The sequence below is a fragment of the Streptomyces sp. NPDC051310 genome (assembly GCF_044455245.1).
Lineage (GTDB): Bacteria > Actinomycetota > Actinomycetes > Streptomycetales > Streptomycetaceae > Streptomyces.
Genome location: NZ_JBITEO010000027.1, coordinates 1 through 101768, shown reverse-complemented (window position 1 = coordinate 101768; position 101768 = coordinate 1). Strand labels below are relative to the sequence as shown.

88 protein-coding genes, 2 pseudogenes and 1 riboswitch are annotated in these 101768 nt (G+C 73.9%); of the genes and pseudogenes, 33 read left to right on the top strand and 57 right to left on the bottom strand.

The genetic code is table 11. From position 1 onward, the window contains the following. On the bottom strand, positions 1 to 191 hold a 191-nt coding region (locus ACIA79_RS29715), incomplete at its 3' end, for a methylmalonyl-CoA mutase family protein (RefSeq protein WP_399431469.1). A 185-nt stretch (positions 192 to 376) separates the two neighbouring features. On the opposite strand from ACIA79_RS29715, the gene ACIA79_RS29710 reads away from it, so the two are divergent. Then, positions 377 to 1243 (top strand): L,D-transpeptidase family protein, encoded by an 867-nt coding sequence (locus ACIA79_RS29710; protein ID WP_399431468.1) that lies wholly within the window; start codon positions 377 to 379, stop codon positions 1241 to 1243. 203 nt (positions 1244 to 1446) lie between these two features. On the opposite strand, the gene ACIA79_RS29705 is transcribed toward ACIA79_RS29710, so the two are convergent. The 9 genes from ACIA79_RS29705 to ACIA79_RS29665 form a co-directional block, all read right to left on the bottom strand. Beyond that, positions 1447 to 2658, bottom strand: coding sequence for a hypothetical protein (locus ACIA79_RS29705; protein WP_399431467.1), 1212 nt, complete (start codon positions 2656 to 2658; stop codon positions 1447 to 1449). Next, on the bottom strand, positions 2658 to 3338 hold the full coding sequence (locus ACIA79_RS29700) for an RNA polymerase sigma factor (protein WP_399431476.1): 681 nt from the start codon (positions 3336 to 3338) through the stop codon (positions 2658 to 2660). Before ACIA79_RS29700 ends, ACIA79_RS29705 begins: the two co-directional genes overlap by 1 nt. 308 nt (positions 3339 to 3646) lie before the next feature. Then, positions 3647 to 4363, bottom strand: coding sequence for a hypothetical protein (locus ACIA79_RS29695; protein WP_399431466.1), 717 nt, complete (start codon positions 4361 to 4363; stop codon positions 3647 to 3649). After that, positions 4360 to 4920 carry an RNA polymerase sigma factor gene (locus ACIA79_RS29690; RefSeq protein ID WP_399431465.1) on the bottom strand — a complete coding sequence of 187 codons (561 nt, stop codon included), beginning with the start codon at positions 4918 to 4920 and terminating at the stop codon, positions 4360 to 4362. Before ACIA79_RS29690 ends, ACIA79_RS29695 begins: the two co-directional genes overlap by 4 nt. Positions 4921 to 4953: 33 nt before the next feature. Further along, positions 4954 to 5418: a hypothetical protein gene (locus ACIA79_RS29685; protein WP_399431464.1), complete on the bottom strand. Its 465-nt coding sequence runs from the start codon at positions 5416 to 5418 to the stop codon at positions 4954 to 4956. 195 nt (positions 5419 to 5613) lie between these two features. Beyond that, positions 5614 to 5937 (bottom strand): hypothetical protein, encoded by a 324-nt coding sequence (locus ACIA79_RS29680; protein WP_399431463.1) that lies wholly within the window; start codon positions 5935 to 5937, stop codon positions 5614 to 5616. Positions 5938 to 6008: 71 nt separating this feature from the next. Then, entirely contained in the window at positions 6009 to 6563 is a 555-nt protein-coding gene (locus ACIA79_RS29675; protein ID WP_399431462.1) for a hypothetical protein, read from the bottom strand. Positions 6564 to 6730: 167 nt separating this feature from the next. Beyond that, positions 6731 to 7426: a DUF4328 domain-containing protein gene (locus ACIA79_RS29670; RefSeq protein ID WP_399431461.1), complete on the bottom strand. Its 696-nt coding sequence runs from the start codon at positions 7424 to 7426 to the stop codon at positions 6731 to 6733. A 102-nt stretch (positions 7427 to 7528) separates the two neighbouring features. Further along, the gene (locus ACIA79_RS29665; RefSeq protein WP_399431475.1) at positions 7529 to 9148 is read right to left on the bottom strand and encodes a glycoside hydrolase family 20 protein; all 1620 of its coding nucleotides are present in this window, start codon (positions 9146 to 9148) and stop codon (positions 7529 to 7531) included. 184 nt (positions 9149 to 9332) lie between these two features. Between ACIA79_RS29665 and ACIA79_RS29660 the strand changes: the two genes are divergently transcribed. The 11 genes from ACIA79_RS29660 (at position 9333) to ACIA79_RS29610 (ending at position 17534) form a co-directional block, all read left to right on the top strand. Continuing rightward, complete coding sequence (locus tag ACIA79_RS29660) at positions 9333 to 9989, top strand: 2-oxo-4-hydroxy-4-carboxy-5-ureidoimidazoline decarboxylase (protein ID WP_399431460.1); 657 nt, start codon at positions 9333 to 9335, stop codon at positions 9987 to 9989. A gap of 146 nt (positions 9990 to 10135) precedes the next feature. Further along, positions 10136 to 10516: a succinate dehydrogenase, cytochrome b556 subunit gene (sdhC, locus tag ACIA79_RS29655; protein WP_031068093.1), complete on the top strand. Its 381-nt coding sequence runs from the start codon at positions 10136 to 10138 to the stop codon at positions 10514 to 10516. Positions 10517 to 10524: 8 nt separating this feature from the next. Beyond that, positions 10525 to 11001: a succinate dehydrogenase hydrophobic membrane anchor subunit gene (locus ACIA79_RS29650; protein WP_399431459.1), complete on the top strand. Its 477-nt coding sequence runs from the start codon at positions 10525 to 10527 to the stop codon at positions 10999 to 11001. Positions 11002 to 11023: 22 nt separating this feature from the next. Next, complete coding sequence (gene sdhA, locus ACIA79_RS29645; protein WP_399431458.1) at positions 11024 to 12778, top strand: succinate dehydrogenase flavoprotein subunit; 1755 nt, start codon at positions 11024 to 11026, stop codon at positions 12776 to 12778. Beyond that, positions 12778 to 13539, top strand: a complete 762-nt coding sequence (locus ACIA79_RS29640; protein ID WP_031068099.1) for a succinate dehydrogenase iron-sulfur subunit — start codon at positions 12778 to 12780, stop codon at positions 13537 to 13539. Before sdhA ends, ACIA79_RS29640 begins: the two co-directional genes overlap by 1 nt. 98 nt (positions 13540 to 13637) lie before the next feature. Next, positions 13638 to 14144, top strand: a complete 507-nt coding sequence (locus tag ACIA79_RS29635) for a hypothetical protein (protein ID WP_399431457.1) — start codon at positions 13638 to 13640, stop codon at positions 14142 to 14144. Positions 14145 to 14261: 117 nt separating this feature from the next. Then, on the top strand, positions 14262 to 15452 hold the full coding sequence (locus tag ACIA79_RS29630; RefSeq protein ID WP_399431456.1) for a cytochrome P450: 1191 nt from the start codon (positions 14262 to 14264) through the stop codon (positions 15450 to 15452). A 13-nt stretch (positions 15453 to 15465) separates the two neighbouring features. Beyond that, positions 15466 to 15657 carry a ferredoxin gene (locus ACIA79_RS29625; protein ID WP_399431474.1) on the top strand — a complete coding sequence of 64 codons (192 nt, stop codon included), beginning with the start codon at positions 15466 to 15468 and terminating at the stop codon, positions 15655 to 15657. Positions 15658 to 15809: 152 nt separating this feature from the next. Further along, positions 15810 to 16244 carry a hypothetical protein gene (locus ACIA79_RS29620; protein ID WP_399431454.1) on the top strand — a complete coding sequence of 145 codons (435 nt, stop codon included), beginning with the start codon at positions 15810 to 15812 and terminating at the stop codon, positions 16242 to 16244. A 34-nt stretch (positions 16245 to 16278) separates the two neighbouring features. Then, positions 16279 to 16695 (top strand): thiol-disulfide oxidoreductase DCC family protein, encoded by a 417-nt coding sequence (locus ACIA79_RS29615; protein WP_399431453.1) that lies wholly within the window; start codon positions 16279 to 16281, stop codon positions 16693 to 16695. Positions 16696 to 16820: 125 nt separating this feature from the next. Then, complete coding sequence (locus ACIA79_RS29610) at positions 16821 to 17534, top strand: TetR/AcrR family transcriptional regulator (RefSeq protein WP_399431473.1); 714 nt, start codon at positions 16821 to 16823, stop codon at positions 17532 to 17534. A gap of 43 nt (positions 17535 to 17577) precedes the next feature. Here ACIA79_RS29610 and ACIA79_RS29605 read toward each other — a convergent pair. Together ACIA79_RS29605 and ACIA79_RS29600 are read right to left on the bottom strand one after the other, a co-directional pair. Further along, positions 17578 to 19048 (bottom strand): annotated as a pseudogene (locus ACIA79_RS29605) (metallophosphoesterase). 19 nt (positions 19049 to 19067) lie between these two features. Beyond that, positions 19068 to 19319 carry an SCO4848 family membrane protein gene (locus ACIA79_RS29600; protein ID WP_399431452.1) on the bottom strand — a complete coding sequence of 84 codons (252 nt, stop codon included), beginning with the start codon at positions 19317 to 19319 and terminating at the stop codon, positions 19068 to 19070. 94 nt (positions 19320 to 19413) lie between these two features. Here ACIA79_RS29600 and ACIA79_RS29595 point away from each other — a divergent pair, with 94 nt between their 5' ends. Continuing rightward, on the top strand, positions 19414 to 20658 hold the full coding sequence (locus tag ACIA79_RS29595) for a D-alanyl-D-alanine carboxypeptidase family protein (RefSeq protein WP_399431451.1): 1245 nt from the start codon (positions 19414 to 19416) through the stop codon (positions 20656 to 20658). On the opposite strand, the gene ACIA79_RS29590 is transcribed toward ACIA79_RS29595, so the two are convergent. The 4 genes from ACIA79_RS29590 to ACIA79_RS29575 are packed head-to-tail and all read right to left on the bottom strand — an operon-like array spanning position 20594 to position 23358. Continuing rightward, positions 20594 to 21502, bottom strand: coding sequence for a YihY/virulence factor BrkB family protein (locus tag ACIA79_RS29590; RefSeq protein WP_399431450.1), 909 nt, complete (start codon positions 21500 to 21502; stop codon positions 20594 to 20596). The two genes, ACIA79_RS29595 and ACIA79_RS29590, sit on opposite strands and share 65 nt — an antisense overlap. Then, the gene (locus tag ACIA79_RS29585) at positions 21490 to 21900 is read right to left on the bottom strand and encodes a GtrA family protein (RefSeq protein WP_399431449.1); all 411 of its coding nucleotides are present in this window, start codon (positions 21898 to 21900) and stop codon (positions 21490 to 21492) included. Before ACIA79_RS29585 ends, ACIA79_RS29590 begins: the two co-directional genes overlap by 13 nt. Beyond that, positions 21897 to 22751, bottom strand: a complete 855-nt coding sequence (locus tag ACIA79_RS29580; protein ID WP_399431472.1) for a decaprenyl-phosphate phosphoribosyltransferase — start codon at positions 22749 to 22751, stop codon at positions 21897 to 21899. Before ACIA79_RS29580 ends, ACIA79_RS29585 begins: the two co-directional genes overlap by 4 nt. 49 nt (positions 22752 to 22800) lie before the next feature. After that, a complete protein-coding gene (locus tag ACIA79_RS29575; protein ID WP_399431448.1) occupies positions 22801 to 23358 on the bottom strand; it encodes a phosphatase PAP2 family protein in 558 nt (185 codons plus the stop codon). A gap of 171 nt (positions 23359 to 23529) precedes the next feature. On the opposite strand from ACIA79_RS29575, the gene ACIA79_RS29570 reads away from it, so the two are divergent. Both ACIA79_RS29570 and ACIA79_RS29565 read left to right on the top strand, forming a co-directional pair. Beyond that, positions 23530 to 24876 (top strand): FAD-binding protein, encoded by a 1347-nt coding sequence (locus ACIA79_RS29570; protein ID WP_399431447.1) that lies wholly within the window; start codon positions 23530 to 23532, stop codon positions 24874 to 24876. A gap of 12 nt (positions 24877 to 24888) precedes the next feature. Next, positions 24889 to 25644, top strand: coding sequence for a decaprenylphospho-beta-D-erythro-pentofuranosid-2-ulose 2-reductase (locus ACIA79_RS29565; RefSeq protein WP_399431446.1), 756 nt, complete (start codon positions 24889 to 24891; stop codon positions 25642 to 25644). A 49-nt stretch (positions 25645 to 25693) separates the two neighbouring features. Here ACIA79_RS29565 and ACIA79_RS29560 read toward each other — a convergent pair whose 3' ends face one another. The 3 genes from ACIA79_RS29560 to glyA form a co-directional block, all read right to left on the bottom strand. Continuing rightward, on the bottom strand, positions 25694 to 26284 hold the full coding sequence (locus ACIA79_RS29560) for a 2'-5' RNA ligase family protein (protein ID WP_399431445.1): 591 nt from the start codon (positions 26282 to 26284) through the stop codon (positions 25694 to 25696). 114 nt (positions 26285 to 26398) lie between these two features. Beyond that, entirely contained in the window at positions 26399 to 27412 is a 1014-nt protein-coding gene (gene trpS / locus ACIA79_RS29555) for a tryptophan--tRNA ligase (RefSeq protein ID WP_399431444.1), read from the bottom strand. Between the two features lie 315 nt (positions 27413 to 27727). Then, complete coding sequence (glyA, locus tag ACIA79_RS29550; RefSeq protein WP_399431443.1) at positions 27728 to 29005, bottom strand: serine hydroxymethyltransferase; 1278 nt, start codon at positions 29003 to 29005, stop codon at positions 27728 to 27730. Between the two features lie 232 nt (positions 29006 to 29237). Between glyA and rocD the strand changes: the two genes are divergently transcribed. Continuing rightward, on the top strand, positions 29238 to 30455 hold the full coding sequence (rocD, locus tag ACIA79_RS29545; protein ID WP_399431442.1) for an ornithine--oxo-acid transaminase: 1218 nt from the start codon (positions 29238 to 29240) through the stop codon (positions 30453 to 30455). Here the strand turns inward: rocD and ACIA79_RS29540 are convergent. The 3 genes from ACIA79_RS29540 to ACIA79_RS29530 form a co-directional block, all read right to left on the bottom strand. Then, entirely contained in the window at positions 30445 to 31632 is a 1188-nt protein-coding gene (locus ACIA79_RS29540; protein ID WP_399431441.1) for a glutathionylspermidine synthase family protein, read from the bottom strand. The two genes, rocD and ACIA79_RS29540, sit on opposite strands and share 11 nt — an antisense overlap. Positions 31633 to 31651: 19 nt before the next feature. Then, complete coding sequence (locus tag ACIA79_RS29535) at positions 31652 to 31930, bottom strand: hypothetical protein (RefSeq protein WP_399431440.1); 279 nt, start codon at positions 31928 to 31930, stop codon at positions 31652 to 31654. Between the two features lie 134 nt (positions 31931 to 32064). Next, positions 32065 to 33528 carry a PLP-dependent aminotransferase family protein gene (locus ACIA79_RS29530; protein ID WP_399431439.1) on the bottom strand — a complete coding sequence of 488 codons (1464 nt, stop codon included), beginning with the start codon at positions 33526 to 33528 and terminating at the stop codon, positions 32065 to 32067. 47 nt (positions 33529 to 33575) lie between these two features. On the opposite strand from ACIA79_RS29530, the gene ACIA79_RS29525 reads away from it, so the two are divergent. The 5 genes from ACIA79_RS29525 to ACIA79_RS29505 all read left to right on the top strand — a co-directional run bounded on the left by ACIA79_RS29525 (position 33576) and on the right by ACIA79_RS29505 (position 40958). Then, entirely contained in the window at positions 33576 to 34109 is a 534-nt protein-coding gene (locus ACIA79_RS29525; protein WP_399431438.1) for a carboxymuconolactone decarboxylase family protein, read from the top strand. Positions 34110 to 34241: 132 nt separating this feature from the next. After that, positions 34242 to 34751: a DinB family protein gene (locus ACIA79_RS29520; RefSeq protein WP_399431436.1), complete on the top strand. Its 510-nt coding sequence runs from the start codon at positions 34242 to 34244 to the stop codon at positions 34749 to 34751. 77 nt (positions 34752 to 34828) lie between these two features. Next, complete coding sequence (locus tag ACIA79_RS29515) at positions 34829 to 38056, top strand: SpoIIE family protein phosphatase (RefSeq protein WP_399431435.1); 3228 nt, start codon at positions 34829 to 34831, stop codon at positions 38054 to 38056. Positions 38057 to 38287: 231 nt separating this feature from the next. Further along, positions 38288 to 40360 (top strand): SpoIIE family protein phosphatase, encoded by a 2073-nt coding sequence (locus ACIA79_RS29510; protein ID WP_399431471.1) that lies wholly within the window; start codon positions 38288 to 38290, stop codon positions 40358 to 40360. A 67-nt stretch (positions 40361 to 40427) separates the two neighbouring features. After that, positions 40428 to 40958 carry a DUF1203 domain-containing protein gene (locus ACIA79_RS29505; protein WP_399431470.1) on the top strand — a complete coding sequence of 177 codons (531 nt, stop codon included), beginning with the start codon at positions 40428 to 40430 and terminating at the stop codon, positions 40956 to 40958. Positions 40959 to 40964: 6 nt separating this feature from the next. Here the strand turns inward: ACIA79_RS29505 and ACIA79_RS29500 are convergent, their stop codons facing one another. The 7 genes from ACIA79_RS29500 to ACIA79_RS29470 all read right to left on the bottom strand — a co-directional run bounded on the left by ACIA79_RS29500 (position 40965) and on the right by ACIA79_RS29470 (position 48912). Continuing rightward, positions 40965 to 41921 carry an ABC transporter substrate-binding protein gene (locus tag ACIA79_RS29500; RefSeq protein WP_399431434.1) on the bottom strand — a complete coding sequence of 319 codons (957 nt, stop codon included), beginning with the start codon at positions 41919 to 41921 and terminating at the stop codon, positions 40965 to 40967. A 1-nt stretch (position 41922) separates the two neighbouring features. Further along, positions 41923 to 43824 (bottom strand): ABC transporter permease subunit, encoded by a 1902-nt coding sequence (locus ACIA79_RS29495; protein WP_399431433.1) that lies wholly within the window; start codon positions 43822 to 43824, stop codon positions 41923 to 41925. Further along, on the bottom strand, positions 43821 to 44930 hold the full coding sequence (locus tag ACIA79_RS29490; RefSeq protein WP_399431432.1) for a glycine betaine/L-proline ABC transporter ATP-binding protein: 1110 nt from the start codon (positions 44928 to 44930) through the stop codon (positions 43821 to 43823). The genes ACIA79_RS29495 and ACIA79_RS29490 overlap by 4 nt, the downstream gene beginning before the upstream one ends. Next, positions 44927 to 46456, bottom strand: coding sequence for a GMC family oxidoreductase (locus ACIA79_RS29485; protein WP_399431431.1), 1530 nt, complete (start codon positions 46454 to 46456; stop codon positions 44927 to 44929). Before ACIA79_RS29485 ends, ACIA79_RS29490 begins: the two co-directional genes overlap by 4 nt. Positions 46457 to 46478: 22 nt before the next feature. Then, positions 46479 to 47969, bottom strand: coding sequence for an aldehyde dehydrogenase family protein (locus ACIA79_RS29480; RefSeq protein ID WP_399431430.1), 1491 nt, complete (start codon positions 47967 to 47969; stop codon positions 46479 to 46481). A 164-nt stretch (positions 47970 to 48133) separates the two neighbouring features. After that, positions 48134 to 48661: a hypothetical protein gene (locus ACIA79_RS29475; RefSeq protein ID WP_399431429.1), complete on the bottom strand. Its 528-nt coding sequence runs from the start codon at positions 48659 to 48661 to the stop codon at positions 48134 to 48136. Beyond that, positions 48658 to 48912, bottom strand: coding sequence for a helix-turn-helix transcriptional regulator (locus tag ACIA79_RS29470; RefSeq protein ID WP_399431428.1), 255 nt, complete (start codon positions 48910 to 48912; stop codon positions 48658 to 48660). Before ACIA79_RS29470 ends, ACIA79_RS29475 begins: the two co-directional genes overlap by 4 nt. 106 nt (positions 48913 to 49018) lie before the next feature. On the opposite strand from ACIA79_RS29470, the gene ACIA79_RS29465 reads away from it, so the two are divergent. Continuing rightward, positions 49019 to 50188 carry an acyltransferase family protein gene (locus ACIA79_RS29465; RefSeq protein WP_399431427.1) on the top strand — a complete coding sequence of 390 codons (1170 nt, stop codon included), beginning with the start codon at positions 49019 to 49021 and terminating at the stop codon, positions 50186 to 50188. A gap of 18 nt (positions 50189 to 50206) precedes the next feature. On the opposite strand, the gene ACIA79_RS29460 is transcribed toward ACIA79_RS29465, so the two are convergent. The 5 genes from ACIA79_RS29460 to ACIA79_RS29440 all read right to left on the bottom strand — a co-directional run bounded on the left by ACIA79_RS29460 (position 50207) and on the right by ACIA79_RS29440 (position 56086). After that, positions 50207 to 51196 carry a malate dehydrogenase gene (locus tag ACIA79_RS29460; RefSeq protein WP_399431426.1) on the bottom strand — a complete coding sequence of 330 codons (990 nt, stop codon included), beginning with the start codon at positions 51194 to 51196 and terminating at the stop codon, positions 50207 to 50209. Between the two features lie 202 nt (positions 51197 to 51398). Next, entirely contained in the window at positions 51399 to 52460 is a 1062-nt protein-coding gene (locus ACIA79_RS29455; RefSeq protein WP_399431425.1) for an XRE family transcriptional regulator, read from the bottom strand. Between the two features lie 366 nt (positions 52461 to 52826). Continuing rightward, positions 52827 to 54047: an NADP-dependent isocitrate dehydrogenase gene (locus ACIA79_RS29450; protein ID WP_399431424.1), complete on the bottom strand. Its 1221-nt coding sequence runs from the start codon at positions 54045 to 54047 to the stop codon at positions 52827 to 52829. 68 nt (positions 54048 to 54115) lie between these two features. Next, positions 54116 to 54490 (bottom strand): DUF3017 domain-containing protein, encoded by a 375-nt coding sequence (locus tag ACIA79_RS29445; RefSeq protein ID WP_399431423.1) that lies wholly within the window; start codon positions 54488 to 54490, stop codon positions 54116 to 54118. A gap of 723 nt (positions 54491 to 55213) precedes the next feature. Next, the gene (locus ACIA79_RS29440; RefSeq protein WP_399431422.1) at positions 55214 to 56086 is read right to left on the bottom strand and encodes a bifunctional methylenetetrahydrofolate dehydrogenase/methenyltetrahydrofolate cyclohydrolase; all 873 of its coding nucleotides are present in this window, start codon (positions 56084 to 56086) and stop codon (positions 55214 to 55216) included. A gap of 235 nt (positions 56087 to 56321) precedes the next feature. Between ACIA79_RS29440 and ACIA79_RS29435 the strand changes: the two genes are divergently transcribed. Continuing rightward, positions 56322 to 56918 (top strand): hypothetical protein, encoded by a 597-nt coding sequence (locus ACIA79_RS29435; protein WP_399431421.1) that lies wholly within the window; start codon positions 56322 to 56324, stop codon positions 56916 to 56918. Positions 56919 to 57013: 95 nt separating this feature from the next. On the opposite strand, the gene purH is transcribed toward ACIA79_RS29435, so the two are convergent. Then, a complete protein-coding gene (purH, locus tag ACIA79_RS29430) occupies positions 57014 to 58576 on the bottom strand; it encodes a bifunctional phosphoribosylaminoimidazolecarboxamide formyltransferase/IMP cyclohydrolase (RefSeq protein WP_399431420.1) in 1563 nt (520 codons plus the stop codon). Next, positions 58563 to 59189, bottom strand: a complete 627-nt coding sequence (gene purN / locus ACIA79_RS29425) for a phosphoribosylglycinamide formyltransferase (protein ID WP_399431419.1) — start codon at positions 59187 to 59189, stop codon at positions 58563 to 58565. The genes purH and purN overlap by 14 nt, the downstream gene beginning before the upstream one ends. A gap of 273 nt (positions 59190 to 59462) precedes the next feature. Here purN and ACIA79_RS29420 point away from each other — a divergent pair, with 273 nt between their 5' ends. Next, positions 59463 to 60221, top strand: coding sequence for a hypothetical protein (locus tag ACIA79_RS29420; protein ID WP_399431418.1), 759 nt, complete (start codon positions 59463 to 59465; stop codon positions 60219 to 60221). 75 nt (positions 60222 to 60296) lie between these two features. Here the strand turns inward: ACIA79_RS29420 and ACIA79_RS29415 are convergent, their stop codons facing one another. After that, positions 60297 to 62060, bottom strand: coding sequence for a DUF6350 family protein (locus ACIA79_RS29415; protein WP_399431417.1), 1764 nt, complete (start codon positions 62058 to 62060; stop codon positions 60297 to 60299). A gap of 93 nt (positions 62061 to 62153) precedes the next feature. Here ACIA79_RS29415 and ACIA79_RS29410 point away from each other — a divergent pair, with 93 nt between their 5' ends. After that, positions 62154 to 63758 (top strand): helix-turn-helix domain-containing protein, encoded by a 1605-nt coding sequence (locus ACIA79_RS29410; RefSeq protein WP_399431416.1) that lies wholly within the window; start codon positions 62154 to 62156, stop codon positions 63756 to 63758. 145 nt (positions 63759 to 63903) lie between these two features. On the opposite strand, the gene sucD is transcribed toward ACIA79_RS29410, so the two are convergent. The 8 genes from sucD to ACIA79_RS29370 form a co-directional block, all read right to left on the bottom strand. Further along, a complete protein-coding gene (gene sucD / locus ACIA79_RS29405) occupies positions 63904 to 64788 on the bottom strand; it encodes a succinate--CoA ligase subunit alpha (protein WP_391814809.1) in 885 nt (294 codons plus the stop codon). A gap of 23 nt (positions 64789 to 64811) precedes the next feature. Next, on the bottom strand, positions 64812 to 65990 hold the full coding sequence (gene sucC / locus ACIA79_RS29400; protein WP_031068202.1) for an ADP-forming succinate--CoA ligase subunit beta: 1179 nt from the start codon (positions 65988 to 65990) through the stop codon (positions 64812 to 64814). Positions 65991 to 66284: 294 nt separating this feature from the next. After that, positions 66285 to 67217, bottom strand: a complete 933-nt coding sequence (locus ACIA79_RS29395) for a hypothetical protein (RefSeq protein WP_399431415.1) — start codon at positions 67215 to 67217, stop codon at positions 66285 to 66287. A gap of 123 nt (positions 67218 to 67340) precedes the next feature. Then, entirely contained in the window at positions 67341 to 68369 is a 1029-nt protein-coding gene (locus ACIA79_RS29390) for a hypothetical protein (protein ID WP_399431414.1), read from the bottom strand. Positions 68370 to 68566: 197 nt separating this feature from the next. Further along, positions 68567 to 69730: a VWA domain-containing protein gene (locus ACIA79_RS29385; protein WP_399431413.1), complete on the bottom strand. Its 1164-nt coding sequence runs from the start codon at positions 69728 to 69730 to the stop codon at positions 68567 to 68569. After that, positions 69727 to 72246 carry a DUF5682 family protein gene (locus ACIA79_RS29380; protein WP_399431412.1) on the bottom strand — a complete coding sequence of 840 codons (2520 nt, stop codon included), beginning with the start codon at positions 72244 to 72246 and terminating at the stop codon, positions 69727 to 69729. The genes ACIA79_RS29385 and ACIA79_RS29380 overlap by 4 nt, the downstream gene beginning before the upstream one ends. Continuing rightward, positions 72204 to 73394, bottom strand: a complete 1191-nt coding sequence (locus ACIA79_RS29375) for an AAA family ATPase (protein WP_399431411.1) — start codon at positions 73392 to 73394, stop codon at positions 72204 to 72206. The genes ACIA79_RS29380 and ACIA79_RS29375 overlap by 43 nt, the downstream gene beginning before the upstream one ends. Before the next feature lie 111 nt (positions 73395 to 73505). After that, positions 73506 to 73928: an MmpS family transport accessory protein gene (locus ACIA79_RS29370; protein WP_399431410.1), complete on the bottom strand. Its 423-nt coding sequence runs from the start codon at positions 73926 to 73928 to the stop codon at positions 73506 to 73508. Between the two features lie 132 nt (positions 73929 to 74060). Between ACIA79_RS29370 and ACIA79_RS29365 the strand changes: the two genes are divergently transcribed. Both ACIA79_RS29365 and ACIA79_RS29360 read left to right on the top strand, forming a co-directional pair. Continuing rightward, a complete protein-coding gene (locus ACIA79_RS29365; RefSeq protein WP_399431409.1) occupies positions 74061 to 75434 on the top strand; it encodes an SWIM zinc finger family protein in 1374 nt (457 codons plus the stop codon). Positions 75435 to 75449: 15 nt separating this feature from the next. After that, entirely contained in the window at positions 75450 to 77045 is a 1596-nt protein-coding gene (locus tag ACIA79_RS29360) for a DUF5691 domain-containing protein (RefSeq protein ID WP_399431408.1), read from the top strand. A 125-nt stretch (positions 77046 to 77170) separates the two neighbouring features. Here ACIA79_RS29360 and ACIA79_RS29355 read toward each other — a convergent pair whose 3' ends face one another. Further along, positions 77171 to 77584, bottom strand: a complete 414-nt coding sequence (locus ACIA79_RS29355; RefSeq protein ID WP_399431407.1) for a cobalamin B12-binding domain-containing protein — start codon at positions 77582 to 77584, stop codon at positions 77171 to 77173. A gap of 278 nt (positions 77585 to 77862) precedes the next feature. Between ACIA79_RS29355 and ACIA79_RS29350 the strand changes: the two genes are divergently transcribed. Both ACIA79_RS29350 and ACIA79_RS29345 read left to right on the top strand, forming a co-directional pair. Next, a complete protein-coding gene (locus ACIA79_RS29350) occupies positions 77863 to 78624 on the top strand; it encodes a lipase family alpha/beta hydrolase (RefSeq protein WP_399431406.1) in 762 nt (253 codons plus the stop codon). A 226-nt stretch (positions 78625 to 78850) separates the two neighbouring features. After that, the gene (locus ACIA79_RS29345; RefSeq protein WP_399431405.1) at positions 78851 to 80236 is read left to right on the top strand and encodes a peptidoglycan DD-metalloendopeptidase family protein; all 1386 of its coding nucleotides are present in this window, start codon (positions 78851 to 78853) and stop codon (positions 80234 to 80236) included. Positions 80237 to 80390: 154 nt separating this feature from the next. Here the strand turns inward: ACIA79_RS29345 and pcrA are convergent, their stop codons facing one another. Continuing rightward, positions 80391 to 82841 carry a DNA helicase PcrA gene (pcrA, locus tag ACIA79_RS29340; RefSeq protein WP_399431404.1) on the bottom strand — a complete coding sequence of 817 codons (2451 nt, stop codon included), beginning with the start codon at positions 82839 to 82841 and terminating at the stop codon, positions 80391 to 80393. Between the two features lie 207 nt (positions 82842 to 83048). After that, positions 83049 to 83198: riboswitch (cyclic di-AMP (ydaO/yuaA leader) on the top strand. On the opposite strand from pcrA, the gene ACIA79_RS29335 reads away from it, so the two are divergent. Continuing rightward, positions 83197 to 84432, top strand: a complete 1236-nt coding sequence (locus ACIA79_RS29335) for an NlpC/P60 family protein (protein ID WP_399431403.1) — start codon at positions 83197 to 83199, stop codon at positions 84430 to 84432. It overlaps the preceding riboswitch by 2 nt. 100 nt (positions 84433 to 84532) lie before the next feature. Here ACIA79_RS29335 and ACIA79_RS29330 read toward each other — a convergent pair whose 3' ends face one another. Beyond that, entirely contained in the window at positions 84533 to 84886 is a 354-nt protein-coding gene (locus ACIA79_RS29330) for a hypothetical protein (protein ID WP_399431402.1), read from the bottom strand. Positions 84887 to 85172: 286 nt separating this feature from the next. Between ACIA79_RS29330 and ACIA79_RS29325 the strand changes: the two genes are divergently transcribed. Continuing rightward, positions 85173 to 86249: an NlpC/P60 family protein gene (locus ACIA79_RS29325; RefSeq protein WP_399431401.1), complete on the top strand. Its 1077-nt coding sequence runs from the start codon at positions 85173 to 85175 to the stop codon at positions 86247 to 86249. Positions 86250 to 86389: 140 nt separating this feature from the next. Here the strand turns inward: ACIA79_RS29325 and ACIA79_RS29320 are convergent, their stop codons facing one another. From ACIA79_RS29320 to ACIA79_RS29310, 3 genes are all read right to left on the bottom strand, one after another. Beyond that, positions 86390 to 87634, bottom strand: a complete 1245-nt coding sequence (locus ACIA79_RS29320; protein ID WP_399431400.1) for an alpha/beta hydrolase — start codon at positions 87632 to 87634, stop codon at positions 86390 to 86392. A 109-nt stretch (positions 87635 to 87743) separates the two neighbouring features. Continuing rightward, positions 87744 to 88439 carry a LuxR C-terminal-related transcriptional regulator gene (locus ACIA79_RS29315; RefSeq protein WP_399431399.1) on the bottom strand — a complete coding sequence of 232 codons (696 nt, stop codon included), beginning with the start codon at positions 88437 to 88439 and terminating at the stop codon, positions 87744 to 87746. After that, complete coding sequence (locus ACIA79_RS29310) at positions 88436 to 89716, bottom strand: PspC domain-containing protein (protein ID WP_399431398.1); 1281 nt, start codon at positions 89714 to 89716, stop codon at positions 88436 to 88438. The genes ACIA79_RS29315 and ACIA79_RS29310 overlap by 4 nt, the downstream gene beginning before the upstream one ends. A 213-nt stretch (positions 89717 to 89929) precedes the next feature. Between ACIA79_RS29310 and ACIA79_RS29305 the strand changes: the two genes are divergently transcribed. Beyond that, positions 89930 to 91249, top strand: a complete 1320-nt coding sequence (locus ACIA79_RS29305) for a PspC domain-containing protein (protein WP_399431397.1) — start codon at positions 89930 to 89932, stop codon at positions 91247 to 91249. A 156-nt stretch (positions 91250 to 91405) separates the two neighbouring features. Here ACIA79_RS29305 and ACIA79_RS29300 read toward each other — a convergent pair whose 3' ends face one another. The 6 genes and pseudogenes from ACIA79_RS29300 to guaA form a co-directional block, all read right to left on the bottom strand. Then, the gene (locus tag ACIA79_RS29300; RefSeq protein WP_399431396.1) at positions 91406 to 91933 is read right to left on the bottom strand and encodes a DoxX family membrane protein; all 528 of its coding nucleotides are present in this window, start codon (positions 91931 to 91933) and stop codon (positions 91406 to 91408) included. Between the two features lie 233 nt (positions 91934 to 92166). Beyond that, the gene (locus ACIA79_RS29295; protein ID WP_399431395.1) at positions 92167 to 97332 is read right to left on the bottom strand and encodes a caspase family protein; all 5166 of its coding nucleotides are present in this window, start codon (positions 97330 to 97332) and stop codon (positions 92167 to 92169) included. Between the two features lie 7 nt (positions 97333 to 97339). Then, complete coding sequence (locus tag ACIA79_RS29290) at positions 97340 to 97711, bottom strand: hypothetical protein (protein WP_399431393.1); 372 nt, start codon at positions 97709 to 97711, stop codon at positions 97340 to 97342. A gap of 112 nt (positions 97712 to 97823) precedes the next feature. Beyond that, positions 97824 to 98066 (bottom strand): annotated as a pseudogene (locus ACIA79_RS29285) (hypothetical protein); the annotation flags it as partial. Positions 98067 to 98245: 179 nt separating this feature from the next. After that, positions 98246 to 99103, bottom strand: a complete 858-nt coding sequence (locus tag ACIA79_RS29280) for a class II aldolase/adducin family protein (RefSeq protein WP_399431392.1) — start codon at positions 99101 to 99103, stop codon at positions 98246 to 98248. A 120-nt stretch (positions 99104 to 99223) separates the two neighbouring features. Next, the gene (gene guaA / locus ACIA79_RS29275) at positions 99224 to 100807 is read right to left on the bottom strand and encodes a glutamine-hydrolyzing GMP synthase (RefSeq protein ID WP_399431391.1); all 1584 of its coding nucleotides are present in this window, start codon (positions 100805 to 100807) and stop codon (positions 99224 to 99226) included. A 309-nt stretch (positions 100808 to 101116) separates the two neighbouring features. Here guaA and ACIA79_RS29270 point away from each other — a divergent pair, with 309 nt between their 5' ends. Then, entirely contained in the window at positions 101117 to 101404 is a 288-nt protein-coding gene (locus tag ACIA79_RS29270) for a chorismate mutase (protein ID WP_399431390.1), read from the top strand. The last annotated feature ends 364 nt before the right edge of the window (positions 101405 to 101768 follow it).

Genomic DNA, 101768 nt, shown 5'->3' with positions numbered 1-101768 from the left:
TCCGTCGCCGTACCGAAGCCGGCGTACTGCCGCATCGTCCACGGCCGGCCCGTGTACATCGACGGGTACACACCCCGCGTGAAGGGATACGAACCGGGCTCACCGAGTTTCTCGGCGGGGCTCCAGCCCTCGAGCGCATCCGGTCCGTACACCGGCTCGATGGGCAGTCCCGACTCCGACTCGCGCGCCATGTGCTGTGCCTTCCGATAGACCCTACTCGCAGGTACCGACCCTCGCGACGGACTGTAGCGGTGGGCGTGCGGCCGGTGGAGGGGCGCACGCTGGGACCTTCCTCACAGCATCCTCCGCGGTGCGCAACCAAGCACGCCCGTGATGCATCCCCTAGGTACACGAAGTCGATACCGGGGGGCTCTCCATGCACCGTACGTCCGTCATACGCAGAGTGGTGCCGGCCATGGCCGCCGTCGCGCTGGCCGCCACCGGCTGCACGGCCCAGGCCGTGGGCGCCGGCGCGCCGTCCGCACCGCCGGCCACGGCCGGAACGCCGTCGCCCGCGACGGACGGCACGGAGCCCTCCGGGACACCGTCGTCCCAGCCGTCCTCGCAGCCGTCGCCGACCGGGTCCCCGGCCGCCTCCGCCTCCCCGGGGAAGAAGGCGCTGATGGCCGAAGGCACCGAGAACGAGCAGGTCCGTGAGCTCCAGGCGCGTCTGCGCCAGGGCGGGCACTTCCACCGCAGCCCCACCTCCTTCTACGGCTCGATGACCGCGAAGGCCGTCTCGTCCTTCCAGCGCACGCAGAGCCTGCCGGTCACCGGCACGGTCGACGAGGCCACCTGGCGCTCGCTGGTCGGCGCCACGCGCACGCCGACCGCCGACGAACTGCGCCCGCCGACCACCAACGAGCTGGACGCGCCGGACGCGCGCTGCATGACCGGACGGGTGCTCTGCATCAGCAAGGAGAGCCGGACCCTGGCGTGGATGATCGACGGCAAGGTCGTCTCGGCGATGGACGTCCGCTTCGGCTCGGTCAACACCCCGACGCGCGAGGGCATCTTCAAGGTCGACCGCAAGGAGCGGACCTGGAAGTCGACCCTGTACCACTCGGACATGCCGTACTCGATGTTCTTCAGCCGCGGCCAGGCGGTGCACTACTCCTCGGACTTCGCGGCGCGCGGCTACAACGGCGGTTCGCACGGCTGCGTCAACGTCCGGGACAAGGGGAAGCTCGCGGCGCTCTTCGACCAGGTGAAGGTCGGCGACAAGGTCGTCGTCCACTGGTAGGCGCTCGGCGGCGGAGAGAGGGCGCGGGCGGGACCGGGGGAACGTGCCCCGCCCGCGCCATATGCGCTGAGCCGTAGGTACGGGGGGAACCCCGGCTCTTGCAGCGCTGCCGATGACCAGTCGGCTCACTCAGTACTGCGTCACGGGGCCGAAAAACGTCACACCCCGCGGGAAGTTTTTTCTGAGCGCATCAAAAGCGCAGGTCAGACGGCCTGTCGGGGCTGCGGTGAGGCTGTGTCCACCGGGGCTCCCGCGGCGGCCGGGGCGGGAGCGGCGGGCACGACCGGGCTCCCGGGCAGGGGCGCGGCGGCGGGCGCGGCGTGCGTGCGGCCCTTGCCGCCGCCTCCCCCGGCACCGCCCTTGCCGGTGCCCGGGCCGGTGCCCTTGCCGGTTCCGCCGCCGGTGCCGCCCGGCTTGCTTCCGTGGTGGCCTCGGTCGCTGTCGTCACCGGCCCCGCCCGAGGCGTCGCCGTCCTCACCACCGGAGCCACCGGAGTCACCGGAGTCACCCGAGCCGCCGGAGCCGCCCGTTCGGCCCGTGCTGCCGCCCGACAGCGCACCCCCGCTGCGCGTTCCCGCGGTGAGCAGCTTGTCGCAGAAGGCGGTGAGGGAGTCCCCCTTGGCCGACAGCTCCAGATGGCGCCGCCCGTCGGTGCCGAGCCGGCCCTCGCGGTGGTCGCGGCAGGCCTGCGCGGTCCGGGCGTACCAGCTCCCGGCGCCGGTTCCGGCGTCCGCGCCGCCGCTGCCACCGGTGTCGGCGCCGGTCCCGCCGGTCCCGCCGGAAACGTTGTCGTCGCCCTGCCCGGGCCCGTCCGGCGCCGTCGATCCGGGGGCCGGCGGCGTGGGCGACGCCGCTCCGGTGGGTGGCAGGCTCCCCGGACCGGACGGAGCGCCGGGGCCGTCCGGTTCCGTGCCGCCCGTCGGCTCGCCGGAGCGCAGCGGCCCGGGAGCGACCGGGGAGGAGGACGAGGCGGGCAGCGGGCGCTGGTCCCCCAGGACGGGCAGCACGCCGGTGCTGGCGGCGACCGCCACTCCGCCCGCGGCGAGGCCGGCGACCGAGGCGGCAAGGCCCCAGCGGACGGGGCGCGCCCAGCGGCCGCGCACCTGCTTGCGGGGCCGCCCGGACCGGAGCCGTACGGCCCCGAGGTCCGCGCCCGAGGTGCCGGCGGAGGAGGCCCCGGCGGCCCGCGCCCGCGACATCTCCTTGGCCTCACGGGCCTCACGGAATGCGGCGAGCGCCGCTTCCTCGCCGGGCACCGGTGAGGTGGCCGGCATCTCGGCCCGTACCGCTTCCAGCGCTTCGGTCAGTCTGCGGGCCTGTTCGCGCGCGTGATCGTCGACAGGGTCGACCGGTTCGCCACGCAGCAGTCGCTCCGCCGCATCCTGGTCGAGCCACTCGTCCCGCTCGTCGGCCATCACATGTCCTTCTGCGTCCGCGAACGCCAATGCGTCACACCCGTTCGCGCCACGGAACTCCTGCGGGGCCCGGGTTGTGGCGGTACGGCACCCAGGGGTTCACCGGGTCCGCCGGCACCCGCCGGGGGGACTTCCGGACCCAGCAGTTCCGCGAGCCGCTTGAGTCCCCGGTGCGCCGCGGTGCGTACGGCACCGGGCCGTTTGCCGAGCGTCTTCGCGGCGGTCTTGGCGTCCAGGCCGACGACGACGCGCAGGATGACGGCCTCTGCCTGGTCCTGCGGGAGCTGGGAGATCAGGTCCATCGTGCGGCCCGTGGCCAGGGCTTCCATCGCCTCGTCCGCGGTATCGGACTCGGCCGGCTTGTCGGTGAGCTCCGTCTCGTCCCCGCCGACGGCGGGGCGCCTGCCCCGCATGCGGAGGTGGTCGAGCGCGCGGTTGCGCGCGATGCGCGCCGCCCAGCCGCGGAAGCGGTCGGCGTCCCCGCTGAACCGGTCGAGGTCGCGCGCTATCTGCAACCAGGACTCGGACGCCACGTCCTCCGCGTCCGCGTCCCCCACCAGCGTGCGTATGTAGCCGAGCAACCGCGGATGCACGGCGCGGTACACAGTCCGGAAGGCGTCCTCGTCCCCGTCCTGCGCCGCGAGCACCGCGGCGGTCAGCTCCGCGTCGTCCCCCAGCACTCCCACAACCTGTTCGTCATCGCGGCTGGTCACCATCGCCGCTCCGCCCAGCGCGCAGCAGCACGCTACGTGGTCCCGCGGCTTTACGTCCATGTCTTGTACAACTTGCAACATTCCGCTGACGGAGCGGGGTGTGACAGAAAACGCACGCGCGGCGCTGATAGGAGTACGGGGCCGTACCGCGGACCCGTGGACGGCGACCGGGGCCTCTCCTGTGGGGGGTGGCGGCCCCGGTCGTCCTCCTGAGACCACGGTCGCCCCTCCCGGTCGTCCTTCTGAGACCACGGTCGTCCTTCCCGGTCCTGAGATCACGATCGCCCCTCCCGGCCGGCCGGCTGTCCGCCGGTGTCACCGCGGCCGCCGTCGTCGCCCTTCCCGCCTCCGCCGTCCGGTCCGGTGCCTCCGGCGTCCGCTCCGGTCCCCGCGGTGGTACCACCGGTTCCGGTACCGCTGTTCCCCGTGCCGGACTCGCCACCCGCGCCGCCGTTCCCGGCCTTTCTGGCGGGCTTGGGCCGGGCGCCTTCGCCCCCGCCGTCCCCCGCGCCGTCGTTCCCGGACCCGTCCCCGGTCTTCTCCCGGCCGGGTTCGCCGGCCTCCGGCTTCCCCGGCCGGGCGGTGGGCGCCGGCCCGGACGGCCGCCCGCCGTCCGTGAGCGGGGTGCCGGGCGTCGCGGCCGGGGTGGAGGCCGGCGGTGTCCCGGGCACCGCGCCGCCGCCGTCACCGCCGCCGAACGGCGAGCCGATCGCCCCGGTCTGCCCGGCCACCGCGACCCCGCCCAGCAGCACCGTCGCCGCCAGCCCCAGGGCGGTCGCCCGCGCCGACCGGCGGCGCCGCTGCTCGCGGCCCGGCCGCCAGTCGTCGCGCCGCCGGGTCCTGCCTCCCGCGTGGGCGCCCGCGTCGCGCGCCGCGCGGAACGCCGCCAGCGCGCGCTCCTCGCCCCGCGGGTCGACGGCACCGTCGCCCCGCACGGCGGCCGCCAGCAGTGCCGCCGCCGGCCCGCGCGGTTCGTCCGTATCCCGACTCATGGTGTTGCTCCGCCCTGCGCCAGTCGCCCGGCGAGTTTCTTCAGACCTCGGTACGCGGCGGTGCGCACCGCTCCCTGCCGCTTGCCCAGGACCCGCGCGGTCGCGGGTCCGTCCAGCCCCACGACGACCCGCAGCAGCACCGCCTCGGCCTGCTCGCGCGGCAGCCCGCGGATCAGTTCGAGCGCCTGCTCGGTCGACAGGGACTCCAGCGCCGCGGCGGCCGTGTCCTGGCCGCCGGGCACCTCCAGTACGTCCTGCTCGATGAGGGTGGTGCGGGGTGCGCGCCTCTGCTTGCGCAGGTGGTCCAGCGCCCGGTGCCGGGCGATGGTCGCCGTCCAGCCGCGGAAACCGGCCCCGTCGCCCCGGAACCGCCCGAGGTCGCGGGCGATCTCCAGCCAGGCGTCGGCGGCCACGTCCTCGGCGTCGTCACCGACGAGCCCGCGCACGTACCCGAGCAGCCCGGGATGGACCAGCCGGTACGCGCGCGCGAACGCCTGCTCGTCGCCCTGCTGGGCGCACTCCACGGCAGCGCCGAGTTCCGCGTCGTACGCCCCCACACTTCCCTCTTCGTGCCGGCTGCTTCCCCCTTCCTAGCTCTGCGTCCGGGCGCCCCGAAGTGTCACTGCGGCCACCTTGCGCCCCGCCCGGCCGTGCAGCAGCAGGTAGAACCGCTGCACCGACTCCTCCGGTCCGGCCTCGAAGCGGTTCGCCACCTTGCCCAGCGGGTTCCAGGCCCGCCCGTCGGGCATCCGGATGCCCACCGGCTGCCCGGACCAGGCGCGCTGCTCCTCGTCGAAGTCGATCCAGCGCGCCCCCGCGCGCCGCACGATGACCTCCCCGGTGTACGCGCCGAGCCCGCGCAGAATCGTTTCGACCCGGGCTCTGTCCGGCTGCTCGCGGCGCAGCCCGTCGACCACGAGGTCGACCAGCCGCAGGCTGGCCACCGTGTAGTCGAGCGGCAGCCGGTTCCGCTCGGTGAGCGCCGCCACGAACCGGGCCACCCAGGGGCGCAGGTCCCGCGCCCCGGGCAGTGTGCTGAAGTCATCCCCATCCATGTGAAACCAAGCGACGCGCGAGCCGGCAGTGTCACGTGGGACGGGCGTGGCGGTTGTCATAGCGCGACTTCCTCGAACCCGTACAACCCTGCCGGGGTCCGGGTGTCCGGCCCCGCACGGCGGTCGTCCCCGCGCACGGCCCGGGCCCCCCGGGGAGGGTGGGGCCGCACGCCCCGGCGGGCCGGTGCCCGCCGGTCAGCCGCGCCGGTCCGGCCGGTCGTCGTCCCGTACGGGTTCCGCCCACGCGGCGTACCCCAGCACCGGCGCTCCGTCCGCCAGGTCCAGCCGGGCCCTGGGCCCGTAGTGCACGCGGTACGCCAGGCCCTCGACGGTGACGAGCCCGCACTCCGTACCGCCGTCGCGCGGTTCTCGGAAGCCGGTGCTCTCGGTCACCTCCCACCCGGCCGCGCGGGCGAGGTAGAGCCACTCCTGGTACGCCTCTTCGTTCCCGCCCGCGTCCGGTTCGGTATCGCCGACCCTGGCCAGGATCTGCACCGGATCCACACGCCGACCCGTCATCGCCGACCTCCTCGCACGCCGTGACCGACCGGTGGGGAGTCCCCCTACCAGCATGGCGCGGCGCGCCGCCGTCACGCGCTGCGGGCGCGGCGGGAGACGACGGCCCGCAGGACCCGGCGCCCCTCGGCGGTGATGTCCCGGGTCAGCCGCAGGCCGCCCGCGCCGCCGGCCGCCAGCACCTCCAGGACCCGGACCTGGCGGCGCAGCTCGCCGTCGACCAGCGGCCCGGCGCCCTCCGTGCCGCCCGCGCGGTAGCGCTCCGGGGGCCCGGAGGAGCCGGGCTCCAGCCGCTGGTGGAGGGCGAGCGCGGTGAGCGAGCAGGCGTCGGCCCACCGTGCGAGCGGCTCCCGGGCCCAGGCCCGCGGCGCGTCGCGGAGCATCCCGCGGACGAGCGCGCCCTCGTCGTCCGCCGGCTCCCCGTCCCGCGCCACGGTGTCCTGCGCCTCCGCGAGCCGCCCGGTCCAGCCGTCCTCGCCCCGGGCGACCGCCGCCCACAGGGAGCGCAGGACCTCGTCCGCGGGCGCGGGGTCGAGGAGGGGCAGGCAGCGGTCGAGGCAGGCCAGCGCGGAAGCGGCCAGCGCGCGTTCATCGGCGTGCTCGATCAGTTGCAGCAGGCTCTGGCTCATGGGGTCGTCTCCCGTCGCGGACGCGCTCCTTCTCCCTTACTGCGCCGACCGGCGGGATTTCGTCACCCGTGGTGTCCGCGGGATCACCTCGGCGACGCGCACACGCCCGCACCACGGCTCCGTGGCGAAGCGCACCGTGGTGCGGGCGTCCGGGATTGCCGGCCGGCTCACACCCCGGCCGGCGCCACCCGGACCGGACCCCTGAGGGCCTGGGCGTCCTGCATCGCTGTCAGACGGCGCACGAAGAGGGCGGCGAAGAGCGCGGCGACCACGTCGAGGACCGCCGCGACCACCAGCGCGAGGCAGGCCGCCCGCACGGCCGCGGGATCGGCGCCGCCCAGGAACGACCGGGCGGCGACGGCGTCGTCGTACGCGGACCAGGCCAGGTAGTCCACCGCCGAGGCCACGAGCCACAGCAGCCACCACACCTTCACCAGGGTGGGCCGCTCCCCCTTCCCGGGCCGCCGGTACGGGTCGCGCCTGCTCGCGTGCCACGTCTGGTGGGCGATCCGGCACGGGATGACGGCGTTGGCCACCGGGATGAACCACGCGCCGATCGCCCAGCCCGGTCCGCTGCCGAAGTGCTCGGGCGCGAAGACGCCGGCGTTCGCGCGGACCCGGTGGAACCAGATGATGAAGACCACGGCGGTGGCGAGGAAGAGGCACGCCCCGAGGACGGCGACCGCGCTCGTCAGCAGGTCGTCCGCCAGATCGCTCCGGGACGCCGGCCTGCCCTCCCGTGCCCGCTCGCCCATCAGCCGGTACAGCGAGAAGTGGCCGTAGAGCATGGCGCAGTCGACGGCCGACACCGCGCCGAGCAGCACCACCACCGCCTTGCTCAGGCCGACGGGTGAACGCAGCACGGACACGAGGGCCCCCCGGGGTGACGGAACGCGGACGGCCCTCCCCGGGCCGTCATGTACACGGCCAGGCTCGGCCGTACGCGCACCGTACCCCAGGGCCCCTCAGCCCAGCCTGCCCGCGAGCTTGCCGAAGGCATCCCAGGTCAGGGGCGGTCGGTCGGCGTCCCAGAGCTTCTGGGCCGTCGCGCGCAGCGGCATGCGGATGCCGGCCGCCACCTGGTCCTGGGTCTGGGCGTTCGCGCGGTCGCACCAGATCGCGAAGCTGCCGCCGAGGATCTGCGCCGAGTACCGCTGCGGGACCGGCGAGGTGCCGCGGACGACGAGCGGGGTCCACTCCTGGTAGATGCGGCGCCCCGTGGGATACGTGAACCGGTTCGGCTCACCGAGCACGTAATAGAGGTACTCGTCGTTGTAGTTGATCAGCCGGCGGCCCTCCTGGAGGTACTCGACCGGCGGCCGCGCGCCGATCTCCCGGCCCGTCCAGTACGCGACGTCGACGTCCTTGGCGGGGGTGACCACACCGCCGCGGAAGAAGCCGTCGTTCCACGCGCGCATCCGCTTGCCGGTCGGCCGCACCACCGCCGCCCGGCCGTTGAGCCAGCCGGTGGCGAGGTCCTGCACGCGCGCCCGGGGGCCGTACGCGCGGCGCGCCGCCGCCGCCAGGCCCGGGTACGTCGCCTCCGGGTCGCGCGACATCAGCGCCACGTACTCGTCGGCGCCCAGGTGCCAGTAGGCGCCCGGGAACAGCGCCGCGTACTCGCGCAGCAGGTCGTCGACGATCCGGGCGGCGGCCGGGTTCGCGATGTCCACCGCGCCGCGCGGGGCTGAGCCGCCGGCGCTGCGCAGCTGGAGGTCCGGGTGGGCGGCGATCACCGCGCCCAGGTGCCCGGGCGAGTCGATCTCGGGGACGACCTCGATGTGCAGGCTTCGGGCCAGGGCCACGATGCGCCGCACCTCGGCCTTGGTGAGGTGCTCGCGCGCCACCACCTCGGGGTGGGAGGTGGACTCGATGCGGAAGGCCTGGTCGTCGGAGAAGTGCAGCCCCAGCTGGTTCAGCTTGAGGTCGGCCATCTCGCGCAGCCGCGCCTCGATCCACCCGGCGGTGAAGTGCTTGCGGGCGATGTCGACCATGAGGCCGCGCTGCGGCCGGGCCGGCCGGTCGCGGATGACCCCTTCGGGCACGATCCCGCCGGAACGCAGCGCCTGTTTCAGGGTCCGGGTGCCGTAGAAGACCCCCGCCTCGTCGGGCCCGGAGATCCGCACCCGCCCGTCGCGGGCGACCAGGGTGTACGACTCGGCGCCGCCGCTCTGCCCGGTCCGCAGCGCCAGCTCGACGTCGCCGGGGCGGGCGGCGCTCTCCCCGCGGTAGCCGGCCTTCAGCTCGCGGGCCAGGAGACGGGCCTCGTCGGCCAGGACACCGCTGCCCTTGGCGAGGACGACCGCGCTGCCGGTGCCGGGCTTCCAGCCGGGGCCGCGTCCGGGTTCGTGCTCGCGCACGGAGGGGATGGTGCGCGGCTCGGAGGAGAGCGGGTAGCTCCGGGTCGGGGTGGGCGCCGGGGACGGTGTCCGGGGCTGTGCGGGGGCGGTGGTGCCGGGCTGGGCCCGGCTCGCGCCCGCGGTGGCGGTACCGCGCCCGTCACCGTCCGTACACCCCGCGGCGACGAGGGACACCGCCACCGCCGCGACCAGCCCCGCCGTCGAACGCCTTGTATGCCGTATCACGCCGCTCACGCGACCACCTCCGTCGCCATCCGTCCAGCACCCCGTCCATGACCTGTACGGAAACTCTCCCGTCCGGGTGAAGTTCCCGCATCTCACGAACAGCTCACGCTCACCCTGTGTAACCTTGTGTCGCTTCCCTCACAGGTTTCCCACACTTTCCCGCTGTCTGTTCGAGGAGCCCACGATGGCCGGCGAACCCACCGCAGGCACCCCGAAACGACCGCCCGCCATACCCGGCACCCGCCTCCTGGCGCGCGCCCCCGGGGGGCCCGCCGACGTGCGGGGTGTGCGGGACGCCCGCCCCCGCGACCTGCGCCTGCGCGAGGGCCGCGCCCCGGAAGGGCGCGTCCCCGCGGGGCTGGCCCGGTTCAACACCGCCCCGCGCGACGCGGCCGAGACCGCGCTGCTCGCCTGCTGCGGCAGCCGCCGCTGGGGCCGCCGCCTCGCCGCCCACCGCCCCTACCCCACGCTGGACGCCCTGCTCGCGGCCGCCGACGAGGCGGGCTACGACCTCTCCGCCGCCGACCTGGCCGAGGCGCTGGCCGACGAGGCCCCGCCCGTGCTGCCGCCCGGCACCCCCGCCGCCGCGCACACCGCCCTGGACGCCGCCCACACCGCGTACCGGAGCCGTTTCGGACACGCGTTCGTGATCTGCCTCGACGGATACCGGCGCGAGGAGCACGTCGACCAGGTGCTGTCCGGGATCCGCTGCCGTCTGGGCCACGAGCCGGACGAGGAGCGGGCGGTCTCCGCCGACGAACTGAGGCGCCTCGTCCGGGCGAGATTGTCCCGCCTCGTCACGGATTCCGGGCACTCGGATAGCCCATTCGTGCTCGTTTGATTGCCTGTTTGATCACACTGGCGTACCCCGGGCGAGCGAACCGACAAGTCGTCGCTACGATGACCAGGGCCGGTGGACCGTACCCGGCCGGGCCAGACCGACATCGAAGCCGGCCGGCCCCAATCCCGCTCCCGGAGGGTTTTTCCGTGCCGGCTGGAACGCTGTACCGCGGCCGGGAAGGCATGTGGTCGTGGGTGGCTCATCGAGTCACCGGCGTCCTCATCTTCTTCTTCCTGTTCGTACACGTACTGGACACCGCTCTCGTCCGCGTCTCGCCCGAGGCCTACGACGACGTCGTCGCCACGTACAAGACGCCGCTCGTCGCGCTGCTGGAGTACGGCCTCGTCGCGGCCATCCTCTTCCACGCGCTCAATGGTCTCCGTGTGATCGCCGTGGACTTCTGGTCCAAGGGCCCCCGCTACCAGAAGCAGATGCTCTGGACCGTGATGGCCCTCTGGATCGTGCTGATGGCGGGCGCCATCTACCCCGTCCTCGGCCACGCCGCACGTGAACTGTTCGGGAGCTGACGCCAGACATGTCCACTGACACCACTTCCGCGGTCGGTCCCGTCGAGGGCGTGAGCCTCTACGACGTGGACAACCCCGCCCCGCTCATCGAGCCGCCGCGCAAGCGGACCAAGAAGACCCCGAAGTCGGCCCGCGGCAACTTCGAGATGGCCGCGTGGCTCTTCATGCGCCTGTCCGGCGTCGTCCTCGTCGTCCTGGTCATCGGCCACCTGCTGATCCAGCTCGTGCTGGACGGCGGCGTCTCCAAGATCGGCTTCGCCTTCGTGGCCGGCCGCTGGGCGTCCCCGTTCTGGCAGGTCTGGGACCTGCTGATGCTGTGGCTGGCCATGCTGCACGGCGCGAACGGCCTGCGTACCGTCATCAACGACTACGCCGAGCGCCCGAACACGCGCCTGTGGCTCAAGGGCCTGCTGTACACCGCCACGGTGTTCACCATCCTTCTGGGCACGCTGGTGATCTTCACCTTCGACCCGAACATCCGCTAGGCACGGGGCTGAGGAAATCCGCATGAAGATCCACAAGTACGACACCGTCATCGTCGGCGCCGGCGGCGCGGGCATGCGCGCCGCCATCGAGGCGACGAAGCGCAGCCGTACCGCCGTGCTGACGAAGCTCTACCCCACCCGCTCCCACACGGGCGCCGCGCAGGGCGGCATGGCCGCCGCGCTGGCGAACGTGGAGGAGGACAACTGGGAGTGGCACACCTTCGACACGGTCAAGGGCGGTGACTACCTGGTCGACCAGGACGCCGCCGAGATCCTGGCGAAGGAGGCCATCGACGCCGTCCTCGACCTGGAGAAGATGGGCCTGCCGTTCAACCGGACCCCGGACGGCACCATCGACCAGCGCCGCTTCGGCGGCCACTCCCGCAACCACGGCGAGGCCCCGGTCCGCCGGTCCTGCTACGCCGCGGACCGCACCGGTCACATGATCCTCCAGACGCTGTACCAGAACTGCGTCAAGGAGGGCGTGGAGTTCTTCAACGAGTTCTACGTCCTGGACCAGCTGATCACCGAGGTCGACGGCGTCAAGAGGTCCGCCGGTGTGGTCGCCTACGAGCTGGCCACCGGCGAGATCCACGTCTTCCAGGCGAAGGCCGTGATCTACGCGTCCGGCGGCACCGGCAAGTTCTTCAAGGTGACCTCCAACGCGCACACCCTGACCGGTGACGGCCAGGCCGCCTGCTACCGGCGCGGTCTGCCGCTGGAGGACATGGAGTTCTTCCAGTTCCACCCGACGGGCATCTGGCGCATGGGCATCCTGCTGACGGAGGGCGCCCGCGGTGAGGGCGGCATCCTGCGCAACAAGGACGGCGAGCGCTTCATGGAGAAGTACGCGCCCGTCATGAAGGACCTGGCGTCGCGTGACGTCGTCTCGCGCTCCATCTACACGGAGATCCGCGAGGGCCGCGGCTGCGGTCCCGAGGGCGACCACGTCTACCTGGACCTGACCCACCTGCCGCCGGAGCAGCTGGACGCCAAGCTCCCGGACATCACCGAGTTCGCCCGTACGTACCTCGGCATCGAGCCGTACACGGACCCGATCCCGATCCAGCCCACCGCGCACTACGCCATGGGCGGCATCCCGACCAACGTCCAGGGCGAGGTCCTGGCGGACAACACCACGGTCGTGCCGGGCCTGTACGCCGCCGGCGAGGTGGCCTGCGTGTCGGTGCACGGCGCCAACCGCCTGGGCACCAACTCGCTGCTGGACATCAACGTCTTCGGCAAGCGCGCCGGCATCGCCGCCGCCGAGTACTCGGCGAAGGCCGACTACGTCGAGCTGCCCGAGAACCCGGCCTCCTTCGTCCAGGAGCAGGTCGAGCGCCTGCGCAACTCCACCGGCAGCGAGCGGGTCTCGGTGCTGCGCAAGGAGCTGCAGGAGACGATGGACGCCAACGTGATGGTGTTCCGCACCGAGCAGACGATCAAGACGGCGGTCGAGAAGATCGCGGAGCTGCGCGAGCGGTACAAGAACGTCGCCATCCAGGACAAGGGCAAGCGGTTCAACACCGACCTGCTGGAAGCCATCGAGCTGGGCAACCTGCTCGACCTCGCCGAGGTCATGGCCGTCTCCGCCCTGGCGCGCAAGGAGTCCCGCGGCGGTCACTACCGCGAGGACTACCCCAACCGCGACGACGTCAACTTCATGCGCCACACCATGGCGTACCGCGAGGTCGGCGACGACGGCACCGAGACCGTCCGCCTCGACTACAAGCCGGTCGTCCAGACCCGCTACCAGCCGATGGAGCGTAAGTACTGATGGCTACCCCCGTCATGGACAAGGCCGAGGCGGTGGCCAAGGCCGCCTCGCCGTACATCACGGTCACCTTCCGGATCCGCCGTTTCAACCCCGAGGTCTCCGACGAGGCCCAGTGGCAGGACTTCCGGATCGAGATCGACCCGAAGGAGCGCGTGCTCGACGGTCTCCACAAGATCAAGTGGGACCTCGACGGCTCGCTCACCTTCCGGCGCTCCTGCGCGCACGGCATCTGCGGCTCCGACGCGATGCGGATCAACGGCAAGAACAGGCTCGCCTGCAAGACGCTGATCAAGGACATCAACCCGGAGAAGCCCATCACGATCGAGGCCATCAAGGGCCTGACGGTCCTCAAGGACCTGGTCGTGGACATGGAGCCGTTCTTCCAGGCGTACCGCGACGTGATGCCCTTCCTCATCACCAAGGGCAACGAGCCGACGCGTGAGCGGATCCAGTCGGCCGAGGACCGCGAGCGGTTCGACGACACCACCAAGTGCATCCTGTGCGCCGCGTGCACGTCGTCCTGCCCGGTCTTCTGGAACGACGGCCAGTACTTCGGCCCGGCCGCCATCGTCAACGCGCACCGCTTCATCTTCGACTCGCGCGACGAGGCCGGGGAGCAGCGGCTGGAAATCCTCAACGACAAGGACGGCGTGTGGCGCTGCCGCACCACGTTCAACTGCACGGAGGCGTGCCCGCGCGGCATCGAGATCACCAAGGCGATCCAGGAAGTGAAGCGCGCGCTCATCACGCGTCGCTACTGATCGTCCGACACGCTCCCGGGAAGGCCCGTTTCTGTACGCTCAGCCGTACAGGACGGGCCTTCGCCGATTCCGGCGGGCGGCAACCGAGGACGGGTGAGATGAGCGAGCCGAATCCGTACGCGGACGGGGAGTACACATGGGGTCCGCCGCCTCCGGGGGCCGGGTACGGCTTCCCGGGCGCCGGGTACGGGCAGCCGGGCGCGGTGCCGGGCCACGGCCACCCGCAGCAGTTCCCGGTCGTGCCCGCGGGCGGTCCCCCGCGGGTTCCGCTGCTCTCCCTCGGTGACATCACCGTCCTGCCGGACACCATCGTGACGCCGGCCGGTCCCATGCCGCTCAAGGGCGCGGTGTGGAGCGCCACCGACATGTCGCGCACGGAGGAGCGGATCCCGCAGCACGCGATCGTGCTGGCGGTCGTCTTCGCGGTCTTCTGCCTGCTGGGTCTGCTGTTCCTGCTGATGAAGGAGCGCCACACCGTCGGCTGGATCCAGGTGACGGTGACCAGCGGCGGCCGGCACCACTCCACGCTGATCCCGGCCACCGGCCCCGAGTCCTTCCACGTGGTGATGGGGCAGATCAACTACGCGCGGTCGCTCAGTCTGTGACGGCGTCCTTCGTACCGGTGGTTTGGCCGAACACCGCGTAGACCGATTAGGTGCCTCGGGCATGTAGTGGAGATCGGCGATTCCTTCGCAGACCGATCCCCAGCTTGCGAGGCCACCATGACGGAAGCCGTCGCGTTCCCCCAGGACCGCGCCTGCCCCTACCATCCCCCCACCGGCTACGAGCCGCTGCGCGAGCAGCGGCCGCTCTCCCGCGTCACGCTGTACGACGGCCGCTCGGCGTGGGTCGTCACCGGACACGCGGTCGCGCGGCAGCTCCTGACCGACCAGAGGCTGTCCACCGACTTCACCCACGAGGCGTTCCCCTTCCCCTCCCGGCGGTTCGCCACCGTGCGCCAGCGCCGCAAGCCCGCCCTGCTCGGCTACGACGACCCCGAGCACAACGTCCAGCGGCGGATGCTGATCCCGAGCTTCTCCCTCAAGCGCACGGCCGATCTGCGGCCGCGCATCCAGCAGACGGTGGACGAGCTGCTCGACGCCATGGTCGAGCAGGGGCCGCCGGCCGAACTCGTCTCGGCGTTCGCGCTGCCGGTGCCGTCCATAGTGATCTGCGAGCTCCTCGGCGTGCCGTACGCGGACCACGACTTCTTCGAGGCGCAGTCGCGCCGGATCCTGCGGGGCCCGACGGGCGAGGACGCCGATGACGCCCGCCGGCAGTTGGAGGGCTACCTCGGCGATCTGGTCGACCGCAAACGCGGCAAGCCCGGGACGGGCGTGCTCGACGACCTGGTCGCCCAGCAGCTCGCCCGGGGGGAGCTGGACCGGGACGGGCTCGTACAGCTCGCCACCGTCCTGCTCGTCGCCGGCCACGAGACCACGGCGAACATGATCTCGCTGGGCACCTTCACGCTGCTCCGGCACCCGGAGCGGCTGGCCGAACTGCGGGCGGACCCGTCGCTGATGCCGGCCGCCGTGGAGGAGCTGCTGCGGTTCCTGTCGATCGCGGACGGGATGCTGCGCCTGGCGACCGACGACATCGAGATCGCGGGCGTCACCATCCGGGCGAACGAGGGCGTGGTCTTCTCGACCTCCGTCATCAACCGGGACACGGCCGCGTACGCCGAGCCGGACACGCTCGACTGGCACCGCTCGGCCCGGCACCACGTGGCGTTCGGGTTCGGCATCCACCAGTGCCTGGGGCAGAACCTGGCCCGGGCGGAGATGGAGATCGCGCTGCGGACCCTGTTCGCACGTTTGCCGGGGCTGCGGCTGGCGGCTCCGGCCGAGGAGATCCCCTTCAAACCGGGCGACACGATCCAGGGGATGCTGGAACTCCCCGTGACGTGGTGAGTTGATGTCCGGTATGCGAATCTCCCTCGATCATGACGTCTGCATCGGAGCGGGGCAGTGCGCCCTGACCGCGCCGGGCGTCTTCACCCAGGACGACGACGGCTTCGGGATGCTGGTGCCCGGACGCGAGGACGGCGGCGGCGACCCGCTGGTACGGGAGGCCGCGCGCGGCTGCCCGGTGCGGGCGATCGAGGTCGCCGACTGACGGAGCGCCATCGCCGGGGCGGTCCGGGACCCCGGGGTCCCGGGCCGCCCCTTTCGCATGTCCGCCCCGGGCACCCCGGCCTTGAACACGTTCAAACAGAGGTCTAGAGTCATGGCCAACAGCTTTTGAACGCGTTCAAAGGAGCGTGGGGCATGGACCTCACTGTCATCGCGTATGCCGTCTACCTGCTGATCAGCGTGGCGCTCACCGTCTGGGTCGCCCGGACGCTGAGCCGGAACGGACGGATCTTCCTCGCCGACGTGCTGCACGGCAACGAGAAACTCGCCGACGCCGTCAACCACCTGCTGGTGGTCGGCTTCTACCTGGTCAACCTCGGCTTCGTCGCCCTGTACCTGGGCCAGGACGAGGCCGTGCGCGACGCCCGGGAGCTCTTCGAGGCGCTGTCGGTGAAGCTCGGGGTCGTCCTGCTGGTGCTGGGCGTGCTGCACCTGGCCAACGTGTACGTGCTCAACAGGATCCGGCGGCGCGGGGCCATGGAACGCGAGCAGGTGCCGCCGGTGCCGCCGCAGGGGTGGACCGGACAGGGCCACCACGGCCCCTGGGCCGCGCCCGTGACGGGCGCGTGAGCCGGCCGTGCGCTCCCCGGGGCCGCGTACGCCCGTGAAGCGGCTGACCGTGCTGTACGACGCGCGGTGCCCGCTCTGCGTCCACCTGCGGCACTGGCTGATGCGGCAGCCCCGGCTGGTCCCGCTGGACCTCGTGCCCGCGGCCTCGGAGGAGGCCCGGCGCCGGTTCCCCGCGCTGGACCACCGGGCCACGCTGGAGGAGATCACCGTCATCGGCGACGCCGGCCAGGTCTACCGCTCCACCGCGGCCTGGATCGTCTGCCTGTGGGCGCTCGCCGAGCACCGGCCCAAGGCCCACTGGCTCGCCTCCCCGGCCGGTCTGCCCTTCGCCCGGGTCACGGTCCTCGCGGCCGCCAGGTGGCGGGAGGCGACGGGGGCGGGGGCGCCGGACCCGGACTGCCGGGACGGGCGGTGCGAGGTGCCGGCCGGGGCGCCCGGGGCGCCCGGCTAGGCTCGGACACCGTGACGGACGAGAAGGACGAGCAGGACCAGGGGGACGAGGCCGACGTGACGGCAAGGACGCCGAGGAAGGCGAAGGCGGCCGGGACCGCACCGGCCACCGGTGACGCGGCGCCGGTGAAGCCGGCCAAGCCCGCGACGGCCGCCGGGGACGGCAGGGGCTCCAAGGCCCCCCGCAGCGAGCAGACCCGCACCCTCATCCTCGAAACCGCGCTCCGGCTGTTCCAGGAGCGCGGTTTCGACCGGACCACGATGCGCGCCATCGCCCAGGAGGCGGGCGTCTCCGTCGGCAACGCGTACTACTACTTCTCCTCCAAGGAGCACCTCGTCCAGGGTTTCTACGACCGGCTGGCCGCCGAGCACGAGGTGGCCGTCCAGCCGGTCCTCACCGGCGACGAGGACCTCGCCGTCCGCATCCGCGACTCCCTGCTGACCTGGCTGGACGTGGCGGAGCCGTACCACCGCTTCGCGACCCAGTTCTTCAAGAACGCCGCCGACCCCGAGAGTCCGCTCAGCCCCTTCTCGGCGGAGTCCGCCGCCGCGCGCGAGGCCGCGATCTCGATCCACCGGCGGGTCCTGTCCGGCTCGGACACCAAGACCGCGCCGGAACTGGCCGAGATGCTGCCCCATCTGATGTGGCTGATGCAGATGGGCCTGGTGCTGTTCTGGGTGTACGACCGGACGGAAGGCACCGAGCGCAGCCGCCGCCTCGTCGAGCGCACCGCCCCCATCGCCGCGCGCGCCATCGCCCTCTCCCGCTTCCGGGTGCTGCGGCCGATGGTGCGCCAGGTGCACGAGGTGCTGGAGGAGTTCCTCCCCGGCCGCCTCTGAGGAAACGGTGTCCGCGCCCCGCGCGCCCGGCGCCCGGCGCCCTCTACGCGCTCTTCGCCGCGAGCTCGACGACCGTGATGTCCGAGGGCGCGCCCACCCGGACGGGCGGGCCCCACGCGCCGGCGCCGCGCGACACGTAGAGCTGGGTGTCCCCGTACCGCTCCAGGCCGGCGACGGTGGGGTTGGCGAGGTCGGCGAGGAAGTTCCCGGGCCAGAGCTGCCCGCCGTGGGTGTGGCCGGACAGCTGGAGGTCCACCCCGTGGCGCACCGCGTCGTGGATGACGACCGGCTGGTGGGCGAGGAGCACGGCGGCCCGGCTGCGGTCCCGGTCGCCGAGGGCGGCCGCGAAGTCCGGGCCGTCGCCGTGGGCGGCGCCCGCGACGTCGTTGACCCCGGCGAGGTCGAAGCCGGACAGCTCGACGCGCTCGTTGGGCAGCGGGCGCAGGCCCAGCTCGCGGACGTGGTCCACCCACTGCTCGGCGCCGGAGAAGTACTCGTGGTTGCCGGTCACGAAGAAGGCGCCGTCGCGGGCGCGCAGCCGGGCGAGCGGCTCGGCGGCCGGGCCCAGGTCCTCGACGCTGCCGTCGACCATGTCCCCGACGACCGCGACGAGGTCGGGCTGGGTGGCGTTGATCGTGTCGACGATCCGCTGCGTGTGGGCGCGTCCGAGGATGGGGCCCAGGTGGATGTCGCTCACCACCGCGATCCGGTATCCGTGGACGCGCCGCCCGAGCTTGGCGAGCGGCACCGTCACCCGCTTGACGCGCGGGCCGCGCAGGACGCCGTAGGTGCCGTACCCCACGGTGGCGAGGGCGGCACCGGCCGCCGCGCCGCCGACGACCCGCGCGACGAAGAGCCGTCTGCCGAGATCCGCGTCCCGCGCCGCCGGCACCGGAGCCGGGCCGGCGGCCGGAGCAGCGGCAGCGGTCCCGTCGGCCGGTCCGCCGGCGGCGGGACCCTCGGGCGGCGCCGGGGCCGCGGACGCGGGCGGCACCGTCGCCGGCTGCGGCGACGCCACGGCGGCCCGGTCCCGGGGGGGGGGGGGGGGGGGGGGGGGGGGGGGGGGGGGGGGGGGGGCGGGGGGGCCGGCGGCCGCCCCCCCGCCGCGCCCGCCCCCCCCCCGCGCGCGCCCCCCCGCCCGCCGCCCCCCCCCCCCCCCCCCCCCCCCCCCCCCCCGCCCCCCCCCGCGCCCGCCCCCCCCCCCCCCCCCGCCGCTCCAGCCGGCGCCGCAGCAGCGGGCGCACGGCCTCCCCCACCAGCAGCGCCAGCACCACGTACAGCAGGACCGCCAGCCACAGGAACCCGGGCCAGGCCAGCACGCTCTGGAGCCAGAAGGGCGCGCCCGCCCGGCCCGCGGTCAGCGCGCCGAGCGAGAGCAGCGGCAGCACGACCGCGGCCGCGGTGCCCGCCCGGCGGGCCGGGCTCGCGGGCACGGTCACATCGCGCACCAGGCGCCGCCACACGTACCAGTGGACGACTCCCAGCAGCCCCAGGATCACGACGAGCAGCAGCAGGACGAGCACGACCGACCCCCTAGGCGCCGCGTGAGCCGCGCCGCAGCGCGCGCACGCCACGCAACCCGATGACCCCGACGACCGTCCCCAGAACAAAGGACGTCAGGGCGAGCAGCAGATGGACCCAGAAGTACGCCGTCGGGTCACCCGCGTCGTCGAAGGCGAGACCGCTCGCGTCGTTCCAGAGATTCTTGATGAAAGTGACCCAGATGACCCAGCTCCACACCCCGAAGGCGAGCAGGAACCAGGAAGCCGGGCGGCTGAGCTTCATGGAGCAAGTATCACCACCGTCGGCGGCGTGTCGTGAGCCGGGTCGGGTGTGGGTGCTGTCACCAACCGTGGACGCTCCCTGTACGTTCTCGATCGTGTCTGCTCTGAAAAAGATCGCATTGACGGTCACAGCCGCCGCGCTGCTGCTGCCCGCCCTCACCGCCGCCCCCGCGTCCGCGGCCCCGAAGGACGACACGCAGCCGAAGCCGCCCGCCCTGATGTCCACGGTCGGCGGCAAGGCACTCGGACGGCCCGGCACCCAGGTGAACCTGGCCCCCGGCGTGCCGGTGCTGCCCAAGGAGGTGACGGGCCGCTCCTGGATCGTCGCGGACGCCGAGACGGGGGACGTGCTGGCCTCGCACAACGCGCACTGGCGGCTGCCCCCGGCCTCCACCCTGAAGATGCTCTTCGCGGACACGCTGCTGCCCAGGCTTCCCCGGACGCAGACGCACCTGGTGACCCAGAAGGACCTGGCGAAGGTCGGCGAGGGCTCCAGCCTGGTCGGGGTGAAGGAGAAGCAGAGCTACACCGTCCACGACCTGTGGCTGGGCGTCTTCCTGCGCTCCGGCAACGACGCCGTGCACGTCCTGTCCGAGATCAACGGCGGCATCGAGAAGACCGTCAAGGAGATGAACGACCGGGCCGAAGAGCTGCAGGCGCTGGACACCCACGTCGTCTCGCCCGACGGATACGACGCCGAGGGCCAGGTCTCCTCCGCGTACGACCTCACGCTCATCGCCCGCAGCGGCATGCAGAACAAGGACTTCCGGGAGTACTGCTCGACGCCCCGGGCGAAGTTCCCCGGGGAGCTGAAGCCCGGCAAGAAGCGCGAGGTGTTCGAGATCCAGAACACCAACCGGCTGCTGACCGGCGACTACGGCATCACGCCGTACAAGGGCATCGCGGGCGTGAAGAACGGCAGTACGACGCATGCCGGTGCGACCTTCACGGGCGTGGCCGAACGGGGCGGGAAGGTGCTCCTGGTGACGGTGATGAACCCGTCGGCGAAGGAGAGCCACGCCGTCTACAAGGAGGCCGCGCGGCTGCTGGACTGGGGCTTCTCCGCGGCGGGGAAGGTCAGGCCGGTCGGTGAGCTGGTGCCGCCGAAGTCCGCGCGCACGGGCACGGACACCACGAAGCAGATCGAGACGGGCAGCGGCGAGGCGACCAAGGCGCCGGTCGCCGCCTCGCAGACCGGCGGCGGCGACGGCGTGGGGATCGCGCTGGCGGTGGCCGGCGGGGTGCTGGTGCTGCTCGCGGGCGCGGTGTTCCTGGTCAACCGCCGCTGGCCGCTGCCCGATCTGGTACGCCGCCGGCATCGGGAGCCGGAGGACGCTTAGAGCTCGTCGCCGTCCAGGCGGCGCAGAACAGCAGCAGCTTGGCGGTGAAGTTGATCCACAGCAGCAGCGCGACCGGCACCCCGAAAGCGCCGTACACCGACTTCGTCGCCACGCTGCTCATGTAGCCGCCGAGCAGCAGCTTCAGCGCCTCGAAGCCGACCGCGCCGATCAGCCCCGCGACGAGGAGGCGGCGGCGCGGCGGCTGGACGCCCGGCAGCAGCGACAGGACGTACAGCAGGATCACGAAGTCGGCGAGGACGGCGACCGCGAGGGCCCCGGTCTGCAGGAGCACCCCGCCGGCGCCGGTGCCGTGGATGCCGAGCCGTTCGGCGGTCCAGCCGACGGCGGTGGAGCCGAGGGCCGAGGCGGCGAGCGAGGCCAGCCCGGTGAGGCCGAGGCCGCCGAGGACGACGGCGTCCTTGCCCTTGCGGACGAAGGGGTTCTCCTCGTCGCTGTCGTCGCAGCTCCAGACGGCGCGCAGGCAGTCGCGCATGGAGCCGACCCAGTTGATGCCGGTGAACAGCAGGACGGCGCCGGCGACCAGTCCGACCGTGCCGGCGTTGGCGATCAGCGAGTCGAGGTCGAGCTGGTCGGAGATGCCGGGCACCTGCTCGGCCAGCCGGTGCTCGATGTCGCGCCGTTGCGCGTCGCTGAGGAGCCCGGCGCCGACGGCGGCGGTGACGGCGATCAGCGGGAAGAGCGCGACGAAGCTCGTGAAGGTGATCGCGGCGGCCAGGCGCGTCCAGTGGACGTGGTCGAGGGTCTCGCATGAGCGCCAGGCGTGCGTGCGCATCAGCCGCGCGGCCCACGGGCCGATGAGGGGGAGCTTGGTCAGCCAGTCCATGGGGCTCGTCTACCCCCTGCTGCGAAGACCAGGGTCCGCGTCCCCCAGAAGCGCAGGCAGGTGGCGAGGACCATGCCGACGCCCAGCCCGGAGACGGTGTCCGCGAGCGGGGACGTGAGCCCGAGCCCGTAGTGCGACACCCCGAGGCAGGCCGCCTGGACGGCGGCGCCGGCGAGGTTGACGCCGAAGAAGACCGCGTATTCGCGCAGGCGCACGCCTCGGCGGCGGTAGGTACCCAGGGCGTTGCCGAGGTAGGCGACGGTGCAGCCGGCGAGGAAGGACAGGCCCTTGGCGGGGAGCGGGCCGAGAGCCGGTCTCAGCAGCAGGAACAGGGCGAGGTCGGCGGCGTACGCGACGCCTCCCGCGCCGAGGAAGCCCAGGAGTTCGCGCCTCCTCACAGGTCGGCGACCGCCATCCCGTACATCGCCGTCCACACGGCTCCGATGACCGCGAGGGGCCGGTCGCGCAGGACCACGTCCTCGGGGGCGCCCGCGGCGCCGCGGTCGGCGAAGACGGCGTAGCGCAGGACGGCGAGGATGAAGGCGATCATGGAGAGCTGCCGCCAGGTGCCGGTGTGTTCCAGGGCCCAGAGGCAGTAGCCGAGGACGGCGACGCCGGCGGCGAGCTGCCAGACGAAGCGGAGGTAGCCGGTCGTGTACTCGTTGAGCAGCACGCGCGTCTCGCCCTTGCGGCCCGCCATCTGCACGGCCTCCGAGTAGCGCTTGGCGGAGACCATGAAGAGCGCGCCGAAACCGGTGGTGATGAGGAACCAGCGGGAGAGCGGGATGCCGAGCGCCACCCCGCCGATCATCGCGCGCATCACGAAACCGGTCGTGACCACGGCGAGGTCCACGACGAGGACGTGCTTGAGGCGCAGGCAGTACGCCAGCTGCATCGCGAGGTACGCGGCGAGCAGCGCGGCCGTCATGGGGGTGCACAGCACGGCGCCCGCGACGACCGCGCCGAACGCCAGGACGGCTCCCGTGCCGTACGCCACCGGCACCGGCACCTCGCCGGCGGCGACGGGCCGGCGGCACTTGACCGGGTGGGCGCGGTCGGCGTCGGCGTCGCGGGCGTCGTTGATCAGGTAGACGGCCGAGGCGGCGGCCGTGAACAGCAGGAACACGATGCCGAGCCGGAGCGCCGTGTGCCGCGACACGAGTTCCCCGGCGGCGGCCGGCGCGGCGACCACGAGCACGTTCTTGACCCACTGCCGCGGGCGAGCGGCCCGCAGCACCCCGCACCCCATCCCGCGCCCCGCGCCGCGCGGCGGGGCCTCGGCCACCGCGACCCCGCGCTCACCCACGTGACCACCCCCCGGGCGCCCGGGCGCGCAGGCGCGGGCGGGCGGTGACGTCACGCATCGCCCACCGCGCCCCGGTCCTCGCCGTCGCCGCGCCCAGCAGCGCGCCGGCGACGACGTCCGTCGGGTAGTGGACGCCCACCACCAGCCGGGAGACGCACATCGCGGCCGCCACCGGTGCGGCCAGCCGCCGGACGCCGGGGCTCAGGGCCCCGAAGAGCAGGGCCGCGGCGGTCGCCGAGGTGGCGTGGGAGCTGGGGAAGGAGTGGCACCCCGCGGTCCGCACGAGCGCGGCGCCGCCGTCCGGCCGCGGCCGGCGCACCAGCCGCTTCACCCCCATGCTCACGGCGTGCGCGGCACCGGTCAGCGCGGTGGCCCGCAGCCACGCCCGGCGCCGCTCCCGGTCGGCCGCGGCGCCAGCGAGACCGGCCGCGAGCCAGAGCGCGCCGTGCTCGCCGCTGAACGACAGCGCCCGCGCGGCCACCGCCGTCGCCGGACTGCGGTGTCCGCAGGCGCGTGCGGCGGCCAGCAGGCGGTGGTCGACGTGTCGCATCCGCCTCCCCTTCCCTCGACGCACCGTTCGGGTGCGTCCACGACCGCGACTCTCGCCCGCCGCCCGCCGTGCCGCACGGCAATCTTTCATGACACTCGTTTAATCACCCATTTCGGCGAGTCAGCCCAGAAAACCACCAAAGGGGACTTTTACGGCGATACCTTCGCCCTCATGCCCACCGAGCCCCTCACCGGATGGGGCCGCACCGCCCCCACCGCCGCCCGTGTCGTCCGCCCCCGCAGCCACGAGGAGGCGGCCGCCGCCGTCCGGGCCTGCGGCGCCCGCGGGAGCATCGCCCGCGGCCTCGGCCGGGCCTACGGCGACGCGGCGCAGAACGCCGGCGGCGCCGTCCTCGACATGACCGCCCTCGACCGCATCCGCTCCGTCGACGCCGACACCGGGGTCGTGGTCTGCGACGCCGGCGTCAGCCTGCACCGCCTGATGGAGGTCCTGCTCCCGCTCGGCTGGTTCGTCCCGGTCACCCCCGGCACCCGGTACGTCACCGTCGGCGGAGCCGTCGCCGCCGACATCCACGGCAAGAACCACCACGTCTCGGGCTCCTTCAGCCGCCACGTCCGCGGCCTGGAGCTCCTCACCGCCGACGGCACGGTCCGCTCCGTCCCGCCCGGCACCGACCTCTTCGACGCCACCGCGGGCGGCATGGGCCTCACCGGCGTGATCCTCTCCGCCACGGTCCGGCTCGTGCCCGTCGAGACCTCCCTGATGTCCGTCGACACCGAACGCGCCCGCGACCTCGACGACCTGATGGCCCGCCTGACCACGACCGACCACCGCTACCGCTACTCCGTCGCCTGGATCGACCTGCTCGCCCGGGGCGCCGCGACCGGCCGCGCGGTCCTCACCCGCGGCGACCACGCCCCGTACGACGCCCTCCCCGCCGCCGCCCGGCGCCGTCCGCTGGGCTTCCGCACCGGCCGGCTGCCCCCGCCGCCCGGCCTCGTACCGGACGGCCTGCTCAACCGCACCACCGTCCGCGCCTTCAACGAGTTCTGGTACCGCAGGGCCCCCCGCCGCCCCAGCACCGGCCGGCTCCAGCGCATCCCCGCCTTCTTCCACCCCCTCGACGGCGTCCCGCACTGGAACCGTGTCTACGGCCGCGCCGGCTTCGTCCAGTACCAGTTCGTCGTCCCGTACGGGCAGGAGGACGCGCTGCGCCGCGTCGTGCGGCGCATCTCGCGGCGCGGCTGTCCCTCGTTCCTCGCCGTGCTCAAGCGCTTCGGCACGGCCGACCCGGGCTGGCTGTCGTTCCCCATGCCGGGCTGGACGCTGGCGCTGGACATCCCGGCCGGGCTGCCGGGCCTCGGCGCCTTCCTGGACGGGCTCGACGACGAGGTGGCGGCGGCGGGCGGCCGGGTCTACCTGGCCAAGGACTCCCGGCTGCGCCCGGACACCCTGCGCGCCATGTACCCCCGCCTCCCCGACTTCCTCGACCTGCGCGCACGGCTGGACCCGCGCGCGGTCTTCACCTCGGACCTCGCCCGCCGCCTCGCGTTGTAGGAGCACACCGTCATGAAGGACGCCTTCGGCAGCCCGCAGTCCCTCCTCGTCCTCGGCGGGACGTCAGGGATCGGGCTCGCCACCGCCCGCCGCCTCGTCGCCCGCCGCACCCGTACCGTGTGGCTCGCCGGCCGGCCCTCGCCCGGCCTGGACGCGGCGGCCGCGTCCCTGCGGGAGCTCGGCGCCGACGCCCGGACCGTGCCGTTCGACGCGCTCGACACCGCCGCGCACGAGGAGGTCCTCGGCAAGGTGTTCGCCGAGGGGGACCTCGACATGGTGCTGCTGGCGTTCGGCGTGCTGGGCGACCAGGCCCACGACGAAGCCACCCCGCCCGCGGCCGTCCGGGTCGCCCTGACCAACTACACCGGCGCCGTCTCGGTGGGCCTGGTCTGCGCGAACGCCCTGCGGGCGCAGGGCCACGGCTCCCTGGTGGTGCTGTCCTCCGTGGCCGCCGAACGGGCCCGCCGCGCCAACTTCGTCTACGGCTCCAGCAAGGCCGGGCTCGACGCCTTCGCGCAGGGCCTCGGCGACGCCCTGCACGGCACGGGCGTGCACGTCATGGTGGTCAGGCCCGGCTTCGTCCGGACGAGGATGACGGCGGGACGCGCCGAGCCTCCGCTCGCGACGACCCCCGAGGCCGTGGCGCACGCGATCGAGCAGGGCCTGCGGCGCCGGTCGGGGACCGTCTGGGTGCCGGGCACCCTGCGGCCGGTGATGTCCGTACTGCGGCACCTGCCGCGCCCGCTGTTCCGCCGCCTGCCGCTGTGACGCCGGGCGACGCGGCGTCGCGAGCCCGGCGTGATCGGCACGACAGGGCCTAGGTGCGCGTGGCGGCCGGCTCGTCCACCGGTGAGCCCTGCGCGGGCACCCCCTTGGGCGGGCGGCCGGCCCCGAACTCGTACTCGTACAGCTCGCGCCACACGCCGTCGGAACCCTGCTCGTAGAGCGCGAAGGAGCCGACCGTCCACGCCGCCTCGAAGCCGGCGAGTTCCTCGTACGCCCGGTCCATCGCCTCGTCGGGGATGCCGTGCGCCACCGTCACGTGCGGGTGGTACGGGAAGGCCAGCTCGCGCGCCAGCGGACCGGAGGCGTCACGGACCTGCCGCTGCAGCCAGGAGCACGCCGACGCGCCCTCCACGACCTGGACGAACACGACCGGCGACAGCGGCCGGAACGTGCCCGTGCCGCTCAGCCGCATCGGGAAGGAGCGGCCGGCCGCCGCGACGGCCGCCAGGTGGGCGCGGACCGCGGGCAGCCGTGCCGCGTCGACCTCGGTCGGCGGCAGGAGGGTGACGTGCGTGGGGATGCCGTGCGCGGCGGGATCCCCGAAGCCCGCGCGCCGCTCCTGGAGCAGGCTGCCGTAGGGCTCCGGGACCGCGATCGAAACGCCGAGCGTTACGGTCCCCACGTCGTTCTCCGTTCTCCTCGGTACGGCCGTCCGGCCGGTCGGTGCCGTCGCGGCGCGACCGGTGCGCCGCCAGTGTGGCGGGTGCACCCGCCCCATGACCAGAGCGGTCCGGACTCAGTGCTTGGCGGGCAGGAAGCCCACCTTCTCGTACGTCCGCGCGAGCGTCTCGCCGGCGACCGTGCGCGCCTTCTCCGCACCCTTGGCCAGGATCGAGTCCAGCGTCTCGGGGTCGTCCAAGTATTCCTGGGTGCGGGTCCGGAACGGGGTGACGAAGTCCACCATCACCTCGGCGAGGTCCGTCTTCAGCGCCCCGTACATCTTGCCCTCGTAGGCCCGCTCCAGGTCGGGGACGGAGGTACCGGTGAGGGTCGACATGATCGTCAGCAGATTGCTGACGCCCGGCTTGTTCTCCAGGTCGAAGCGGATCACGGTGTCGGTGTCCGTGACCGCGCTCTTGACCTTCTTCGCGGTGGTCTTCGGTTCGTCCAACAGGTTGATCAGGCCCTTCGGCGTGGACGCCGACTTGCTCATCTTGACCGTCGGGTCCTGCAGGTCGTAGATCTTCGCCGTTTCCTTCAGGATGTACGGCGCCGGGACGGTGAACGTCTCACCGAAGCGGGTGTTGAACCGCTCGGCGAGGTCCCGGGTGAGCTCGATGTGCTGCCGCTGGTCCTCGCCGACCGGCACCTCGTGCGCCTGGTAGAGCAGGATGTCCGCCACCTGGAGGATCGGGTACGTGAACAGGCCGACGGTGGCGCGGTCCGCGCCCTGCTTGGCGGCCTTGTCCTTGAACTGCGTCATGCGGCTGGCCTCGCCGAAGCCGGTCAGGCAGTTCATGACCCAGCCGAGCTGGGCGTGCTCGGGCACGTGGCTCTGCACGAAGAGCGTGCAGCGCTCGGGGTCGAGGCCCGCCGCGAGGAGCTGGGCCGCGGCGAGCCGGGTGTTGGCCCGCAGCTCGGCCGGGTCCTGCGGGACGGTGATCGCGTGCAGGTCGACGACCATGTAGAAGGCGTCGTGGGTCTCCTGGAGCGCCACCCACTGACGGACCGCACCGAGGTAGTTGCCGAGGTGGAACGAGCCTGCGGTGGGCTGGATTCCGGAGAGCACACGAGGACGATCAAAGGCCATGTCCCTCATTCTCTCAGGTGCCGCCGACAGCTCGGGAACGCGTCCGGCGGCGGGCGGAACCGGCCGGCGGCGGCCGGATCCGCGTACGCCACCCCGCGTTCCGGCGCGGCCGGGCGGGGACCGCCGCGAATGAGACGAGGAACACAGTTCCTGCGGCGGTCCGGCAGCGTGCCGCGGCCGGTGGCGGTGCCCCTGCGGGCGGTCCCCGGGGCCGTCAGGTGGTGCCGCGGGCCCCGGCCCCCGTACGCCGGGACGGCCCGGAAAGCGGAGGCCGGGGCGGCCGGTCCGGGAGGCCGGAGGCCGGGGCCTGGGCGGCTAGACCGGGAGGCCGGGGGCCGGGTGGGCGGCCATCAGGTCGGCGACCTCGGCGCGGATCTTGGTCAGGGTGTCCTCGTCGCCCGTGCGCGCCGCGGTGACGCCCCGGTCGATCCACTCGGCGACGGCCGCCATGTGGTCCGTGCCGAGGCCCCGCGAGGTCAGGGAGGGGGTGCCGATGCGGATGCCGGAGGGGTCGAAGGGCTTGCGCGGGTCGTACGGGACGGTGTTGTAGTTGACGACGATCCCGGCCCGGTCGAGGGCCTTCGCGGCCACCTTGCCCGGGACGTCCTTCGAGGTGAGGTCCATCAGGATCAGGTGGTTGTCCGTCCCGCCGGAGACGAGGTCGAAGCCGCGGGTGAGCAGCTCGGCGGCGAGGGCCCCGGCGTTGGCCACGACCGCGTGGGCGTAGTCACGGAAGGCCGGCTGGGCGGCCTCGTGGAGGGCGACGGCGATGGCGGCCGTCGTCTGGTTGTGGGGGCCGCCCTGGAGGCCGGGGAAGACCGCCTTGTCGATGGCCTTGGCGTGCTCCTCGCGCGCCATCAGCATCGCGCCCCGCGGCCCGCGCAGCGTCTTGTGCGTGGTCGTGGAGACCACGTCCACGTGCGGTACGGGAGAGGGGTGGGCGCCGCCGGCGACGAGCCCCGCGATGTGCGCGATGTCGGCGACCAGCACGGAGCCGGCCTCACGGGCGATCTCCGCGAAGGCGGCGAAGTCGATGGTCCGCGGCAGGGCGGTGCCACCGCAGAAGATGATCCTCGGCCGCTCCGCGAGGGCGAGGTCGCGGACCTGGTCGAAGTCGATGAGGCCCGTGTCCGGGCGTACGCCGTACTGGACGCCGCGGAACCACGTGCCGGTGGCGGAGACGCCCCAGCCGTGGGTGAGGTGACCGCCCATCGGGAGGGCCATGCCCATCACGGTGTCGCCGGGCTCGGCGAAGGCCAGGTGGACGGCGAGGTTCGCCGGGGAGCCGGAGTAGGGCTGCACGTTGGCGTGGTCCGCGCCGAACAGCGCCTTGGCCCGGGCGGTGGCGAGCAGCTCGACCCGGTCGATGTTCTGCTGGCCCTCGTAGTAGCGGCGCCCGGGGTAGCCCTCGCTGTACTTGTTCTGCAGGACGGTGCCGGAGGCTTCCAGCACGGCGCCGGAGACGTAGTTCTCGCTGGGGATCAGGCGCAGGGTCTCGGCCTGCAGCCGCTCCTCGGCGCCGACGAGCGCGGCGAGTTCCGGATCGGCCGCGGAGAGGGCCGGGTGGTGCGGGGGAAGGGAACGGTCGGTCATGGCGTCCTCCAGGGGGCCGGCAGCACTCACGATCGACGAGGTCCCCAGGCGGGCGGCACCTCGCGCGGTCTGCCGCGCACGGCTCCCCCGGGGTCGCTTCCCCGTACGCCAGTCGCCGTGCGTGGGGCCACCTTAACGGCCGGGTCGATCAAAGGTTTCCCCGTCCACATGGCGAGCGACGATAGATAAGGGTGCACCCCCCGCCCACGGCCGCAGGACGAACGGAGATCCCGTGTCGAGAACGCAAGAGGCGATCGCTTCCGCGGAGGCGCGCAGTGCGCACAACTACCACCCGTTGCCCGTCGTCGTCGCCTCCGCGGAGGGCGCCTGGATGACCGATGTCGAGGGGCGCCGCTTCCTCGACATGCTCGCCGGGTACTCCGCGCTCAACTTCGGGCACGGCAACCGGCGGCTGATCGACGCCGCCAGGGCCCAGCTGGAGCGGGTGACGCTGACCTCCCGCGCCTTCTACCACGACCGGTTCGCCGACTTCTGCGCGCAGCTGGCCGACCTGTGCGGCATGGAGATGGTGCTGCCGATGAACACGGGCGCGGAGGCGGTGGAGACCGCCGTGAAGACCGCCCGCAAGTGGGGCTACCGCGTCAAGGGCGTCCCGGACGGCATGGCGAAGATCATCGTGGCGGCGGACAACTTCCACGGCCGGACGACCACGATCGTCAGCTTCTCGACCGACCCGGAGGCGCGCGCGGACTACGGGCCGTACACCCCGGGCTTCGAGATCGTGCCGTACGGGGACGCGGCCGCCCTCGAGGAGGCGATGACGGAGAACACCGTGGCCGTGCTGCTGGAGCCGATCCAGGGCGAGGCCGGGGTGCTGGTGCCGCCGCCGGGCTACCTCTCCCGGGTCCGGGAGCTCACCCGGGAGCGGAACGTGCTGTTCATCGCGGACGAGATCCAGTCGGGCCTGGGCCGCACCGGGCGGACGTTCGCCTGCGAGCACGAGGGCGTGGTGCCGGACATGTACGTGCTCGGCAAGGCGCTGGGCGGCGGTGTGGTCCCGGTGTCCGCGGTGGTGTCGAGCGAGGCGGTCCTCGGGGTGTACCGGCCGGGTGAGCACGGCTCGACGTTCGGCGGGAACCCGCTGGCCTGCGCGGTGGCGCTGGAGGTGATCGCGATGCTGCGCACCGGCGAGTACCAGCAGCGGGCGGCCGAGCTGGGCGACCACCTCCACCGCGAGCTGGGGCTGCTGGCCGGCGGCGGCGCGGTGGAGGCGGTCCGCGGGCGCGGCCTGTGGGCGGGCGTCGACATCGTGCCGGCCCTCGGGACCGGCCGGCAGATCTCGGAGCGGCTGATGGAGCGCGGGGTCCTGGTGAAGGACACGCACGGGTCGACGATCCGGATCGCCCCGCCGCTGGTGATCGGCAAGGAGGACCTGGACTGGGGGCTGGAGCAGCTGCGCGCCGTGCTGGGGGACCGCGTCAGAGGATGACGTGCGGCAGGAAGCGGGCGTACTCGTCCGTGACCGGCCCCGACGACTCGCGGATGCCGAGCCCCGCCGCCTCGCCCTCGACGACCCACGCGCCGAGCACGACGCGGTTGCCGTCGAAGTCGGGCAGCGGGGCCAGCTCCTGGTAGCAGCAGCGTTCCCCGCGCGGCGCGGGGTCCGTGCCCGGCTCGTGGAGGGTGACCCCGGCGCCCTCCCGGCCGAGGAGCGGCTTGGCGACCCAGCCGGGGCCGGAGGGGGCGGCGAGGTCGCGCGGGCCGTCCAGGTAGGCGGGCAGCAGGTTCGGGTGGCCGGGGTACAGCTCCCACAGGATCGCCAGCAGCGCCTTGTTCGACAGCAGCATCTTCCAGGCGGGCTCGATCCAGCAGGTGGTGCCGGTGCCGCCGCCGTTGTCGAGGGTGTCCAGGACGTGCGGGGCGAAGGGGTCCGTGGTCAGCCACTCCCACGGGTAGAGCTTGAAGCAGCTGCGGATGAAGCGCAGCCGGTCGTCGACGAAGCGGCCGGAGAGCCGGTCCCAGCCGATCTGCTCGACTGACAGCGCCTCGGTGGCGAGCCCGGCCTGCTCCGCGGTCTCCCGCAGGTAGGCGACGGTCATCAGGTCCTCGCCGAGCTCGTCGCCGTCGGAGTGGACGAAGTGCACCGGGCCGGGCGGCAGCAGCGGGGCCTGCCGCTGCCACGCGGCGACGAGCCGCTCGTGCAGGGAGTTCCACTGGTCGGCGCCCGGGAACCGTTCCTCCATCCAGAACCACTGCGGGCTGGCGGCCTCCACCAGGGAGGTGGGCGTGTCGGCGTTGTACTCCAGCATCTTGGCCGGGCCCGTGCCGTCGTAGCGCAGGTCGAAGCGCCCGTACACCGAGGGCAGTTCGGCGCGCCGGCGCCAGGACTCGGCCACCAGGCCGGCCAGGCGGGGGTCGGTGATGCCCAGGTCGGCGAAGCGGTCGTGCTCCACGATGTGGGCGGCCGCCGCGAGGCACATGGCGTGCAGCTCCTCGACGACCTCCTCCAGCGCCTCCACCTCGGGCAGCGAGAAGACGTAGTAGGCGCTCTCGTCCCAGTAGGGGCGCAGCGAGCCGTCGGGGTACCGGGTGAGGGGGTAGACGAGCCCCTGCTCCTCCACGGTCCGCTGCCAGTCGGGGCGCGGATCGATGGTGTGACGCTTCATGGCCGTTCCGCCGCCGGGCTCAGCCGCCGCCGGAGCCGGAGCAGCCGAAGCCGCCGCGCTCGACGGCCGACTTGTCGAAGCTGCCGCCGGAGACCTTGCCGTCGCTGACGTTGCCGCCGTAGTAGTACTGGCCGCGGGCGGAGCCGCTGCTCCCGCTGCCGCACTCGTAGCTGGGGAGCTTGTCGCGCGTGACCGGGTCGACGCAGCGCTTGTCCGGCTCCGAGCCGCAGGACGTGATCGTCGCCGCGAGCACCCCCATGCCGCCGAGCACGACCGTGCTCGACCTCAGCCTGCGCATGCGCCCACCTTCCCGTCGCTCTCCCGGTCCCTCGCGGACCACGGACCGCACAGACTAAAGGGCCGCCCGCCCGGGTGGTGAGGCCGGTCCGCCAACCCGCCTCCCCCACTGCCGCTTTGCGCCCCTTCGGGCCGCTATGGAAGGACGCGGCACAGGGCGTCCAGCGCGCCCGCCCAGGCGCTGTCGGTCGGCGTCCCGTAGCCGACGACGAGCCCGTCGTGCCCGCGCGCGGCCTCCGGGTGGCGGAAGCGGTCCAGGCCCTGAAGGGCGAGGCCCTGCCAGGCGGCGGCCTGGATGACGGACCGCTCGGTGCCGGGCGGGAGTTCGAGCACGGCGTGCAGCCCGGCGGCGATGCCGCTGACCCGGATGTGCGGGGCCCGCTCGGCGAGCGCCGCCACGAGCTGGTCGCGCCGTCTGCGGTACCGCAGCCGCATGCCGCGGACGTGCCGGTCGTACGCCCCCGAGGCGATGAACTCGGCGAGCGTGAGCTGGTCCAGCGCACTGCAGACCCAGTCCGTGTCCCCCTTGGCGGCCAGCACCTCCCCCACCAGGCGCTCGGGCAGCACCATCCACGCCAGTCGCAGCCCGGGGGTGAGCGACTTGCTCGCCGTCCCGAGGTACACCACCCGGTCCGGGTCGAGGCCCTGCAGGGCCCCCACCGGCTGCCGGTCGTAGCGGAACTCGCCGTCGTAGTCGTCCTCCAGGATCAGTCCGCCCGTGCGCCGCGCCCAGTCGACGGCCGCGGCGCGCCGCTCGGGAGGCAGCGCGCCGCCCAGCGGGAACTGGTGGGCGGGCGTGATCAGCACGGCCCCTTCGCGGTCGAGCGCGGCGGTGCGGGTGCCCCGGTCGTCCAGGGGCAGCGCGGGGGTGCGCAGCCCCGCTTCGACGAGCAGGTTCCAGTGGACGTCGAGGCCGTACGACTCGACGGCGACGTCCCGGACGCGGCGGGCACGCAGCACCTTGCCCAGCAGCATCAGCCCGTGCACGAACCCGGAGCAGACCACGATCCGGCCGGGGTCGGCGTGGACGCCGCGCGCGCGGGCGAGGTAGTCGGCGAGGACCGTGCGCAGTTCGGCGCGGCCGCGCGGGTCGCCGTACCCGAACGCCTCGTGCGGGGCGGCCGTCAGCGCCCGGCGGGCCGCCCTGAGCCACTCGCCGCGGGGGAACGAGCCGAGGTCGGGGGTGCCGGGGTGCAGGCTGTGCGTGGCGGTGACGGGCCGTCTCGGGCGCGTGGCCGGCAGGGCGGTGCCCGCGCGCGCGGGGGCCGCGCCGCGGGGCGCGGTGCCCCCGCGGGCCGGGGGCACCCCGGCCGGCGCGGGCGGTCTGCGCGGCACCGCGCGGCGGGCGACCCGCGTGCCGGAGCCCTGGCGGGCCGTCAGCCAGCCTTCCGCGACGAGCTCGGCGTACGCCTCGGCGACGGTGTTGCGCGCGACGCCCAGGTCGGCGGCGAGCGAGCGCGACGACGGCAGCCGCGCGCCGGGGGCGAGCCGCCCCGTGCGCACGGCCTCGCGCAGCGCCTCCATGAGGCCGGCCCGCAGCCGGGGGCCGCGGAGCTCCAGATGCAGGTCCGTGCCGAAAGTGGCCCAAGGATCCGTCATGGAAATGGACCATACCTCTGCGCCACCAGGCCCGTACGGTCGGGATCATGACGACGAACGCCACGGACACGGCCCCGCACACGCAGCCTCCCGCCCACCCGCAGTACGCACCGGAGCACCCGCCGCGGCTCGCCTGGGCGACGCACGCCCCCGAGGTCTACAAGGCCATGGTCAAGCTGGACGCGGCGGCCCGGAAGGGCCTCGACCCGGTCCTGTACGAACTGGTCAAGATCCGCGCCTCGCAGATCAACCGCTGCGCCTTCTGCCTGGACATGCACACCAAGGACGCGCTGGCGGCCGGCGAGTCGGTGGAGCGGATCGTCCAGCTCAGCGCCTGGGAGGAGTCGCGGCACTTCTACACCGAGAAGGAGCTGGCGGCGATCGAACTGACCGAGGCGGTGACCGTGCTGACGGACGGTTTCGTCCCGGACGAGGTGTACGAGAGGGCCGCGCGGCACTTCGACGAGGCGGAGCTGGCCCAGCTGCTGGCCGCGATCACGGTCATCAACGCCTGGAACCGCTTCGGCGTGACCACCCGCATGACCCCGGGCCACTACACGCCCGGCCAGTTCAAGCACTGAGCGCCGCGGTCCGCCGGTCCCAACCCGCGAACCGCGCCGGCGCGGCCGGGAGTCCCTGATAACCGATGGCCGGGCGGCCCGGGCGTCGACCATCCTGGGGCACGTCCACGCCCGCCCCGAAGGGAGCCCGCCGTGCCCACCGAACGCATCGGTCCGCCGCTGGTCGGTGACGAACGGACCATGCTGCGCGCCTTCCTCGACCACCACCGCGCGACCCTCGCGATGAAGTGCGACGGCCTGACCGACGAGGACCTGCGCCGCCGCTCCATGCCGCCGTCGGAGCTCTCCCTGCTCGGCCTGGTCCGCCACATGGCCGAGGTGGAGCGGGCGTGGTTCCGCCGCACGATCGGCGGCGAGGCGGACCTCCCCCTCGTCTGGTCCCCGGACGGCGACTACCAGACGGCGTACGACGCGACGGGCTCGACGCGTTCGGAGGCGTTCGCCGCCTGGGAGGCGGAGGTCGAGCACTCCCGCCGCATCGAGCGGCAGGCGGAGTCCCTCGATGTCACCGGCCACAACGCCCGCTGGGACATCGACGTCTCGCTGCGCCATGTGATGCTGCACCTGCTCCACGAGTACGCCCGCCACAACGGCCACGCCGACTTCCTCCGCGAGGGCATCGACCGCACGGTCGGCGCGTAGGGCCGGTGTCGGTGCGGCAGGGCCGGGGTCGGGCGCCGGACAGGTGAATGCACCATTTGTCCGATTATCCTGTTCCCGTGGACTCCTATCCGGCGCGCACGGGGGCCGAACGGGGCGGGCAGCCGCCCGCTGCCGGGGTGCGCGCGGAGATCCTCGCCTCCTGGGAGCGTTCGCAGTCCCTCGGCATCGACGACGAGGGCGCCACGCCGCTCCCCGTCGAGAGCGATCTGGACCCGGACTCACGGCTGCTCAGGGCCGCCGCCCCGGTCCTGGAGCGGCTGTGGCGCCGGTTCGCCGACCTGCCCGTCACCGTGACGCTGGCCGACGCCCGGGCGAACATCGTGGACCGGCGCGGGGACGCGGTCGGCCTGGAGCTGATGGACGCCGCCTCGCTGGTGCCGGGCGCCAACGTCGACGAGCGGTTCATGGGCACCAGCAGCGTCAGCATGGTGCTGAGCACCCGGGCGCCCTTCGTGGTCGTCGGCCACGAGCACTTCCTGCACAACCTCAAGGCGCTGACCTGCATGGCCGCCCCCGTACGCGATCCCGTGGGCGGCACCGTGCAGGGCGCGGTCAACCTCTCCGTCCCCGAGGAGCTCGCCGAACCGGGCATGGCCCTGGTGCTCCAGGACGCCACCGAGCGGATCGCCGACCGCCTGCTGGAGCTCAGCTCGGCCAGGGAGCGCGGCCTGGTGCACTCCTTCCTCCGGGACCGCGGCCGCGGCGCGCCCGCCCGGCTCGACCTGCGCTCCGGCGAGCTCGCCGGTCCCGGCGGGGCCGTTCCCCGGCTGGCCCGCCAGGAGCGGCGGGCGCTGCTGGAGGCCGCGGTGCAGCTGATCTCCTCGAACGAGGAGGCGTTCGCCGAGGTCATGCTGGCCGGGGGCCGGGTGGCCGCCCTGCGCCGCAGGCAGCTGCGCCACGGCGACGCGGAGGGCGCGGCGGTCGAGGTCACCTTCCCGGACGAGCGGCGCCCGGCCCCGGCGGGGACGGCCGCACCCGGTACCGCGGCGCCGGGCGGCGGGGCGACCGGTGCCGCCGCCACGGCGACCGCGCCCGACGGACGCCAGGTGCCGCTGCTGCACCCGCCCGGAACCGCCGGGCCGACGCGGGAGGAAGCTCCCGGTCCCCCGGCCCCGCCCCGCGCGGAGCGGCCGGAGACCGTGACCGCGGCCGGCGCGACCGGGCCCGACAACGAGCAGGAAAGGCAGAACGGGCCGGACGAGCAGGACGAGCAGGGCAGCCGTCCGGACGCATGGCTCCTGCTGGTTGGCGAACCGGGCGTCGGCCGCCTGGCCGCCGAGGCCCGCGCGCGGCTGTCCCTCCTGAACGAGGCGGGCGTGCGCATCGGCACCACGCTGGACATGCGGCGCACGGCCGAGGAGCTGGCGGCGATCGCGGTACCGCGCTTCGCCGACCTGGTCGTGGTGGACCTGGTCGAGGGCGTGCTCGCGGGCGAGGAGCCGCCGCCGGGCCCGCCGGCCCCCGGCACGACACTGCGCCGGACGGCCACCGCCGGGATGGGGGCCGAATCCGGGGCGTCCGGGACCGGGACGGCCCACGGTTTCCCCGGAACCGCCGCAGCCACCGGCCCCAGCACAGCCACCGAAGCCACCGCAGCCACCACCGGAGCCCCCACCGGCCCCACCACCACAGCCACCGCAGCCACCACCGGCCCCGCCCGGGACACTCACGGCTCCGCCGCCCGCGGCCCGGGCGAGCCCGTGAGCTACCCGGCCGGCACGCCCCAGGCCCGGTGCCTCGCCACCGGACGGCCCGTCGCCGACTCCGTGGCGACCGCGGCCCTCGGGGCGGCGTCCTCCGCGGGCGGTGCGCACCCGGTCGGGCTGCTGGGCGAGGGCGTGCACGCGTACCTGGCCGCACCGCTCTGCGCCCGGGGCGCCCTCCTCGGGCTGGCGGGGTTCTACCGCCGCGGCGAGGACCGGCCGTACGAGGAGGACGACCTCACCCTCGCGAGCGAGCTCGCGGCCCGGGCCGCGATGAGCGTGGAGAACGCCCGCCGCTTCCGCCGCGAACGCAACGCCTCCCTCACCCTCCAGCGGAGCCTCCTGCCGCGGGAGCTGCCCCGGCTGACCGCGGTGGACCTGGCCTCCCGCTACCTGCCCGCCGGCGTGGGCGCCGGGGTCGGGGTGGGCGGGGACTGGTTCGACGCGATCCCGCTGTCGGGCCTGCGGGTGGCGCTGGTCGTCGGGGATGTGGCCGGGCACGGCCTCCAGGCGGCCGCCACCATGGGCCGGCTGCGGACCGCGGTACGCACCCTGGCCGGGCTGGACCTGCTGCCGGAGGAGGTCCTGGCCCACCTGGACGACCTGGTCGGCCGGACGCCCGAGGTGCCCGGCGACATCCTGCCCGGCATGCCCCCGGACGCCACCGCGCCCGCCGTCCCGCCCGGCGACCTGGACCTGGACCCGGCCACGGCGGCGACCTGCCTGTACGCGGTGTACGACCCGGTGTCCGGCCGCTGCACGGCCGCCCGGGCCGGACACCCGCCGCCCGCGGTGGTGTCCCCGGACGGCACGGCACGGCTGATCGACCTGCCCGCCGGGCCACCGCTGGGCCTCGGCGGCCTGCAGCCGTACGAATCGGCCACCGTGGAGCTGGAGCCGGGCAGCCTGCTCGCCCTCTACACCGACGGCCTGCTGAAGGAGGACCGCGGCTACGGAATCTCCGACACGCGGCTGGAGCAGCTGATGGCCGCGCTCGGCGCGTGCGGGGACGGTTCGCCGGCCGGGCGGCGTGACACCGCCGCGCCGCTGGAGCGGATCTGCGACCTGATCACCGGCACCCTGCTCCCGGACGGCCCGCGGGACGACGTGGCCCTGCTGCTGGCCCGGGTGCACGCGCTGTCCGAGGACCGCGTCGCGGCCTGGGAGCTGCCCGCCGAACCGTCCGTCGTCGCCACGGCGAGGTCGCTGGTGCGGCGGCAGCTGGACGAGTGGGACCTGGCGCACCTGGAGTTCACCACCGGACTGGTGGTCAGCGAGCTGGTCACCAACGCCGTGCGGTACGGCGGAAAGGGCCCGGTGTCGCTGCGGCTGCTGCGGAACGGATCGCTGATCTGCGAGGTGTCCGACCACAGCAACTCCTCGCCGCGCATCCGGCGCGCCGCCACGACCGAGGAGGGCGGGCGCGGCCTGTTCCTCGTCGCGCAGTTCACCAGGACCTGGGGCGCCCGCTACATGCAGCAGGGCAAGACCGTGTGGGCGGAGCAGGTGGCGCACGCCGAGCGCCGCACGCCGGAGGCGGACGAGGATGCGCTGCTGGACATGTTCGACGACCTCGGTTGAGCCGGCCGGCGCCCGCGCGCGGTCGCTCCCCGGCGCACCGCCGTCCGGCATGCGACCGCCGCCGTGCGGGCGTAACGTCCCTGTATGGGTGAGGTGCGGGCGTGAGGCGACGCAGGAGCACGGTCCGGGCCGCCGGGGCCGGGGCCGCCGGGCCGCGCGGGGAGTCCGACGGTGACCGGCGGTGACGTACCGCCGCAGGCCGCCGCCCTCGACGCGGCGCTCGGTGAGACGATGCGCCGCACCGGGGCGTCCATCGGCGCCTTCTACCTGCTGGACCGGGAGCAGCAGCTCCTCCGTCTCGTCGTGGTGGGCGGGGTGCCCGGCGACCTGGTCATGCCGTGGACGCGGATCCCGCTGGCCTCCCCCGCGCCCGTCACCGACGCCGTGCGCCGGAAGCGGCTGATCTGGATCGGCGACCAGGCGGAGATGGCCCGGGCCTATCCGCGCTCCGCGGTGGCGCTGCCCTACCGGATCGCACTGGCCGCCGTACCGGTCGACGGCGAGCGCCGGTGGGGCTCCCTGCTGCTGATGTGGCCCGGCAGCCACCCGCCGCAGGCCACCCCGCGCGAGCGCGGCCACATCACGTCCAGCGGCCGGCGGCTGGGCCGGGTGCTGGACGACGCGGCGCGCGCCGGCCGCCCGGTGACGCCCCCGGACGAGCCGCGCGTGCTGCCCGGCGCCGCCGTCCGCGCGCCGGGCGCGCCGCAGCCCGCCCTCGCCGCCGCGGACTTCGCCGAGCGGCTGCCGGAGGGGTGCTGCGCGCTGGACCTGGAGGGCCGCATCACCTTCGTCAGCACCCGGGGCGCCGGTCTGCTCGGCCGCGGCGCCGACGCGCTGCTGGGCCTGCTGCCGTGGCAGGCCCTGCCCTGGCTCGACGACCCCGTGTACGAGGACCGGTACCGCGCGGCGGTCATCAGCCGCCAGCCCGTGGCCTTCACCGCCTGCCGGCCGCCCGACCGGTGGCTGGACTTCCGGCTCTACCCCGACGCGAGCGGCATCAGCGTCCGCATCACCCCGTCGAACGCCGGGCCGGCGCGCGCCCAGGACGACCCCTCCTCCGGCACCGGCGAGCCGCGGCCGTCCCCGCCGACCCGGGCGGGCCAGCTCTACCAGCTGATGCACCTGGCGGCCGCGCTCACCGAGGCCGTGGGCGTACAGGACGTGGTGGACCTGGTCGCCGACCAGATCATGCCGGCCTTCGGCGCCCACGGGCTGGTGCTGTCCAGCGCCGAGTCGGGCCGCCTGCGCATCACCGGTTCGCGCGGCTACCCGGCGCACGTCATCGAACGCCTCGACGGGCTGCCGGTGAACACCCGGTTCACCCCCGCGGGGCAGGCGCTGACCACGGGGGTGCCGTCCTTCTTCAGCCATCCCGGGGAGCTGGCGCGGATCTACCCGGAGGCCCCGCTCGTCAGCGGCAAGCAGGCGTGGGCGTTCCTGCCCCTGGTCATCTCGGGCCGCCCGGTGGGCATCTGCGTCCTCACGTACGACCGCCCGCACGCCTTCCCCGCCGAGGAGCGCGCCGTCCTCACCTCGCTGGCGGGCCTCATCGCGCAGGCGCTGGACCGGGCACGGCTGTACGACGCCAAGCACCAGCTCGCCCACGGCCTCCAGGAAGCGCTGCTGCCGCACCGCCTGCCGTCCCTGGCCGGTCTGCGGGTCGCGGCGCGCTACCTGCCCGCCACGCTCGGCATGGACATCGGCGGCGACTTCTACGACCTGCTGCGGATCGACGCCACGACGGCCGCCGCCGTGATCGGTGACGTGCAGGGCCACAACGTCGCGGCGGCCGCCCTGATGGGGCAGGTCCGGACCGCCGTCCATACGCACGCGACCGCGGGCGCGGCCCCCGACGAGGTCCTGGCCCGCACCAACCGCCTGCTCCTGGACCTCGATCCGGGCCTCTTCACCACCTGCCTGTACGCCCACCTCGACCTGCGCCGGGGCCGTGCGCGGCTGGTCAGCGCGGGCCACCCGCCGCCCCTGCTGCGCGAACCCGGCGGCCGGGCGCGGCCCCTCGACGTGCCGCCGGGCCCCGCGCTGGGCATCGTCCCCGGCGCGTCCTACTCGGTGACGGAGGTTCCGCTGCCGCCGGGCACCCTGCTCGCCCTCTACACCGACGGCCTGGTCGAGACGGCCGGCACGGACATCGAGGAGGCCGTCGCGGACCTCGCCACGCACCTCGGCGACGCCGGCGACGAGGACCTCGACCGGCTCATGGACACGATCCTCGACCACGCGGGCCCCGCGGACCAGCGCACCGATGACATCGCGCTGATGCTGCTGCGGGCGACGGGGGCGTGACGAACACGCCGTCCGATTCCCGCCGGACAGGGACGTGCGGGCCGTCGATGCTGACGGCATGAAGAGCATGAGCACGCACAGCCCGGCCACGGCCACGGCCGGGGCCCACTACGAGGTCCGGGCCATCGAGCCGGCGGTCCTGGGGGAGTTGCGGCGGCGCGACGACGCCGGGGCCGCGCGGGAGGCCGTCGTCGACACGGAGGGCGGGGCGCCGCTGCGCTGCTGTCTGCGGCACAGCGAGGCGGGCGAGCGGATCCTGCTCGTGTCGTACGCGCCGCTGCGCCGCTGGGCGGCCGGAACGGGGGCCGAACCGGGGGCGTACGACGAATGCGGGCCGGTGTTCGTCCACGCCGAGGAGTGCGCCGGGCCGGCCCCGGGCCCCGGCTACCCGGTCGCGATGCACGGCCCGCTGCGGGTGCTGCGTGCCTACGACGCGCGCGGGCACATCCTCGGCGGCACGCTCCTGGAGCTCCCCCAGGAGCGTGCCGGCGAGGTGGACCGCGCGCTGCGCGAGGTGTTCGCCGACCCGGCGGTGGCGGTGGTGCACGTCCGGGCCGTGCTCTTCGGCTGTTTCATGGCCGAGGTGCGCCGCCGCTGACCCCCGCTACGGCAGCCAGGCCCGCCACACCCGTTCGTTGTCCCGCACCCACTTCTCGGCGGCCTCCTCCGGGGAGAGCTTCTGCTCGGCGATCATCAGCGCCACGTCGTTCTGCGCCTGCGTCGTCCAGCGGAACTTCTTCAGGAAGGCGGCCGCCTTGCCGCCCTCGCGGGCGAAGTCGGCGTTCAGGTACTTCTGCAGCGGCGTGTGCGGGTAGGCGCAGGCGACCTTCTGCGGGTCGGCGTCGCAGCCCTCCTTGTACGCGGGCAGCTTCACCTCCGTCATCGGCACCTTCTCGAACAGCCACTGCGGCTTGTACCAGTACGTCAGGAACGGCTTCTTCTCCTTGGCGAACTGCTTGATCTGGGTGATCTGCGCCGCCTCGGAGCCGGCGAAGACGACCTGGTAGTCCAGGCCGAGGTTCTTCACCAGCGCCTTGTCGTTGGTGACGTACGACGGGGAGCCGTCCAGGAGCTGGCCCTTGCTGCCGCTCTCCGCGGTCCGCAGCTGTCCGGCGTACTTGTTCAGGTTCTTCCAGTCGGTGACGTCGGGGTGGGCCTCGGCGAAGTAGGTCGGGACGAACCAGCCGATGTGGCCCGTCACGCCGAGGTCGCCGCCGCGGGTGATCGTCTTCTTCTCCTCGACGTACCGCTTCTCCTCCTCCGGGTGCCCCCAGTCCTCCAGGAGCGCGTCCACGCGGCCCTGGCTGAGCGCGTCCCAGGCGGGGACCTCGTCTATCTGGACGGTGTCGACGCGGTAGCCCAGCTCGTGTTCGAGCAGGTACCGGGCGACGGCCACGTTGGCCTGGGCGCCCACCCACGACTGGACGGACAGGGTGACGGTCTTGGTCCCCCGCGCCGCGGCGTACGGGGACGCCTGCTTGGTCATGTCGGCCGCGCCGCAGCCGGTGAGGGTCAGCAGGGCGAGGGCCCCGGCGGCGCAGACCGACGTACGGGTCCGCATGTCAGGTCTCCTTCCTGGTCGGCTGCGTCACCCGGTCGAGCATCAGACCCAGGCAGACGATCGCGGCGCCCGCGACGAGCCCGGTCGCCAGGTCGCCCTGCGCGAGGCCGAAGACCACGTCGTAGCCGAGCGCGCCGCCGCCCACCAGGCCGCCGATGATGACGACGGCGAGGACGAGGACGACCGCCTGGTTCACCGCGAGCAGCAGCGCCGGGCGGGCGAGCGGCAGCTGGACCTGCCGGAGCTGCTGCCAGCCCGAGGCCCCGAGGGAGCGCGCCGACTCCAGCGCCACCGGGTCGACGCCCCGCAGGCCCTGTGTCGTGATGCGGACGACGGCGGGCAGCGCGTACACCACGGCCGCGGCGACCGCCGGGGCGCGGCCCACGCCGAACAGCGCGACCACCGGGATCAGGTACACGAACTGCGGCATGGTCTGGAAGACGTCCAGGACGGGCCGCAGCACCCGCTCCACCCGGGCGCTGCGGGCCGCCGCGACCGCGATGGCGAAGCCGAGCACCAGGGTGACCGCGACGGCTGCCAGCACCTGCGACAGGGTGTCGAGGGAGGCGTCCCACACGCCGAGGACGCCGATGGCGGCCATCGCGGCGACGGCGGTCAGCGCCGTGCGCACCGTGCCGACGAGCAGGGCCAGGGCGCCGACGACCAGCAGCAGCGCCCACCAGGGGAGGGCCTGGAGGCCGGCCCGTACGGGGTCGAGCACCCAGCCGGTGAAGTGCGCCGCCCAGTCGGCGGTGCCGCCGACGACGGGGACGCCGGAGTAGAGGTGGGCGGTCATCCAGTCGACGGCCCGGTTGACGGGCTCGGCGATGCCGACGTGCCACGCCTCGGGCCAGCTGAGCCCGCCGCTCAGGCGGCCGGTCACGGCGGCGGCGACCACGGCGGCCGCCCAGGCGAACCGGCCGCGGGCCGAGCCGGTGCGCGACCGCGCGCCCGTCGCCGTGCGGTCCAGGACGATCGCGAGGAGCACGATCGGGATGCCGGCGGCCAGTGCCGCGCCCACGTCGACCGAGGCGAGCGCCTGGTAGACGCGGTCGCCGAGGCCGCCCGCGCCGATGACGGAGGCGATGACGGCCATCGACAGGGCCATCATGATCGACTGGTTGACGCCGAGGAGGAGTTCCTTGCGGGCCAGCGGGATGCGGGCGGTCAGCAGCCGCTGGCGTCCGGTGGCGCCGAGCGAGGCCGATGCCTCCAGCACACCGGGGTCGGCGCCGCGCAGGCCGAGCGCGGTGAGGCGGGCCATGGGCGGAGCGGCGTACACGACGGTGGCCAGGACCGCCGCGGGGACGCCGATGCCGAAGACCAGCACCACGGGCAGCAGGTACGCGAACGCGGGCAGCACCTGCATGGTGTCGAGGACGGGCCGCAGCGCCCGGTACGTACGGTCCGAGAGCCCGGCCGCCAGGCCCAGCAGCGCGCCCAGGGCGACGGAGGCGGCGACCGCGACGACCATGAGGGCGAGGGTCTGCATGGTGGGCACCCACATGCCGAGCAGTCCGCACACGGCGAACGCGGCGACGGCGGTCAGCCCGAGGCGCAGTCCCGCGACGCGCCAGGCGAGGATGCCGGCGGCGGCGGTGACGCCGGCCCATCCGGCGGCGAGCAGCACCAGGTAGACGCCGCGCACCGAGAACACGACGGCGTTGCTGATGTGCCCGAAGAAGTAGAGGAACAGCGGGTGGCTGTCACGGTTGTCGATGATCCAGTCGCTGGCCGAGCCGAGCGGCCCGGACAGGTCGGCGGAGAGGGCGGCGGGCCAGCTGCCACCCCCGGCGAGGAGCAGGCCGGCGGGGACGAGGACGAGGGCGGCGCCCAGCGGCCAGTAGCGGCGGACGGCGGCGGGCAGCCGGGGCTGCACGGGAGCGCTGACGGCTGCGGTCATGCCGCCGCCTTCCCCGCGGCCGCGGTCCTTCCCGCGGCGGCCGCCTCCCCCGCGGGCGGCCGCACGCCGGCCACGACCGACAGCAGGTCCTTGTGGTCCACGACGCCGACCCAGCGGCCGCTGTCGACGACCCGTACGGGCCCGCCGCTGCGGGCGACGGCCTCGATGGCCTCGGAGACGGTGGCGCCGGGTGCGACGGCCGGGGCGGAGTCGGCGACGCGGTCGCAGGGTGGCCGCATGGCGCTGCGGACCGTCATCACCTGCTCGCGCGGCACGTCGCGGACGAAGTCGCGGACGTAGTCGTCGGCGGGGTTGCCGACGATCTCCTCGGGGGTGCCGAGCTGGACGACCCGCCCGTCGCGCATGAGGGCGATGCGGTCGCCGAGGCGCAGCGCCTCGGTGAGGTCGTGGGTGATGAAGACCATCGTGCGGCCCTCCTCGCGGTGCAGGCGGACGACCTCCTCCTGCATGTCGCGCCGGATGAGCGGGTCGAGCGCGCTGAACGGCTCGTCGAACAGCAGCACCTCGGGGTCGACGGCGAGCGCCCGGGCGAGGCCCACGCGCTGCTGCTGGCCGCCGGAGAGCTGGCCGGGGGTGCGGGCCTCCATGCCGTCGAGGCCGACCTTGGCGACCATCTCGGCGGCCCGGGCGCGGCGTTCGGCGCGGGGCACTCCCTGGATCTCCAGGCCGTAGGCGACGTTGTCGAGGACCGAGCGGTGCGGCAGGAGGCCGAAGTGCTGGAAGACCATGGCGGCGCGGTGGCGGCGCAGGGCGCGCAGCCGGGCCTTGTCCATGGACAGCACGTCCTCGCCGTCGATGGCGACGGTGCCGGAGGTGGGCTCGATGAGCCGGGTCAGGCAGCGCACGAGGGTGGACTTGCCGGAGCCGGACAGGCCCATGACGACGAAGACCTCGCCCTTGCGGACGTCGAAGGAGACGTCGCGGACGGCGGCGGTGCACCCGGTGCGCTCGCGCAGCTCGGCGGCGGGCAGGCCGGCCAGTTCCGGGGAGCCGGGCACACGGCCGGCCTTGGGGCCGAAGACCTTCCACAGGCCGTTGACGGAGAAGACGGGAGCCTCGGGGGCGGTACTGGGGGCGGTACTCATCGGGCGTCACCTCGCAGCAGGTCGGCGGCCTTCTCCCCGACCATCAGCACGCCGATCATCGGGTTCACGGCCGGGATGGTGGGGAAGACGGACGCGTCGGCGATCCGGATGCCGTCCAGGCCCCGGACCTTCAGGTCGGGGGTCACGACGGCGAGTTCGTCGTCCGGGGCGCCGATGCGGCAGGTCCCGGCCGGGTGGTAGACGGTGTGGGCGGCCTTGCGGGCGTACTCGCTCAGCTCCTCGTCGCCGGTGACCCCGGGCCCGGGGCACACCTCCCGCTTGAGCCAGCTCGCCAGGGGCTCGGCCTTCGCGATCTCGCGGGCGATGCGGATGCCGTCGACGAGCGTCCGGCCGTCGTAGTCGTCCTCGTCCGTGAAGTAGCGGAAGTCGAGGGCGGGCTTGACCGCGGGGTCGGCGCTGGTCAGGTAGAGGCGGCCGCGGCTGCGCGGCTTGGGGATGTTCGGCGTCATCGACACGCCGTGCGCCGGGCGTTCGTAGCCCAGCCGCTCGGGGTTGTCGGTGAACGGAACCTGGTAGAAGTGGAACATCAGGTCGGGGCCGGGCGACTGCGGGTCGCGGCGGACGAAAAGCCCGGCGTCGCTGTCCATCGCGGAGTTCTCGGGGATCGGCCCGTGCGTCTCCCAGACGATGACGGACTCGGGGTGGTCGAGCAGGTTCTCGCCGACGCCCGGCAGGTCGTGCGCGACGGGGATGCCCAGCTCCTCGAGGTCCCGGCGGGGGCCGATGCCGGAGTGCAGCAGCAGCCGGGGGGTGTCCACGGCGCCCGCGCAGACGACGACTTCGCGGCGGGCGGTGACGAGCAGCTCCTCGCCGTCCTTGGTGCGGACGTGGACACCGCGCGCCGTGGTGCCCTCCAGCTCCAGTCGGTACGCCCAGGTCTCCAGCATCAGGTGGAGGTTGGGGCGCCGGTGCATGACCGGGTGGAGGTAGGCGACGGAGGCGGACGAGCGCTTGTTGTCCTCGGGGTGGTAGGCGAGGTCGAAGAAGCCGACGCCCTCGTGGAACGGCTTCTCGTTGAAGCCCTCGACGCGCGGGACGCCGAGCGCGGCCTGGGCGGCGTCGACGAAGTCGCGGGCGATGGCGTTGCGGTCCTTCTCGTCGACCGACACGATGTTGTTGAGGAGCTTGTCGTAGTACGGGTCCATGGCGGCCGCGTTCCAGCCCTCGGCCCCGCGCTCCTCCCACTCGTCCCAGTCGGACGGCAGCGGCTTGAAGGAGATCAGCGTGTTGTGGGACGAGCAGCCGCCGAGGACCCGGGCCCGGCTGTGGCGGATGTGCGAATTGCCGCGCGGCTGCTCGGTGGTGGGGTAGTCGTAGTCGAGGTCGCCGCCGAGCAGGCCCATCCAGCGGCGCAGGGTCAGCACGTCGGGGCGGTCGACGTCGCTGGGGCCGCCCTCGATGACGGCGACGGTGACGTCCGGGTCGGCGGTGAGGCGGTGGGCGATGACGGAACCGGCGGTTCCGCCACCGATGACGACGTAGTCGTAGACGGTGTTCTCGCTCATGGTGTGTTTCCCCTGGTCCGTGTCAGCCCGCGAACCAGCGCACGGGGCGCGGGGCCAGGTTCTGGTAGACGTGCTTGGTCTCGCGGTACTCGGCGAGCCCGGAGGGGCCCAGTTCGCGGCCGATGCCGCTCTTGCCGAAGCCGCCCCACTCCGCCTGCGGCAGGTAGGGGTGGAAGTCGTTGATCCAGACGGTGCCGTGGCGCAGCCGCCCGGCGACGCGCCGCGCCCGTCCGGGGTCGGCGGTCCAGACGCCGCCGGCCAGGCCGTACTCGGTGTCGTTGGCGAGGGCGACGGCCTCGTCCTCGGTGCGGAACGTCTCGACGGTCAGGACCGGGCCGAAGACCTCTTCGCGTACGACGCGCATCGCGCGGTGGCAGTGGTCCAGGACGGTCGGACGGTAGAAGAAGCCCGGCCCGTCCGGGCGTTCTCCGCCGGCGCGCAGGACCGCGCCCTCGGCGAGGGCGGAGGCGACGTACTCCTCGGTGCGGGCGAGCTGCTGCGCGGAGACGAGGGGGCCGCACTCGACGCCCGTGTCGGTGCCGCGGCCGATGCGGATGCGCTCGGCGCGGCGGGCGAGTTCGGCGACGAAGCGCTCGCGCACCGGCTCCTCGACGATGAGGCGGGAGCCGGCCGAGCAGACCTGGCCGCTGTGGATGAACGCGGCGTTGAGCGCCTGGTCGACGGCGGTGTCGAAGCCCTCGTCGGTCGCGCAGGCGTCGGCGAAGACGACGTTGGGGTTCTTGCCGCCCAGCTCCAGGGCGACCTTCTTGACGGTGTCGGCGGCGGCGCGCATCACCTTCGTACCGCTGATCAGTCCGCCGGTGAAGGAGACCAGGTCGACGTCGGGGTGCTCGGAGAGACGGGCGCCGACGGGGTCGCCGGGGCCGGTGACGAGGTTGGCGACGCCGGGGGGCAGGCCGGCCTCGGTCAGCCGCTCGATGAGCGCCACCGTGGTGAGCGGGGTGATCTCGCTCGGCTTGATCACGAAGGTGTTTCCCGCGGCCAGCGCGGGGGCCACCTTCCAACTGGCCTGCAGCAGCGGGTAGTTCCACGGAGTGATCAGGGCGCAGACCCCGACGGGCTCGTGCACGACGACGCTGTGCACGTCGGGCGAGCCGGCGTCGACCACCCGGCCGCCGCCCTCGCCCACGACGAGGTCGGCGAAGTAGCGGAAGGCGTCGGTCACGCAGTCGACGTCGACGCGGCCCTCTTCGAGGGTCTTCCCGGCGTCGCGGCTCTCCAGCAGGCCGATCTTCTCGCGGTCGCGCTGGAGCAGGGCGGCGACGCGGCGCAGCAGCGCGGCCCGCTCGGCGACGGGGGTGCGCGGCCAGGCGCCCTGCCCCCCGTCGAAGGCCGCGCGGGCGGCGGCGACGGCGGCGTCCGCGTCCTCGGCACCCCCGTCCGCCACGACCGCGAGGGTCGTGGCGTCGACGGGGTCGAGGATGTCTCGCGTGGCTCCGGAGACGGCGCTGCGCCACTCTCCGCCCACGTGGATGGTCTGTTGTTCCGCCACGGTCGCGTTCTGCCTTCCGTTCCGCGTGTCCTGATCCGGTCGTTCGTCACCGAGCTGGTCGGCGACCGGGGACCCTGCCCTGGCGGGCGGAAAGCATGCGCAAAAGTGTGTTTGCTCACTTCGCACACGGGTAGCGGAGCGCTCGCACTCCGTCAGCGGCGGCGTCAGCCGAGGTCGTCGGCCTCATCGGGAGCGTCGTCCTGCACCCGCAGACAGGCCACCCACGCCGGCAGCATCCAGTGCACGACCAGCAGGGCGAACAGGACCGGGAACAGCAGCGCGCCGTCGAAGCGGACCCCGCCGAGCCAGGCGGCGAGCCCCGTCCCGGCCGCGACGGCGACCAGCATCCCGAGGGTGATCCGGTGGGCGACGGCCCGGACCCGGTCGCGCTCGTGGAGCTGGCGCTCGTCCAGCATCCGGTCGCGCAGCTCCAGCAGCCCGCGCGTGGCGCCGTTGATGGCGCCCATGGCGACGCACCAGGGCAGGACCAGCGCCAGCAGGGCGCAGGACATCCACAGCGGGCCGAGGTGGACGCTGCCGAGCCAGAGCGCCACCGAGGCGGCGGTGAGCACGACGTGCGCCGCGACCCAGGCCCGGCGGCGTGCCGCCGTGCGGCTCAGGGCCTGCGTGTCGGGCCGGTTCATGATCGCGTACATCCGCCGGTCGTGACGTGTCGCGGTGGTCGTGGTCACTGCTTCCTCCCGTTGTCCCCGTACATCTCCGTGGTGAGCGGCTGGAACGGCTCCAGGGAGAACAGCGCCTCCACCGGCAGCCCGAAGTGGCGCGCCGCCTTCAACGCCAGGTCGAGGCTGGGGTTGTACTGCCCCCGCTCGATGTAGCCGATGGTCTGGTAGTGGACGCCCAGGGCGTCGGCGAGTGCCTGACGCGACACCTTCCGTTCCGCCCTCACCACGGCCAGCCTGTTGTGTACCTGCTCGCTCATGTATAAGAAGTACTACATCTCATAGCACTTTCGCAATGATCCGAATGGATGACCGGTACGGGCGTCGCTCCCGGCCCGGGCCTCCGGGCCCGCCTAGGGTGCGTCCATGCGCAGCAGCGACGACCGCGTCTACCTCGCCCCCGTCGACCACCTGCGGGCCGCCGCCGCTGTGCTCGTGGTCCTCTACCACGGCTGCCAGCTGCTGACCGCGCGCATCGAGGGCCGGCCGCGCTTCGTCCCGGCGACGGACTGGCTGTACTCGTCCAACCCGGCCGCGACACTCGTCTTCGAGGGGCACACGGGCGTCGCTCTGTTCATGGTCCTGTCCGGGTTCATCCTCACCGTCGGCGCGCACGGCCGGCCCGTCCGCTACGGCCGCTTCCTCACCAACCGGCTGCTGCGGATCTACCCGCTGTACCTGGTGGTGGCGGTCCTCGGCATGGCGACGCACGTCTCACTGCCGGGCTTCGCGGACCTGCTGCGGGTGCTGACGTTCACGACGCCCGGCCTGCCGTACGGCGGGGTGTTCTGGACGCTCTGCGTCGAGATGCAGTTCTACCTGCTCTTCCCGCTCCTGCTCCGGCTCCTGACGGAGTGCGGACCGGCCGCCCTGCTGCGGCTGCTGGCCGCCGTGTCCCTCCTGCGGGCGCTGGTGTGGCTGAGCAGCCCCGCGCCGGGGCCGCACACGGCGGCGCTCTACCTCGGCCTGGCCGGGCGCATCGACCAGTTCCTGCTGGGGATGCTGGCGGCGTGGGTGTACATGCACCACCGGGAGCGGCTGCGCGCGGCCCGGTGGGCGGCCCCGGCCGCGCTGTGCCTGGCGCTCGCGGCGCTCTGGACCTTCAACCAGCTGCACGGGTTCGTCTCGGACAGCCCGCTGAAGCTGGTGTGGAGCGGTACGGAGGGGGCCGTGTGGGCGCTGGTGGTGGCCGCGTACGCGGCGGCCGGGCCGAGCGGCACCGGCGGCCGGGTCTCCCGCTGGCTGGCCCGGCTCGGCGAGGTCAGCTTCTCGCTGTACCTGACGCACTTCCTGGTGCTGACGCTGCTGTGCGAGCGCGCGGACGTCCACGACTGGGTCCCCGGTGTGCTGCCCGCGGTGGGGGGCGCGTTCCTCGTCACGGTGGTGGTGGCCCTGCCCGTGACCGTGGCGGTGTCCTTCGGGACGTACCACGCCATCGAACTGCCGTTCCTGCGGCTCCGCCGCCCCTACCTCACCGCCCCGGCCGCGGCGGAGACACCGCGCCCCCGGCAGCGCGAGGGCCACCGGGGGCGGTGAAGGACGAGCGCGTCCGGCTCAGATGAGGCCGAGACCGCGGACCGCGTCGCGCTCCTCGACGAGCTCCTGCACGGAGGCGTCGATGCGGGTGCGCGAGAACTCGTTGACGTCCAGGCCCTGGACGATCTCGTACGTGCCGTTCGCACAGGTGACCGGGAAGGAGGAGATCAGGCCCTCCGGGACGCCGTAGGAGCCGTCCGACGGGATGGCCATGGAGGTCCAGTCGCCCTCGGCGGTGCCGTTGACCCACGTGTGGACGTGGTCGATGGCGGCGTTGGCGGCGGAGGCGGCCGAGGAGGCACCACGGGCCTCGATGATCGCGGCGCCGCGCTTGGCGACGGTCGGGATGAACTCGTCGGCCAGCCACGCCTGGTCGTTCACGACCTCCGCGGCGTTCTTGCCGGCGATCTCCGCGTGGAAGATGTCCGGGTACTGGGTGGCGGAGTGGTTGCCCCAGATCGTCAGCCGCTTGATGTCGGAGACCTGGGCGCCGGTCTTCTTCGCCAGCTGCGACAGCGCGCGGTTGTGGTCCAGACGGGTCATCGCGGTGAAGCGCTCGGCCGGTACGTCCGGCGCGGCGGCCTGCGCGATGAGCGCGTTGGTGTTGGCCGGGTTGCCGACGACGAGGACCTTGATGTCGTCCGCCGCGTGGTCGTTGATGGCCTTGCCCTGCGGCTTGAAGATGCCGCCGTTGGCCTCCAGCAGGTCGCCGCGCTCCATGCCCTTCGTGCGGGGGCGGGCGCCGACGAGGAGCGCGACGTTGGCGCCGTCGAAGGCGACGTTCGCGTCATCGGTGATCTCGATGCCGCGCAGCAGCGGGAAGGCGCAGTCGTCGAGCTCCATCGCGGTGCCCTCGGCGGCCTTGAGGCCCTGCGGGATCTCCAGGAGGCGGAGCTTGACCGGCACGTCCGCGCCGAGCAGGTGGCCGGAGGCGATGCGGAAGAGCAGCGCGTAACCGATCTGGCCGGCCGCGCCGGTCACGGTGACATTCACGGGAGTGCGGGTCATGGCGATCTCCGTAAGACAGCTGGCGGTGGGGGTCCCTGCCCCTGGTGCTGGACATCCCTCGATGATCGATCGGTGTCTCGACGTGAAGAGATATCCAGCGGTCAGGCTATCCGACCCGGGCCCCCCTCAACCCCCGCCCCCTTGTGTCGCGGCTCACTGATCCGGGTCCCGCGCGCAGGGGCGCCCGGCCCCCGCTCGCGGCTCAACCGGTGGTGGTGCAGCCCTCGGTGCCCGTCGCGAGCGTGGCGCACGCCTTGGCGGCGTCCGCGTCGGCGGCCGCGACCATCGGCGTGTACGCGTCCTTGTCGATCTTCACGGCGCCGTTCTGCGTGGCACCGGCGGACGTTATGCGGACCGTGTCGCCCGGCGCGGCCTGCGTGATGCGGGCCCAGGCGGCCCCGCACGTCTTGCTGTAACGGACTTCCACCTTCGCCGTGCCGACCGCCGCGGAGGAGACGGTGGTGGCGTACTGGCCGCCGCAGCCCATGGTTTCCGGGTCCTGTCCGGTGCAGTCGGTGCCGGTGCACTTGACGCCCGCGGGCAGCGGGTCCGGGGAGCCGGTGCTGGGAGAGGCGGCCGGGGACTGGGCCACGGTCTTGCCGCCCCCGTCGCCGTCGCCGTCCCCGCCGAGGCCCATGAGCAGGACGGCCGCGGCGATCACCAGCAGCGCGCCGGCGACGCCCGCCACGAACATCGTGGCCTTGCGCCTTCCGCCGCCCCGGCCCGCGGGCGCGGGTGCCGCCGGCGCGGCCGTCCCGGGGGCGCCCCGGCCGTGGCGAGCGGGGCCGCGGGGCGCGGGGCCGTTGGGCCCGCCGTCGGGCGGTATGACGGAGGGCGTGGCGGCGGTGCGGCCGCCGCCCCGTCCGGCACCCCGCGCACCCGCCGCCCGGGACGAGCCGTCCGCGCCGGGTCCGGCGTCGCCGCCGAACTCGCCGAGCGCGGCGCGGGCCTGCGAGATGCGTATGGCCTCCATCGTCATGTCGTGGCGCATCTCGGCGCGGCTCCAGGCGCGCTCCGCGAGTTCCCACATGGTGGTGAGGTGCACCGGGTTGGTCCCGGTCACCTCGGCCAGGGCGACGATCGCGCCCTTGGGCGCGAGGAGGCGCCCGTTGAGGTAGCGCTCCCACGACGTCTTGCTGTAGCCCGTCCGGTCCGCCACCGCGGCGATGCTCAGTCCGCTGCGGTCGACCAGCCGGCGCAGTTGACTGGCGAACTCCTTGACCTGCGGGTCGAGCTCGTCCGGTAGCGCCTTCCAACGAGGCATAGCCTCCCCCTTTGTTTCCCCCGTAGTACGTGCCTGATGTGCTCCCCGCGCTGCGTGCCCCCTTGCCGCCCCCCGGGTGTCACCGGGAGGGATGCGCGGAGCCAGGATGTCAGTTCCTCGGGCGGGGGCGCACGGGTGGGACCGGGACGGGAGCGTGCCCCCACACGCCGGACCGTCGCGATCGCCGCCCCAGTTTCGCATCCGTTGCGGGTCGCTCACACCATGCCGGAATGGTCACCTCCGCGCTACAGGGGACGGACATCACTTGATCCGCGTTGGCGCGTCCATGACCCTTTACGCAGGTGGCGGCGCCCGTCCTCCTCGGGGGAGGGGACGGTCGCCGGCACCGCCCGCCCGCCGACGGGGTCAGCGGGCCGCCATCTTCTTCTGCAGCCCTGTGTCGAGCGTCTCCAGGAACTGCTCGGTGGTGAGCCACGGATGGTCGGCGGAGACCAGCCGGGCCAGGTCCGCGGTCATCTGGCCGCCCTCGACGGTCTCGGCGCACACCTCCTCCAGCGCCCGGGCGAACCCGGCGACCTCCGGCGTGCCGTCCAGTGCGGCGCGGTGCGCCAGCGCGCGGGTCCAGGCGTGGACGGACGCGACGGGGTTGGTGGAGGTCGCCCTGCCCTGCTGGTGGCGGCGGTAGTGGCGGGTGACGGTGCCGTGCGCCGGCCCGGCGGCGAGGGTGCGGCCGTCGGCGGACACGAGGACCGAGGTCACCGGACCGGCCTGGCCGAACCCCTGGACGACGGCCTCCGCGCGGAGGTCGCCGCCGTCGTCCCGGCACACCCAGAGGAAGCCCCCCTCGCCCCGCAGCGCCGAGGCGACCAGTTCCTCGGCGGGGCGGTGCTCGCAGGTCAGCCCCGCCGCGGCGAACTCCGCGTCGAACTCCGCGTCGAAGACCTCACGGAACAGGTCGCGGAACCGGCCGTCGTACTTGGTGGGGCCCGTGTCGTCCGTGGTGAGGCGCACCGGGTGGCGGCGGGTGAGGGCGTAGCGGAACGACGCGCGCGCGAAGTCGCGGACCGACGCGTCGGTGCGGCACCGCGCCGAGGCGGCTCCCGGGCCCTCGAACGCGCACACCTCCAGCTCCACGGGATCGCCGCCGCCGGCCTCCGGCGTGAACGTCAGGGTGAGCGTGCCGGGGCCGGGTGCCCTGAGGGCGGTGACGCGCCGCAGGCCGCCGGCGGGGCGTCCGACGACGACCGGTCCCGGCCGGCCGCGGCCCTGGCCGGGCAGGCCGCCGAGGACGACCGGCTCGCGGAACACGCCGCCGCCGATGGCGTCGCGGAGCGTGGCGTGGGGCGGGCGGTACCTGGCCCTGAGGCCGAACTCGGCGACCCGGGCCTCGTCCGGGGTGATGGTGGGGCACACCACCCCGGCGCCGTGCTTCCTGATGGCCTGCGCGGCGTCCGCCGTCACCTGGTCGCGGGTCGCGTCGCGGTGCTGGATGCCGAGGTCGAAGTACTCCAGCTCGACGTCCAGGTACGGCAGGACGAGCTGCTCCTTGATGAACCGCCAGATGATGCGGGCCATCTCGTCGCCGTCGAGCTCGACGACGGGGGTGGCCACCTTGATCTTGACCATGGGGCGAACGTCCCTCTCACGCGTAGGACCGGTCGGTCACCCCATGTGTGCACGCACGGCGCGCGCCTCTAACGCACCGCGAACCGGACGGCCTTCTCCAGGAACGGGATCTCCAGCCACGGACCGGGCTGCGTCATCAGCGCCAGCAGCACGATCGCGCCTCCGAGCAGGCCGTACGTGACCATGTCGGTGAACCGCGACCGTACGGCGAGCATCCCGACGGACGGCACGGTACGGCGCAGTGCGGCGCCCGTCAGGAGGGCGGCGCCGATGAGGAGGGCGCCGATCCGCGAGGCCTGCGGGAACGGGTCGAGGCCGACGACCACCAGGCCGAGGGTGGCGATCCCGAGGACCGTCAGCAGGGGCCACTGCCGCGCGGGGGCCGGGGCGTCCCCGGGCGCGGCCCGCCCGCCGCCTTCCGGCCGTGCGGTCCCCCGCGTCACGGCCGGCGGCCGCCGCGTCGCGCGGGACGCGGCGGCGTGGCCCTCGCCCTCGCCGCCGGGAGCGGCATCACCCGACGCCGCGGTCGTCGCGGTCGCGTCGGTGGTCCCGCCGGGCCCGGGGGCGGCGTCGGCCGCGTCGGTCCTGTCGGCCGCATCGGTCCCGGAGGCCCCGGCCGTCCCGGGGGTCGCGTCGCCCCCCTCGGTCGCGGAGGTTGCCGAGGCCCCGCGAGTCCTGGGGGTCCCAGGGGTCCCGGGAGCCGCGTCGGCCCCGTCGGCCGCGTCGGCCGCGTCGGTCCCGGAGGCCCCGGCCGTCCCGGGGGTCGCGTCGGCCCCCTCGGTCGCGGAGGTTGCCGAGGCCCCGCGAGTCCTGGGGGTCCCAGGGGTCCCGGGGGCCGCTTCGGCCCCGTCGGCCGCGTCGGTCCTGGCAGCCCCGGAGGCCCCGCGGGTCCCGGAAGTCCCGCCGGTCCCGGACGCCCCGCTGGTCCCGTCGGCTGCATCGGCGCCGGAGGCCCCAGACGTCCCCGACGCCCCGTCGGCCCCCGCCGTCTCCGGGGGCTCGACCGGTGGAGCGACCGGGGCGGGCGGGGTCCCCGGCGCGGCGCCGTGCGCCGCGGGGGAGGCCTGCTCGGTCGCGCCGGCCGCGTCCGCGGCAGCCGCCGCGGGGTCGTCGTTCGCCCGTACGCCCATGGGGATCGCTCTCTTCCGGTTCGGTGGCTCGGTGGCTCAGCCGGCGGTGGAGTCCGCGGCCGCGGCCCGCTCCGCCGCCTCGACGACGTTGACCAGCAGCTGCGCGCGCGTCATCGGGCCGACGCCGCCCGGGTTGGGGGCGCGCCATCCGGCGACCTCGTCGACGCCCGGGTGCACGTCACCGACGATCCTGCCGTCGGCGTTCCGGCTGACGCCGACGTCCAGGACGGCGGCGCCCGGCTTGATGTCCTCGGGCTTGATCAGGTGCGGCACGCCCGCCGCGGCCACGACGATGTCCGCGCGCCGCAGGTGCGCGGCCAGGTCGCGCGTACCGGTGTGGCACTGGGTGACCGTCGCGTTCTCGGACTTGCGGGTGAGCAGCAGCGGCATCGGGCGCCCGATGGTGGTGCCGCGGCCGACGACCACCACCTCGGCGCCGTTGATCTCGACGCCGTGCGCGCGCAGCAGCGTGATGATGCCGTTGGGCGTGCAGGGCAGCGGGGCGGGCTCGTTCAGCACGAGGCGCCCGAGGTTCATGGGGTGCAGCCCGTCCGCGTCCTTGGCCGGGTCCATCAGCTCCAGGATGCGGTTCTCGTCGATGCCCTTGGGCAGCGGCAGCTGCACGATGTACCCGGTGCAGGACGGGTCCTCGTTCAGTTCGCGGACGACCGCCTCGATCTCGTCCTGCGTGGCGGTGGCGGGCAGTTCCCGCTGGATGGAGGCGATGCCGACCTGGGCGCAGTCGCGGTGCTTGCCCGCGACGTACTTCTGGCTCCCGGGATCGTCACCGACCAGGATGGTGCCGAGGCCGGGGGTGATGCCCCGCTCCTTCAGCGCCGCCACGCGGGCGGTCAGGTCGGACTTGATCGCGGCTGCGGTGGCCTTGCCATCGAGAATCTGGGCGGTCATGTGCCCATCCTCGCGGATGACCCCGCCCGTGTTCCAATTCGCCCGCACACGGAGGAACAGCAGGTTGCACTTGCACAACACCTGCGGAATCCGACTGGACAAAAAGTCGACGATACGACGACGATGAGCCGCGCAGTGCCGCGGGCAGTGCCGGGGGGCAAAACCGCTCAATACATGTGAAGTTCCTCCGCTCGGACCGCGTCGTCCCCGCATCGTCAACGGAGGAACCCCAGCCATGAGTTTCGGCGACCCGAACAACCCGTATGGGCAGCCCCAGGGCCAGCCCCAGCAGCCCGGCTACGGCTACCCGCAGCAGGGCCAGCCGCAGCAGCCCGGTTACGGCTACCCTGCCGCCCCGCCCCCGCCTCCGCCGGCGTACGGCGGCGGCTACCCGGGCGGCGCGCCGATGACGATGCCGGGCCTGATGCAGACGTCCCGCGTGCTGCTCTTCATCGTCGCGGGCCTGCAGATCATCGGTGGCATCATCGCCGCGATCGCCATCGCGGCCGCGCAGGACGTCGCCAACTCGGCGGGCGTCGGCGAGGAGACCGGTGTCCTGGCCGGCCTCGGCTTCTTCATCGTCCTGATCCTGCTCGGCTTCGCCGTGTGGGCCATCATCCTGGGCGCCAAGTTCTCCAAGGGCGGCAACGGCGTCCGCGTGGCGACCATCGTCTACGCCGCGCTGTTCATCCTGCTGAGCCTGGGCAACTTCGCCGGCGGCACCGCCAGCTCGGCGGTCGGCGGCATCATCGGTCTCGCCATCGGCGGCATCATCCTCGCCTCGATGGTCAACAGCAGCGCCAGCGCCTGGTTCAACCGCCCGCGTTACTGAGCCGCGACGCGCGGGTCCTCCCGCGCACCGCGTACGAAGGCCGCGGCCCCACCGCCCAACAGCGGTGGGGCCGCGGCCTTCGGCGTACGGGCGCGTCAGTGGAAGAAGTGGCGCGTGCCCGTGAAGTACATCGTCACGCCGGCGTTCTTCGCCGCCTCGACGACCTGCTCGTCGCGGACCGAACCGCCGGGCTGGACCACGGCCTTGACGCCCGCGGCGGTGAGGATCTCCAGACCGTCGGGGAACGGGAAGAACGCGTCCGACGCGGCGTAGGCGCCGCGCGCCCGCTCCTCGCCGGCCCGCTCCACCGCCAGCTTGGCGCTGTCGACGCGGTTGACCTGGCCCATGCCGACGCCGACGCTCGCGCCGTCCTTGGCGAGCAGGATGGCGTTGGACTTGACGGCGCGGCAGGCGCGCCAGGCGAAGGCCAGCTCGGCCAGCTCGGCCGGGGAGAGGGCCTCGCCGGTGGCGAGGGTCCAGTTCGCCGGGTCGTCGCCGTCCGCCTGGAGGCGGTCGGTGACCTGGAGCAGGGCGCCGCCGTCGACGGGCTTCACCTCGACGGGGGCGGCGGGGGCACCGGGGGCGCGCAGCACGCGGATGTTCTTCTTGCGGGCCAGCACCTCGACGGCGCCGTCCTCGTAGTCCGGCGCGACGATGACCTCGGTGAAGATCTCGGCGACCTGCTCGGCCATCGCGACCGACACCGGCCGGTTGACGGCGATGACACCGCCGAACGCGGACAGCGGGTCGCAGGCGTGCGCCTTGCGGTGCGCCTCGGCCACGTCGGCGCCGATCGCGATGCCGCACGGGTTGGCGTGCTTGATGATCGCGACACAGGGCTCGGAGTGGTCGTACGCGGCCCGGCGCGCGGCGTCGGTGTCCGTGTAGTTGTTGTACGACATCTCCTTGCCGTGCAGCTGCTCCGCCTCGGCGAGGCCGCCCGTGCCGTCGACGTAGAGCGCGGCGCCCTGGTGCGGGTTCTCGCCGTAGCGCAGGACGTTCTTGCGGCTGTACGTGGCGCCGAGGAACTCCGGGAAGCCGCCCGCCGCGGCGTCGGTGTCGGCCGCGTACCCCTCGGCGAACCAGGACGCCACGGCGACGTCGTACGCGGCGGTGTGCTGGAACGCCTCGGCCGCGAGGCGCTTGCGGGCGGTCAGGTCGAAGCCGCCCGCCTTGACGGCCTCCAGGACGTCCCCGTACCGCGCGGGAGAGGTGACGACCGCGACGGAGGGGTGGTTCTTGGCGGCGGCGCGGACCATGGAGGGGCCGCCGATGTCGATCTGCTCGACGCACTCGTCGGCGGTGGCGCCGGAGGCGACGGTCTCCCGGAACGGGTACAGGTTCACCACGACCAGCTCGAACGGCTCCACGCCCAGCTCGGCGAGCTGCTCGCGGTGCGCGTCCAGGCGCAGGTCGGCGAGGATCCCGGCGTGCACGCGCGGGTGCAGGGTCTTGACGCGTCCGTCCAGGCACTCGGGGAAGCCGGTGAGCTCCTCGACCTTGGTGACCGGGACACCGGCCGCGGCGATCCTGGTGGCGGTGGAGCCGGTGGAGACCAGCTCGACGCCGTTCTCGTGCAGCCCGCGGGCGAGCTCCTCCAGCCCCGTCTTGTCGTAGACACTGATCAACGCGCGACGGATGGGCTTATTCACCGACATGAACCTTTCGTCCCTCAATGCGGTAGCCGTGCCGGGCCAGACGCCCCACGACCTCGACGAGCAGCGTGCGCTCGACTTCCTTGATGCGCTCGTGGAGAGCGGCTTCGCCCTCCTCCGTGTCCTCCTCGACCACCTCGACCACGCCCTGGGCGATGATCGGGCCGGTGTCGACGCCGTCGTCGACGAAGTGGACGGTGCATCCGGTGACCTTCACACCGTGCGCGAGCGCGTCGCGCACCCCGTGAGCACCGGGAAAACTGGGCAGGAGCGCCGGGTGGGTGTTGACGATCCGCCCGCCGTAGCGACCCAGGAACTCCTTGCCGAGGATCTTCATGAACCCGGCGGACACGATGAGGTCCGGCTCGTACGCGGCGGTCGCCTCGGTCAGCGCGCGGTCCCACTCGTCGCGGGTGGCATAGTCCTTGACCCGGCGGACGAAGGTGGGGATGCCGGCGCGCTCGGCCCGTTCCAGGCCGGCGATGCCGTCGCGGTCGGCACCGACGGCGACGACCTCCGCTCCGTATGCCCGGGGATCGTCACCGATGGCATCGAGCAGGGCTTGCAGATTCGTCCCCGACCCGGAGACCAGGACGACGAGGCGGGCGGCAGCCACGGGGGCAACTCCTTGCTTGTGTGATCCTACGAATGAATCGCGCCCCTCGATACGGGGAACCCTACGAACGAGCCGACCGTCAGCAACGATACCGGCACACCGGGCCGCCCCCACGGGACGGGGGCGGAGGCGGGCGGTAGCGTCTGGGGAAGGAGCCGTCCGCCGACGGACGGATACGACGACACGAGACCCTCGGGGTACGGGGACACGGACGCACGGACGTGCGGAGGTGCGGCCGTACGGACGGGGGTCTGAGGGGAAGACGTTCACCAGATGCCGGACCGCCGACGCCAGTCCACGGAGTCCACGGACGAGAACAATCCGTTCGCACCGCCGCCCGAGGGCCGGCCGGACCAGCCGTGGCAGCCGCGCCGCCCCGAGAACGACGGCGCCGACGGCGACGGCCGGGGCGACGACGACACCGCCGGGGGCCGCGACCGCCCGGAGCGGCCCGCCTGGGGCAGCCAGTGGAGCCCGCGGCAGCCGGGCCGTTCCTCCGGCGGCTTCGGCGCCCGGCCGAACCGCGACCAGCAGGGCGGCGGCGCGAGCGGTGACCAGCAGGGCCCGGCCCTGCGCTGGGACCCGACGGACCCGGCCCAGCGCCGCGCCCGCTACGCGCTGCTGTCCGGCATGTGGGGGTTCTTCTTCGCGATCTTCGACTTCCCGGAGATCGCCCTGCTGCTGGGAGCCCTGGCCCTGTACTGGGGCATCAGCTCCTTGCGCGCCAAGCCCGCCGCCACCGCGGCGGGTGGCGGTACGGCGGTCGCCCCGGCCGGTGCCGCGCCGGCATCCGGTGCGTCAGCGCCGGCGGCACCGGCCGCCACCGGCAGCCGTCCGCAGCGCACGGCCGCGGTCAGCGGTCTCGTCACCGCCGTCCTGGCCCTGACGATCGTGGCGGTGACCTTCACGGTCCAGCTCGCCTACCGCGACTACTACGCGTGCGTGGACGACGCCCTGACCAGGACGGGCCAGGTGTCCTGCAACGAGCTGCTCCCCGAGCCGCTGCGCGGCGTCTTCGGCGTCAAGGAGTAGCCGCCGCGGTCCGGCGAAGCCCGGCGCGGTCCGCGCGTCGGCGTTCCCGCCCGCGGGATCCGGCGCCGGATTGCGTCATCGTTCCCCGTCACCGCCACCGTCACCATCGCCGGTCCCCGTCGACGGCGACGGGCCGTCGGCCCCTGAGTCCCTCGGTACCCCTGCGGCTCCGGCGCCCACACCGGCACGGTCGCCCTCCCCGGCCCCCTCGGCTTCCTTCTGGAGGGGGCCCTCTGGAGTGCCCTCGGGGGCTTCTTCGTCGGGCGCGCCTCCGGCCACGTCCCGGGCAGGGGCCGGCACCTCGTACGGACGGACGCCGTGCGCCGCGGAGCCAGGCGCGGAGCCGGGCGTGGTGTCCGGCGCTTCGGAGCCGTCGTCCCCCGCCAGGAAGTCGTCCCCCGTCAGGAAGCCGTCCTCCGTCAGGAAGCCGCCACCCGCGAGGAAGTCGTCCTCCCAGGACGCCGGCAGCAAACCGTACGGTTCGGTGGAGGGATCGCCGTCCACCGCGTCCGGCGGCCGCGCCGCATCCCCCGCCCCGGAGGGAGCGAGCGGTTCCCGCGGGCCCGGAGGGACCGGGATGCCCGGCTGCGGGACGGGCGGGAGGCCGGACGGGCCGGACCCCTCGGCCGCCGGAACCGGCGCCGAGCCGGGCGACCGCAGGCACCACCAGCGGAGCAGCAGCGCCCCCGGGACGCCCACCACCGCCGTCCACCCCAGCGCCGCCGCGCCCACCCGCCACCACACGGGCCCGAACTCCGCCAGCCGCCCGGCGCCCAGCGGCCCTCCGGCAGCCGCGGCCAGCGCCGCGGCCCCCGCCCCGCAGAGCACCGCCGCGGCCGACGCCGTCACCAGCGTCTCCCGTACGCCCCGCACCGCCGCCTTCCGCACCGTGAACCGGGCGGCCACCACCCCCGCCGCCACCGGCACCACCACCGCCGCCCAGTGCGGCCAGCTCCCGCGCCCGGCCGCCGGCAGCGCGGCGAGCAGCGGGAAGACGGGGACCGCCGGGTCGCCCGCCACCGCGAGCGGTGTGGCCACCGCGCCGGTGCCGAGCGCGAAACCGGGGCCGAGCCCGTAGGCCGCACCCCACACCGCCGCGTTCGGCAGCAGCGCGAGCGCCAGCAGCAGCACCGCGGCCCGTCCGGCCCACGCGTCCGACAGGCTCAACAACGCGTCCAGCGCCGCGCCCGCGTGCCACACCAGCGACACCGCCACCAGCAGCGCTCCCCCGCCGACCAGCGTCACGAGTGCGGCCGCCGCGGCACGTACCGCCACACCCGTCCGGAAACGCGCGAGCCCCACGCGCAGCCGCTCCGGCACCCACGCGGGCAGCGGTCCCGCCGGGCACCCGTTCGCCGTCCAGGCCCCGGCGGCCGCCGCGAGCGCGACGACCGGCGGGACGTGCAGCGCCGCGCTGAGGAGATCGGGAGCGAGCGGCCCGCCGAGCGCGCAACCGGCGGCACCCGCGCCGACGGCCGTGTACCCGGCGGTCACCCCGCACACCATGCCGCCCGCGTCGCCGACCGGCGTGTCACGGGCGGTCCGGTACGCCAGCCAGGCCGGCAGGGCGAGCAGCAGCAGCGGGACGACGCCGACCGGCACCGGCCCGGCGGCCGGCGACGGGCCGGCCCGCAGCAGCTCCGTCCCGTGGGCGAGCAACCACACGCCGGCGGCGACGTCCAGGGCTCCCTCCGGCCCCCGGTCCGGGTACGGGGAAGCGATCCACATCACCATCACCAGGACGGTGAGGGAACCGAGCCCGAGGCCCGCGGCGAGCGCACCCCGCAGACAGCAGGCGGTCATCCGGGACAGGGCGGTCACGGCAGTCGCGCGAGTCACGCACGCCATGCTGCCAACGACACGCGCTTTCTCTGCGTAACGGGCGATTGCCCGCTGTGTCGCTCAATATACGTTTATGTACTTTTTCGTCGAGTGCAGTGTGTGTGCCGCCGCGGGGGTCCGCCCGTGACCCAGAGCACCAGCACCCGCTCCGCGCCGCCGCTCCCTTCCCCCAAGGAGCGGCGACGACTGCGTGAGGCGAGATCCATGAGCGAGAGCCAGGTCGCCGAGGTGCTCGGGGTCACCCGGGCGACCGTGCGCTCGTGGGAGACGGGGCGCGCGTCCCCGCGGGGCCGCAAGCGCGAGGCGTACCTGAAGCTCCTCAAGGCGCACGAAGCCGCCGCGCCGACGCCGCCGGCGACGCGCAAACCGCCGCCGAAGGCCAAAACCCGGCCCTCCGCGGCGGCGGCCCCGGACGCCTCCACGCCGCAGGGGAAGGGCCGGGAGGAACCGGCACGCAAGAAGCCGCGGAAGGACCAGGGACAGGAGCGGCCCCGCGAACAGGAGCAGCCTCCGGAGCAGCCGCAGCCCTCGGAGCCGGACCAGTCCCCGGAGCCGGACCGGGAAGAGGCCGGGGCCCCGGCGCGGCCCGGGGCGCAGGAGCAGGGGGACACCGAGGACCCGGCCGAGGCGCAGGAGGAGGCGGGGAGCGAGGATCCGGCCGAGGCGCGGGGCCGGGCGCCGTCCGGGGAACCGTCCGGAGGGCCGGTCGCGGAGCCGTGCGACGAACCTCCCGGCGAACCCTCCGACGAGCCGTCCGACGAGCCGGCACAGGCGGAACAGGCGCAGGCGGAACACGCGCAGGCGGAGCAGGCACAGGGGGAGCAGGAGCCGAAGACGGAGCTCGCGGAGCAGGCCGCGCCGCGGCCCCTACCGCAGGCCCGGAAGACGGTGAGGCCCGGCACGCCCGCCGGCGCGTTCGACGCGCTGTACGGCCGCACCGCGCCGGTCCTCGTCCAGCAGGCGTACCTGCTGACGGGCCGGCGCCGGCTCGCCCGCGAGGCCGTCGAGCACGCGTTCCACCACGCCTGGGAGCGGTGGCCCCGGGTCGCCGTCGACCGGGACCCCGCCGGCTGGGTGCGCGCGGCGGCGCACGAGTACGCCCTGTCCCCGTGGCACCGGATGCGCCGCACCCACCGGCACCCCGACCCGCCGACGACCGACCGCGCCGCCCGGGCGCTGCGCGGTGCGGTTCTGGACCTGCCGCCGCCGTACCGCCGCGCGCTGCTGCTGTACGACGGCCTCGGCTTCGACCTGCCGGACACGGCCGCCGAGCTGGAGGCGAGCACCCCGGCCGCCGCCTACCGCGTCCTGCACGCCCGCGCCGCCGTCGCCGAGCGGCTTCCGGAGCTGAGCGACCCGGAGGCGCTCCACGAGCGGCTGGCCGGCCTGCTCACGCACGGCCCGGCGATGGTGCTGGCCACGGCCCGTACCGTCCGCACGCGCAGCGAGCGCCGCGCCAGGGGCTGGACCCGCGCGGCCTTGGGGCTCACCGCGGTCATCATCGGCGCGACCGCGTTCACGCTGACCACCGCGCCGACCCGGTACGAGCCGCCGCTGGCGCCGGGCATGGCGATCAGCGGCGTGCCGGTCCTGAGCGGCCCGCAGCGGCTGACCCCGCAGGACGAGCAGCTCCGCGACGCGCTGCGGGCCAGGCCCTTCACCGGTCCGCCGCGCCTGCTGCCGGACACCCGCTGAGACGCCCGGACGGAGGCAGCGGACACGCGGAAGGGCCCGCCCCCGGATGTCCGGGAGCGGGCCCTTCGCGATGCCGCTCAGGAGATCGGCCGGTTCCGCCGATCAGCGGGTTCGGCGATCAGCCGGTTTCAGCGGATCAGCCGGTTCAGCCCGCGAGGATCGCGCGCGCCAGCTTGGCCGTCTCGGTCGGCGTCTTGCCGACCTTGACACCCGCGGCCTCGAGGGCCTCCTTCTTCGCCTGCGCGGTGCCGGACGAACCGGACACGATCGCACCGGCGTGGCCCATCGTCTTGCCCTCGGGGGCGGTGAAGCCCGCGACGTAGCCGACGACCGGCTTCGTGACGTTGGCCTTGATGAAGTCGGCCGCCCGCTCCTCCGCGTCGCCGCCGATCTCACCGATCATGACGATCAGCTCGGTCTCGGGGTCGGCCTCGAAGGCCGCGAGCGCGTCGATGTGGGTGGTGCCGATGACCGGGTCGCCACCGATGCCGACGGCCGAGGAGAAGCCGATGTCGCGCAGCTCGTACATCATCTGGTAGGTCAGCGTGCCGGACTTCGACACCAGACCGATCTTGCCGGGCTTGGTGATGTCGCCCGGGATGATGCCGGCGTTGGACTGGCCCGGCGTGATCAGGCCGGGGCAGTTCGGGCCGATGATGCGGGTCTTGTTGCCCTTGGACTTCGCGTACGCCCAGAAGGCGGCGGAGTCGTGGACCGCGATGCCCTCGGTGATGACGACGGCCAGCGGGATCTCGGCGTCGATGGCCTCGACCACGGCGGCCTTGGCGAAGGCCGGCGGCACGAAGAGGACGGAGACGTTGGCGCCCGTCTTCTCCATGGCCTCGGCGACCGTGCCGAAGACGGGGATCTCGTGGCCGTCGATGTCGACGGTCGTGCCGGCCTTGCGCGGGTTCACGCCACCGACGATGTTGGTGCCGTCACCGAGCATGAGCTTGGTGTGCTTCATGCCCGTGGCACCGGTCATGCCCTGGACGATGACCTTGCTGTCCTTGTCGAGGAAGATAGCCATGGTGTGTCTGTGACCTCGTCCCTTTACTTCGCAGCCGCGAGCTCGGCGGCCTTGTCGGCCGCGCCGTCCATGGTGTCCACGCGCTGCACCAGCGGGTGGTTGGCGTCCGACAGGATCTTGCGACCCAGCTCCGCGTTGTTGCCGTCGAGGCGCACGACCAGCGGCTTGGTGACCTCTTCGCCCCGCGAGGACAGCAGGTTCAGGGCCTGGACGATGCCGTTGGCGACCTCGTCACAGGCGGTGATGCCACCGAAGACGTTGACGAAGACGGACTTGACGTCGGGGTCCCCGAGGATGATCTCGAGGCCGTTCGCCATGACCTCGGCGGAGGCGCCGCCACCGATGTCGAGGAAGTTGGCGGGCTTCACGCCGCCGTGGGCCTCACCGGCGTACGCGACGACGTCGAGGGTCGACATGACCAGACCCGCGCCGTTGCCGATGATGCCGACCTGGCCGTCGAGCTTGACGTAGTTGAGGCCCTTGGCCTTGGCGGCAGCCTCGAGCGGGTTGGCTGCGGCCTTGTCCTCGAGCGCCTCGTGCTCGGGCTGGCGGAAGTCGGCGTTGGCGTCCAGGGACACCTTGCCGTCGAGGGCGATGATGTCACCGGAGGCGACCTTGGCCAGCGGGTTGACCTCGACGAGGAGGGCGTCCTCGGCGACGAAGGTCTTCCACAGGGTCACGAGGACCTCGGCGACCTTCTCGGCCACGTCGGCCGGGAACTGCGCCTGGGCGACGATCTCGCGGGCCTTCTCGATCGAGACGCCGTCGTTGGCGTCGACCGGGACCTTCGCCAGCTTCTCGGGCGTCGTCGCGGCGACTTCCTCGATGTCCATGCCGCCCGCGACCGAGGCCATGGCCAGGAAGGTGCGGTTGGTGCGGTCGAGGAGGTAGGAGACGTAGTACTCCTCGACGATCTCCGGAGCGGTCTCGGCGATCATCACCTTGTGGACCGTGTGGCCCTTGATGTCCATCCCGAGGATGTCCGTCGCGCGGGCGACGGCCTCGTCCGGCGTGGCGGCCAGCTTGACGCCACCGGCCTTGCCGCGGCCGCCGACCTTCACCTGCGCCTTGACGACCGACTTGCCGCCAAGACGCTCGGTGGCCTCGCGCGCCGCCTCAGGCGTGTCGATGACTTCACCGGCCAGCACCGGTACACCGTGCTTGGCGAAGAGGTCCCTCGCCTGGTACTCGAACAGGTCCACGCGCGTCCGTCCCTTTTCTGGTGATCGCGGTTCGTTGTCTGCGTGGGCGTGCCGCGCGCCCGTCTGACCGGGCGGAGGGCAACGTGACTGCGCTGTCACAGGGGAGGCGTACACGGTGTCCGTGGACGCGGCATGTCCGTCTCGCAGGTTATCCCCGTGGGACCGAGGTCCCTAAATCGCAGATCACACCCAAGCGGTGATACCTGTCACAGACAAGGACCTCCGACGGGCGGCCCCACCAGCTGTGAGACCGCCCGTTGCTACGGATTTCGTACGTCTCTCGTACGTACCGGATCAGCCGCCGTAGGGGAGGTAGTCCGGGGTCACGGACGCGGCGGTGCCCTGGAGCCCGGTCACGGCGTTCGCGGAGAGCGGCTGGACGTCGGCGGTCACGTGCGAGACGACCGCCTGGCCGAACGACTGCGCGTCACCGGTGACACCCTGCGCGAACGGCTGGACCTCCCCCGTCACGCCGTACGCCAGCCCCGTGGCACTGCCCCCGACGCCCTGGGCGACGGGCTCCACCTGGTCGGCGACGGCCTGGACGACCGGCCGTACGGAGCCGGTGACGCCGTCCGCGAACGGCCGGACCTCCCCGGTCACGCCGGACGCCAGCGGCTGGACGTCCGCGACGACACCGCCCGCGAAGGGCTGCACGCCGGAGACGACGCCCTGGGCGAGGGAGCCGGCGTCACCGACGGCCTGGCCCGCGACCGGGAGGACTCCGGCGACGGCCCGGGCGGCGATGGGCGGCAGCACGTCCTGGGCGACGCCGTCCAGGATCGGGGTGGCGGTACCGGCCGGGTCGCCCGCCAGCTCGTGGGCGAAGGAGTCCAGCGGGCCGAAGAGGTAGTCGATCTCCTGTGTGGCGGTGTCCGCGGCGCCCTCGACGACCGGGGCGGCGACGCCCTGGACGTGCCGCACATCGGCCCGGGCGTCCTGCGACACGTCCTGCGACACGTCCTGGGCGGTGCCGCGGGCGGTGTTCTGCACCGGTGCGGCCGCGGCGGACGCGGCGGACGCGTCGGAGACGACGTCCTGCCGGACGGCTCCGGCCGTGTCCTCGATCGCGCCGGCCGTGTCCTCGACCGTGTCGACCACCTTGTCGGGCGTCGACAGCGGGACGGAGACGGATACCTGGCTCGCGCCGGCGGCCGCGGTGCCGATGGCCCACATACCGGTGGCGGTGGCGGCGACGGCTATGGAGCGGCGGATGTTCTTGTTCATGGCTGTGTCGATTCCTTCGAATTCCGTGGGCACGTGGCGGCGCGGCCGGCGCACGTGCGTGGTGACGGCGGACAGACCTGTCCCGCCCCCGCGCGGCAGGTCCTGAGCGGGGGGAGGTCTGCCCTAGCCGGGGAATTCGAGGACGTCGTGGGGGCGGTCGTGGACGGGCGCCACGGTCGCGGGCAGCCCGGCGCCGCGCACGGGGCCGGGGTACGGAACCGGCGCCGCCGTCACGGCGTGCTGGTCGGCGCCCGCCCGCGACGCACCCGCCTCGCCGGCGCAGCCGGGCGTCTGACGGCCGGCGCCGCCCCACGGGGCGGGCACCACGGGTGCGGGCGCGGAGAGCGCCGCGGCCGGTCGGTCACCCCGGGCGCCGGCGGAGCCGGATCCGGTGTCGCCGCCGTACGGCCGCGCCGCGGCGGCGGTCGTACGGGCCCGGCCGGACAGGTGCGGGTCCGCCTGCGGGGCGGCACCGGCCCGCGTGTCCGCGCCGGCACCGGGAGCCGCGGCCGGGGCGTGGGCACCGGCCTCCGCGGTCGCTTCGGGAAGCGCGGGCAGCAGCCCGGTGGGCGTGGGGGGCCGGGTCGGGTCCGGTACGGCTCCGACGACTCCCTGGACCAGGCCCGCCACGGCAGGGCCGGCACCGGACACGGCGCTGCCGGTCACGCCGGCGGTGGCAGTGGTGACCGTGGTGGCAGTGGTGACGGCTTCGGTGGCCGGCGGGAGCACCCGCCCCGCGACCGGCCGCACCACGGACTCGGCCACCGGTCCGGTGACGGCCCCGGCGGACGGGACCGACGGCGCGGACGGGGCCGACGGGGCGGACGAGATTGACGGGACCGACGGGACCGACCGGGCCGGCTCACGGACGGTCCGCGCGGCGTGGGCGGCGTCGCCGACGGCCTCGCGGGTGTCACCCGCCGCTTCGTGCGCCGTGTGCCGCGTTGCCCGGACCCGGTCGTCCTGGAGCTGTTCGTGCTGGACTTGCTCGTCCCGGAGTTTCCCGCCCTGGGCTTGCTCGTGGGTGGCCGCCGGCTCCGGGCCCTCCGCCGCGTACGCCCGGCCCCCGCAGAGGAAGCCCAGCGCCAGCAGACCGCCGAGGAAGAGCGCGATGCCCAGGGCCCGTGCGGCGGCCGTGCCGTGCGCGGCCACCGGGGTGAGACGTCGCCGCGCACGCCGCCGGGCCGCTCCGCGCGCCGTGCGCGGGGCGGCAACCGGCAAGGCAGCCACTGCTGCTGCGACGGCGGTCACGGTGTTCGGGGCCTCCCAGGTCGCGGACGTCGTCGTTCGAGTCCGCGTACGGCGCGACGATGCTTGCACGAGCCTCGGGGGGTGACGCAAGTCCTGCGTTACTGATGGGTCACCATGTCCGGTATGGGCAGTGGCCGTTTCTCGATCGCGGCCGCCATCACCTCCGGGAAGAGGTCGGGCGTGCAGGCGAACGCGGGCGCGCCCAGCGCGGCGAGCGCCGCCGCGTGCTCGCGGTCGTACGCCGGCGCCCCCTCGTCGGACAGCGCGAGCAGGGCCACGAACTGCACTCCCGAGGCCTTCATCGCCGCCACCCGCTTGAGCATCTCGGCGCGGATCCCGCCCTCGTAGAGGTCGCTGATCAGGACGACGACGGTGTCGGCGGGGCGGGTGATCCGCGACTGGCAGTAGGCCAGCGCCCTGTTGATGTCCGTGCCGCCGCCGAGCTGGGTGCCGAAGAGGACGTCGACCGGGTCGTCGAGCTGGTCGGTGAGGTCGACGACGGCAGTGTCGAAGACGACGAGCCGGGTCGCGATCGACCGCATGGACGCGAGCACCGCGCCGAACACGGACGCGTACACGACCGAGGCCGCCATCGACCCGGACTGGTCGATGCACAGGACGACGTCCTTCTTCACGGACTGCGAGGCCCGCCCGTACCCGATCAGCCGCTCGGGCACGACAGTGCCGTACTCGGGCAGGTAGTTCTTCAGGTTCGCCCGGATCGTACGGTCCCAGTCGATGTCCCGGTGACGCGGCCGGCTGACGCGCGCGCTGCGGTCCAGCGCACCCGTGAGCGTGGCGCGGGTGCGGGTGGCGAGCCGCTTCTCCAGGTCCTCGACCACCTTGCGGACGACGGCACGGGCCGTCTCCTTCGTCGTCTCGGGCATCGCCTTGGTGAGCGACAGCAGCGTGCCGACGAGGTGGACGTCGGCCTCGACGGCCTCCAGCATCTCCGGCTCCAGCAGCAGGGCCGACAGGCCGAGCCGGTCGATCGCGTCGCGCTGCATGACCTGCACGACGGAGCTCGGGAAGTACGTGCGGATGTCGCCGAGCCAGCGCGCGACCGACGGCGCCGACGCGCCGAGCCCCGCCGAACGGTCCCGTCCGGCGCGGCCCTGCCCGCCGCCTTCGCCGTACAGGGCGCCCAGCGCGCCGTCCATGGCGGCGTCCGTCCCGGTCAGCGTGCGGCCGGTGCCGTCGGCCTCTCCCCCGCCGAGCACCAGCCGCCAGCGCCGCAGCCGCTCGTCCTCACGGTCGCTCATCGCCCCGCCCCCACCCGCTCGTCGTTCCCCGCACCGTCCACGCCGTCCGCGCCCTCGCCGGCGTCCACACCGTCCCCGCCGTCCGCGCCGTCCGCACTGCTCGCTCCGTCCCCGCTCCTCGCTCCGTCCCCGCCGCCCGGGTCGCCCGGGCCGCCCGCGCCGAGCAGCAGCCGTACGAGCGGCACCACCGCGTCCGCCCGCGCCTCGTCCAGTCCCGGGCCGAATCCGGGCGCGCCCGGCCGGACGGTGCTTCCCCCCGTGGAAGCACCGGCCGCCGGGCCGCGCCGCACCAGCTCGCCCAGCGTGCGCCGGACTCCCGGTTCGTACGCCCCGAACGTGCGCCGCAGCAGCGGCAGCACGCCGGTGAACGCGTCCGCCGGGACTCCGGTCAGCCAGGCGTCGACCAGGGCGAGCAGCCGCTCGTCGTGGACGAGGAGCATGCCGCCGCCGGAGGCGCCCGGGCCGCCGCCGACGAACCCTTCGATCCAGGCGGCCGCCTCGCCCGGCGGCGTCCCGGGCGAGAGCGCGAGCCCCATCAGCCGGGCGGCCTCGTCCTCGGCGAGCCGCCCGTCGTCCAGCAGCAGGCGGGCGGCCCGCCCGCGGATCGCACCGGGAACGCTGTCCCGGCCGGCGAGCGCGCCCAGGACGGCGCCCCAGCGGGCGGTCACCTCGTCGCCGTCCGGGAGGAGCCGGATCGCGGTGTGGACGCCGTCGAGGTGACCGCGCATCTCGGCGGCGCCGTCCGCGTCGAGGCCGGTGCACGCGGGCGGCAGGCCGACGCAGATGCGCAGGGCGAGTCCGGTGGCGACCTCGGCCAGCGCGGCCGTGTCGGTGGACCGCACGTCGCCGTACCGCAGGGAGCGGGCCAGTGCGGGCAGCGCTTGGGCGAGGTGGCCCACGTCCGCGTCGAGCGCGGCCCGGTCGGCGAGGGCCCTCATCACCACGGGCAGCGCGTCGGGCAGCGCGGCCAGCAGGCACCGCTCGGCGAGGGCGGTCACCTCGCCGAGGGCGGTCGCCGACACCGCGAGGCTCTCCGCCTTGGCGGTGGCGGCGGCGAGGACCGTGGTGCCCCACACACCGGCCTCGGCGACCCGCACGTGCAGCTCCGGCTGCCAGCGCAGCCGCCAGCTCTCCCGGAAGGTGCCGGTGCTGCCGCGGCCGGTGGCCGGCTCGCCCCAGGCGACACCCAGCAGCCGCAGCCGGTGCAGCAGCCGGCTGCGCTCCGCGTCCGTCTCCTTGCGCAGGTCGAGGTCGAGTTCCCGCTCCAGCGCCTCCGGCTTGAGGCGCAGCGTGCGCTGCAGCCTGGTCAGGTCGCGCTGCAGCGGCACGGCGGGCGCGGTGTCCGGCACCTCGCCGAGCGCATCGCCGACGATCAGCCGGTCCCTGATGAGGTCGAGCGGCACCTCCGAGCCGTCGCACATCACGGCCCGTGCGGCGTCCATCGTCTCGGTGAGCCCGGCGACCGGACGGCCGCGCAGGGCGGCGAGCGTCCCGGCGAGCCGTACGGCCTCGATGACGTGGGCGGACGAGACGATCCGGTCCTCCTCGCGCAGCAGGCCGGCGATCTTCGTCAGCCAGCGCTCGACGGGCCGGTCCGGTGCGCCGAACAGGTGCCCGTACCAGCCGGGTGAGTCGATGCCCGCGCCGTAACCGCTGTGCCGCGCGAGCCGTCGGTAGGTCCAGGGCACCCAGGTGATCCCGGTCTTCACCTTGGGCAGGCCCTTGAGGAGGGCCCGGTCCGCGGTGGTGGTGGTCCTCGCGGCGAGCGCGGGCACGTGCCAGGCGCCGCACACCACGGCCACGCCGTCGCCGTACGTCTTGCGGGCGGCGCGCAGCTGGAGCCGCATGTACGCCTCGCGGATCAGGTCGCGGGGGTGGCCGCCGTGCCCGTAGGCCTCGCGCAGCGCCGCCATGGCCTCGGCGAGACCGGCGAACACCGCCAGGGGGTCGCCGTCCGGGCCGTCGTCCGGGGGCCCGTGGCGTGCGGAGACGGGGCCGCGGTGCTCGACGACGTCCTCCCACCAGCGCTCCGGGTCGTCGTACCCGGCGGTTTCGGCGAGCACCGCGATGGGGTCGATCCGTACGCCGTCGGCCTCCTCCTCGTCGCCGTCGCCCCAGGTGGGATCGGCCCCCATGGCCAGCGAGTGCGTGGCGGGCAGGTCGATGAAGCGGACGGGCACGCCGTGGTCGAGCGCCCAGCGGACGGCGACCCACTCCGGCGAGAAGTCGGCCAGGGGCCAGAAGGCGGCCCGGCCCGGGTCGTCCACGGCGTGGGCGAGCAGGGCGACGGGCGGCCGCATGTGCTCGTCCGCGGCCAGGGGGAGCAGGGCGTCGCCCTCGGGCGGACCCTCGACCAGTACGGCCGGGGGCTTGGCGGCGTCCAGCGCGGCCCTGACCGCGCGGGCCGATCCCGGCCCGTGGTGCCGCACGCCGAGCAGCAGCGCCTCCCCGGCGGGTGTCCGTCCCGTCCGCGTCACGCCGAGACCTCCCTGCACGCGCGGTAGAAGTCCTTCCATCCCTCCCGCTCGCGGACGACCGTCTCCAGGTACTCCTGCCAGATGACGCGGTCCGCCGCCGGGTCGCGGACGACGGCGCCGAGGATGCCGGCGGCCACGTCGCCGGGGCGCAGCACGCCGTCGCCGAAGTGGGCGGCGAGCGCGAGGCCGCCCGTGACGACCGAGATGGCCTCGGCCGTGGACAGCGTCCCGGACGGGGACTTGAGCTTGGTGCGGCCGTCGGTGGTGACGCCGTCGCGCAGCTCGCGGAAGACGGTGACGACCCGCCGGATCTCGTCGATGCCCTCGGGCGCGGCGGGCAGGTCGAGGGAGCGGCCTATCTGGTCGACGCGCCGCGAGACGATGTCGACCTCGGCGTCGGGTGTCGCGGGCAGCGGCAGGACGACGGTGTTGAAGCGGCGGCGCAGGGCGCTGGACAGGTCGTTGACGCCGCGGTCGCGGTCGTTCGCCGTGGCGATCAGGTTGAAGCCCCGTACCGCCTGGACCTCCTCCCCCAGCTCCGGGATGGGCAGCGTCTTCTCCGACAGGATCGTGATGAGCGTGTCCTGCACGTCGGCGGGGATGCGGGTCAGCTCCTCGACGCGGGCGGTCATGCCGTCGGCCATGGCGCGCATCACCGGGCTGGGCACCAGCGCGTCGCGGCTCGGGCCGTGGGCGAGCAGCCGGGCGTAGTTCCACCCGTAGCGGATGGCCTCCTCGGGTGTGCCCGCCGTGCCCTGCACGAGCAGGGTGGAGTCCCCGCTGACGGCCGCGGCGAGGTGTTCGGAGACCCAGGTCTTCGCGGTGCCGGGCACGCCGAGGAGGAGCAGGGCGCGGTCGGTGGCGAGGGTGGTGACGGCGACTTCGACGATGCGGCGCGGTCCCACGTACTTCGGTGTGATGACGGTGCCGCCGGGCAGCGTGCCGCCGAGCAGATAGGTGGCGACGGCCCACGGTGAGAGCCGCCAGCGGGGCGGGCGGGGCCGGTCGTCCACCGCCGCGAGCGCCGCGAGTTCGTCCGCGAACGCGTCCTCGGCGTGCGGCCGCAGGGCCTCGCCGCCGGTCTCCCCGCGCTTGCCCGGGCGGTTCCCCCCGCTGGTGGCCGCGGCGCCGCGGGCGCCCTGGGCCGGGGTGTGCGCGATGGCTTCGGTCGTTTCGGGCACGGTCATGGATCCCCCTCCGGATCGTGTGCGACCGGGTGTGGGATCCACCGTGCACCATGCCACTGACAATCGACCGTCTCCGCAGGTGGAGGCCGGAAACGGCCGATCGTGGGAGCGTCAGCCGGCCATCGGCGAGAGCGCGTTGCAGCCGGCCGCCGCGGCGACGCCCTTGCCCGACTTCTCGTCGAGGACCTTGCCCTTGTGCGTGATCTTGCAGGAGACCTCGGAGCCGTTGACGTCGACGGCCACCGGCATGACGAGCGGCGCCTCGATGCCGCGCAGCTTCACCGTCTTCTTCCACGGCAGCGCCGGGTTCTGCACCGACTCCAGCTTCGGGTTGGTGGCGTCACCGCCGCCGGCGTTGAACTCGATGGAGTCGATGCCCTTGCCGTCGACCTCGTACGTGACCTCGTACTCCTCGTTCACGGCCTTGTCGACCTGCTTCGTCGCCTCGTCGGCGACACCGGAGCAGGCGCCGAGACCGAGCGCGAGCCCGCCGGCGATGACCGTCGAGACGACGGAGCGGCTGATGCGGTTCATGGGTACCCCCCGGGGCGAGTTGACTGGACATGCGCAGGCAACAGTAAAAGGCGAGCAAAGTCAACTGGCTTATCCGACAGCGAAATTGCAGGTCAGGGCCGATTGTCAGTGGTGGGTCCTACCGTCGTGAGCATGAATCAGCAGGGGGTGCGCTGGACGGCGGAACAGGTGCTGGCCCTGGCTCCTGACGACGCCTCGCGCAAAGCGGGCAGCAGACTCGGAGCGGCCGGGCCGTGGTCGGAGGCGGGCAGCAGCGGCGCGGGGGCCGTGTGGGGCCTGTGCAAGGGCAGCGGGAGCAGGCCGTACCGGACGGTCGTCGACACCACCGGCCCGGCGTTCCACTGCAGTTGTCCGAGCCGCAAGTTCCCGTGCAAGCACGCCCTGGGGCTGCTGCTGCTCTGGTCGTCGGACGAGCGCGCCGTGCCGGACACCGCCGGCACCGACGTACCGCAGTGGGCCGGGGAGTGGCTCGCGGCGCGCCGTGCCCGGGCCGCGGGCGGCGGGGAAGGGGACGCGGCCGGCACTCCGGCCGCCAGGACCGCGGATCCCGAGGCGGCACGGCGCCGTGCCGCCCGGCGTGCCGCGCGGATCACCGCGGGGGCGCAGGAGCTGGAGCAGCGGCTGGCGGACCTGCTGCGCGGCGGGCTCGCCTCCGCCGACCGGTCGGGATACGGGCTGTGGGAGGAGACGGCGGCGCGGATGGTCGACGCGCAGGCGCCCGGACTGGCGGGACGGGCCAGGGAGCTGGGCGCGATACCCGGCTCGGGCCCGGGCTGGCCCGTGCGCCTGCTGGAGGAGTGCGCGCTGACACACCTCCTCGGGCAGGCGTGGCTCGGCATCGAGCGGCTGCCGGGGCCGCTGGCGGCGACCGTCCGCACCCGCGTCGGGCTCACCGCGCCCGCCGACGGCCCGGCGGTACGCGACCGCTGGACGGTCCTCGCCCAGTACGACACGTCGGACGGCAAGCTGACCACGCGCCGCATCTGGCTGTACGGACAGGGCAGCGGGCGCACGGTACTGCTGCTGTCCTTCGGGGCGGCGGGGCGGGCGCCGCAGCTCGCGCTGCCCGTGGGCGTCGTCGTCGACGCCGAGGTCACACCGCACGCGGGCGCCGGACAGGTGCGGGCGGAGCTCGGCGAGCAGTTCTCCGCGCCCGTCCCGGCCGCCGGCCCGCCGCCGGGCGGCACGGCCGCCGACGCCCTGGCCGCGTACGGGCACGCGCTGCGGGAGGACCCGTGGCTGGACTCCTGGCCGGTCACGCTCCGCGGCGTCATACCGGTGCCGACGGGAAACGGCGGCTGGCAACTGGCCGAGGCCCGCGGATCCGGTGCCGAGGGGGCCGCCCTGCCGGTCTCCGCCGCTGCGCTCGGCCGGGCCGGGCTGTGGCGGCTGGTCGCCCTGTCCGGCGGCGGCCCGGTCACCGTCTTCGGCGAATGCGGGCACCGCGGCTTCACACCGCTCGCCGCCTGGGCCCCGGACACGCCCGAGACCGTTGCGCTCACCTGACGTACGGAGGACGCCATGACCACCACCACATCCTGGGACGACCTCGTCACCTGCGCGCTGCTCGGGACCGAACGGCGTGCGCCGGGCGCCGACGTCATGGCGTCCGCGGGCGGCAAGGACGCGTCCGGGGCGCTGCTGGACGCGGCCGCGCTGCACACGGTGCGGCGCAGGGCGGGCCTGCTTCCGGCACCCGCCGTACCCGCCGCCGCGCGGCCCGGGCCGGCGCCGCACGATCCGCGGCCGCCCGTACCGGAAGCGGCCCGGCGCCGGCTCGCCCAGCTCCTCGCCGACCGGTCCGGCCCTTCGCAGGGCGGCGGCCGGCGCGGTGCCGCCCCCGACCTCACCGAGCTGCTGCCGCAGTGGCTCGCGGCCGCGAACGAGCACGGGTACCGGGCCCCGGCGTCCCTGCTGCCCGCCCTGCTCGACACCGCCCGCGCCCGCACCGACCTCCGGCCGCAGGCACTGGCCTTCGCCGGGCCGCGCGGACTGTGGCTCGCCCGCCTCAACCCGGAGTGGAGGTTCGCCCTGCGCGGCGCCTCGGCGGGTGCCGCGCTGCCCGCGCCCGACGACACGGAGGCCGTGCGGCGGCTGTGGGACGAGGGGCTGTTCGCCGAGCGGGTCGCCCTGCTGGGAGCGGTACGCGCCCACGACCCCCGGGCCGCGCTCGCCCTGCTGACCTCGACCTGGGCGACCGAGCGGGCCGAGGACCGGCTGATGTTCCTCGACTCCCTGCGCACCGGTCTGTGCCACGGCGACGAGCCGTTCCTGGAGCAGGCCCTCTCCGACCGCAGCCGCAACGTCCGCTCCACGGCGGCCGAGCTGCTGTCCGCGCTGCCGCGGTCGGCACTCGCCGGCCGCATGGCCGACCGGGCCGCGTCCTGCGTCAGCCTCGACCGCACCGGGCCCGCCGCCGTGATCTCCGTCGAGGCCCCGCACGAATGCGACGCGGGCATGCAGCGCGACGGCGTCCTGCCCCACCCGCCCGCCGGCCGCGGCGCACGGTCGTGGTGGCTGGGCCAGCTGGTGGAGGCGGCACCGCTGCGCGTGTGGCAGGCGCGGCTCGGCGGGCGCACGCCCGACGAGATCATCGCGCTGCCCGTCGCCGACGACTGGCGCGACGAGCTGCACGCCGCGTGGTGCCGGGCCGCGGTCCGGCAGCGCGACGCGGCCTGGTCCCGCGCCCTGCTGGGGCCGCCGGCGACGCCTCCGGCATCACTGGCCGAGCGGTCCCAGCTGCTGTCCACCCTCACCGCGGACGAACGCGCCGCGTGGGTGGCCGACTTCATCGCCGCGCACGGCCTGTCGGAGGCGTTCCAGCTCCTCGGCGTCTGCGCGGTGCCCTGGGCGGAACCGCTGGGGCGCGCGGTGGTCGACGCGCTGGACATCGCCCGCGACGCCGGCAGCTACCCGTGGAGCTTCAGCGGCGTGATGGGCCTCGCGGAGCGGTGCCTCCACCCGGCCGAGGCGGCCCGCCTCGACGTCCTGACGGCCATACCGGACGAACCCGAGGGCGCGTCCCCCGGCGCGGGCGGCTACTGGTCGGAGGCCTTCCAACGCTTGGTCGCCACGCTCCGCTTCCGCGCCACGATGCACGCGGAACTGGCTCCGTGATCCCTCGCCTCCGCGCGGGTCCCGGCCCCGGACCCGGTTCGTCCGCAGGCCGGTGGTCCGGTTGTGGCCATCCGCTCCGCCCTGCGGAACGACTGTCCACAACCGGCCGCACCCCGCGAGCGGGGCTACGCGTCGCTGGAGACCCGCACGTTGGCGTTGACCCAGTCGACGATCGACGCCGTCGTCGCACCGGGCGTGAAGATCTCCGCCACGCCCTTCTCCTTCAGCGGCGCGATGTCCGCGTCCGGGATGATCCCTCCGCCGAAGACCTTGATGTCCTCCGCGTCCCGCTCCTTCAGGAGCTCCAGGACCTTCGCGAACAGCGTGTTGTGCGCGCCCGAGAGGATCGAGAGGCCGATCGCGTCCGCGTCCTCCTGGATCGCCGTGTCCACGATCTGCTCCGGCGTCTGGTGCAGGCCGGTGTAGATGACCTCCATACCGGCGTCACGCAGCGCCCGCGCGATCACCTTGGCCCCGCGATCGTGGCCGTCGAGACCCGGCTTGGCCACCACCACGCGGATCGGACCGGTCACACCCATCACTGCCTCCACATGCGTCCCCCGTACCTGATCCCGGGGAGGTGAACGAACGTTATCGACAGCATCCCGCACGCTGCCGTTTCGCGGTGCAGAGCGAGGGGGAAATCACACGTGGGACATGTTCGCCGCGTGTCGCGCCCGCCCGGAGGGAGCCCTCGGGCCCCGGCGGAGTGATCGCGAGGGGAGCCCGCACCACGCCATCCGGGGGGGCGCCCCACGAGGGCATACGGGGGACCGAGCCGTGCCTCGCGTGCCGGTTCGGGAGGTCGGACTCGGCCATGAGGCTCATCGCGCTGTTCAAAGCCACCGCCCTGGAGCTGGCGGTCCTCGCCTGCCATCTGGTCCTCTACCCCACCGGTGTCGCCCAGGAGCGGCGACCGGGTCCGGCCGTGCGGCGCGCCACCGGGCGGCCGCCCGTGGTGCTGCTGCACGGGTTCGTCGACAACCGCTCCGTGTTCGTCCTGCTGCGCCGCTCCCTCGCCCGGCACGGCCGGGAGCACGTGGAGTCGCTCAACTATTCGCCCCTCACCTGCGATCTCCGCGTCGCCGCGGAGCTGCTCGGCCGGCACGTCGAGGACATCTGCGCCCGCACCGGGCACCACGAGGTGGACGTCGTCGGGCACAGCCTCGGCGGCCTCATCGCCCGGTACTACGTGCAGCGGCTGGGCGGCGACCGGCGCGTGAGAATCCTGGTCACGCTGGGCACACCGCACGCGGGTACCACCGTCGCCCCGCTCGCCGGCGCGCATCCACTGGTGCGCCAGATGCGTCCGGGATCGGCCGTCCTGCGGGAGTTGAGCGAGCCGGCACCGCGGTGCCGTACGCGCTTCGTCAGCTTCTGGAGCGACCTCGACCGGATCATGGTCCCCGTCGAGACGGCATGCCTCGGTCATCCCGACCTGATCGTGCAGAACATCCGGGTCGCCGGCATCGGCCACCTCGCGCTGCCCGTGCACCCCGCCGTCGCGGCCGAGGTGCGGCAGGTGCTCGAGTCCGACGAGCCGGCCGCCGGAACGGCGGATTCCGTGTCCGTGGCGTGACCTCGCCACCACGTCACTCGAACGAATTTCGAACGTACGGCCAAGGCTCTGTGTGCACTCCGCCGAAAGGCGGCTGAATGCCCGTTTCCCGCGGGCCCAAACTTCTCGGAAGATTGTCGCTTGCGCGTACCGCCGGGTACAGTCGCGCCCACTGCTTTCCCCTCTGGGTCCCCTCTCCGGAACCGTGCCCAGATCTGGTCCTGCTGCCGAGGCGAGAGAGAAGTTGGTGAACGACCAGCACCCCCACGCCGGGTACGTCGGAGACGACGCCCACACCACGGGCAGCTACAGCACCGGCAGTTACACCACGGGTGCGTACGACACCGGCAGTTACGAGACCGGCAGCTTCGCGACGGACCCGCTCTTCGGCGCCCTCCCCGGCACCGAGACCCGCAACGGCGGCTACCAGGCCGGGTACGAGACCGACTACGCCCAGCACAGCGGCCAGTACGACAGCACGCAGTGGACCGGCGAGACCACCGGATACGTCGAGTACTCCGAGTACACCGGCCAGTGGGACGCGAACGCCTGGAACGACAACGGCCAGGCGCAGTACGACACCGGCGCCTACGACGCGACCGCCTGGCACTACGCCCCCACCGAGACCTTCGTCCCGGAGCAGTACGACTACGCGGCCACCGCGCATGCGCCCGGGGCGGAATCCCTGACGGACGAACCCGGGCCGTTCGTCACGCCCGAGTCCCAGGAGCCTGCGGAGTCGCTGGAGCCGGTCATCGAGCCGGAGCCGGCCGCCGAGCCGGAGTCCGGGCCGGAGCCGGAACTCGCTTCCCAGCACGAGGCCATGACGGTGACCGCCCCCGTGGTGGCCGTCCCGCGCCCCGCCCGCCGTGCCGGTTCGGGCGGCAGCCGCGGCCGGCGCCGTACCCCCGCGAAGCGTTCCGCGCTCCTCACCGTCGCGGTGCCGTCCGCCTGCGTGATGGGGGTCGCCGGAATCGCGGCCGCCTCGGTCAGCGGTCTCACCGAGGGTGAGGCGAAGCCCGAGGCCAAGCCGGTCACCGCCGCCGACACCGCCTCCCTCCAGACGGTCGCCGCGAACAGCGCCCTGGACACCCAGCTCGCCGCGCTCAGCGCCGACGCCCGCGACTTCGGCGACCGCGCCAGCCGCACCCAGGAGCGCATCGACCTCAAGGCGCGCCAGGAGGCGGAGCGCAAGAAGCGCGAGGAGGAGGCCGCACGCCGGGAGGCGATGCGCCCCAAGTTCGCGCTGCCCGTCCAACTGCACCAGCTCAGCGCGCAGTACGGGCAGGCCGGCGTCAACTGGATGTCGCTGCACACCGGTATCGACTTCCCCGTGCAGTACGGCACTCCGGTGATGGCCGCCACCGACGGCACCGTCCGCACCCAGTGGAACAGCGCCTACGGGAACATGGCGATCGTGACCGCCAAGGACGGCACCGAGACCTGGTACTGCCACCTCAGCAGCACCAAGATCCGCTCCGGCGAGGTCAAGGCCGGCGAGGTCATCGCCTACTCCGGCAACTCCGGCAACTCCACCGGTCCGCACCTGCACTTCGAGGTACGGCCGGGCGGCGGTTCCGCCATCGACCCGCTCCCGTGGCTGCGCAGCCACGGCCTCGACCCCACGAGCTGACGGCCGACGCGCTGACGGACTCCGGTACGGATTCCGGTACCGGCTTCGGTACGGGCTGCGCTACGGAAACCGCCCGGGAGCCCGTCCCGCCCGGCGAACCACCCCCGCCCGGGTGACCCGGCGAGGCCGCCGGGGCGGGGTGACCGCCCGTGGGCTACAGCTTCTCGACCGGCGCGTACCGCAGCAGCAGGCGCTTGGGCTTGTCGTCCCCGAAGTCGATCGTCGCCTGGGCGTCCGCGCCCACGCCTGTCACGGCCGTCACGGTCCCGAGCCCGAACTGGTCGTGCGTCACCCGGTCCCCGACCGCCAGCGAGATCACCGGCTTGTCCGACGTACGCCGCGTGGCGAAGCCCGACGGGCCGGACCGGGACCGGGAGGACGAGAGCGAGGAGGTGATGCCGGCGGCCGGACCGCTCGCCGGCTTCGCCATCGCGCCCGTACGCTTCCACTCCAGGTGCTGGGCGGGAATCTCCTCCAGGAACCGCGAGGGCGGGTTGTAGGAGGGCTGCCCCCACGCGCTGCGCATGGACGACCGGGTGAGGTAGAGCCGCTCGCGGGCGCGCGTGATGCCCACGTACGCCAGGCGCCGCTCCTCCTCCAGCTCCTTGGTCTGGCCGAGGGCGCGCATGTGCGGGAAGACGCCGTCCTCCATGCCGGTGAGGAACACCACGGGGAACTCCAGGCCCTTGGCCGTGTGCAGCGTCATCAGCGTGATGACGCCGGAGCCCTCCTCGTCCTCGTCCGGGATCTGGTCGGAGTCGGCGACCAGCGCGACCTGCTCCAGGAACTCCGCCAGGGTGCCGGGCTCCTCGCCGCGCTCCTGCTCGAACTCCAGGGCCACGGCGGCGAGTTCCTGCAGGTTCTCGATGCGGGTCTCGTCCTGGGGGTCCGTGGACGCCTGGAGCTCGGCGAGGTATCCGGTGCGCTCCAGCACCGCCTCCAGGACCACGGCCGGTCCGGCGCCGGACTCGGCGATCGTCCGCAGCTCGTCCAGGAGCGTGTTGAACCGCTTGACGGCGTTGGCCGAGCGCGCCGCCATGCCGTACGCCTCGTCGACGCGGCGCAGCGCCTGCGGGAAGGTGATCTTCTCCCGGAGCGCCAGCGCTTCGATCATCGCCTCGGCGCGGTCACCGATGCCGCGCTTGGGCACGTTGAGGATGCGGCGCAGCGGGACGCTGTCCTCCGGGTTGGCCAGCACGCGCAGGTAGGCCAGGACGTCCCGGACCTCCTTGCGCTCGTAGAAGCGGACGCCGCCGACGACCTTGTAGGGCAGTCCCACCCGGATGAAGATCTCCTCGAAGACACGGGACTGGGCGTTCGTGCGGTAGAAGACGGCGACGTCACCGGCCTTGGCCTCGCCCGCGTCCGTCAGCCGGTCGATCTCGTCGGCGACGAACTGCGCCTCGTCGTGCTCGGTGTCCGCGACGTACCCGGTGATGCGCGAACCGGCGCCGGCGTTCGTCCACAGGTTCTTGGGGCGGCGGCTCTCGTTGCGCTCGATCACCGCGTTGGCGGCGGAGAGGATCGTCTGGGTGGAGCGGTAGTTCTGCTCCAGCAGGATCGTGGTCGCCTCCGGGTAGTCCTCCTCGAACTGGAGGATGTTGCGGATCGTCGCACCGCGGAAGGCGTAGATCGACTGGTCGGCGTCACCGACGACGCACAGCTCCGCCGGGCCGAGGTCCTCGTACCCGGTGCCCACCAGCTCGCGCACGAGCGTGTACTGCGCGTGGTTGGTGTCCTGGTACTCGTCGACGAGGACGTGCCGGAAGCGGCGGCGGTAGTGCTCGGCGACGTCCGGGAACGCCTGGAGCAGGTGGACCGTCGTCATGATGATGTCGTCGAAGTCCAGGGCGTTGGCCTCGCGCAGCCGCGCCTGGTACATCCGGTACGCCTCGGCGAGGGTCTTCTCGAACCCGTCGGCCGCCTGGTCGGCGAAGGTCTCCTCGTCGATCAGCTCGTTCTTCAGGTTGGAGATCTTGGCGCTGAACGACTTCGGCGGGAACTTCTTCGGGTCCAGGTCCAGGTCGCGGCAGACCAGCGCCATCAGCCGCTTGGAGTCGGCGGCGTCGTAGATCGAGAAGGACGACGTGAAGCCGAGCCTCTTGGACTCGCGGCGCAGGATGCGGACGCACGCGCTGTGGAAGGTCATCACCCACATGGCGTTGGCGCGCGGTCCGACGAGCTGCTCGACGCGCTCCTTCATCTCGCCGGCGGCCTTGTTGGTGAAGGTGATCGCCAGTATCTGACCCGGGTGGACGTTCCGCGTGGCCAGCAGGTGGGCGATGCGGTGGGTCAGCACCCTGGTCTTGCCGGACCCGGCACCGGCGACGATGAGCAGCGGTGAGCCGGTGTGGACGACGGCCGCGCGCTGCTGGTCGTTCAGCCCCTCCAGCAGCGCGGCGGGGTCGACGACGGTGCGCGGGGCGCCGTCGCGGTGGTACGCGTCACGGGCCGCCGGCACGTCGAAGCGGTCCCCGAAGAGGTCGTGCGGGACCTCCTCCGGGGCCGGCCGGTGGTCCTCGGAGTCCTCCGGGGGCGGCGGCGGCTCCTCCGAGGTGTGGTTCCGGAGGTCCGCCAGGAAGCTGTCGTCAAAGAGGCTGCTCATCGCCTATCGAGTCTAGGCGGCCCCACTGACAGCCGTGGCCGAACCGCCTCCCTCACGTTCGGTCACCCCTACCGCACAGTAATCGAAGGTCACGAAAATGTATCCGACATATCGAACATCATCCTTCACAGCACCGCCACAGGTTGGCTAGCGTGCCTGCCCAAGCGGACCGTCCCCTCATCGGCGAACCACGCCGATCGGCCGCCCACGCCGCATCCGCCCTCCCCGCCATGGGAGTTCGGAACCGGGAACCCACCATGCACCGTGGGGTGAATCGGCCGTGACCGCGGACCGTAGGGCACCTTCCGTTCGCCCGAACCCGCCGGCTGACCCGGTAGGCGGTCCACGGAAGGAGATGCCGGCCTTGGCGTCGCATCGCAAGCCGCGCAGCCGCACCACCCGCACGTTCGGTACCAGCTCCCCCGCCGTCGGGGTCACGACGGCCGCCATCGCCTCGGTCACCACCCTGCTGTCCGCGCAGTCCGCCGGCGCCGTGCCGGGACGCCCGTCGGTCGAAGAGGTGGAGCGGAAGGTCGACGACCTCTACCGGCAGGCCGGCACCGCGACGCAGCAGTACACCAAGGCCAGGGAGGCCGGCGAGCAGCGGCGGCGCGCGGGTGACGGCATGCTCGACGAGGCCGCGAAGCGTACGCAGGCCCTGAACGAGTCCCGCCGCGTACGGGGCGCCTACGCGGCGGCACGGCACCGCTCGGGCGGGGCGACCCCGAGCGCGGCCCTGCTCCTCGCGGAGGAGCCGCAGCCGTTCGCCGACCGCACGCCGGCGGCGGGACGCCCCACCGGGCCGCAGCACGAGCAGCTCACCGGGTCCAGGACGCAGCGGACCGCGGCGACCGGGCAGCAGGCCGAGGCGGCCGAGCCGTTGGAGCACCGGACCGCGGCGACCGGGCAGCAGGCCGATGTGACCAGGAGCCCGGAGGCGCTGCCCGACTCCCAGGCGTCCCTCCAGGCCGGCAAGGAGACCGTGCAGCGGAAGCTGGCCGAGGCGCGCGCCCTGCTGGCGCAGCTGACGACCGGGGAGCAGGCACGGCTGGTGCGCTTGGAGCGGGAGCGCGCGGCGGACGCCCGGTGCCGGGCCGGGGAGAAGGCCCGGGCGGAGGAGGAGGCGCGCGCCGCGGCGGAGGCGGCCCGCGCGTGCCGGGAGCAGGAGGAGCCGGACCCGCGGCCGGCTCAGGGGGAGGAGCCGGGGCCGGCAGGCGGCGGTACGACCGACGGCGGCTACGCCGCCAAGGCGGACAAGGTGCTGGCCTTCGCCCGCGCCCAGATCGGCAAGCCGTACGTCCGGGGCGCCACCGGCCCGAGCTCGTACGACAGCTCCGGGCTGACCCAGGCCGCGTGGAAGGCGGCGGGCGTCGACCTCCCGCGCACCACCCGCGAGCAGGCCGAGTCCGGCACACCCGTCGCCATGGAGGACCTGCGCCCCGGCGACCTGGTGTTCTTCTACGACGACATCAGCCACGTGGGCATCTACCTTGGCGACGGCATGATGGTCCACGCGCCCGGGCCCGGGGCGAACGTCCGCGAGGAGTCGATCTACTACCTGCCGGTCCACGGCAGCGTGCGCCCGGCCTGAACGGCCCCGCCCGGCACCACGACCGGAGCACCGCCCGGCACCCCGGCCGGCGCCCTGCCCGCGGCCCGTGCAGGGGGCCGGCGGGCCGGGGCGGCGGGGATCACGTCCAGAGCGTCGCGATGAAGACGTTGGCCACGGTCAGACCGCCGACGGCGCCGAAGAGGCCCTTCTCCACCCGCTCCTCGTCCCGCTTGACGTAGACCAGGCCGAGGATGACGACCAGGATCGCCAGCTTCACGCCGATCTTGAGGTTGTTCACGGTCTGGTCGTCCGCCTGGTTCAGCCCCACCAGTGCCACGCCGGTGATCAGCATGGTCAGCGCGCCGTGCAGCATGGCGGGCGTGAAGCGCGCCGTGCCCGCGCCCATGCCCTTCATCTGGGTGAGGAAGCCGCCCAGGAGGGAGGCGATGCCGATGATGTGCAGCGCGACGAAGACATTGATGAGTACGTCCATGGGCCGGAGCCTAACCGGGGCCATAGCACGCACTTCCGGTCAGGGTGGGCTCATTCGTCGCATCGGTCACGGCTGATACGGAATGCGGGATTCCAGGTGCAGCGCCGCCCTCGCATCCCGCCCCGGAACTCTCACCTGCGGCCAATAACGGTCACTCTCCCCCAGCCCCGTGACGCCCGGGTTTAGCGTCCTCCCCCAGGTGGCCGGCTCTCCCCACCGCCGCCTCCCTACTCCCGGGCGGCAGCCGGCCACCCCGCCGACCTACCGACGGGAAGGGACCGCCCCCGTGGCAGCGCACCGCAAACAGAGACAGGGCCCGCTGAGCGGATCGGCGGCCGGCCGCACCGCCCTCACCCTGGTGCTCGCCGGAGCGGCCACCGCCACCGTCCTGGAGGGCGCCGGGCACGCCGATCCCCGCCTCACCCCCGCCCAGGTCAGGGCCCGGGTGGACCGGCTCCACCAGGAGGCCGAGGAGGCCACCGAGCGGTACAACGGCGCGAAGGAGAAGGCCGACGAGGCCCGCGCCTCGCTCGACGCGCTGCGCGACGAGGCCGCCCGCCGCACCGAGCGGCTCAACGCCGCCCGCAACGGCCTGGGGTCGATCGCCACCGCCCAGTACCGCGACGGCGGCCTCGGTCTCGGGCCGGTCCTCCAGCTCGCCCTCTCCGCCGACCCGGACAGGTACCTCGACAGCGCCGCCTTCGCCCGGCTGGCCGGCGACCGCCAGGCCGACGCGGTCGCCGCCGTCCGCCACGAGCTGGCCGAGATCGCACAGGTACGGGCCGAGTCCGGAGGGCACCTGCGGGAACTGGAGGCCCGCCGGGCGGAGCTGAGCCGCCACAAGTCCGCGATCCGGGGCAAGCTCGCCGCCGCCGAGAAGCTCCTCGCGCGGCTCACCGCGGCCGAGCGCGCCGCGTACGCCCGGGGCGACAGCGGTGCGGACGCCGCCGGCGACCGGACCGGCGACCGCGCCACACGCGACGCCGCCCCGCGCGGCCCCGTCCGGGCGCCGAACGCACGCGCCGCCCAGGCGGTCTCGTACGCGTACGGCGCTCTCGGCAAGCCGTACGTGTGGGGGGCGACCGGGCCGTCGGCCTACGACTGCTCCGGCCTGACCCAGGCCGCCTGGCGCTCCGCCGGGGTCTTTCTGCCGCGCACCACGTACACCCAGATCAACGCCGGGCAGCGGATCCCCCGCTCCGCACTCGCCCCCGGCGACCTGGTGTTCTTCTACTCCGGCATCAGCCACGTCGGCCTCTACATCGGCGGCGGCAGGATGATCCACGCCCCTCGGCCCGGCGCGCCCGTACGGATCGCCCCGATCGACGACATGCCCTGGGCCGGGGCGACGCGGGTCGCGTAGCCCCGGCGCTCGTCGACGCGCCGCCGGACACCGCCACGCCACCGCACACCGCCTGCTGGAACACCGCCGCCGGACACCGCCCGCGGAACGGAAGCCGCGGTCCCGGCCCGGGTCCGGCCCAGGTCCGGGTCCCGCGCCGCCTACCGGCGCGTGCGGGAGGAGGTTGGCACCTCGCCGGCGGCGTGACCGCCCACGAGCCGGCCCCCGGCGCCTCCCCCGAAGCCCTCGTCGCCGCCTTCGCCGGCACCCCCGCCGGTGTACGGGCCGCTGTCCGCCGACGCCTCGCGCATCCGCATCGTCAGCCACTCGAAGACGGACGGCACCTCCCGCACCCAGGTGCTCGTACGGTGGCCGCCCGCGACCTGGCGCACGTCGATCCGGGTCGGCGGCCGGGAGACGGCCCGCAGGTCCAGGCCCTGCTGGTACCCGTCGCGCCCGTCCCCGGTGAACAGCAGGGTGACCGGCGGCGGTACCGGCGCCGCCTTGAGGATGGTCAGCGGGTTGTGGTCGTGCCGCAGCCGCGGGTCCTTGCCGGTGAGCGACGACGCCTCGGCACCCGGGTCGTTGTAGCCGGACATGCTGATCGCGTAGCCGTAACGGTCCGGGTGCGCGAGCGTCAGCTTCGCGGCGCAGTGCGCGCCCGCCGAGAAGCCGGCGACGGCCCACCCGTCGGGCGTGTCGACCGCGCGGAAGGTGTCGACGACCATCTTGCGCACGTCGACGCTCAGCCACGACGCGGCGTTGACCTTGCCGGGGATGTTGGCGCAGCCGGTGTCGGTGTCGCCGAGCAGCGTGGAGCGCGGGGAGACCAGGATGAACGGGGCGACCTTGCCCTGCCGCATGAGCGGCTCCAGCTGCTCGCTCGCGTGCAGACTGCCGAACCAGGACTTCGGCGAGCCGGGGAAGCCGGAGAGCAGCTCGACGACCGGGAACTTCCTGTCCCGGTACGCCGGATCGTGGTACTGCGGCGGCAGCCACACGTACACCTCCGCCTCCACCCCCGAGATCCGGCCCTTCAGGGTGGTGCGTTGCACGCCGCTGCCCAGGGCGGGGTCGTCCACGGCCTCGAAGGACTGGCGGACCTTCGGCAGGTCGGCGACGCGCCGGCCGCCCGTGCCGTCGGGGCCGAGGTCGATCGCGGAGTCGACGTGGTCGGTGGTACCGAACAGGTCGCCCCAGCTGTCGTACAGGGTGTTGTTGTTGTTCACCGCGACGAACACCACGAGGATCGCCGTGAACTGCGCGAACGCCACCATGCCCAGCCGGGCCGCGCCGCGCACGACCGCCGGGCCCCGCAGCCGGGTCCACAGGGCCAGCGGCAGGAGCACCGCGACCACGGCCAGCACGATCGTGGTCACGAAGAAGGGCGTACCCGTCAGGCTCATCACGGACAGTAGGAGGGGCCCGGAGCCGCGCGGGTTGCCACGGTTATGTACCGGTTACCTCACATAGGCCCCGGCTGCCGCCCAGGGCGCCCGGGCCCCCGGGGCCCCGTCAGACGAGGCGGCGGGCCGTCGCCCAGCGGGTCAGCTCGTGCCGGTTGGACAGCTGGAGCTTCCTGAGCACCGCCGAGACGTGCGACTCGACCGTCTTCACCGAGATGAACAGCTGCTTGGCGATCTCCTTGTACGCGTATCCGCGCGCGATCAGCCGCAGGACCTCGCGCTCCCGCTGGGTGAGCCGGTCCAGGTCCTCGTCGACCGGCGGTGCGTCGGTGGAGGCGAAGGCGTCCAGCACGAAGCCGGCCAGCCGCGGCGAGAACACCGCGTCGCCCTCCTGGACGCGGAAGACCGAGTCGACCAGATCGGTCCCGGTGATCGTCTTCGTGACGTACCCCCGGGCGCCGCCCCGGATGACGCCGATGACGTCCTCGGCGGCGTCCGAGACGGACAGCGCCAGGAAGCGGACCGGACGCTCGGTGTCCGCCATCAGCGGCGCGCAGCGGCGCAGCACCTCGACCCCGCCGCCGCCGGGGAGGTGGACGTCGAGGAGGACGACCTCCGGGCGGGTCGCGGTGATCACGCCGACGGCCTGGTCGACGTCGGCCGCCTCCCCGACCACCTCGACCCCGGTCGTCTCGGTCCGGCCGATCTCGGCCCGGACCCCGGTGCGGAACATCCGGTGGTCGTCGACGAGCACCACCCGTACCCGGCGCTCGCCGTCCGTCGCAGCCGTCGTCTCCTCGGTCATGCGTCCGCCCTCTCCATTTCGAGCTCCACTTCGGTGCCGTCCCCGGGCACCGACCGCAGCCGCGCGGTGCCGCCGTTGCGCTGCATCCGGCCGATGATCGATTCTCGTACGCCCATCCGGTCCCCGGGCACCGCGTCCAGGTCGAACCCCGGCCCCCTGTCCCGTACGGACACGAAGACCGTACGGCCCTCGACCTCCGCGTACACCTGTACGGCCCCGCCCTCGCCACCGTACTTGGCGGCGTTGACCATCGCCTCGCGCGCGGCCTGCAGTTGCGCGGTCAGCTTCTCGTCCAGCGGGCAGTCTCCGACGACCACCACCTCCAGGGGCACGCCGTGCTTGTCCTCGACCTCGGCCGCGGTCCGCTTCACGGCCTCGGCGAGCGTCTCCGGCTCCCCCTCCTCGTCGTCCTTGCCGGTGCCCTCCGGCTTGTACAGCCAGTTGCGCAGCTCCCGTTCCTGGGCGCGGGCGAGGCGGCGGACCTGGCCGGGGTCGTCGGCGTTGCGCTGGATCAGGGTGAGGGTGTGCAGGACGGAGTCGTGGACGTGCGCGGCGACCTCCGCGCGCTCCTGGGCGCGGATGCGCATCGTGCGCTCCTCGGAGAGGTCCTGCGACATCCGCACCAGCCAGGGCCCGGCGAGCAGGGCTATGCCGGCCAGGACCGCTATCGCGGCGGTGAGCGCGGTGCCCAGCTGGGCGGCCGAGCCGCGCACCACCATGAAGACGGCCAGGCCCATGCCGACGAGCGCGACCCCCGCCACCCCGCGCGCCAGCTGGAACAGGCGCTTGTTGCGGCCGGACTCCGTCCAGCGGGCCCGGCGGGCGTTGTCCGCCTGACGCCACACCAGGACCACGCCGACACCGACGAGCAGGATGGGCCACACGTAGCGGTTGGCGTCGCCGCCCAGATCGACGTTGCCGACGAAGACGGCGGCGCCGATCATCAGCGCCACGAGGGCGACGGTCTGGCCCTTGTCGGGCTTGCGGAGCCGGCGCCGGCCGTCGGCGGTGGTCTCGAAGAGCGAGCGCGGTTCGGAGGTCCTGCCCCCGACGCCGAGCGGGACGACGATCCAGAAGACGGCGTAGAGCAGCACGCCGAGGCCGTCGGCCAGGAACAGGGCGAAGAAGACCAGCCGCACCCAGATGACGGGCAGTCCGAGGTGCCCGGCGAGCCCTCGCGCGACACCGCCGAGCATCCGCCCGTCGGCGCTGCGGTACAGCTTGCGCAGGGGCGGTTCGTCGGTCTCGGGCGGGCGGACGCGGGCGGCGACTGGCATGGTCCGATCGTCACACGCCGCGGGGCGCGCGGACATCAGGGTCGGCCCCTACTCGCCCCTGAGACCTCCCCGGACGGGCCGTCGGCCGGTCCCCGGTCCCGGCCGCCGTCGCGGGGAACGCGGCGTCGGGCGAGGCGGTGTCCGGGAAGGATCAGGGAACGGCCAGGGTCATCCCGGGTGCCGCCCGGGCGCGCCGCCCGCCACCATGGACGCATGACGAGCACGCCGCCCGCTCCGCCCGCCTCCGAGGAGGCCCGGCGGGCACCCGCCGCCGCCCACCCTCCGCTGCGCCGCTCACCGCGGCACAAGATGGTGGCCGGGGTGTGCGGCGGGCTCGGGCGCCACTTCGACCTGGACCCGGTGATCTTCAGGGTCGTGATCGGCGTGCTCGCCGTCACCGGTGGGCTGGGCCTGGTGTTCTACGGCTTCGCCTGGCTGGTGATCACGGCGGAGGGCGAGGAGGAGAACGAGGCGCGGAGGCTGCTGTCGGGCCGGGTGGACGGGGCGTCGCTCACCGCGGTGCTGATGGCCCTGGTCGGCTGCGGGCTGTTCCTGTCCATGCTGGGCAGCAGCGGCACGATCTCCTTCGCGCTGCTGCTGGTGATAGCCGTGAGCGGCGCGGCCGTCTGGTCGCAGCGGCGCAGGCTCGCGGTCGACGCCGAGGTGCCGCTGTACCCGGCGGCGGCGCACGCGGCCGCCGAGGCGCCGCCGGAGACGCAGGCGCCGCCGCCCCCGGCGGCCCCGTCGTGGTGGCGGGACCCGATCATCAAGGACGGTACGACCGGGCCGGTCGCGCTGGGCTACCTGTGGGGGCCCGAGGACGCGGTGGGCGTGGAGGACGCGCTGCTCCGGCGCCGCGGCAGGGCCGCCTGGGCGCCGCCCCCGCCCGCCGCCGCCCGCGGCCCGCGCTCCCTCGGCGGCCCGGTGCTGCTGCTGGCCCTGCTGGCGGGCGCGCTCGGGACGAGCCTGCCGTGGGGGTCGCAACCGCTCGGTACGTGCCTGCAGACGGGGCTCGCCTGCGCGCTGGGGGTGTTCGGGCTCGGGCTCGCGGTCAGCTCCTTCCTCGGCCGGACCGGCCTGGGCACGGTTTTCATGACGGTGGTCACGGCACTGCTGCTGGCCGGCGCGTCACTGATACCCCGGCAGATCGACACGGAGTGGATGCGTACCGAGTGGCGGCCGGCCACCGTCGCGGACGTGCGGCCGCGGTACGAACTGGGCACCGGGGTCGGCACCCTGGACCTGTCCCGGCTGGCCGTCCCGCCCCGGCAGTCCGTGCGCACCGCCGCCGAGATGGGCGCCGGGCAGCTCAAGGTGGTCGTGCCGAGGGACGTGACGGTGCGGGTGCGTGCCGAAGTGGCCCTCGGCGACGTGCGGTTGCCCACCGACCCGGCGGGCGACATCGACATCGCTCCGGGACGGGAGACGACGCGTACGCTCGTGCCTCCGCGGGGCACGTCCCCGGCGGGCACGCTGGAGCTGACCCTCGAAATGGCGCTCGGACACGTGGAGGTCACCCGTGCTGCTTCATGAGTTCCGGCCGGGCCGGCTGATAGCGGGCGCGACCGGCATGGCCATCGCGGCGCTGTACGCCGGTGATGCCGCGGGATCCTGGCGGACGCCGTGGTACGCCGTGGTGCCGCTGCTCTGCGGCGGGTTGTGGCTGGCGGCGACGGCGACCTGGATCGCCTACCGGCTGCGGCGGCGGCGCGCGGCGAGGGCCGCGTCGACGGAGAGCACGGACGCCCCGGCGAGCACCAGGGGCAGCCATGCCATGAGGTAGGCCAGGTCGTTGCCGTAGTAGTACGGGTCGGACTGCCAGCTCACGGTCAGCCACAGGCTCAGCGAGATCAACGCCCCGCCGGCCGCGGCGAGCCGCGCGAACAGCCCTGCGAGGGTGCCGATGCCCACGGCCAGCTCGCCGAAGGCGATCGCCTGCCCGAACGCCTCGGGGTTCTTGAGGGCCAGGTCGACGAGCCAGGGCACGGCGGAGGAGTCGCGCACGGAGCGCATGAGCTCACCCACCGATCCGGTGCCGGATGCCGCCATGAAGCGGTCGTCGGTCAGCTTGTCGAGCCCGGCGTAGACGAACGTGACGCCGAGGAAGATCCGCAGCGGGAGCAGGGCGTAGCGCGAGGCGATCGCCCGCAGGCCGCCCCGCGGCTCGTCGCCGGCGGTCCCGTTGACCGCTCCCGACCGGTACGTGTGCCCACCCATCGCCCGCCTCCGCCCATGGCTCCGAGGGACGATTGTCGCTCCCCGGCCGCATCCGGGGATACGCAAGCGCGTCCGATCGCGTTCAACCCGATCGGGGGTGCAACCCCGATCGCGTTCAACCCGATCGCACGCGATCCGCGCGTCCCCCATGCGCCGCCCCGGCCCGGCCGCCTCCAGGAAGGACGACCGAGCCGAGCGCGGCCGGCCGCCGTCGGTCCGGCGGCCGGCCGCGGTCAGTCCGCCGGCCCGGGAGCCCGCGGCACGAGCGCCCACGCCCGCCGCACGGCCGCGGCGACATCCGGAACATCCATGCCGAGGTCCTTCAGCCGCGCGGCGACGGTGGTGACGTCGGTGCGCAGGCGGTGCGCCGCGACGAGCAGGTGCTCCAGTCCGACCGTCTCGTCGAGCGGCAGCACGTCACCGTTGACGGCGGCGTTCTCCTGGAGCAGGAGCATGTCCCGCTCCCTCGGGTGCTCGTCGGGATACACGGCGTCCTGCAGCGTCAGCCCGGCGGCGCGCATCCGGTCGGCCGTTTCGAGCACCGTGCCGTTGCTCTGGTACGCGGTCGTCCACACGTGCGCCGCGGGAACGGGGCCCTTCTCCAGGATGTCCTCCACCCACGCGTCCCGGCCGCCCAGCCGGAGCAGAAGGGTGTCCTCGGCGACAACGGCGGCGGCGTAGGTGGTGTCCCTGCCGAAGACCGTGCAGCCCAGTTGCAGGAGGCGGTTCCTGACCGCGCCGACGGACATCCCCGTCTCCCTGGCCTTCTTCACGACGTGCTGCGTGGGCACGGGCAGGTCCGGAGGCAGCCATGTCTGCCGCCGGTCGTAGCTGTGGCTCAGCAGGCAGAGGTCCTCGTCGGCCGGAGCCTCCCACGCCCCGCCGGGCGCCTCCGGCACGTTCAGGCCGCGTACGCGCAGCCGCTCGGCCGTCTCCTCCATGGTCCAGCCGTTGTCGGCGGACACACAGATCAGGTGGGCGAGGGGCACCACGGACCCGGTGTCCCCCGGTCCGTACGGGATCCACGGCACGGAGAGCCGCACCTCCTCCTGGAGCCCGAACCACTCGGGCTCCGGATCGGGGACGGGGTCGACCGTCATACCGAGCTCGGCCAGCAGGGCGCGCGCCTTGACCACCGTGGTGCCGAGGCGCGCCGCGCAGATGGCGACATGGGCGAGCGGGACGGGGCGCCGCGGATCGAGTCCCCGGCGGCTCCGGCCGCCACCGGTCGTCACCTGCGTCAGGAGCACCTGGTCGTCATCACCGAGCGTGGCGGGGAGGGCCTGGTCGGGCACCTGGACGGACAGCGACCGCAGCCGGTCCCTGACCTCGTACAAGGTGGCGTCCGTCTGGACCGCCAGCACGTGCAGGTCCACGAGCGTCGCGGGGAGGTTGAGATCGAGGGGGGAGCCGTCGTACAGCGGAAGCGTCAGCAGTTCGGCGTGGTCCGGTACCGGGTCGTCCTCCGGCGTCTCGGGCACCTCGTATCCATGCGCCTGCAGGAGGAGCGCCGCGTCCCGGGGGGTGGTGGAGTTGAGCCTCGCCAGTCGGTGGACGAAGGGCAGCCCGGCCACGCGGCGGCCGCTGCCCTCCTCCGGCCACGGACTGGGCCACCTTCCCGATACGGCCGAGACGTCGTCGGGCCCGGGAAGCTCTCCCTGGGTCTCGAACACCGCCCGGATCTCCGGCACGCTCATCCCGGTCTCCTTGGCGGCGGCGACGAAGTGCTCCGACCGGTCGGAACTCCGCCCGGAGACGGGTACCCACGGTGGGGCGCCGTTCAGCTGGCGGCTCAGGAGCCGCCGCAGGGTGACCGCCTCCGCGCTTCCGGGGTCCCGCAGCGCCGTGCACGGCCGGACATCGAGCCCCAGGTCCTCCAGCAGGTCCAGGATCTCGGCCGGCGACAGCTCGGTGCCGTCGAGTGCCTTCAGGACGTGCCGTGCGCTGACCTGCTCACCGGGGATGAGGAAGGGGAACGCGCCGTCGGCGTCCCTGCTCAGAACGATGCGAAGGGAGGGCAGCGGCACATCCGTGACCGGCAGCCGGTGGCGCGGGGGCCGGCCCAGCTCGTCGAGCCGGGCGACGACCCATTCGTACGTCTCGTGCACTTCTTCGGCGTAGGCGAGCAGCGCCCCGGGCAGGGGCTCACGGTCCCAGCTCACACCACCGGTGGCGTCCTCGAACCCGAGGACGACGCCGTCCGAAGGCAGCGCCGGCCGCAGCGCCGCCGTGGTGAGGTCCGGCGGGCAGAGCTCCTCGCCCAGCGCGGCGCGCACGTCGTCGGCGAAGTGCGCGACGAGCCGCCACAACAGGATGTGCTCCGGCATCGTCGGGCTCCAGGACGCCTCGTACGACATGCGCCCTGATCGCGAGGTGAAACCGCGGAGCCAGCTGTTCCTGAGCTCACGGTCCCCGGTGAAGTAGCCCGTGCGGGCCATGTCGATCACGGCGCCGTCGAGCTGGCATTGCGCCCGGCGTGCGATGAGCCCCTCCACCACGGCATCGGCCAGCCGGGGAGCCGTCCGGGTGATCTCGCTCAGCCACCGCTCGGTGAGCACCTCGCTCTCCGCGAGCCGGCTCGCCGCCTGCTTCCTGCGCAGGAGGGCGAAGACGGTGCCCGTGACGTCGTCGACGACGTGGCGGCGGTCCACGGACAGGCGGGGTGCCCGCGGGTCTCCCTCGCCCTTGATGGCACGGCCCTTGAGGTTGATCACCGCACCGCGCACGTCCATCCTGTCGGCGACGCGCCGCTCACCGGTGCGGCGGTCAGTGGTGAACCAGCGGCCGTCGACGGCGATGCCGTCCACGAGCAGCGCCCCGCCCTCCTCGCACCAGAAGACCTCCGCCTTGTCGTCGGCGACCACGGCGCCGCCGGCGGAGATGACGGCGTGGGGGCCGGTGTTGAGCCGGCTGCGGTACTCGCCGGGGAGCCAGGTGTCATCGTCACCGGGTCCGTTCGCCGGCCGGTAGCGGGCCTCCGTGTGGAACTCCGCGACACCCAGGACCGAGCGCAGCACCTGCACGCAGGACAGGTCCGTGGCGTCCTCCCTGAGCCACCAGCGCACCCGCGTTCCGCAGGGGTCGTCGCAGAACGTGGTCTCCTCCTCGCTGCTGGTCACCTGGAAGAGGTGGTCGGGCCCGGCGATCGTGACCTTGAGCAGGGGCCCCTCCTCGCGCCGGGAGTCGAACTTCCGGGTGGTGACCTCCACTTCGTCGGCGAGCATGAAGTAGCTGAGCACGCCGATGCCGAAGCGGCTGTTCTCCTGGAACGTGATCCCCAGGTCCTCCCAGATCTGCCGCTCCTCCTGGAACGACGGGAGATCGGCCAGGCGGACGCCGCCCTGGGCGAACGCCTGCAGGAGTTCGACGCGCCCCATGCCCGAGCCGTTGTCGACGCACTCCAGGTACATCCGGTTGCCGTCGACGCCCTGGGAGACCGTGATGCGCCCGGCCCAGGTCCGCTCGTCGCCCCGCTCCGCGGCCAGGCGCTCCTGGCGCGCCCAGCGGACCCGGCACGCGTCCATGGCGTTCTGGTACAGCTCCCGCAGGGCGAAGTGCCGCTCCTGGTACAGCTGCTCCCCCACCAGCAGTTCGCGCACCTTGGTCCCGTCGAGCTCGAACCGCCGCACGACCGGCAGGAACTTGGGCCGGCCCGACCCGGGGTCCTGCACCGGCCGCACCTCGACGTCCGACGCGCGCAGCGGCAGGCCGGGCAGCCGGCGCCGGTCGAGGTCGCCGCAGAGCAGCCGGTCCAGGGCCGTCACGTGCTCCTGGAACGCGGCCATCAGCGCGGGGTAGTCGCACGCGGCGCGCAGCCGCACGATCCCGCCCGAGGCGTCCCCGGCGGACGGGATGATCCATTCCGCCTCGTCGACCGCCCGGCGGACGTGGGCGAGGCCGATCCGGTCGGTGCCGCCGATGTGCTCGACGAGGACCACCGGGAGCTCGTCGGTGTCCAGCGCCATGATCTGCGCGGCGCACAGCAGCGGCCCCACGACCTCCAGGCGCACTTCCGCGTCGGCGCCGTCCGGCGGGGCCGCGAGGAGGTCGGTCAGCACCTCGCCGCCGTGCTGCATCACCTGGAACAGCCGCCCCATCCGCTGGCTGGTGCACAGCTCGGTCAGTTCGTCGGTGCTCCGCAGCATGCGGCGCATGAAGGTCGAGCACTCGCCCGTGTGCCGGTGGAAGTCGCCCGGCCTGCCGTGGGTCCGGTGGGTGACCCAGGCCGTGACGACGTCCCGGTCCCGCTTGCGCCGCCGGGCGTCGACGGTGGTGTCGGTCTGCCGCTGCAGCCGCGGGTACGGGGACCACTCGTCGGCCAGGTCCCGGTCGGCGCGCGACACTAGTTTGACCCGGAAGCCGTGGTAGAGCGCGGGGGCCAGTGCGAGCAGCGCCGCCTCGGCCGCGGAGAAGCGCACCTCCCGCGGCAGGGCGCGGATCAGCTCCGACAGCCGGCCCGCCGCCCGCTGGTCGGCCTCCCAGTCGAGCCACGGGTCGTCCTGCACCCGGGGCGGCGCCTGCTCCAGCCAGGTCCGGAGGTTGCCGAGCACGGTCAGCACCTCGTCGCGGTACGCCTCGGCCTCGGCCCGGTCGGCCACCCGGCGCCATGCCTCGTGGTCCCGTATCCGCTGCTCGCGCACGCGGTGCGGCTGCTCGCGGACGGGCAGCAGCGGGAAGAGCCGCCCGCCGGAACCCTCGCCGAGAACGGGCCGCTGGCGCGGCAGCGGGTGGGGCTGCCGGGCGCGCAGGTCGTCCATGGCGTCGGCCAGCCGCCCCATGAGGGCCTCGCCGCGGAGGTCTCCGCGGGCGTCGGCCAGCACTTCCCGCAGCGCCTGGGTGAAGAGGCTGTAGCGGCCCCCGGGGGCGCCTTCGGTCCCGCCGACGGCGGCCTGTTCCGCCGGCTCGCAGGCCATCAGGAAGCCGAGTTTGTCGGTGCCGCGCGGGGCGTCGTACAGCGGCCCGCCGGCGGCACTGTCGCGCGGGTCGCGGTCGCGGCAGGCGTCGACGACGAAGAGGACCTTCTCGGCCCGGCTGGCGTTGACCGGGTCACCCCAGCCGTCGTCCAGGTCGACGTTGGTCTGCTTCAGCGCGTTGACCCCGCCCGCCGACGACGGGACGGAGTCCGCTCCGGCGAACCAGTGCTTGCCGCCGTGCTCGAAGCCGTGGCCGCTGAGGTAGACGACGAGGTGCTCACCGCGTCGCGCGCCGGCGAGGAAGGATTCGATGCGCCGGCTCAGCACACCGGACGTCGGATCGTCGCAGCCGCTGTCCGGCTCGATCTCGTACCCCTGGTCGGCGAGGGCCTCGGCCACCTGCGCGTACTCGTCGCGGAGGTAGGAGAGGTCCGGCCAGTTCTCGTAGGCGGGGACGAAGAGCAGGAGTGCGCGGTGGGCCCCCATCCCCGGCTCAGCCGGCCGTGCGGCTGTCGGGCGCCTGGAACACCAGGGTGATGGCTCCCTTGCCCTGCACCTCGCTGGTGCCGATGAGCTGGAAGCCGCCCTTGGCGGACACCTCGAAGGAGACCTGCACCTCGCGCAGCGGGAACGCCGAGCCGGGCTCGGCGACCCGCTCGAAGATCTCGCGCAGCGCGGCGACGTTCCTCTCCACGCTCTCCCGGAAGTGCTCCGTGGCCACGGACACCGCGGCGACGTCCCGCACCCCGCGCCGGCCCTTGAAGACGACCTCGGCCGAGGAGTCGACGCCCTCGCCGTCGACGAGGATCTCCAGCTCGCGCGCCGGCCGTACCGGCTTCCTGTCGTCACCGCTGTACACCGTCATGCCGTGCCCACGTTCCCTTCGTCGACGTCATCGTCCTGACTCCGGCGATCGTACGGAGACCGCCCCAACTTCCGCCAGGAAACCGGAGGTTGTCATGCCGTCACATCGACGATCACCGGCTGGTCACCGCTCCGGACGCGGTGACGACCTGGACGTCGGTCCAGCCCGGCGCCACCTCCCTGGGGACGGGGACGGTCGGGGCGGTGTCCGTCGGGCCGGCGAAGCCGCCCGGGGAGGGCACGAGCGGGACCTTGACGTGGACGGCTCCGATGCGGACGACCATCCGGATGAGGTGCCCGGGGCTCGCGGCACCGGGCGGTACGAAGCCGGCGCCGCGGATCTCGATGCCGTCACCCGGACCCACCTCTCGTCGGAGTGAAAGGCGGAGCCGCGCATTGACGTCCTACGGTGACGCCTGCCACGCGCGGAGGCGCCGCGGCCGCCGGTCGGACCGCCACGTGGCGGCGGACGCGCTGCCGGGCGTGGTGGCGGCCGGCGAGCGGCAGGCGCCGCGACCCGCCCCCGGACCCGGTCTCAGCCGGGGCCCGCGGGCGCACCGGCCTGCCGCCACAGCGGCTGGTAGCTCACCCAAGCGGCCAGGTCGCTCCCGAGCTGTTCGCGCGTCGCCACCGCGTCCCGGTGCGCGATCGGCACCGTCCTCCCCGCCGCCCGCGCGGCCAGCTGCACCTGGGCACACCGCTCCATCGCGATGAACCACCACGCCGCCGCGTCGACCGAGTCGCCGACCGTCAGCAGCCCGTGGTTGCGCAGGATCACCGCCTTGCGCCCGCCGAGCGCGGCGGCGATCCGCCGTGCCTCCCCCGCGTCCACGGCCACACCGGTGTACGCGTCGTACAGCACGTGGTCCTCGTAGAAGGCGCACGCCTCCTGCGTGATCGGCTCGATCAGCTCGCCGAGCGCGGCCAGCGCCCGCCCGTAGGGCGCGTGGGCGTGCGCGACGGCGACCAGCTCGGGCCTGGCCCGGTGCACCTCGGCGTGCACCGCGAAGGCGGCCTGGTTGACCCGCTCGCCGCCCTCGACCACCTGCCCGTCGCCGTTGACCAGGAGCAGGTCCCGGTCGGTGAGCCCGGCGAGCGGCGCCCCGAAGGGATTGACCCAGAAGCAGTCGGCCAGCTCGGGGTCGCGCGCCGTGATGTGCCCGGAGACGCCGTCCTCGTACCCGAACCGCGCGAAGACGCGCAGCGCCCCTGCCAGCCGCTCCTTGCGGTGGGCCCGCTCGTCGGCGGCGGACTGGTGACGGGGCGGCAACGCGAACGGAAGCCGCTCGACCGGTACGGGCGCGGGCGGTACGGGCGCGCCAGGTGCGGGCACGCCCTGCGGGGGTGCGTTCGGCGCGGGCGGTACGGCTGTCGGCTCCGGGGGCTCGGCCATGGCGGGACGTTACCGCCGGTCACCACCACTGGCCAGACATACGACGAAGCCGCCGCCCCCGCTCGGGGGACGACGGCTTCACGCCCTGGGGAGGGGATCACTCCACTCCCGGGAGGGGGATCACTCCCACTCGATGGTGCCCGGCGGCTTGCTGGTCACGTCCAGCACCACGCGGTTGACGTCCCGCACCTCGTTGGTGATGCGCGTCGAGATCTTGGCCAGCACGTCGTACGGCATGCGCGTCCAGTCCGCCGTCATGGCGTCCTCGGACGAGACGGGGCGCAGGACGATCGGGTGGCCGTAGGTCCGCCCGTCGCCCTGGACGCCCACGCTGCGCACGTCGGCGAGCAGGACGACCGGGCACTGCCAGATGTCGCGGTCGAGGCCGGCCGCGGTGAGCTCCTCGCGGGCGATCGCGTCGGCCTCGCGCAGCAGGTCCAGGCGCTCCTTGGTGACCTCGCCGACGATGCGGATACCGAGGCCCGGGCCGGGGAACGGCTGCCGCTGGACGATCTCCTCCGGCAGGCCCAGCTCCGCGCCGACCATCCGGACCTCGTCCTTGAACAGCTTGCGCAGCGGCTCGATCAGCTTGAACTCGAGGTCCTCGGGGAGCCCGCCCACGTTGTGGTGGGACTTGATGTTGGCGGTGCCGGTGCCGCCGCCCGACTCGACCACGTCGGGGTAGAGCGTGCCCTGGACCAGGAACTCCACGGGGTGCTCGTCCGGCGCCTCGGCCACGATCTCGGCCTGCGCCTGCTCGAAGACCCGGATGAACTCACGGCCGATGATCTTGCGCTTCTCCTCGGGGTCGGAGACCCCGGCGAGCGCCTTCAGGAACCGCTCCTGCGCGTCGACGACCTTGAGCTGGACGCCGGTCGCCGCCACGAAGTCCTTCTCGACCTGCTCGGTCTCGCCCTTGCGCATCAGGCCGTGGTCGACGTACACGCAGGTCAGCTGGGAGCCGATGGCCTTCTGGACGAGCGCGGCCGCGACGGCGGAGTCGACGCCGCCGGACAGACCGCAGATGGCGCGCTTCTCGCCGACCTGGGCGCGGATCGCCTCGATCTGCTCCTCGATGACGTTGCCGGTGGTCCAGTCGGGACGGAGGCCGGCGCCGCGGTAGAGGAAGTGCTCCAGGATCTGCTGGCCGTGCGTGGAGTGCATCACCTCGGGGTGGTACTGCACGCCGTACAGCTTCTTCTCGTCGTTCTCGAAGGCGGCGACCGGCACGACGTCCGTGGACGCGGTGACGGTGAAGCCCTCGGGCGCGGCGGAGCAGGCGTCGCCGTGCGACATCCACACCGGCTGCTCGGCCGGGGTGCCCTCGAAGAGGGTCGAGGAGGTCCTGGAGACGTGCAGCGGCGTACGGCCGTACTCGCGCGCACCCGTGTTGTCGACGGTGCCGCCGAGGGTCGTGGCCATCAGCTGGAAGCCGTAGCACATGCCGAAGACGGGGACGCCGGCCTCGAAGATCTCGCGGTCGAGCTGCGGCGCGCCCTCCTCGTACACGGAGGACGGGCCGCCGGAGAGGATGATCGCCTTCGGGTTCTTGGCCAGCATCTCGGCCACCGGCATGGTGGACGGGACGATCTCGCTGTAGACCCGGGCCTCACGGACGCGACGGGCGATGAGCTGGGCGTACTGCGCGCCGAAGTCGACGACCAGTACGGCGTCGGGCGCGGCAGCGGGATTCGCTGATGACACTACGGCGGCCTTCCGGCGGAGGAGGGGTCTGTATGTCGATTCTACCGGCGTGGCCGACAGACCCTTCGTCTCACCATCCGAACCCGCACCGCCCCCGCCCGGCGGATGGTCCATACTGGCCGCATGCACAAGCTCCCGACCTTCGCGTTTACCTATGGCACCGGCCCGTCCGGCTGCCATGGTCGTGCTGCTTGAGCATCTGACAAGCGACTTCCCAGGCGCCCCGGGCCGACAAGGTCCGGGGCGCCTGTCGTTTCCCGGCCCGCGTCGCCGCCCGGGGCCCCGCCCACCCAGCGAGGAGCCCCCGCCATGACCGCAGTCCAGACCGACAGGACCGGCGCCCGTACCGACGAGGCCGCCGAGGTGATCACCGGCGCGCGTGAGCGCATCGACGCGCTCGACGACCGGATCATCGGCCTGATCCAGGAACGGGTGGCCATCTCGGCCGTCATCCAGGAAGCCCGGATCTCCTCCGGCGGCCGCCGCGTGAACCTCGCGCGCGAGATGGAGGTGCTGGCGCACTACCGGTCGGCGCTGGGCAAGCCGGGCACCTCGCTGGCGATGACGATGCTGGAGCTGTGCCGGGGCCGCATCTGAGTTCGGGCGCGCTCTCACCCGTACGGCGCGTGACCGCACCGCACCGGGCTTCGTTGGATCGGTTGTCCGTGTCAGCCAGGGGCGGGCCGAAGAAACCACGCGTGGCTCCGCTGGAGCGTGTGGCGCACCCCTCGGGTGTGTCGTGGGACCTCGCTCCAGCGTGCGTGACCGGACGGCAGGGGACAGCAGCCCGGTCACCCGAAAAAGCGGTCGGCGCCGGGGCCCCCCGGCGCCCCCCCCCCCCCCCCCCCCCCCCCCCCCCCCCCCCGCCCCCCCCCCCCCCCCCCCCCCCCCCCCCCCCCCCCCCCCCCCCCCCCCCCCCCCCCCCCCCCCCCCCCCCCCCCCCCCCCCCCCCCCCCCCCCC

Excerpts from the sequence above, each read along its gene's own strand:
- ACIA79_RS29330 (WP_399431402.1), bottom strand. The coding sequence starts at position 84,886 with ATGGACGTACTCATCAATGTCTTCGTCGCGCTGCACATCATCGGCATC.
- pcrA (WP_399431404.1), bottom strand. The coding sequence starts at position 82,841 with ATGAGCAGCCTCTTTGACGACAGCTTCCTGGCGGACCTCCGGAACCAC.
- ACIA79_RS29570 (WP_399431447.1), top strand. The coding sequence starts at position 23,530 with ATGCCCACCGAGCCCCTCACCGGATGGGGCCGCACCGCCCCCACCGCC.
- ACIA79_RS29435 (WP_399431421.1), top strand. The coding sequence starts at position 56,322 with ATGAGTTTCGGCGACCCGAACAACCCGTATGGGCAGCCCCAGGGCCAG.
- ACIA79_RS29490 (WP_399431432.1), bottom strand. The coding sequence starts at position 44,930 with ATGAGTACCGCCCCCAGTACCGCCCCCGAGGCTCCCGTCTTCTCCGTC.
- ACIA79_RS29590 (WP_399431450.1), bottom strand. The coding sequence starts at position 21,502 with ATGGACTGGCTGACCAAGCTCCCCCTCATCGGCCCGTGGGCCGCGCGG.
- ACIA79_RS29625 (WP_399431474.1), top strand. The coding sequence starts at position 15,466 with ATGCGAATCTCCCTCGATCATGACGTCTGCATCGGAGCGGGGCAGTGC.
- ACIA79_RS29375 (WP_399431411.1), bottom strand. The coding sequence starts at position 73,394 with ATGACCGTGCCCGAAACGACCGAAGCCATCGCGCACACCCCGGCCCAG.
- ACIA79_RS29530 (WP_399431439.1), bottom strand. The coding sequence starts at position 33,528 with ATGACGGATCCTTGGGCCACTTTCGGCACGGACCTGCATCTGGAGCTC.
- ACIA79_RS29630 (WP_399431456.1), top strand. The coding sequence starts at position 14,262 with ATGACGGAAGCCGTCGCGTTCCCCCAGGACCGCGCCTGCCCCTACCAT.
- ACIA79_RS29565 (WP_399431446.1), top strand. The coding sequence starts at position 24,889 with ATGAAGGACGCCTTCGGCAGCCCGCAGTCCCTCCTCGTCCTCGGCGGG.
- ACIA79_RS29305 (WP_399431397.1), top strand. The coding sequence starts at position 89,930 with ATGACGAGCACGCCGCCCGCTCCGCCCGCCTCCGAGGAGGCCCGGCGG.
- ACIA79_RS29420 (WP_399431418.1), top strand. The coding sequence starts at position 59,463 with ATGCCGGACCGCCGACGCCAGTCCACGGAGTCCACGGACGAGAACAAT.
- ACIA79_RS29485 (WP_399431431.1), bottom strand. The coding sequence starts at position 46,456 with ATGAGCGAGAACACCGTCTACGACTACGTCGTCATCGGTGGCGGAACC.
- ACIA79_RS29660 (WP_399431460.1), top strand. The coding sequence starts at position 9,333 with ATGGCCGGCGAACCCACCGCAGGCACCCCGAAACGACCGCCCGCCATA.
- ACIA79_RS29300 (WP_399431396.1), bottom strand. The coding sequence starts at position 91,933 with ATGGGTGGGCACACGTACCGGTCGGGAGCGGTCAACGGGACCGCCGGC.
- ACIA79_RS29465 (WP_399431427.1), top strand. The coding sequence starts at position 49,019 with ATGCGCAGCAGCGACGACCGCGTCTACCTCGCCCCCGTCGACCACCTG.
- ACIA79_RS29320 (WP_399431400.1), bottom strand. The coding sequence starts at position 87,634 with ATGAGCCTGACGGGTACGCCCTTCTTCGTGACCACGATCGTGCTGGCC.
- ACIA79_RS29310 (WP_399431398.1), bottom strand. The coding sequence starts at position 89,716 with ATGCCAGTCGCCGCCCGCGTCCGCCCGCCCGAGACCGACGAACCGCCC.
- ACIA79_RS29500 (WP_399431434.1), bottom strand. The coding sequence starts at position 41,921 with ATGCGGACCCGTACGTCGGTCTGCGCCGCCGGGGCCCTCGCCCTGCTG.
- ACIA79_RS29470 (WP_399431428.1), bottom strand. The coding sequence starts at position 48,912 with ATGAGCGAGCAGGTACACAACAGGCTGGCCGTGGTGAGGGCGGAACGG.
- purH (WP_399431420.1), bottom strand. The coding sequence starts at position 58,576 with ATGTCGGTGAATAAGCCCATCCGTCGCGCGTTGATCAGTGTCTACGAC.
- ACIA79_RS29355 (WP_399431407.1), bottom strand. The coding sequence starts at position 77,584 with ATGGGTGTGACCGGTCCGATCCGCGTGGTGGTGGCCAAGCCGGGTCTC.
- ACIA79_RS29365 (WP_399431409.1), top strand. The coding sequence starts at position 74,061 with ATGAATCAGCAGGGGGTGCGCTGGACGGCGGAACAGGTGCTGGCCCTG.
- ACIA79_RS29535 (WP_399431440.1), bottom strand. The coding sequence starts at position 31,930 with ATGCGCAGGCTGAGGTCGAGCACGGTCGTGCTCGGCGGCATGGGGGTG.
- ACIA79_RS29370 (WP_399431410.1), bottom strand. The coding sequence starts at position 73,928 with ATGAACCGCATCAGCCGCTCCGTCGTCTCGACGGTCATCGCCGGCGGG.
- ACIA79_RS29695 (WP_399431466.1), bottom strand. The coding sequence starts at position 4,363 with ATGAGTCGGGATACGGACGAACCGCGCGGGCCGGCGGCGGCACTGCTG.
- ACIA79_RS29635 (WP_399431457.1), top strand. The coding sequence starts at position 13,638 with ATGAGCGAGCCGAATCCGTACGCGGACGGGGAGTACACATGGGGTCCG.
- ACIA79_RS29460 (WP_399431426.1), bottom strand. The coding sequence starts at position 51,196 with ATGACCCGCACTCCCGTGAATGTCACCGTGACCGGCGCGGCCGGCCAG.
- sdhA (WP_399431458.1), top strand. The coding sequence starts at position 11,024 with ATGAAGATCCACAAGTACGACACCGTCATCGTCGGCGCCGGCGGCGCG.
- ACIA79_RS29385 (WP_399431413.1), bottom strand. The coding sequence starts at position 69,730 with ATGAGCGACCGTGAGGACGAGCGGCTGCGGCGCTGGCGGCTGGTGCTC.
- ACIA79_RS29380 (WP_399431412.1), bottom strand. The coding sequence starts at position 72,246 with ATGGAAGGACTTCTACCGCGCGTGCAGGGAGGTCTCGGCGTGACGCGG.
- ACIA79_RS29505 (WP_399431470.1), top strand. The coding sequence starts at position 40,428 with ATGAGCACGCACAGCCCGGCCACGGCCACGGCCGGGGCCCACTACGAG.
- ACIA79_RS29600 (WP_399431452.1), bottom strand. The coding sequence starts at position 19,319 with ATGAAGCTCAGCCGCCCGGCTTCCTGGTTCCTGCTCGCCTTCGGGGTG.
- ACIA79_RS29710 (WP_399431468.1), top strand. The coding sequence starts at position 377 with ATGCACCGTACGTCCGTCATACGCAGAGTGGTGCCGGCCATGGCCGCC.
- ACIA79_RS29335 (WP_399431403.1), top strand. The coding sequence starts at position 83,197 with ATGCCGGCCTTGGCGTCGCATCGCAAGCCGCGCAGCCGCACCACCCGC.
- ACIA79_RS29270 (WP_399431390.1), top strand. The coding sequence starts at position 101,117 with ATGACCGCAGTCCAGACCGACAGGACCGGCGCCCGTACCGACGAGGCC.
- glyA (WP_399431443.1), bottom strand. The coding sequence starts at position 29,005 with ATGACCGACCGTTCCCTTCCCCCGCACCACCCGGCCCTCTCCGCGGCC.
- ACIA79_RS29455 (WP_399431425.1), bottom strand. The coding sequence starts at position 52,460 with ATGCCTCGTTGGAAGGCGCTACCGGACGAGCTCGACCCGCAGGTCAAG.
- ACIA79_RS29640 (WP_031068099.1), top strand. The coding sequence starts at position 12,778 with ATGGCTACCCCCGTCATGGACAAGGCCGAGGCGGTGGCCAAGGCCGCC.
- sucD (WP_391814809.1), bottom strand. The coding sequence starts at position 64,788 with ATGGCTATCTTCCTCGACAAGGACAGCAAGGTCATCGTCCAGGGCATG.
- ACIA79_RS29540 (WP_399431441.1), bottom strand. The coding sequence starts at position 31,632 with ATGAAGCGTCACACCATCGATCCGCGCCCCGACTGGCAGCGGACCGTG.
- ACIA79_RS29440 (WP_399431422.1), bottom strand. The coding sequence starts at position 56,086 with ATGACCGCCCAGATTCTCGATGGCAAGGCCACCGCAGCCGCGATCAAG.
- ACIA79_RS29650 (WP_399431459.1), top strand. The coding sequence starts at position 10,525 with ATGTCCACTGACACCACTTCCGCGGTCGGTCCCGTCGAGGGCGTGAGC.
- ACIA79_RS29280 (WP_399431392.1), bottom strand. The coding sequence starts at position 99,103 with ATGGCCGAGCCCCCGGAGCCGACAGCCGTACCGCCCGCGCCGAACGCA.
- ACIA79_RS29525 (WP_399431438.1), top strand. The coding sequence starts at position 33,576 with ATGACGACGAACGCCACGGACACGGCCCCGCACACGCAGCCTCCCGCC.
- ACIA79_RS29680 (WP_399431463.1), bottom strand. The coding sequence starts at position 5,937 with ATGACGGGTCGGCGTGTGGATCCGGTGCAGATCCTGGCCAGGGTCGGC.
- ACIA79_RS29395 (WP_399431415.1), bottom strand. The coding sequence starts at position 67,217 with ATGAACAAGAACATCCGCCGCTCCATAGCCGTCGCCGCCACCGCCACC.
- trpS (WP_399431444.1), bottom strand. The coding sequence starts at position 27,412 with ATGGCCTTTGATCGTCCTCGTGTGCTCTCCGGAATCCAGCCCACCGCA.
- ACIA79_RS29575 (WP_399431448.1), bottom strand. The coding sequence starts at position 23,358 with ATGCGACACGTCGACCACCGCCTGCTGGCCGCCGCACGCGCCTGCGGA.
- ACIA79_RS29495 (WP_399431433.1), bottom strand. The coding sequence starts at position 43,824 with ATGACCGCAGCCGTCAGCGCTCCCGTGCAGCCCCGGCTGCCCGCCGCC.
- ACIA79_RS29675 (WP_399431462.1), bottom strand. The coding sequence starts at position 6,563 with ATGAGCCAGAGCCTGCTGCAACTGATCGAGCACGCCGATGAACGCGCG.
- ACIA79_RS29315 (WP_399431399.1), bottom strand. The coding sequence starts at position 88,439 with ATGACCGAGGAGACGACGGCTGCGACGGACGGCGAGCGCCGGGTACGG.
- ACIA79_RS29510 (WP_399431471.1), top strand. The coding sequence starts at position 38,288 with ATGCGCCGCACCGGGGCGTCCATCGGCGCCTTCTACCTGCTGGACCGG.
- ACIA79_RS29705 (WP_399431467.1), bottom strand. The coding sequence starts at position 2,658 with ATGGCCGACGAGCGGGACGAGTGGCTCGACCAGGATGCGGCGGAGCGA.
- ACIA79_RS29350 (WP_399431406.1), top strand. The coding sequence starts at position 77,863 with ATGAGGCTCATCGCGCTGTTCAAAGCCACCGCCCTGGAGCTGGCGGTC.
- ACIA79_RS29620 (WP_399431454.1), top strand. The coding sequence starts at position 15,810 with ATGGACCTCACTGTCATCGCGTATGCCGTCTACCTGCTGATCAGCGTG.
- ACIA79_RS29580 (WP_399431472.1), bottom strand. The coding sequence starts at position 22,751 with ATGGGGTGCGGGGTGCTGCGGGCCGCTCGCCCGCGGCAGTGGGTCAAG.
- ACIA79_RS29290 (WP_399431393.1), bottom strand. The coding sequence starts at position 97,711 with ATGACGGTGTACAGCGGTGACGACAGGAAGCCGGTACGGCCGGCGCGC.
- ACIA79_RS29295 (WP_399431395.1), bottom strand. The coding sequence starts at position 97,332 with ATGGGGGCCCACCGCGCACTCCTGCTCTTCGTCCCCGCCTACGAGAAC.
- ACIA79_RS29450 (WP_399431424.1), bottom strand. The coding sequence starts at position 54,047 with ATGGTCAAGATCAAGGTGGCCACCCCCGTCGTCGAGCTCGACGGCGAC.
- ACIA79_RS29685 (WP_399431464.1), bottom strand. The coding sequence starts at position 5,418 with ATGGATGGGGATGACTTCAGCACACTGCCCGGGGCGCGGGACCTGCGC.
- ACIA79_RS29360 (WP_399431408.1), top strand. The coding sequence starts at position 75,450 with ATGACCACCACCACATCCTGGGACGACCTCGTCACCTGCGCGCTGCTC.